This window comes from Streptomyces coelicoflavus (assembly GCF_003112555.1).
GTDB classification, from domain to species: Bacteria; Actinomycetota; Actinomycetes; order Streptomycetales; family Streptomycetaceae; genus Streptomyces; species Streptomyces coelicoflavus.
On the sequence record NZ_BEWB01000014.1, the window covers coordinates 1 to 112,580 of the forward strand.

At 73.5% G+C, this 112,580-nt stretch carries 104 protein-coding genes and 2 pseudogenes (1 of these 106 running past the window's edge); 44 read left to right on the forward strand and 62 right to left on the reverse strand.

Features of this window, described 5'->3' with window-relative positions:
- A partial coding sequence (locus Sco07f_RS30585; protein WP_108989725.1) for a maltotransferase domain-containing protein occupies positions 1–1,401 on the reverse strand: 1,401 nt, incomplete at its 3' end.
- Positions 1,402–1,462: 61 nt separating this feature from the next.
- Positions 1,463–1,744 carry a DUF5133 domain-containing protein gene (locus Sco07f_RS30590; protein WP_007388062.1) on the reverse strand — a complete coding sequence of 94 codons (282 nt, stop codon included), beginning with the start codon at positions 1,742–1,744 and terminating at the stop codon, positions 1,463–1,465.
- Positions 1,745–2,058: 314 nt separating this feature from the next.
- Here Sco07f_RS30590 and Sco07f_RS30595 point away from each other — a divergent pair, with 314 nt between their 5' ends.
- Positions 2,059–2,574, forward strand: coding sequence for a pep a2 (locus Sco07f_RS30595; protein ID WP_087792384.1), 516 nt, complete (start codon positions 2,059–2,061; stop codon positions 2,572–2,574).
- A complete protein-coding gene (gene glgX / locus Sco07f_RS30600; protein ID WP_108989726.1) occupies positions 2,571–4,718 on the forward strand; it encodes a glycogen debranching protein GlgX in 2,148 nt (715 codons plus the stop codon). The genes Sco07f_RS30595 and glgX overlap by 4 nt, the downstream gene beginning before the upstream one ends.
- Positions 4,719–4,728: 10 nt before the next feature.
- On the opposite strand, the gene Sco07f_RS30605 is transcribed toward glgX, so the two are convergent.
- On the reverse strand, positions 4,729–5,532 hold the full coding sequence (locus tag Sco07f_RS30605; protein WP_007388061.1) for a VOC family protein: 804 nt from the start codon (positions 5,530–5,532) through the stop codon (positions 4,729–4,731).
- A 122-nt stretch (positions 5,533–5,654) separates the two neighbouring features.
- On the opposite strand from Sco07f_RS30605, the gene Sco07f_RS30610 reads away from it, so the two are divergent.
- Positions 5,655–6,059 (forward strand): ANTAR domain-containing protein, encoded by a 405-nt coding sequence (locus Sco07f_RS30610; RefSeq protein WP_373558682.1) that lies wholly within the window; start codon positions 5,655–5,657, stop codon positions 6,057–6,059.
- Here Sco07f_RS30610 and Sco07f_RS30615 read toward each other — a convergent pair.
- Positions 6,007–6,798 carry a SigB/SigF/SigG family RNA polymerase sigma factor gene (locus Sco07f_RS30615; RefSeq protein WP_087792386.1) on the reverse strand — a complete coding sequence of 264 codons (792 nt, stop codon included), beginning with the start codon at positions 6,796–6,798 and terminating at the stop codon, positions 6,007–6,009. The two genes, Sco07f_RS30610 and Sco07f_RS30615, sit on opposite strands and share 53 nt — an antisense overlap.
- Before the next feature lie 302 nt (positions 6,799–7,100).
- Between Sco07f_RS30615 and Sco07f_RS30620 the strand changes: the two genes are divergently transcribed.
- A complete protein-coding gene (locus tag Sco07f_RS30620; protein WP_087792387.1) occupies positions 7,101–7,625 on the forward strand; it encodes a hypothetical protein in 525 nt (174 codons plus the stop codon).
- Positions 7,626–7,683: 58 nt separating this feature from the next.
- Here Sco07f_RS30620 and hemC read toward each other — a convergent pair whose 3' ends face one another.
- The 4 genes from hemC to Sco07f_RS30640 all read right to left on the reverse strand — a co-directional run bounded on the left by hemC (position 7,684) and on the right by Sco07f_RS30640 (position 12,142).
- Complete coding sequence (hemC, locus tag Sco07f_RS30625; RefSeq protein WP_087792388.1) at positions 7,684–8,619, reverse strand: hydroxymethylbilane synthase; 936 nt, start codon at positions 8,617–8,619, stop codon at positions 7,684–7,686.
- Positions 8,620–8,692: 73 nt separating this feature from the next.
- Positions 8,693–9,469, reverse strand: coding sequence for an NPP1 family protein (locus tag Sco07f_RS30630; RefSeq protein ID WP_108989727.1), 777 nt, complete (start codon positions 9,467–9,469; stop codon positions 8,693–8,695).
- A 141-nt stretch (positions 9,470–9,610) separates the two neighbouring features.
- Positions 9,611–10,591, reverse strand: a complete 981-nt coding sequence (locus Sco07f_RS30635) for an ATP-dependent DNA ligase (RefSeq protein ID WP_108989728.1) — start codon at positions 10,589–10,591, stop codon at positions 9,611–9,613.
- A gap of 96 nt (positions 10,592–10,687) precedes the next feature.
- Complete coding sequence (locus Sco07f_RS30640) at positions 10,688–12,142, reverse strand: MFS transporter (protein ID WP_108989729.1); 1,455 nt, start codon at positions 12,140–12,142, stop codon at positions 10,688–10,690.
- A 244-nt stretch (positions 12,143–12,386) separates the two neighbouring features.
- Here Sco07f_RS30640 and Sco07f_RS30645 point away from each other — a divergent pair, with 244 nt between their 5' ends.
- From Sco07f_RS30645 to Sco07f_RS30660, 4 genes are all read left to right on the forward strand, one after another.
- Positions 12,387–13,037: a TetR/AcrR family transcriptional regulator gene (locus Sco07f_RS30645; RefSeq protein ID WP_007446502.1), complete on the forward strand. Its 651-nt coding sequence runs from the start codon at positions 12,387–12,389 to the stop codon at positions 13,035–13,037.
- A 72-nt stretch (positions 13,038–13,109) separates the two neighbouring features.
- Positions 13,110–13,490, forward strand: a complete 381-nt coding sequence (locus tag Sco07f_RS30650) for a DoxX-related protein (RefSeq protein WP_007446501.1) — start codon at positions 13,110–13,112, stop codon at positions 13,488–13,490.
- A complete protein-coding gene (locus tag Sco07f_RS30655) occupies positions 13,487–13,954 on the forward strand; it encodes a peroxiredoxin (protein ID WP_108989730.1) in 468 nt (155 codons plus the stop codon). Before Sco07f_RS30650 ends, Sco07f_RS30655 begins: the two co-directional genes overlap by 4 nt.
- Before the next feature lie 61 nt (positions 13,955–14,015).
- Positions 14,016–16,373, forward strand: a complete 2,358-nt coding sequence (locus Sco07f_RS30660; protein ID WP_167468285.1) for a SpoIIE family protein phosphatase — start codon at positions 14,016–14,018, stop codon at positions 16,371–16,373.
- Here Sco07f_RS30660 and Sco07f_RS30665 read toward each other — a convergent pair.
- Entirely contained in the window at positions 16,368–17,009 is a 642-nt protein-coding gene (locus Sco07f_RS30665; RefSeq protein WP_054101463.1) for a DNA polymerase ligase N-terminal domain-containing protein, read from the reverse strand. The genes Sco07f_RS30660 and Sco07f_RS30665 overlap by 6 nt on opposite strands.
- A gap of 53 nt (positions 17,010–17,062) precedes the next feature.
- On the reverse strand, positions 17,063–17,893 hold the full coding sequence (locus Sco07f_RS30670) for an aldo/keto reductase (RefSeq protein ID WP_007446492.1): 831 nt from the start codon (positions 17,891–17,893) through the stop codon (positions 17,063–17,065).
- Positions 17,894–18,006: 113 nt separating this feature from the next.
- Here Sco07f_RS30670 and Sco07f_RS30675 point away from each other — a divergent pair, with 113 nt between their 5' ends.
- Positions 18,007–19,035 (forward strand): TauD/TfdA dioxygenase family protein, encoded by a 1,029-nt coding sequence (locus Sco07f_RS30675; RefSeq protein WP_108989871.1) that lies wholly within the window; start codon positions 18,007–18,009, stop codon positions 19,033–19,035.
- Positions 19,036–19,059: 24 nt separating this feature from the next.
- On the opposite strand, the gene Sco07f_RS30680 is transcribed toward Sco07f_RS30675, so the two are convergent.
- The 3 genes from Sco07f_RS30680 to Sco07f_RS30690 form a co-directional block, all read right to left on the reverse strand.
- Positions 19,060–20,562, reverse strand: coding sequence for a metallophosphoesterase family protein (locus Sco07f_RS30680; RefSeq protein WP_108989732.1), 1,503 nt, complete (start codon positions 20,560–20,562; stop codon positions 19,060–19,062).
- 91 nt (positions 20,563–20,653) lie between these two features.
- On the reverse strand, positions 20,654–21,409 hold the full coding sequence (locus Sco07f_RS30685) for a dienelactone hydrolase family protein (protein ID WP_108989733.1): 756 nt from the start codon (positions 21,407–21,409) through the stop codon (positions 20,654–20,656).
- Between the two features lie 90 nt (positions 21,410–21,499).
- Entirely contained in the window at positions 21,500–22,120 is a 621-nt protein-coding gene (locus Sco07f_RS30690) for an L-threonylcarbamoyladenylate synthase (protein ID WP_007446489.1), read from the reverse strand.
- A 145-nt stretch (positions 22,121–22,265) separates the two neighbouring features.
- Here Sco07f_RS30690 and Sco07f_RS30695 point away from each other — a divergent pair, with 145 nt between their 5' ends.
- Positions 22,266–23,795 (forward strand): helix-turn-helix domain-containing protein, encoded by a 1,530-nt coding sequence (locus Sco07f_RS30695; protein ID WP_108989734.1) that lies wholly within the window; start codon positions 22,266–22,268, stop codon positions 23,793–23,795.
- 120 nt (positions 23,796–23,915) lie between these two features.
- Here Sco07f_RS30695 and Sco07f_RS30700 read toward each other — a convergent pair whose 3' ends face one another.
- The 3 genes from Sco07f_RS30700 to Sco07f_RS30710 are packed head-to-tail and all read right to left on the reverse strand — an operon-like array spanning position 23,916 to position 26,483.
- Positions 23,916–24,956: an NAD(P)-dependent alcohol dehydrogenase gene (locus Sco07f_RS30700; protein WP_108989735.1), complete on the reverse strand. Its 1,041-nt coding sequence runs from the start codon at positions 24,954–24,956 to the stop codon at positions 23,916–23,918.
- A 47-nt stretch (positions 24,957–25,003) separates the two neighbouring features.
- Positions 25,004–25,795: an SDR family NAD(P)-dependent oxidoreductase gene (locus tag Sco07f_RS30705; RefSeq protein WP_087792398.1), complete on the reverse strand. Its 792-nt coding sequence runs from the start codon at positions 25,793–25,795 to the stop codon at positions 25,004–25,006.
- Between the two features lie 10 nt (positions 25,796–25,805).
- Entirely contained in the window at positions 25,806–26,483 is a 678-nt protein-coding gene (locus Sco07f_RS30710; RefSeq protein ID WP_164142180.1) for a TetR/AcrR family transcriptional regulator, read from the reverse strand.
- Positions 26,484–26,704: 221 nt separating this feature from the next.
- Between Sco07f_RS30710 and Sco07f_RS30715 the strand changes: the two genes are divergently transcribed.
- From Sco07f_RS30715 to Sco07f_RS30725, 3 genes are all read left to right on the forward strand, one after another.
- A complete protein-coding gene (locus tag Sco07f_RS30715; RefSeq protein WP_108989736.1) occupies positions 26,705–27,253 on the forward strand; it encodes a GNAT family N-acetyltransferase in 549 nt (182 codons plus the stop codon).
- A 246-nt stretch (positions 27,254–27,499) separates the two neighbouring features.
- Positions 27,500–27,823, forward strand: coding sequence for a hypothetical protein (locus Sco07f_RS30720; RefSeq protein WP_007446477.1), 324 nt, complete (start codon positions 27,500–27,502; stop codon positions 27,821–27,823).
- Positions 27,824–27,917: 94 nt separating this feature from the next.
- Complete coding sequence (locus Sco07f_RS30725) at positions 27,918–28,685, forward strand: maleylpyruvate isomerase family mycothiol-dependent enzyme (protein WP_108989737.1); 768 nt, start codon at positions 27,918–27,920, stop codon at positions 28,683–28,685.
- 33 nt (positions 28,686–28,718) lie between these two features.
- Here the strand turns inward: Sco07f_RS30725 and Sco07f_RS30730 are convergent, their stop codons facing one another.
- Positions 28,719–29,987: an SLC13 family permease gene (locus Sco07f_RS30730; protein WP_108989872.1), complete on the reverse strand. Its 1,269-nt coding sequence runs from the start codon at positions 29,985–29,987 to the stop codon at positions 28,719–28,721.
- A 233-nt stretch (positions 29,988–30,220) separates the two neighbouring features.
- Between Sco07f_RS30730 and Sco07f_RS30735 the strand changes: the two genes are divergently transcribed.
- The gene (locus Sco07f_RS30735) at positions 30,221–30,748 is read left to right on the forward strand and encodes a hypothetical protein (RefSeq protein ID WP_087792401.1); all 528 of its coding nucleotides are present in this window, start codon (positions 30,221–30,223) and stop codon (positions 30,746–30,748) included.
- Positions 30,749–30,787: 39 nt separating this feature from the next.
- Here the strand turns inward: Sco07f_RS30735 and Sco07f_RS30740 are convergent, their stop codons facing one another.
- A complete protein-coding gene (locus Sco07f_RS30740) occupies positions 30,788–32,008 on the reverse strand; it encodes an MFS transporter (protein ID WP_244942170.1) in 1,221 nt (406 codons plus the stop codon).
- A 524-nt stretch (positions 32,009–32,532) separates the two neighbouring features.
- Between Sco07f_RS30740 and Sco07f_RS30745 the strand changes: the two genes are divergently transcribed.
- Positions 32,533–33,570: an NAD-dependent epimerase/dehydratase family protein gene (locus Sco07f_RS30745; RefSeq protein ID WP_108989739.1), complete on the forward strand. Its 1,038-nt coding sequence runs from the start codon at positions 32,533–32,535 to the stop codon at positions 33,568–33,570.
- 99 nt (positions 33,571–33,669) lie between these two features.
- Here Sco07f_RS30745 and Sco07f_RS30750 read toward each other — a convergent pair whose 3' ends face one another.
- From Sco07f_RS30750 to Sco07f_RS30765, 4 genes are all read right to left on the reverse strand, one after another.
- Complete coding sequence (locus Sco07f_RS30750; RefSeq protein WP_007446442.1) at positions 33,670–34,233, reverse strand: hemerythrin domain-containing protein; 564 nt, start codon at positions 34,231–34,233, stop codon at positions 33,670–33,672.
- Positions 34,234–34,329: 96 nt separating this feature from the next.
- Entirely contained in the window at positions 34,330–34,863 is a 534-nt protein-coding gene (locus tag Sco07f_RS30755; protein WP_042825624.1) for a DoxX family membrane protein, read from the reverse strand.
- A 154-nt stretch (positions 34,864–35,017) separates the two neighbouring features.
- Positions 35,018–35,509, reverse strand: a complete 492-nt coding sequence (locus Sco07f_RS30760) for a hypothetical protein (protein ID WP_108989740.1) — start codon at positions 35,507–35,509, stop codon at positions 35,018–35,020.
- A complete protein-coding gene (locus Sco07f_RS30765; protein ID WP_108989741.1) occupies positions 35,506–37,998 on the reverse strand; it encodes a nitrate reductase in 2,493 nt (830 codons plus the stop codon). Before Sco07f_RS30765 ends, Sco07f_RS30760 begins: the two co-directional genes overlap by 4 nt.
- A 128-nt stretch (positions 37,999–38,126) precedes the next feature.
- Between Sco07f_RS30765 and Sco07f_RS30770 the strand changes: the two genes are divergently transcribed.
- Positions 38,127–38,771 (forward strand): GNAT family N-acetyltransferase, encoded by a 645-nt coding sequence (locus Sco07f_RS30770; RefSeq protein ID WP_164139757.1) that lies wholly within the window; start codon positions 38,127–38,129, stop codon positions 38,769–38,771.
- 93 nt (positions 38,772–38,864) lie between these two features.
- Here Sco07f_RS30770 and Sco07f_RS30775 read toward each other — a convergent pair whose 3' ends face one another.
- The 3 genes from Sco07f_RS30775 to Sco07f_RS30785 are packed head-to-tail and all read right to left on the reverse strand — an operon-like array spanning position 38,865 to position 40,611.
- Positions 38,865–39,590, reverse strand: a complete 726-nt coding sequence (locus Sco07f_RS30775; protein ID WP_042825625.1) for a metallophosphoesterase family protein — start codon at positions 39,588–39,590, stop codon at positions 38,865–38,867.
- Entirely contained in the window at positions 39,587–39,904 is a 318-nt protein-coding gene (locus Sco07f_RS30780; RefSeq protein WP_007446434.1) for a BON domain-containing protein, read from the reverse strand. Before Sco07f_RS30780 ends, Sco07f_RS30775 begins: the two co-directional genes overlap by 4 nt.
- The gene (locus tag Sco07f_RS30785) at positions 39,901–40,611 is read right to left on the reverse strand and encodes a nucleotidyltransferase domain-containing protein (RefSeq protein WP_087792408.1); all 711 of its coding nucleotides are present in this window, start codon (positions 40,609–40,611) and stop codon (positions 39,901–39,903) included. Before Sco07f_RS30785 ends, Sco07f_RS30780 begins: the two co-directional genes overlap by 4 nt.
- A gap of 166 nt (positions 40,612–40,777) precedes the next feature.
- Here Sco07f_RS30785 and Sco07f_RS30790 point away from each other — a divergent pair, with 166 nt between their 5' ends.
- Positions 40,778–41,089: a hypothetical protein gene (locus Sco07f_RS30790; RefSeq protein ID WP_007446429.1), complete on the forward strand. Its 312-nt coding sequence runs from the start codon at positions 40,778–40,780 to the stop codon at positions 41,087–41,089.
- Between the two features lie 68 nt (positions 41,090–41,157).
- Here the strand turns inward: Sco07f_RS30790 and Sco07f_RS30795 are convergent, their stop codons facing one another.
- Complete coding sequence (locus Sco07f_RS30795; RefSeq protein ID WP_167468275.1) at positions 41,158–42,375, reverse strand: PP2C family protein-serine/threonine phosphatase; 1,218 nt, start codon at positions 42,373–42,375, stop codon at positions 41,158–41,160.
- Positions 42,376–42,543: 168 nt separating this feature from the next.
- Here Sco07f_RS30795 and Sco07f_RS30800 point away from each other — a divergent pair, with 168 nt between their 5' ends.
- From Sco07f_RS30800 to Sco07f_RS30820, 4 genes are all read left to right on the forward strand, one after another.
- Positions 42,544–42,957, forward strand: coding sequence for an SRPBCC family protein (locus tag Sco07f_RS30800; protein ID WP_007446468.1), 414 nt, complete (start codon positions 42,544–42,546; stop codon positions 42,955–42,957).
- 84 nt (positions 42,958–43,041) lie between these two features.
- Complete coding sequence (locus Sco07f_RS30805; RefSeq protein WP_108989742.1) at positions 43,042–44,283, forward strand: cytochrome P450; 1,242 nt, start codon at positions 43,042–43,044, stop codon at positions 44,281–44,283.
- Positions 44,284–45,455: 1,172 nt separating this feature from the next.
- Positions 45,456–46,778, forward strand: a complete 1,323-nt coding sequence (locus tag Sco07f_RS30815) for a cation:proton antiporter (RefSeq protein WP_108989743.1) — start codon at positions 45,456–45,458, stop codon at positions 46,776–46,778.
- Between the two features lie 145 nt (positions 46,779–46,923).
- Positions 46,924–47,367: a hypothetical protein gene (locus Sco07f_RS30820; RefSeq protein WP_108989744.1), complete on the forward strand. Its 444-nt coding sequence runs from the start codon at positions 46,924–46,926 to the stop codon at positions 47,365–47,367.
- A 200-nt stretch (positions 47,368–47,567) separates the two neighbouring features.
- Here the strand turns inward: Sco07f_RS30820 and Sco07f_RS30825 are convergent, their stop codons facing one another.
- Positions 47,568–48,746, reverse strand: a complete 1,179-nt coding sequence (locus tag Sco07f_RS30825; protein ID WP_108989745.1) for a S1 family peptidase — start codon at positions 48,744–48,746, stop codon at positions 47,568–47,570.
- Between the two features lie 298 nt (positions 48,747–49,044).
- Here Sco07f_RS30825 and Sco07f_RS30830 point away from each other — a divergent pair, with 298 nt between their 5' ends.
- The 3 genes from Sco07f_RS30830 to Sco07f_RS30840 all read left to right on the forward strand — a co-directional run bounded on the left by Sco07f_RS30830 (position 49,045) and on the right by Sco07f_RS30840 (position 52,158).
- Positions 49,045–49,551 (forward strand): SRPBCC family protein, encoded by a 507-nt coding sequence (locus tag Sco07f_RS30830; RefSeq protein WP_108989746.1) that lies wholly within the window; start codon positions 49,045–49,047, stop codon positions 49,549–49,551.
- Entirely contained in the window at positions 49,544–51,181 is a 1,638-nt protein-coding gene (locus Sco07f_RS30835) for a phytoene desaturase family protein (RefSeq protein ID WP_108989747.1), read from the forward strand. Before Sco07f_RS30830 ends, Sco07f_RS30835 begins: the two co-directional genes overlap by 8 nt.
- Positions 51,182–51,279: 98 nt before the next feature.
- Entirely contained in the window at positions 51,280–52,158 is an 879-nt protein-coding gene (locus Sco07f_RS30840; protein WP_108989748.1) for an SDR family oxidoreductase, read from the forward strand.
- 27 nt (positions 52,159–52,185) lie between these two features.
- Here Sco07f_RS30840 and Sco07f_RS30845 read toward each other — a convergent pair whose 3' ends face one another.
- The 3 genes and pseudogenes from Sco07f_RS30845 to Sco07f_RS30855 form a co-directional block, all read right to left on the reverse strand.
- On the reverse strand, positions 52,186–53,688 hold the full coding sequence (locus Sco07f_RS30845) for an FAD-dependent oxidoreductase (protein ID WP_174855446.1): 1,503 nt from the start codon (positions 53,686–53,688) through the stop codon (positions 52,186–52,188).
- Positions 53,689–54,038: 350 nt separating this feature from the next.
- Positions 54,039–54,827, reverse strand: a pseudogene (locus tag Sco07f_RS30850) (methyltransferase domain-containing protein); the annotation flags it as partial.
- A gap of 38 nt (positions 54,828–54,865) precedes the next feature.
- The gene (locus Sco07f_RS30855; RefSeq protein ID WP_108989874.1) at positions 54,866–56,068 is read right to left on the reverse strand and encodes a lycopene cyclase family protein; all 1,203 of its coding nucleotides are present in this window, start codon (positions 56,066–56,068) and stop codon (positions 54,866–54,868) included.
- A 359-nt stretch (positions 56,069–56,427) separates the two neighbouring features.
- Here Sco07f_RS30855 and crtI point away from each other — a divergent pair, with 359 nt between their 5' ends.
- The 4 genes from crtI to Sco07f_RS30875 are packed head-to-tail and all read left to right on the forward strand — an operon-like array spanning position 56,428 to position 60,445.
- Complete coding sequence (gene crtI / locus Sco07f_RS30860) at positions 56,428–57,945, forward strand: phytoene desaturase family protein (RefSeq protein ID WP_108989749.1); 1,518 nt, start codon at positions 56,428–56,430, stop codon at positions 57,943–57,945.
- Positions 57,942–58,934 (forward strand): phytoene/squalene synthase family protein, encoded by a 993-nt coding sequence (locus Sco07f_RS30865; protein WP_108989750.1) that lies wholly within the window; start codon positions 57,942–57,944, stop codon positions 58,932–58,934. The genes crtI and Sco07f_RS30865 overlap by 4 nt, the downstream gene beginning before the upstream one ends.
- Entirely contained in the window at positions 58,931–59,953 is a 1,023-nt protein-coding gene (locus Sco07f_RS30870) for a Rieske (2Fe-2S) protein (protein ID WP_108989751.1), read from the forward strand. The genes Sco07f_RS30865 and Sco07f_RS30870 overlap by 4 nt, the downstream gene beginning before the upstream one ends.
- Positions 59,954–59,968: 15 nt before the next feature.
- Positions 59,969–60,445 (forward strand): MSMEG_6728 family protein, encoded by a 477-nt coding sequence (locus tag Sco07f_RS30875; RefSeq protein ID WP_054101480.1) that lies wholly within the window; start codon positions 59,969–59,971, stop codon positions 60,443–60,445.
- A 12-nt stretch (positions 60,446–60,457) separates the two neighbouring features.
- Here the strand turns inward: Sco07f_RS30875 and Sco07f_RS30880 are convergent, their stop codons facing one another.
- Positions 60,458–61,207 carry a hypothetical protein gene (locus tag Sco07f_RS30880; protein ID WP_087792421.1) on the reverse strand — a complete coding sequence of 250 codons (750 nt, stop codon included), beginning with the start codon at positions 61,205–61,207 and terminating at the stop codon, positions 60,458–60,460.
- 215 nt (positions 61,208–61,422) lie between these two features.
- Between Sco07f_RS30880 and Sco07f_RS30885 the strand changes: the two genes are divergently transcribed.
- Positions 61,423–62,358, forward strand: a complete 936-nt coding sequence (locus tag Sco07f_RS30885; RefSeq protein WP_007446513.1) for an EamA family transporter — start codon at positions 61,423–61,425, stop codon at positions 62,356–62,358.
- On the opposite strand, the gene Sco07f_RS30890 is transcribed toward Sco07f_RS30885, so the two are convergent.
- The 7 genes from Sco07f_RS30890 to Sco07f_RS30925 all read right to left on the reverse strand — a co-directional run bounded on the left by Sco07f_RS30890 (position 62,322) and on the right by Sco07f_RS30925 (position 71,482).
- Positions 62,322–63,809, reverse strand: coding sequence for an MFS transporter (locus tag Sco07f_RS30890; protein ID WP_108989875.1), 1,488 nt, complete (start codon positions 63,807–63,809; stop codon positions 62,322–62,324). The two genes, Sco07f_RS30885 and Sco07f_RS30890, sit on opposite strands and share 37 nt — an antisense overlap.
- 181 nt (positions 63,810–63,990) lie before the next feature.
- Positions 63,991–65,328, reverse strand: coding sequence for a lipase family protein (locus Sco07f_RS30895; protein WP_007446556.1), 1,338 nt, complete (start codon positions 65,326–65,328; stop codon positions 63,991–63,993).
- A 297-nt stretch (positions 65,329–65,625) separates the two neighbouring features.
- The gene (cdtC, locus tag Sco07f_RS30905) at positions 65,626–67,710 is read right to left on the reverse strand and encodes a siderophore ABC transporter permease CdtC (RefSeq protein ID WP_007446555.1); all 2,085 of its coding nucleotides are present in this window, start codon (positions 67,708–67,710) and stop codon (positions 65,626–65,628) included.
- Positions 67,711–67,717: 7 nt separating this feature from the next.
- On the reverse strand, positions 67,718–68,701 hold the full coding sequence (cdtB, locus tag Sco07f_RS30910) for a siderophore ABC transporter substrate-binding protein CdtB (protein ID WP_007446554.1): 984 nt from the start codon (positions 68,699–68,701) through the stop codon (positions 67,718–67,720).
- Positions 68,698–69,561: a siderophore ABC transporter ATP-binding protein CdtA gene (gene cdtA, locus Sco07f_RS30915; protein WP_042825635.1), complete on the reverse strand. Its 864-nt coding sequence runs from the start codon at positions 69,559–69,561 to the stop codon at positions 68,698–68,700. Before cdtA ends, cdtB begins: the two co-directional genes overlap by 4 nt.
- Positions 69,562–69,664: 103 nt before the next feature.
- On the reverse strand, positions 69,665–70,234 hold the full coding sequence (locus Sco07f_RS30920) for an MSMEG_1061 family FMN-dependent PPOX-type flavoprotein (protein WP_042825634.1): 570 nt from the start codon (positions 70,232–70,234) through the stop codon (positions 69,665–69,667).
- Positions 70,235–70,300: 66 nt separating this feature from the next.
- Positions 70,301–71,482 (reverse strand): spore photoproduct lyase family protein, encoded by a 1,182-nt coding sequence (locus Sco07f_RS30925; protein ID WP_108989752.1) that lies wholly within the window; start codon positions 71,480–71,482, stop codon positions 70,301–70,303.
- A gap of 155 nt (positions 71,483–71,637) precedes the next feature.
- Between Sco07f_RS30925 and Sco07f_RS30930 the strand changes: the two genes are divergently transcribed.
- Complete coding sequence (locus Sco07f_RS30930) at positions 71,638–71,823, forward strand: hypothetical protein (RefSeq protein ID WP_007446511.1); 186 nt, start codon at positions 71,638–71,640, stop codon at positions 71,821–71,823.
- Between the two features lie 40 nt (positions 71,824–71,863).
- On the opposite strand, the gene Sco07f_RS30935 is transcribed toward Sco07f_RS30930, so the two are convergent.
- The 7 genes and pseudogenes from Sco07f_RS30935 to Sco07f_RS30965 all read right to left on the reverse strand — a co-directional run bounded on the left by Sco07f_RS30935 (position 71,864) and on the right by Sco07f_RS30965 (position 81,062).
- Entirely contained in the window at positions 71,864–72,655 is a 792-nt protein-coding gene (locus tag Sco07f_RS30935) for an SAM-dependent methyltransferase (RefSeq protein ID WP_007446546.1), read from the reverse strand.
- Between the two features lie 113 nt (positions 72,656–72,768).
- The gene (locus tag Sco07f_RS30940; RefSeq protein WP_007446545.1) at positions 72,769–73,410 is read right to left on the reverse strand and encodes a sugar O-acetyltransferase; all 642 of its coding nucleotides are present in this window, start codon (positions 73,408–73,410) and stop codon (positions 72,769–72,771) included.
- An 86-nt stretch (positions 73,411–73,496) separates the two neighbouring features.
- Positions 73,497–75,536 (reverse strand): annotated as a pseudogene (locus Sco07f_RS30945) (RICIN domain-containing protein).
- 120 nt (positions 75,537–75,656) lie between these two features.
- The gene (locus Sco07f_RS30950) at positions 75,657–77,702 is read right to left on the reverse strand and encodes a beta-galactosidase (protein WP_108989753.1); all 2,046 of its coding nucleotides are present in this window, start codon (positions 77,700–77,702) and stop codon (positions 75,657–75,659) included.
- 28 nt (positions 77,703–77,730) lie between these two features.
- Positions 77,731–79,086 (reverse strand): ABC transporter substrate-binding protein, encoded by a 1,356-nt coding sequence (locus tag Sco07f_RS30955; RefSeq protein ID WP_108989754.1) that lies wholly within the window; start codon positions 79,084–79,086, stop codon positions 77,731–77,733.
- Positions 79,087–79,177: 91 nt separating this feature from the next.
- On the reverse strand, positions 79,178–80,128 hold the full coding sequence (locus Sco07f_RS30960; RefSeq protein ID WP_108989755.1) for a carbohydrate ABC transporter permease: 951 nt from the start codon (positions 80,126–80,128) through the stop codon (positions 79,178–79,180).
- Positions 80,129–80,135: 7 nt separating this feature from the next.
- Positions 80,136–81,062 carry a carbohydrate ABC transporter permease gene (locus tag Sco07f_RS30965; protein WP_108989756.1) on the reverse strand — a complete coding sequence of 309 codons (927 nt, stop codon included), beginning with the start codon at positions 81,060–81,062 and terminating at the stop codon, positions 80,136–80,138.
- A gap of 191 nt (positions 81,063–81,253) precedes the next feature.
- Here Sco07f_RS30965 and Sco07f_RS30970 point away from each other — a divergent pair, with 191 nt between their 5' ends.
- The 3 genes from Sco07f_RS30970 (at position 81,254) to Sco07f_RS30980 (ending at position 85,246) form a co-directional block, all read left to right on the forward strand.
- Entirely contained in the window at positions 81,254–82,312 is a 1,059-nt protein-coding gene (locus tag Sco07f_RS30970) for a LacI family DNA-binding transcriptional regulator (protein ID WP_051005886.1), read from the forward strand.
- Between the two features lie 100 nt (positions 82,313–82,412).
- Positions 82,413–84,215 carry a thiamine pyrophosphate-requiring protein gene (locus Sco07f_RS30975; protein ID WP_007446509.1) on the forward strand — a complete coding sequence of 601 codons (1,803 nt, stop codon included), beginning with the start codon at positions 82,413–82,415 and terminating at the stop codon, positions 84,213–84,215.
- Complete coding sequence (locus tag Sco07f_RS30980) at positions 84,212–85,246, forward strand: SDR family oxidoreductase (protein WP_007446507.1); 1,035 nt, start codon at positions 84,212–84,214, stop codon at positions 85,244–85,246. Before Sco07f_RS30975 ends, Sco07f_RS30980 begins: the two co-directional genes overlap by 4 nt.
- 52 nt (positions 85,247–85,298) lie before the next feature.
- Here Sco07f_RS30980 and Sco07f_RS30985 read toward each other — a convergent pair whose 3' ends face one another.
- The 9 genes from Sco07f_RS30985 to Sco07f_RS31025 form a co-directional block, all read right to left on the reverse strand.
- Positions 85,299–86,102: a hypothetical protein gene (locus Sco07f_RS30985; protein WP_007446532.1), complete on the reverse strand. Its 804-nt coding sequence runs from the start codon at positions 86,100–86,102 to the stop codon at positions 85,299–85,301.
- Positions 86,103–86,217: 115 nt separating this feature from the next.
- Positions 86,218–86,622 carry a hypothetical protein gene (locus tag Sco07f_RS30990; protein WP_007446526.1) on the reverse strand — a complete coding sequence of 135 codons (405 nt, stop codon included), beginning with the start codon at positions 86,620–86,622 and terminating at the stop codon, positions 86,218–86,220.
- A 98-nt stretch (positions 86,623–86,720) separates the two neighbouring features.
- Positions 86,721–87,944 carry a cytochrome P450 family protein gene (locus tag Sco07f_RS30995; RefSeq protein WP_042825633.1) on the reverse strand — a complete coding sequence of 408 codons (1,224 nt, stop codon included), beginning with the start codon at positions 87,942–87,944 and terminating at the stop codon, positions 86,721–86,723.
- Positions 87,941–89,182, reverse strand: a complete 1,242-nt coding sequence (locus tag Sco07f_RS31000) for a cytochrome P450 (RefSeq protein ID WP_108989757.1) — start codon at positions 89,180–89,182, stop codon at positions 87,941–87,943. The genes Sco07f_RS30995 and Sco07f_RS31000 overlap by 4 nt, the downstream gene beginning before the upstream one ends.
- On the reverse strand, positions 89,179–89,820 hold the full coding sequence (locus Sco07f_RS31005) for a GTP-binding protein (protein ID WP_174855441.1): 642 nt from the start codon (positions 89,818–89,820) through the stop codon (positions 89,179–89,181). The genes Sco07f_RS31000 and Sco07f_RS31005 overlap by 4 nt, the downstream gene beginning before the upstream one ends.
- A complete protein-coding gene (locus Sco07f_RS31010; protein WP_007446521.1) occupies positions 89,801–90,148 on the reverse strand; it encodes a DUF742 domain-containing protein in 348 nt (115 codons plus the stop codon). The genes Sco07f_RS31005 and Sco07f_RS31010 overlap by 20 nt, the downstream gene beginning before the upstream one ends.
- Complete coding sequence (locus Sco07f_RS31015) at positions 90,145–90,552, reverse strand: roadblock/LC7 domain-containing protein (RefSeq protein WP_007446518.1); 408 nt, start codon at positions 90,550–90,552, stop codon at positions 90,145–90,147. Before Sco07f_RS31015 ends, Sco07f_RS31010 begins: the two co-directional genes overlap by 4 nt.
- The gene (locus Sco07f_RS31020; RefSeq protein ID WP_108989758.1) at positions 90,549–92,327 is read right to left on the reverse strand and encodes an ATP-binding protein; all 1,779 of its coding nucleotides are present in this window, start codon (positions 92,325–92,327) and stop codon (positions 90,549–90,551) included. The genes Sco07f_RS31015 and Sco07f_RS31020 overlap by 4 nt, the downstream gene beginning before the upstream one ends.
- 172 nt (positions 92,328–92,499) lie before the next feature.
- Entirely contained in the window at positions 92,500–93,192 is a 693-nt protein-coding gene (locus Sco07f_RS31025) for a GAF and ANTAR domain-containing protein (RefSeq protein ID WP_108989759.1), read from the reverse strand.
- Positions 93,193–93,303: 111 nt separating this feature from the next.
- Here Sco07f_RS31025 and Sco07f_RS31030 point away from each other — a divergent pair, with 111 nt between their 5' ends.
- The gene (locus Sco07f_RS31030) at positions 93,304–93,756 is read left to right on the forward strand and encodes a MarR family winged helix-turn-helix transcriptional regulator (protein WP_244942171.1); all 453 of its coding nucleotides are present in this window, start codon (positions 93,304–93,306) and stop codon (positions 93,754–93,756) included.
- Positions 93,753–95,474, forward strand: a complete 1,722-nt coding sequence (locus Sco07f_RS31035) for an MFS transporter (RefSeq protein WP_108989761.1) — start codon at positions 93,753–93,755, stop codon at positions 95,472–95,474. Before Sco07f_RS31030 ends, Sco07f_RS31035 begins: the two co-directional genes overlap by 4 nt.
- Before the next feature lie 31 nt (positions 95,475–95,505).
- Here Sco07f_RS31035 and Sco07f_RS31040 read toward each other — a convergent pair whose 3' ends face one another.
- Positions 95,506–95,988 (reverse strand): hypothetical protein, encoded by a 483-nt coding sequence (locus Sco07f_RS31040; RefSeq protein ID WP_108989762.1) that lies wholly within the window; start codon positions 95,986–95,988, stop codon positions 95,506–95,508.
- A gap of 150 nt (positions 95,989–96,138) precedes the next feature.
- Between Sco07f_RS31040 and nsrR the strand changes: the two genes are divergently transcribed.
- Together nsrR and Sco07f_RS31050 are read left to right on the forward strand one after the other, a co-directional pair.
- Positions 96,139–96,585: a nitric oxide-sensing transcriptional repressor NsrR gene (gene nsrR / locus Sco07f_RS31045; protein ID WP_007446394.1), complete on the forward strand. Its 447-nt coding sequence runs from the start codon at positions 96,139–96,141 to the stop codon at positions 96,583–96,585.
- Between the two features lie 72 nt (positions 96,586–96,657).
- On the forward strand, positions 96,658–97,854 hold the full coding sequence (locus Sco07f_RS31050) for a globin domain-containing protein (RefSeq protein WP_108989763.1): 1,197 nt from the start codon (positions 96,658–96,660) through the stop codon (positions 97,852–97,854).
- 63 nt (positions 97,855–97,917) lie between these two features.
- Here Sco07f_RS31050 and Sco07f_RS31055 read toward each other — a convergent pair whose 3' ends face one another.
- A complete protein-coding gene (locus Sco07f_RS31055) occupies positions 97,918–98,268 on the reverse strand; it encodes a hypothetical protein (RefSeq protein WP_007446395.1) in 351 nt (116 codons plus the stop codon).
- Between the two features lie 176 nt (positions 98,269–98,444).
- Here Sco07f_RS31055 and Sco07f_RS31060 point away from each other — a divergent pair, with 176 nt between their 5' ends.
- Positions 98,445–99,137 (forward strand): adenosylcobinamide amidohydrolase, encoded by a 693-nt coding sequence (locus tag Sco07f_RS31060; protein ID WP_087792443.1) that lies wholly within the window; start codon positions 98,445–98,447, stop codon positions 99,135–99,137.
- Positions 99,138–99,237: 100 nt separating this feature from the next.
- On the opposite strand, the gene snpA is transcribed toward Sco07f_RS31060, so the two are convergent.
- Entirely contained in the window at positions 99,238–99,936 is a 699-nt protein-coding gene (snpA, locus tag Sco07f_RS31065) for a snapalysin (RefSeq protein ID WP_007390306.1), read from the reverse strand.
- A 214-nt stretch (positions 99,937–100,150) separates the two neighbouring features.
- Between snpA and Sco07f_RS31070 the strand changes: the two genes are divergently transcribed.
- Positions 100,151–101,137: a LysR family transcriptional regulator gene (locus Sco07f_RS31070; RefSeq protein ID WP_108989764.1), complete on the forward strand. Its 987-nt coding sequence runs from the start codon at positions 100,151–100,153 to the stop codon at positions 101,135–101,137.
- A 109-nt stretch (positions 101,138–101,246) separates the two neighbouring features.
- Complete coding sequence (locus tag Sco07f_RS31075) at positions 101,247–102,014, forward strand: PepSY domain-containing protein (RefSeq protein ID WP_054101494.1); 768 nt, start codon at positions 101,247–101,249, stop codon at positions 102,012–102,014.
- 74 nt (positions 102,015–102,088) lie between these two features.
- Here the strand turns inward: Sco07f_RS31075 and Sco07f_RS31080 are convergent, their stop codons facing one another.
- The 3 genes from Sco07f_RS31080 to mdlC all read right to left on the reverse strand — a co-directional run bounded on the left by Sco07f_RS31080 (position 102,089) and on the right by mdlC (position 106,529).
- Positions 102,089–103,360: an MFS transporter gene (locus Sco07f_RS31080; RefSeq protein WP_108989765.1), complete on the reverse strand. Its 1,272-nt coding sequence runs from the start codon at positions 103,358–103,360 to the stop codon at positions 102,089–102,091.
- Between the two features lie 90 nt (positions 103,361–103,450).
- Entirely contained in the window at positions 103,451–104,905 is a 1,455-nt protein-coding gene (locus Sco07f_RS31085) for a benzaldehyde dehydrogenase (RefSeq protein WP_054101496.1), read from the reverse strand.
- 43 nt (positions 104,906–104,948) lie between these two features.
- Positions 104,949–106,529 carry a benzoylformate decarboxylase gene (gene mdlC / locus Sco07f_RS31090; RefSeq protein ID WP_108989766.1) on the reverse strand — a complete coding sequence of 527 codons (1,581 nt, stop codon included), beginning with the start codon at positions 106,527–106,529 and terminating at the stop codon, positions 104,949–104,951.
- A 94-nt stretch (positions 106,530–106,623) separates the two neighbouring features.
- Here mdlC and Sco07f_RS31095 point away from each other — a divergent pair, with 94 nt between their 5' ends.
- Positions 106,624–107,562 (forward strand): LysR family transcriptional regulator, encoded by a 939-nt coding sequence (locus Sco07f_RS31095; protein ID WP_042825619.1) that lies wholly within the window; start codon positions 106,624–106,626, stop codon positions 107,560–107,562.
- A gap of 16 nt (positions 107,563–107,578) precedes the next feature.
- On the opposite strand, the gene Sco07f_RS31100 is transcribed toward Sco07f_RS31095, so the two are convergent.
- Positions 107,579–108,394 (reverse strand): SAM-dependent methyltransferase, encoded by an 816-nt coding sequence (locus Sco07f_RS31100; RefSeq protein ID WP_087792447.1) that lies wholly within the window; start codon positions 108,392–108,394, stop codon positions 107,579–107,581.
- A gap of 147 nt (positions 108,395–108,541) precedes the next feature.
- Between Sco07f_RS31100 and Sco07f_RS31105 the strand changes: the two genes are divergently transcribed.
- From Sco07f_RS31105 to pgm, 3 genes are all read left to right on the forward strand, one after another.
- Complete coding sequence (locus Sco07f_RS31105) at positions 108,542–109,282, forward strand: Type 1 glutamine amidotransferase-like domain-containing protein (RefSeq protein ID WP_108989767.1); 741 nt, start codon at positions 108,542–108,544, stop codon at positions 109,280–109,282.
- A 142-nt stretch (positions 109,283–109,424) separates the two neighbouring features.
- A complete protein-coding gene (locus Sco07f_RS31110) occupies positions 109,425–109,853 on the forward strand; it encodes a hypothetical protein (protein WP_108989768.1) in 429 nt (142 codons plus the stop codon).
- Positions 109,854–109,953: 100 nt separating this feature from the next.
- A complete protein-coding gene (pgm, locus tag Sco07f_RS31115; RefSeq protein WP_108989769.1) occupies positions 109,954–111,594 on the forward strand; it encodes a phosphoglucomutase (alpha-D-glucose-1,6-bisphosphate-dependent) in 1,641 nt (546 codons plus the stop codon).
- 50 nt (positions 111,595–111,644) lie between these two features.
- Here pgm and Sco07f_RS31120 read toward each other — a convergent pair whose 3' ends face one another.
- On the reverse strand, positions 111,645–112,580 hold the 3' portion of the coding sequence (locus tag Sco07f_RS31120) for a cytochrome P450 (protein ID WP_108989770.1). It continues 261 nt past the right edge of the window; only the last 936 of its 1,197 coding nucleotides appear in the window; its start codon lies off the right edge, out of view; the stop codon is at positions 111,645–111,647.

Genomic DNA, 112,580 nt, shown 5'->3' on the forward strand with positions numbered 1-112,580 from the left:
GGCGAAGAGGTTGGGCCGCATGTAGGAGGCGGCGTCCCCCGTGAGTTCGGTGAGGTACTCCGTCAGTTCCTGTTTGGTGTTGCGCCAGGTGAAGTAGGTGTAGGACTGCTGGAAGCCGATCTGGGCGAGGGTCGCCATCATCGCGGGGCGGGTGAAGGCCTCGGCCAGGAAGATGACGTCGGGGTCGGTGCCGTTGATGTCGGCGATGACGCGTTCCCAGAAGGCGACGGGTTTGGTGTGGGGGTTGTCGACGCGGAAGATCCGCACGCCGTGGTCCATCCAGTGGCGCAGGATCCGCACGGTTTCCGTGTGGAGGCCGTCGGGGTCGGTGTCGAAGGCGAGGGGGTAGATGTCCTGGTACTTCTTGGGCGGGTTCTCCGCGTACGCGATGGTGCCGTCGGGGCGGTGGTGGAACCAGTCGGGGTGTTTGTGGACCCAGGGGTGGTCGGGGGAGCACTGGAGGGCGAGGTCGAGGGCGATCTCCAGGCCGTGGCGGTCGGCTTCGGTGACGAAGTGGTCGAAGTCGTCGAGGGTGCCCAGGGCGGGGTGGATGCTGTCGTGGCCGCCTTCGGGGGAGCCGATGGCCCAGGGGACGCCGACGTCGTCGGGGGTGGCGTCGAGGGTGTTGTTGCGGCCCTTGCGGTGGGTGGTGCCGATGGGGTGGACCGGGGGGAGGTAGACGACGTCGAAGCCCATGGCGGCGATGGCGGGCAGGCGTCGGGCGGCGGTGCGGAAGGTGCCATGGGGCCGGTCGGGGGTGCCCTCGGAGCGGGGGAAGAACTCGTACCAGGCGCCGTACAGGGCGCGTTCCCGCTCGACGAGCAGGGGCAGCGGCTCGGAGGAGGTGACCAGGTCCCGCAGGGGATGCCGGGCCAGGACCGCGTCCACCTCCGGCGTCAACGCCGCCGCCAGCCGGGTGGCCACCGGCAGGGTGTCGTCGAGCAGGGTCCCGGCCGCGGCCAGCAGCACCGACCGCCCGGAGTCCGCCGGTGCCCCCGCGGCGGCCCGCCGGTACAGCTCGGCCCCCTCCTCCAGGACGAGGCCGGTGTCGACGCCGGCCGGGACCTTGATCCGCGCAGCGTGCCGCCAGGTGGCGACGGGGTCGCTCCACGCCTCCACCCGGTACGTCCAGTTGCCCGGTGCTCCGGGGGTGACCTCGGCGCCCCAGCGGTCGGTGCCCGGGGCCAGCTCCCGCATCGGCGTCCACGGCCCCGGCCGGCCCTCGGGGTCCTTCAGCACGACGTTGGCGGCCACCGCGTCGTGCCCCTCCCGGAACACGGTCGCGGTGACCTCGAACGTCTCTCCCGCCACCGCCTTCGCCGGGCGCCTGCCGTTCTCCACCACCGGGTGGACGTCCCGGACCGGGATACGTCCGATCCCCACGGTCGCACTCATCCGCATCTCACCTCCGCCATGCTCGGGGCCGGGCGCGGGCCCGGCCGACTGGGTTGGGCCGATCGGCTCAGGCCGCGCCCGAGGGGGTCCTGTGCCCCGCCGGGGAGAGCCGCTCCGTCCGCTCCGTCCGCTCCTGCGCGTGGGTGAGCAGGTTCGTCCGCAGATACCTTTCGGCGGCGTCCGCCGCCTCGCGCGCGCACCGCTTCCCCATCAGCACGCAGAGGGTGTATCCGGAGTCCTCGAAGGTGGTCCGGACGGTGACGTCCGTGGGGGACGCCAGCATCGAGCGTTCCCAGGCGCGGTAATGCCGCAGCTGCCGGGCGACTTCGCTTTTCGCGGGGAGCAGCATGGCCGGTCACCTTCCGGACGGTCCGGTGGTACGGACGATCGGGTTCTGGACGAACGATCGATGCTGAGGGCGCGATCGAGTTCTTCACACATGGTGCACGGATGGTGACACCCCGTCTTGTTGGATCTTCAACTGCTTTCCCGGTGTCCGCTCCGCCCCGATCCCGGCCCCGAGCTGTTCGTGTTGCACGAATGGACTACCGCTCCCACTCTGGAGTGACTCAGAAGCGATCAGCGCTCACGCTTCGTGATCGGGGAGCCCGTCCCCCAAGGGACGCGGAGGAGCGAGAGCCCTCGCGGTGAGGAGCCACGACGATGAAGACCGCAGTGCCCTGCTACTACCACCTCGACGTGGAAGTGAGCCCGGAACGGGTCGGACAGGTCAGGCGCATCCTGGCCGCTCACCTCCGGTTCTGGAACCTGGAGAACCTCGTCGAACCCGTCTGCTCGGGCGCCGAGATGCTGCTGCTGGCGATCGACGAGCACGCGAGCGACAAGAACACGTCGATCGAGATGTGGTGGAACCACCAGCACCTCATCACGGCCGTAGGGGGCAACGACCAGGCGCTCCGTCCCGACCTGGACCTGCGCACCTGTCTGCAGCACCTCGCGGCCAACAGCGACGGCTGGGGCTGCTGCGCCACCGACACCGGCGCCAAGGTCATCTGGTTCTCGCGCCGCGCCCGCGCCGGCGAACGCGTTCCGCTGGTCGCGACGGATCCCGAGCCGATCACCCAGGAGGGGCTGGAAGTGCCGCGAGAGATCATGCCGGTGGCCCGGGTGGCCGGCCGGGCCCGTACGCCCGACGGCATCCTGGAGGAGGCCCGGTGACCCGGGCCAGGCCGAACTGGAAGGGGTCGCCCGTGTGGAGCGGGCACCCCTACCCCCTGGGGGCGGCGTACGACGGACAGGGCACCAACTTCGCCCTGTTCAGCGAGGTCGCCGAGCGGGTCGACCTCGTGCTCGTCGACGACGACGGCAACCACAGCACCGTCCCGCTGCCCGACGTCGACGGATTCGTGTGGCACTGCTACCTGCCCGGCGTCGGCCCGGGGCAGCGCTACGGCTACCGGGTCCACGGCCCGTGGGACCCGGCCGTCGGCCACCGCTGCAACCCGGCGAAGCTGCTCCTCGACCCGTACACCCGGGCCGTGGACGGGCTGGTGGACAACCACGCCTCCCTCTTCGAACGGGCCAGGGGCAAGGCCGACCCGGGCGACAGCGCCGGGCACACCATGCTGGGCGTGGTCACCGACCCCTTCTTCGACTGGGGCGACGACCGACCGCCCAGGCGCCCGTACTCCGAGAGCGTCATCTACGAGGCCCACGTCCGCGGACTCAGCCGCACCCACCCCGACGTGCCGGACGAACTGCGCGGCACCTACGCGGGTCTCGCGCACCCGGCGGTCGTGGAGCACCTCACCTCGCTCGGCGTGACCGCCGTGGAGCTGATGCCGGTGCACCAGTTCGTCCACGACGGAGTGCTCCTGGACCGCGGCCTGTCCAACTACTGGGGCTACAACACCATCGGCTTCTTCGCGCCCCACAACGGCTACGCCGCCCTCGGCACCCGCGGCCAGCAGGTCAGCGAGTTCAAGTCGATGGTCAAGACCCTGCACGAGGCCGGCCTCGAAGTGATCCTCGACGTGGTCTACAACCACACCGCCGAGGGCAACGAGAGGGGCCCCACCCTCTCCTTCCGCGGCATCGACAACGCCTCGTACTACCGTCTGGTGGACGGGGACTGGCAGCACTACTACGACACCACCGGCACCGGCAACAGCCTGCTGATGCGCCACCCCTACGTGCTCCAGCTCATCATGGACTCGCTGCGGTACTGGGTCACCGAGATGCACGTCGACGGCTTCCGCTTCGACCTCGCGGCCACCCTGGCCCGGCAGTTCCACGAGGTGGACCGGCTCTCCGCGTTCTTCGACCTCATCCAGCAGGACCCGGTGATCAGCCGCGTCAAGCTGATCGCCGAGCCCTGGGACGTCGGCGAGGGCGGCTACCAGGTGGGCAACTTCCCGCAGCTGTGGTCGGAGTGGAACGGCAAGTACCGCGACGCCGTACGGGACTTCTGGCGCGCCGAGGAGCACACGCTCGGCGAGTTCGCCTCCCGGCTGACCGGCTCCTCCGACCTGTACCAGCACAGCCGCCGCCGCCCCCGCGCCAGCGTCAACTTCGTCACCGCGCACGACGGGTTCACGCTGCGCGACCTCGTCTCGTACAACGACAAGCACAACGAGGCCAACGGCGAGGGCAACGCGGACGGCGAGAGCCACAACCGGTCCTGGAACTGCGGCGCGGAGGGCGAGACCAAGGACCCCGCCGTGCGGGAACTGCGCGGCCGCCAGCAGCGCAACTTCCTGGCCACCCTGCTGCTCTCCCAGGGCATCCCGATGCTCTGCCACGGCGACGAACTGGGCCGCACCCAGCGCGGCAACAACAACGCCTACTGCCAGGACAACGAGATCTCCTGGATCGACTGGCGGCTCGGCGACGAGCAGCGCGCGCTGCTGGACTTCGCCCGGCGCCTGATCGCCCTGCGCGCCGACCACCCGGTGCTGCGCCGGCGCCGCTTCTTCCGCGGCGAGACCCTCACCCACGCCGACCAGCCGCTGCCCGACCTGGTGTGGCTGCTGCCCGACGCGCGGGAGATGACCGACGACGACTGGCAGCGCTCCGACGCGCACACCGTCGGCGTGTTCCTCAACGGCGACGCCATCGCCGAACCCGACCCCCGGGGCCGGGCCGTCGTCGACGACTCCTTCCTGCTGCTGCTCAACAGCCACTGGGAGCCGGCCCACTTCCGGCTGCCCGACGTCACCTACGGCGAGCGCTGGGCGACCCTCGTCGACACCGCCGACCCGGACGGCGTCCCCGACGAGGCCGAGTACAAGGCGGGCACCCGGCTCACCGTCGGGCAGCGCAGCCTGGTGCTGCTCTCCCGGCCGTCCCGCACCGGCCGGTGAGCCGGTGAGGTCAGCTGCCGAGACGGCGCGCGGTCACCGTGAACTGCGCGCCGTCGGCGTCCCGGAGGACCGCCTCGTCGGCGCTCAGCGAGAGCACGCTGCCGCCGTGCCGCTCCGCGGCGCGGGCGCAGGCGGTGACGTCCTCGACCGCGAAGTGCACCTGCCAGTGCGGCCGCACGGCCGGGTCCGGGGCCGCGCCCAGCGCCCCCGACTCGATGCGGGCCACGACCTGGCCCTCGTGACGCAGGACCACCTCGTCCCCCTCGTAGCGGACCTCGCAGCAGCCCTGCCCGGAGGCCCACTCGAAGATCTCGCCGTAGAAGATCGCGGCGTCGAAGGCGTCACGGGTGTGCAGCCGGATGAAGGCGGGACGCTTGGTGCGCCAGGCGTCCCAGTCCGAGAACAGCTCGCCCTCCCAGACCCCGAACGTCGCGCCGTCCCGGTCGGCGAGCAGGGCCGCCCGCCCCGGCGGCAGGGAGATCGGCCCGACCGCGGCGGTGCCGCCGCGCTCCTGCGCCCGCGACGCGGCCTCGCCCGCGCTGCGCACGGCGAAGTACGGCGTCCAGGCCACCGCCATCTGCCACATCGCGGCGACGGCCGCGATCCCGGCCACCGGCACCCCGTCGGCCAGGGCGATGCGGAAGGGCTCGCCCAGCCGGGCGGGCCGCCACTGCCAGCCCAGCACGGCGGAGTAGAACTCCTCGGTGACCTTCAGGTCGCGGCTGGTGAGACTCACCCAGCAGGGCGCCCCGTACACGGAGTGCGTGGACAGCAGGCCTTCCCCGCGGGTGGAGGAGGTCATGTCGTGGTTCATGGCAGTCGCGTCCTGGTCTCGTCCACCGGCAGCCACCGGCTGCACACCGGTGTTGTCCGGCCGGGAGTGCGGCGGGCGCCTGGCGAGTACCCCGCACATGGCGCCGAAACGGAGGCCCCGAGGTGACCGTGCCCCCCACCGGCGTGCGCCCGGACCCCGGCCCGGGCACCGGCCCGGACCCCGACTCCGACTCCGACCAGATCTTCCGGTTGCAGGAGGAGGTGCGGCAGCTCAAGGAGGCGGTGGTCTCGCACGCCGTCGTCGACCAGGCCATCGGTGCGATCATCGTCCTCGGCGGGGTGACGCCGGACGAGGGGTGGATCGTCCTGAAGGAAGTTTCCCAGCATACGAACATCAAACTCCGCAATGTGGCGGAAACGGTACTCATCTGGGGGCGCACCGGAGTGATGCCGCAGGAGATCCTCACCGCCCTGGAGGACCGCCTGGGGCGGCCCGTGTGCGGCGTGGCCGGTCTCAGCGCGCCTCCGCCAGGATCTCCTCGCGTATCCGGTCGAAACAGCCGGTGAGCAGCCGGGAGACGTGCATCTGGGAGATGCCGAGCTGCTCGGCGATGCCGCTCTGCGTCATCCCGCCGAAGAAGCGCAGGTAGAGGATGGTGCGCTCGCGCTCGGGAAGCGCCTCCAGGCAGGGCCGCACCGCCACCCGGTCCACGACCGCGTCGAAGGCGGGATCGGGCCCGCCCAGCGCGTCACCGAGCGCGTACCCGTCCGTGCCGGGCATCTCCGCCTCCAGCGACAGCGCCGAGAAGCACTCCAGGGCCTCCATGCCGGTCCGCACCTCGACCGTGGTCAGCTGCGCGTGCTCGGCGATCTCATCGACGGTCGGCGCGCGCCCCGGCGTGGTCTGCGCCAGCTCCTTCGCCGATCTGCGGACCCGGTTGCGCAGGTCCTGGATCCGCCGCGGCACGTGCAGCGTCCACATGTGGTCGCGGAAGTGCCGTTTGATCTCCCCGGTCACGGTCGGCACCGCGTACGCCTCGAAGGCGTGACCGCGCTCCGGGTCGTAGTGGTCGACGGCCTTGACCAGGCCCAGGGCCGCCACCTGGTAGAGGTCCTCCAGGTTCTCGCCGCGGCCCCGGAAGCGGACGGCGATCCGCTCCGCCATGGGCAGCCAGACCCGGATCAGTTCGTCCCGCAGCGCCTTGCGCTCCGGTCCCTCGGGCAGCCCGGCGAGCCGGTCGAACGCCGCGGCCGTGTCGGGGGCGTCGTCGTGCGGGTGGGGCTGGGTTCTGCCGGCGACACGCATCACGCGCACCTCCCTCAGCAGGGGTGCTGGCAAGTCCTCGTATATATGGATACTGAGCGCGAATGCCCCGGACGGCCACTCGAACGGCGGCTCGCCGGTGACCGGGCGGCCGCCCGGTAGCGGGACGTGATGTGCGGCACGCTCCGGGTGATCGCGCGCGCGGGCGCCGGCGGATCGTCCCTGCGCAACGCTTGATCGTCGATCAAAAGGGGCGAAGGCCCTGGCCACAGCGCATTCCGCTCATTTGACAGTGCGATCGGCACACAGATAGGAAGCAGCGTCGAGAGGTCGAGAGGGGCACCGTGTACGAGCCGAACGTGGTCGGGGACTGGCAGGAGTACGACGAGCACGCCGGCCTGCGGGTCCGTGTCCACCGTCTGGAGCCCGCCGAGCCGCCGCGCGGGCGCGACGACGCCGCCGAGGGGCTCACGTACTTCCGGGTCCGGGTGACCGTCGAGAACCGGGGCGGGCGGCACCTCGGCATCCACCTGGAGGACGGCCAGATCGACGTGCGGATCGGCGCCGAGGGGGAGAGCGCCTTCCTCGACTGGCGCAACTCCCAGTTCATCGAGGGCTTCGACGTGTACCCGCTGCGCCGGGCCACCGCCGTGCTCTACGGAGCCGGTCCGGAGGCGAGCCTGAGCCAGGTGGACGTGCAGGTGCAGCTGAGGGTGGACGAGGAGTGGACCGACCGCCGGCTGTGGAGCGGCGCCCTCGGGCTGCCCGACGGGGCCGGCGCCACCCCGTGCGGCACGGTGCGGGACGAGGGCGTGGCGCACCAGGTGAGCGCCTTCCTGCGGGGCCAGTCGGAGGAGGGCACCGCCTGACCCGCCGGGCGGTCGCACCCGGTCCCGCTCCCAGGGGTCTGCCGACTGCCGGCACCCTCTAGTGCGCGATGCCGTCGATGATCTCCCGGGCGCCCTGCCGCAGCAGGGCCACGGCGACCGAGGTGCCCAGGGTCGCCGGGTCCAGCGGGCCCGCCCACTCGTGGGCGTTGAGCCGGGTCTTGCCGTCCGGGGTGAAGACGCAGGCCCGCAGCGAGAGTTCCCCGCCGCGGTCCACGCGGGCGTGCCCGGCGATCGGGCTGTTGCAGTGCCCCTGGAGGACGTGCAGGAACATGCGCTCCGCCGTCGCCTCCCGGTGCGTCTCCGGATGGCCGAGGCCGCTCACCGCGTCGATCAGGCCGCCGTCGCCCTCGCGGCACTGAAGGGCGAGGATGCCCGCGCCGATCGGCGGCATCATCGTCTCGGGGGAGAGGACCTCGCTGATCACGTCGCCCCGGCCGATGCGCTCCAGGCCGGAGACGGCGAGCAGCAGGGCGTCCGCCTCGCCCGCGGCGAGCTTCGCCAGCCGCCGGTTGGCGTTGCCGCGGAAGGGCACGCACCGCAGATGCGGGTGGGTGGCGGCCAGCTGCGCGACCCGGCGCACCGAGGACGTGCCCACGCGGGTCCCCTCCGGCAGCTCGTCCAGGGTGAGCCCGTCCGGGTGGACGAGCGCGTCCCGCACGTCGTCCCGCTTCAGGAACGCGGCGAACACCGTGCCGGCGGGCAGCGGCCGGTCGGCGGGCACGTCCTTGACGCAGTGCACCGCGAGATCCGCCTCGCCCGACAGCAGCGCGGCGTCGACCTCCTTGGTGAACGCGCCCTTGCCCTCCACCTGCGACAGGTCCCCGAGCCACTTGTCGCCGGTGGTCCTCACCGGTACGACCTCGGTGCGCACGCCGGGGTGGAGGGACGCCAACCCGGCCCGGACGCGCTCGACCTGAGCCAGCGCCATGGGAGAGTCGCGGGAGACGATGCGGATCAGTTCGGGGGCGGACATGCGGACACGATAGTGCGCGCGGGGGCGTTCCCGGGCCGGGGTTCGCCCGACCGGCCCGTTCTCGCCCCCCGTCTCACGCGTACGGGTCGAAGGGGATGCCGGCGGGCCGGGCGGCGGCCAGGTGGGAGGCGAAGCTGCCGTCCTTGAGGCCGAAGTTGGCGCTGCCGAAGTCGTAGGCGCTCAGCTTGTCGCGCAGACCGGCCGGATAGCCGTTCCAGCCGACCAGGGACGGGTACTGCCAGGCGCCCTCGTGGTTCTCCGGCGGCTCGTCGCCCGAGGTCGCCAGGCGGAAGCAGTGGGTGCTGATGCCGTCCTTGTGGTAGACGATCTTCGGATGGGTGCCGTCGAAGCGGACGGCGGAGCGCTCGTGCACGCTGAACGAGCCGTGGTTGGACGTCGACACGTACTGCACGGCGGTGTCCTTCACCCACACCACCACGTGCTCCCAGTCGTGCCGGTGGCCGCCGAGGCTCGTACCGGGCAGGGCCTGGTCCTTCTCGAAGTAGAGGCCGTACATGTAGGCGCACCAGTCGCCGTCGCACTTGGCGCGCGCGTAGCCGTTGGTGTTGTCCAGGTCGGCGGCGTCGCGGCAGTTGCCGTTCAGGGCGCCGGTCGGCTTCAGCCCGCCGTTGACCGCCCCGTCGGCGCCGATGGCCGGGGTCGGGTAGCAGCCGTCGGTGTCGTAGTCGTAGGCGGGCTGGTACGCCCGCTCCAGGCTGTCGGCGTTGCCGGGCAGCCCCGGCGGCGGGGCGGCGAAGGCGGTGGCGGGAAAGGCGACGACCAGGGCGAGGGCACCGAGCGGCACGGCGAGCCATCTGCGGCGGGGCGTTGCGGCGGTACGCGGGAACATCGCGTCCTCCTCGGGGTGGCGCAGCCCAACGGCTGTGGGGGGAAGGGGAGTTCAGGGTCCCCTCTTTTCCCTCGCGCGCCAAGGGCGCACCGGCGTCCCCGCGGTGAAGGGCGGCCCAACACCTGATCCGGCGTCACCCGCTCACACCGGTTCGTCCGGAATGTCCGCGGCGGACTCCTCGGGCGCCAGGTCCGGGCGGAGCCTGAGCCAGGACGGCTGACGCAGCATGCCCTCGCGGGTGCGGGTGCTGTAGCGGACCTCGCCGACCAGCCGGGGCACGACCCAGCGAGCACCCGGCACCGACGGCACCGGGTCGAAGGGGCAGACGTCGCTCGCGGCGGCCGCCAGCAGCGCGGCCAGCTCGGACCGCTCGCCCGCGCTCCAGCCGGTGCCGACCCCGCCGACGTAGCGCAGCCGGCCGGCGGCGCGCTGGCCGACCAGGACGGCACCGGGGAGGCCGCCGAGCCGTCCCCTGCCGGGCAGCCAGCCGCCGACCACGACGTCCTCGCTGCGCATGTTGCGGATCTTGACCCAGGCACGGGAGCGGACCCCCGGCTCGTACACCGAGTCCAGCCGCTTGCACACCAGCCCCTCGAGACCGTGCTCACGGGTGGCCCGCAGGGCCTGTTCGCCGTGGCCGACCAGCGCCGCCGGGGTCGACCACGACGGCCCGTTCAGCCCGAGGTCCGTCAGCCGCTCGCGGCGGCCGGTGTAAGGGGTGCGCAGCAGGGAGCGGCCCGCCAGGTGCAGGGCGTCGAACAGCACCAGGTGGACGGGGACCCTCGCCGCCCGGTGCGCCGCGCGGGCCGGGGCGTGCGCGAGGCCCATCCGGGACTGGAGCAACTGGAAGTCGGCGCGGCCCCGTTCGTCCAGGGCCAGCACCTCGCCGTCCAGCACGGCCGGGGTGTCGCCGAGCGCGGTGGCGAGCGGCGCCAGCTCCGGGTAGGCGGCGGTGATGTCCTGGCCGGAGCGGGCGCGCAGCAGGACGCTCCCGTCGCCGGGCAGGTAGATCACCACGCGCTGGCCGTCCTGCTTGGTCTCGTAGGCCCAGCGCGCGTCCTGCGCGGCGGACGGCAGGGTGCCGGGGGTGGCGAGCATCGGAGGGATCAGCGGCAGCTCCACGGGTCAGTACTCGACCCGCCCGGGTGCCGTCACGCGCGTTGCCCGCCAGGTTCGCCTGAACGGCGCCGGTCCCGGGCGGGACCGGCGCCGTCGCGGTCAGCGGGCGGAGGCGGGCTGCGCCGCCGTCCCGTCGACCGGGGCCGGGCCGGCCGACGGGACGGCCGGACGGTGCCGGGGGATGAAGGACGCGATGGCGGCGGCCAGCAGGGCCGCGCCGGCGCCGATGGCCATGACCACCTTGAACGCGTTCTCGGACGGCAGGGCGAAGCCGCCGAGGTCGATCGTCAGCTGGGCCAGGATCACACCGGCGATGGCACTGGCGACCGAGGTGCCCAGGGACCGCATGAGGGTGTTGAGGCTGTTCGCGGCGGCCGTCTCGCTCGCCGGCACCGCGCCCATGATCAGCGACGGCATGGCGCCGTAGGCGAAGCCGATGCCCGCGCTGATGACGCAGGAGGCCAGCACCAGGTGCCAGACCTCGGCCATCAGCACGATGTTGAGACCGTAGCCGGCCGCGACGATCAGGGCGCCGATCATCAGCGTCACCTTCGGGCCCCTGGACCTGGAGACCTTCGCGGAGACCGGGGCGAACGCCATCATCACCAGGCCGGACGGCGCCATCACGAGGCCCGTGGTCAGCAGGGACCGGCCGAGCCCGTAACCGGTGGCCTCGGGCAACTGCAGCAGCTGCGGAAGTACCAGGGACATCGCGAACATCGAGAAGCCGATGGCGACGGACGCCAGGTTGGTGAACAGCACCTGACGGCGGGCGGTGGTGCGCAGGTCGACCAGGGGCTCAGGGGTGTGCAGCTCCCACCAGCCCCAGACCAGCAGGATCACCACGGCCGCCGCGAACAGGCCGAGGGTGGTGCCCGAGGACCAGCCCCAGTCGCCGCCCTTGGAGATCGCCAGCAGCAGGCTCGCGAGTCCGGCGGCCATGCCGAGACCGCCGAGCAGGTCGAAACGGCCGCCGGTGCGCACCGCCGACTCGGGCACCAGCGCCAGCACCAGCGCCAGGGCGACGGCGCCGAGCGCCCCGGAGAGCCAGAACAGCATGTGCCAGTCCAGCTTGTCCGCGATCAGCGCGGCGGCGGGCAGGCCGAGCGCGCCGCCGACTCCGAGGGAGGCGCTCATCACCGCGGTGGCGCCGGCCAGCCGCTCGGCGGGCAGCTCGTCGCGCATGATGCTGATGCCGAGCGGGATCACGGCGGCGGACAGGCCCTGGAGGGCGCGGCCGGCGACCATCGGGACCAGCGCGTCGCTCAGCCCGCAGACCACCGAGCCGCCGATCAGCAGTATCAGGCTGAGCAGGAGCATCCGCCGCTTGCCGAACATGTCGCCGAGCCGGCCGACGACCGGAGTGGCCACCGCGGAGGCGAGCAGCGTGGCGGTCACCGCCCAGGCCGCGTCCGAGGCCGACGCGTCCAGGAGCTTCGGCAGCTCCGGGATGATCGGGATGACCAGAGTCTGCATGAGCGCGACGACGATCCCGGCCAGGGCCAGTACCGCCACCACGGCGTTCGGCCGTGGTGTGGCGGGGGAAGCGGGCATGAAAGAGCCTTTCGAGCGATGAGTGGTGCCACGAGTGTGAGAACCGGAGCGCGAACATTTAAGTCAGTCGCTTGAAGTAGTCTACGGGGTGTGGAGGGGAAGCGCGCCTCCGGGCCGGGCGGCGACCCCACGCCGCCGCCCCGTAGGCTTCCGTGACAACCCGCCGTACGACGGCGGACCTGCGACGACTCGAGGGACTGGTCGTCGCGGGCCGTGAGGAGTCAGTCCCGGCGCGGTGGTGAACATGGCGGGCAGGACGGGCCGGACGGAACAGGTCAGCGCGACCCGGCAGCTGATCCTGACCACCGCCGAGCGGCTGTACGCCGAGCACGGGGTGTACGCGATCTCCAATCGCCAGGTCAGCGAGGCCGCCGGGCAGGGCAACAACGCGGCGGTCGGCTACCACTTCGGTACGAAGGCGGACCTCGTCCGGGCCATCGCTCAGCACCACTCGGAGCGGGTCGAGGAGCTGCGCGCCCGGCAGCTCGCCGCGCTCGGCGACTCGCCCGACCTGCGCGACTGGGTGGACTGCCTGGTGCGTCCCCAGTTCGACCACCTGGCGGCGCTGGGCAGTCCCACCTGGTACGCGCGGTTCTGCGCCCAGGTCATGACCGACCCGGCGCTGCGGGAGATCATGACCGAGGAGTCCCGCGCCTCCGTCTCCCTGCGGGCGATCATCGTGGGGCGCAACCGGTGCATGCCCGCGCTGCCGGACGAGGTCCGCGCGGAGCGGGGCGACATGGCCCGCCACCTCATCGTGCACACCGCGGAGGAGCGGGAGCGGGCCCTGGCCGAGAACCGCCCCACCCCGCGCGCCAGCTGGCAGGACGCGGCCGACGGCCTCGTCGACGCGATCGTGGGCATGTGGCTGGCCCCCGTCACGCCCCGCGGCTGAGGCGGCGCCCGGCCGCCCCGCGCACCTTACCGTCGAGTAATATCGCGCGGCAGGCCCCCACGAGGAGGAACCGTGTCACGGTCCGAACGCTCACCCCTGCTGCTCGCCGGCCTGCTGGCCACCGCGGGCGCCGCCCATTTCGCCCGGCCCCGCCCCTTCGACGCCACCGTGCCGCGCTCCCTGCCCGGCACACCCAGGGCCTGGACGTACGCCAGTGGCGCCGCCGAACTCGCGCTCGCCGCCGGACTCGCCCTGCCGCGCACCCGCAGGGCCGCCGCGCTCACCGCCGCCGCCTTCTTCGTCGGGGTGTTCCCCGCCAACGTCAAGATGGCCTGGGACTGGCGCCACCGTCCCGCTCCGCGGAAGGCCGCCGCCCTCGGACGGCTGCCCGTGCAGGTGCCGCTCGTGCTGTGGGCCCGAGCCGTCGCCCGGGACAGCGAGGGCCGGTCATGAGCAGGCCTCCCGCCGTCGGCGACACCGTCGAGGACTTCACCCTGCCGGACGAGACCGGCACCCCGCGCAGCCTGTCCGAACTGCTCGCCGACGGCCCCGTAATCCTCTTCTTCTACCCGGCCGCGCTGACCACCGGCTGCACCGCCGAGGCCTGCCACTTCCGCGACCTGGCCGCCGAGTTCGCCGCCGTCGGCGCCCGGCCCGTGGGCGTCAGCGGCGACCCCGTCGAACGGCAGCAGGAGTTCGCCGGGCGCCACACCCTGGGCATGCCGCTGCTGTCCGACACCGACGGCGCGGTCCGGGAGCGGTTCGGGGTGAAGCGGGGCTTCAGCCTGGCTCCCACCAAGCGCGTCACCTTCGTCGTCGGACAGGACCGCACCCTGCTGGAGGTCGTCCGCAGCGAACTCAGGATGAACACGCACGCCGACCGGGCCCTAGCCGCCCTCCGCGCTCACCGGGAGTGAAAAGGCCGCCCGCGCCCCGCCCGGGTTGATAGCGCATCGTCCTGGGATGATCCTGGACGGCATGGAGGACTCCTCCGCCACGATGATCGTCGACGCCCGCGGACTGGTGACCGGGTGGAGCGAGGGCGCGCGCCGGCTCACCGGGTACCCGGCCGAGGCGGTCGTGGGACGCCCCGCGCGGGACCTGCTCGCGCGGGACGCGCCCCCCGCACTCCTGTCCGGCACCGTCCCGGACGGCACCGCCGTGATCCGCCACCGCGACGGCCACCCGGTGAGCCTGCGGCTGCGGGCCTGCCCGCTGCTGGGCGCCGACGGCGCGGCGGACGGCTGCGCGGTGACCGCCGACCCGCCCGGCGGCCCGGCGCCCGCCCTGATCGACGCCGCCGTGCGGCAGGCCCCCCTGTCGGTGTCCGTCCTCGACCCCGCCCTGCGCTTCGTGCACGTCAACGAGACCACGTGCCGGATGATGGGCAGGCAGGCCGACGAACTCGTCGGCCACCGCCTGTCCGACACGCTGGCGGACTTCGACGGCGACGCCCGGTCCTTCCTGCACCACCTGCGCGTCGTCGCCGACACCGGACGGCGCGTCCAGTACGAGAGCTACGGGCCCGCGCCGGCCGGTACCCGGCTGCACGCCTGGACCGTGGAGATCTGGCCGGTGCACGACGCCTCCGGCGCACTCACCGCCGTCGCCATGGCCGCCCTCGAGAGCACCGAACAGCACCGCGCCCGCGAGCGGCTGGCCCTGCTGAACGCGGCCGGCACGGTCGGCACCACCCTCGACGTCGTCCGCACCGCCGAGGAACTGGTCCAGCTCCTCGTGCCGCGGTTCGCGGCCTTCGCCGCCGTAGACCTGCTCGACTGGGTCCTGGGCACCGACGAACCCCTCGCGACGCCGCCCGAGCACGCCGGACTGCGCCGGGTGGCCCACGTCTCCGCCACCGAGGGCTTCCCCACCCCCGCCGTCCACCTCGGCGGGCACGAGGTCCACCCGTCCGACAGCCCTCCGGCCCGGGCGATGCGGGAAGGCCGCGTCGTGCTCAGCGGCCCCGGCGACCCCGAGTTCGACCGGTGGATGCGCACCCGCGAGGCCGAGGCCCCGCACAACCGGCCCTTCCGCGAAGCCGTCTGCTCGGTCCTGGCCGTGCCGCTGCGGGCCCGCGGCACCACCCTGGGCGTCGCACTGGCCGCCCGGACCGCGCCCCGGGAGCCGTACGCCGTCGAGGACGCCGTACTGGCCGAGGAACTGGCCGGCCGGGCGGCCGTCTCCGTAGACAACGCCCGTCGCTTCGCGCGCGAGCGCGCCACCGCCCTGGCGATCCAGCGCAGCCTCCTGCCCAGGGACCTGCCCGGACAGGCCGCGGTCGAGGTGGCCCACCGCTACCTCCCCTCCGGGTCCGCGGCGGGCATCGGTGGCGACTGGTTCGACGTGATCCCGCTCTCCGGCACCCGCGTCGGCCTCGTCGTCGGCGACGTCGTGGGCCACGGCATCCCGTCCACGGCGACCATGGGACGGCTGTGCACGGCCGTGCGCACCCTCGCCGACGTCGACCTGCCCCCCGACGAGCTCCTCACCCACCTCGACGACCTCGTCACCCATCTCGCGGCCGTCGGCGCGCACGACGGCGGCGACGCGGAGATCGCGGAACTGGGCGCCACCTGCCTCTACGCCGTGTACGACCCCGTGTCCCGGCGACTGGCCCTGGCGGCCGCCGGTCACCCCGCGCCCGTCCTCCTCCTCCCCGACGGCAGCACCCGTACGGTCGCCATGACCGCCGGGCCGCCGCTCGGGGTGGGCGGACTGCCGTTCGAGGCGACGGAGCTGGAACTGCCGGAGGGCTCCGTCGTCGCCCTCTACACCGACGGACTGATCGAGGACCGCGACCGCGACGTCGACCACGCCACCGCGGAGCTGTGCCGGGCGCTGGCCGCGCCCGCGGCCTCGCTGGAGGCGCTGTGCGACGGCGTGCTCAAGGCCGTACTGCCCGAGGAGCCCGGCGACGACGTCGCGCTGCTGCTGGCCCGCACCCGCGCACTGGGCGAGGACCGGGTGCGCACCTGGGACGTCAGCCCCGACCCCGCCGGAGTGGCGGCCACCAGACGGTCCGTCGGCGAACAGCTGACGGAGTGGGGGCTGGACGACACGGCCTTCGTCACCGAACTCGTCGTCAGCGAACTCGTCACCAACGCCATCCGCTACGGGGAGCCGCCCATCCGGCTGCGCCTCATCCGCCAGGCCACCCTCATCTGCGAGGTCTCCGACGCCAGCTCCACCTCACCCCACCTGCGCCGCGCCCACGCCTACGACGAGGGCGGCCGGGGCCTGCTCCTGGTCGCCCAGCTCACCCAGCGCTGGGGCAGCCGCCAGACGGACACCGGCAAGACCATCTGGGCCGAACAGCCGCTGCCCGCGTCATGACGCGGGCCGCTCCCGTCCCGTGCCGTCCTCCGCGGCCACCCGGGCCAGGGTGCGGCCGGTGCGCGCGGAGCGGGCCCGCCGGGGGTCCGGGGTGCCGTGCCCGCGCCCGCCGCCGGCCGTCTTCACCAGCAGCCACGCCGCGTCCTCACCGGCGCCGCGGTCCGGGCCGCCGCGGAACCGGGTCAGCGCGTACTCCCCGCGCAGCTTGGCGCCGTGCAGCCGGAACCGGGCGTGGCCGTGCGCCAGCGACTCGGCGAAGTCGACCGGCCGTCCCCGGCGGTCGTGACTGAGCGGCTCGTAGGTGCCGTGGTCCCACACGATGACCGTGCCGCCCCCGTACTCACCCGCGGGGATCACACCCTCGAACTCCTCGTACTCCAGCGGATGGTCCTCCGTCGGCACCGCCAGCCGCTTGTCGCGCGGGTCCGCCGACGGACCCTTCGGCACCGACCACGACTTGAGCACGTCGGCCACCTGGAGCCGGAAGTCGAAGTGCAGGGTGCTCGCGTCATGGATCTGCACGACGAAGCGGGGCCGGCCGCCCTCACCGGGCGGCCCGTCTCCCGCGGGCTCACCGGTCCGGCGGAAGTCCCGTTTGCCGTGGTAGGCCCGCAGCCCGTCGTCCTCGCCGCCCACCTGACACTCCTTCCCGGGAGACCCTCGGCCGCCGCCCGGACCGGGTACCCCGCTCAGAACTCCTCGTGCACCTCCGGGTCGCCGCCGATCCGGCGGTGCGCGCGGTCCGCCACCGCGCGCAGCTGCTCGGCGTCCAGTTCGAAACCGAAGACGTCCAGGTTGGCCCGCTGCCGCGCCGGGTCGGCGGACTTCGGGATCGGCACCGCGCCCAGCTGGGTGTGCCAGCGCAGGACCGCCTGGGCGGGCGTCACCCCGTGCGCCCCGGCGACCGCGGCGACGGCGGGATCGTCCAGCAGGTCGCTGCCCCGGCCCAGCGGGCTCCAGCTCTCGGTGCGGATGCCCTTGCGCTCGTGGTAGGCGCGCAGTTCGTCCTGCGGGAAGAGGGGGTGCAGCTCGATCTGGTTGACGGACGGCAGGACGCCCGTCTCCTTCTCCAGCCGCTCGATGTGCTCCGCGGTGAAGTTGGAGACGCCCACCGACCGTACGAGACCCTCCTCGCGCAGCTTGACCATGGCCCTCCAGGAGTCGACGTACTTGTCCACGCGCGGCAGCGGCCAGTGGATCAGATACAGGTCGACGTACTCCAGACCGAGACGGGAGCGGGACTCCTCGAACGAGGCGAGCGTCTCCTCGTAGCCGTGGTGCCGGCCGGGCAGCTTGGTCGTCACGACGATCTCCTCGCGGGGGAGACCGGCGGAGGCGACCCCGCGGCCGACGCCGGTCTCGTTGCGGTAGTTCGTCGCCGTGTCGATCAGGCGGTACCCCGCCCCGAGGGCCTCGCGCACCGCCCGCTCCGCCTCGTCGTCCTTCATCGGCCACGTGCCCAGACCCAGGGCGGGGAGCGTGGTTCCGTCGTTGAGCGTGTACGCCGGGATGCTGATCACCGTGGGACCTTCCCTCGACTCTGCGCGGCGGTGTGCCGCCCCCTCCACCCTCGCCCACGCCGGGACCCGTGATCAACCGCACGGCGTGGAACGCCGTCTGCCACGATCGGCGCATGACGACCGACAGGGCAACGGACAGGGCAGCGGACAGGGCAACAGGCACGACGACGGACACGACGAAGGACACCCGTACGGCGGCCACCGGGACCGCGGAGATCGAGGTGCGGCCGGCCGCCGGGCACATCGGCGCGGAGATCCGCGGCGTCGACCTGGCCGCGGGCCTCGACGCCGCACAGGTCGCGGCGGTGCGGGCGGCCGTACTGCGCTGGAAGGTGGTGTTCTTCCGCGACCAGCGCCTCGACCACGCCGGCCACGTCGCGTTCGCCCGCCTCTTCGGCGAACCCGTGGTCCTGCCCCGGCGCGGCAAGGCCTCCCCGGCCGGCTTCCCGGAGGTCGAGACGACCGCCGACCGGCTTGAGCTGGGCGGGCGGTTCGGGATGGAGCACGACGAGTGGCTGCGGCGCCGGCGCCACACCCTGCTGCGCGGCTGGCACTGCGACCACGGAGCCCGCGTCGACCCGCCGGCCTTCACGATCCTGCGCGCCGAGACCGTCCCCCCGTACGGCGGCGACACCACCTGGGCCAACCTCGCCGCCGCCTACGCCGGACTGTCCGCGCCCCTGCGCGCCTTCGCCGACACCCTGCGCGCCGAACACCGCCTGGGCGTCGGCTACCAGCCCCGGCCCGGCGACGACGCCTACCTCCGGCACCTCCTCGGCCACCAGACCGCGACCGTGCACCCGCTGGTCCGCGTGCACCCGGAGACGGGGGAGCGGGTGCTGTTCGTCAACGGCTACTACGTCGAACAGATCGCCGGGCTCTCCCGCCCCGAGAGCGCGGCGATCCTGGAACTCCTCGTCGAGCAGGCCACCCGCCCCGAGTACACCGTCCGTCTCCGCTGGGAGCCGGGCACCGTCGCCTTCTGGGACAACCGCGCCACCATCCACCTCGCCCCCGGCGACCACGCCCACTTCGACCACCCCCGCACCATGCACCGGGTGATGCTCACCGGCGAGATTCCGGTGGGTGTCGACGGCACCCCGTCCGAGCCGGTCACGGGCAGCGAGGCGGGCCGCTGGTGAGGCCGGCGGCCCGCCCGCGCCGCGTCACCCCAGCGGGATCGTCACCTCGTCCTCGACCGGCGGATCCACCTCTTGCGCCTGGTTGCCCGTGGCGGCGAAGCAGCGCAGCCGGACCGCCTCCGGCGTCACGTCCAGACGCAGGAAGCACTTGAAGAAGGGCGGGCTGTACGTCGCCGAGCCCGGCGAGAACAGCGACGTGTAGATCTTGCGCACGGGCAGCCGGAACCGCTTCCGGCGCTCGGGCCGCCGGGCCGTGCCCAGCAGTCCGGCCACGATCCGGGTGCGCCGGGTGACCCGCGCGGCGTCGCCCGGGGCACGGCCGGTGCGGATGCCGAGGCGTTCGGCGATCACGGCCGTCGCCTCGGCCTCCGTGAGGGTGAAGAAGCGGCGCAGCCGGAGCCGGCGGCCGTACAGGGCGCTGTAGAAGGCGAGCGAGTCGCCGCGCAGCGGGTAGGAACGGAAGTCGTCCTCGGAGACGCCGGCCACCGAGACGCGCGGGATGGTGTGCGTGGCGTGCATGAACGCGCCGCCGCCGCCCGCCACGACGTACTGCACGGTGCGGCCGCCCACGTCGACCGGATAGCGCTGGTAGTTGTGGATGTCGCCGCCGATCGCCGCGACGTAGTGGTGGGCGGGGTCGCGCACGATGTCGTCGACCGTGCCGCCGCCCTCGATCGGGCACGGGTGGTGCTCGCCGTCCACGTACAGGGGCGAGCCGGTGACCAGGATCTTCGGCCGGTCGCCCCGCGACACCTCGCGCAGCCAGGCGCCCTGCTCGGTGTCGACCGTGCCGAGCAGCCCCGTGTCGATGCCGACGATCCGCACCGGACCGGCGTCGACGGCCCAGTACGGGCCCGGCTGGACGGCCTGCTGGGCGGGGGCCGGGCGCAGCTTGCGGGCCTCGTCCAGGTGCCGGCCGTCGTCCGGGTGCGGCCGGTGCCACAGCAGGGACCGCAGCCACGCGGGCGTGAACGGGCGAGGCGCGGGTTCCGGCGGCAGGGGCGGGGCGTCGTCGCAGAAGACGCGCATGAAACCGCCGAGGTCCTCGTACCAGTCGTGGTTGCCCGGTATCGCGTATATGGGGGCCTGGTAGTCGGCGTAGGGGCGGAAGAACTTCGTGCCGTAGTCGTCGGCGCTGCCCACCGGGTAGATCACATCGCTCGCGAGGACCGCGAACCGGGTGTCCCCGCCCGCCCGCAACAGCCCGGGCACGACGGCGTACTGGGGATCGTCGCCCTCTCCCGTGTCGCCGATGACGAGGAAGGAGAACCGGTCGGGGTCGTCCCGCCGGATCACCTTGCCGGCCGGCGCCCCGGCCGCCGCCCGCTGCGCCACCCAGCGGGAGCGGGTGCGGCCCGTGGGGTCCCCGAACCAGGAGGCCAGCACGCCGTTGCGAGCGGCCCACAGTGTTGCCGGGCTCAGCCAGGACAGTTTCTCGGTGCGCTGCGGCATGAGCGCCCGGTAGGCGCCGGGCTCGGCGGAGCCCCAGCCGGCGCCTTCGGCGGAATCACGTGAGGAGTTGGACACCCCGGCACGGTAACAACGCCCGGCCCGGGGGCCGGACGGGGGCGGGCCGCCCAAGTCCGGCTCCACACGGGCCGTTTCGCGTACGTCCGGGTCAGAAGGTCCGCTTCAGGAGGCCGAGCAGGGCGTCCCAGTGGCGTTCCGCCGCCTTCTCGTCGTACGCGGAGGTGTCGGCCTGGGTGTAGCCGTGGTGCGCTCCCGGGTAGACCTCGCAGCGGTGGGTCACGCCCGCCCCGGTCAGCGCTGCCTCCAGACGCTCCTGCTGCTCGGCGGGCATGCCCGGGTCGTCGTCGGCATGGGCGAAGTACACCTCCCCGGTGAGGCGGCCGGCCACCAGGTGCGGGCTGTCCGGCGCCTCGGTCGCCAGGTTCCCGCCGTGGAAGCCGGCCGTCGCCGCGACCCGGTCGGGATACGCGCCGGCGGTACGCAGGGCGAGGGCGGCGCCCATGCAGTAACCGGCCACCGCGACCGGTCCGCCGGCCGCCTCCGGACGTCCGGCCAGCCACCGCAAATACGCGTCGGCGTCCCGTTCCACCTGATCGGGCGTGAGCGCCCGCATCATCGGGCCGAGGCGCTCGAAGATCCTCGGCCGGGAGGCCTGGTCGATGAACTCGGGCAGTTCCACGACCGGTGCCCGGCCCTCCCGGTACAGGACGTTGGGCACCGCCACGGTGTACCCGGCCCCGGCCAGCCGGTCGGCCATGGCGCGCAGGGACGGTCGCAGCCCGAAGCCGTCCATGTACAGCAGCACCGCGGGGTGCGGTGCCCCGTCGGCCGGGTGCGTCAGATAGGCGTCGGCGGTGCCGTCGCCGGTGGGGATGTCGACGTCGGTTCCCTCTACTGCGGTCATCCGGAGTTGCGCCCTTCCCTCGGTCTCTCGGTCTCTCGGTATCTCGGTCTGTCGGTCTCTCGGTTGCCCGGTCGTCCCGCGGACGGCCCGCTACTCGAACCGGGACGTGTCACCCGCGCCGCGCCGCACGATCTCCGCCTCGCCGTCGGAGAAGTCGACGACGGTGGTCGGCTCGGTGCCGCAGTCCCCGGAGTCGACGACGGCGTCCAGCACGTGGTCGAGCCGGTCCTTGATCTCCCAGCCCTGCGTCATCGGCTCCTCCTCGTCCGGCAGCAACAGCGTGCTGGACAGCAGCGGTTCACCGAGTTCGGCGAGCAGGGCCTGGGTGACGACGTGGTCGGGGATGCGCACGCCCACGGTCTTCTTCTTGGGGTGCTGGAGCATGCGCGGCACCTCCCTCGTCGCCGGCAGGATGAAGGTGTAACTGCCGGGGGTCGACGCCTTGATCGCCCGGAACACGTCGTTGTCGATCTGCACGAACTGGCCCAGCTGCGCGAAGTCCTGGCAGACCAGCGTGAAGTGGTGCCGGCTGTCCAGGTTGCGGATCGACCGGATGCGGTCGACCCCGTCGCGGCTGCCCAGCCGGCAGCCCAGCGCGTAGCAGGAGTCCGTCGGGTACGCGATCAGCGCGCCGGAGCGGACGCTGTCGGCGACCTGGGCGATGCTGCGCGGCTGGGGGTTGTCGGGGTGCACGTCGAAGTACTTCGCCATTCACCGAGCTTATGCCCGTCCGGCCGCCCCGCCCGACAGGCCCGGCGGATCCCGCCGCCGGCTCCGCGACAGGCCCGGGCACAGAGCCATGGGGTAACGTCCCCGACCTGGGCCGGGGACGAGGCGAGACGAGGAGAAGGCCGACGTGGCGGGCCGAGAGGACGAGGAACGACAGCGGACATCCGGGGCCGGCGAGCATGCGGGATGGGCACGGGAACTGCTCGAGCACCTGCGGCCGGCCGGACGCGACCTGCACCGGGTCGTGGCCTGGCTCGCCGGCACCGCGCACGCGACGGTCTCGTTGCAGGACGGCACCGGCCGGCTGCTGGCCGGCACACGCCTGCCGCTGGACAAGGGCCTGGTCGCCGACGTCACCTCCGGCCGGATCGCGTCGGCCGCGCTGGAGGACCGGGGCCGCCATCTGCGGCTCGTCCCCGTGGCGAGGTCCCACCCGGCGCGGGCCGCCGTCCTCGCGGTGGCACGCGCCACACCGTTCGACCGGCGCGTTGCCGACATCGTCGCGCACACCGCCCAGGTGATGGAGCTGCTGCTGGCCGGCCACGAGTCGACCGCGGCCGGGAACCGGCTGCGGCGGGCCACCGCCGACCTGCGCCTGGCCATCCTGCAACTGCTGATGGTGGAGGACACGGTCTCCGCCCGGCGCGTCGCCGCCGGACTCTGGCCGGGCCTCCTCGACACCGACACGGCCTGCGTGTACGTCGTGGAGAGCAGCCCCGCCGAACGGGACCGCCTGGCCGAGGAGTGCGTGTCGGCGACGGAGGAACAGGCCCTGGTCGTACGGTGCCCGGCGGTGGACGGGCACGTGATCGTCCTCGCCCCGCACGACACGGCCGGGGAGGAACTGCGCTCGCTCGTCGGCCACCGTCCCGGCGTCTTCCTCGGCGGCAGCGCCCCGCAGGGCCTCGCCCGTACCGCGGCCGCCTACGGCCAGGCCGTCAGCGCCCTCGCCGTGGCCCGGTTCCATCCGCAGAAGGCGGCCCTGTACGCCGAGCGGACCCGGCCCGAGCGGCTGATGGACCCGGCGGAGCTGCACGACTGGACGGCCGGCGTGCTGAGCCCGCTCGACACCCTGCCGCACCACACGCGTGCCGAGCTGCTGGCCACCACCCGGCTCGGCCTGGAGTTCACCGCCGTCAACACGGCGAAGGTGCTCGGCGTCAGCCGCAACACGGTCCGCGCCCGCATGGACCGGGTCGAGTCGCTGCTGCGCACGGACTTCGCCGACCTGACCGTCCGGGCCGCCGTCCACCTCGCCCTGAACTCACAGGTGGGGCTCGCCGAACCCCCGCCCGGCGCCGGCGCACGAACCGGAGCCGCCCGGCTCACCGGCCTGCTGTCCGGGCCCGCGCTGCGCACCTGGGCCGTCGATCTGCTCGGCCGGCTAGACCCGGACGGCCGGGACCTGCGGCGCACCCTGCGCACCTGGATCGCCGCCGGCGGCAACGCCGAGCGCGCCGCGCAGAAACTCGGCATGCACGCGCAGACCGTCCGCGAGCACGTCCGCAGCGCCGAGCCCGTCCTCGAACGCGAGCTGCTCGCCGCCGGCAGCGACCTGTACGAGGTCGTGCTGGCCCACCTGGCGACCGGTGACCTCGACCAGCCGCTCCTGCACGGGACGAAACCGGGCCATCCGGACTCACCTGTGCACGACTGAGTCCTTCGGGCCCGGCAGCGGGCATCGGCACGATTCACAACGGCGGAGCCGTCCACGTAGGTTCGACGGGCAGGGGGCACGACCGGAACGGGGGACCGGTCGCGCCCCCTGGGGCCGGTGTCAGCCGTGGGGCAGGATCACCGCGCGCCCGTTGACCCTGCCCTCGTGGAGCCGCTCGTAGGCGAGCGGGGCGTCGTCGAGGGAGTACGTCTCGGTGTGCACCGAGACGGCACCGGAGCGGGCCAGGTTCAGCACCTCGATCAGCTCGCTGCGGCTGCCCCAGTACGGCGCGTTGACCGACACCTCGAACGGCAGCACGCCGAAGCCGACGGGCAGCGAGCCGCCACCGATGCCGACCAGCGTGACATCGCCCTCGACGGCCGCGACGGCCCCGGCGGTCCGCACGGTGGGAGCGGCGCCCACGAAGTCGAACACCGCCTCGGCGCCGAGACCGCCGGTGAGCTCGCGCACCGCGTCCGCGGCCTTCGCGTCCGACAGCACCGCCTCGTGCGCGCCCACCGCGCGGGCCAGGCACAGCTTCTCCTCGCTGACGTCCAGGGCGACGACCCGGGCGGACGTCAGGGCGCGCAGCAGCTGGATCGCGACGTGGCCGAGACCGCCCGTGCCGATGACCACCGCCGTCGAACCGGGGACCAGCTTGGGCAGCGACCGCTTGATCGCGTGGTACGGCGTCAGCCCGGCGTCGGTCAGCGGCACCGCCGCCACCGGGTCGAGCCCGTCCAGCGGGACCAGGTGCCGGGGGTCGTCGATCAGCAGGTACTCCGCCATCGAGCCCGGCCGGCCGAGCCCCGGCGGGCGGATGCCCAGCTCGTCGGCGCGCAGGCAGTAGTTCTCCTTGCCCTCGGCGCACTTGGCGCAGGTGCCGCAGCCCCAGGGCCCGTACACGGCGACCGCGTCGCCCTCGGCGACACCGGTCACCCCGGCGCCGAGCGCGGCCACGGTGCCGACGCCCTCGTGGCCGAGCGTGAGCGGCAGCTCGTACGGGAAGCCCTCGGCGGGCCAGCCCATCACCGCGATGTCGGAGTGGCAGACGCCGGCGGCGGTCACCTTCAGCAGCACCTGGCCGGGGCCGGGTTCCGGATCGGGGACGGTGACGACCTCGGGCGGGGCCCCGATGGTGCGGTACTGCAGTGCCTTCATGACCGAACTCCTTTGTTCTCTCTCCCCCCGGGACGGGTGACCGGTGGTCAGACGGCGGTGTAGGCGCCGTCGACCAGGTGGTAGCTGCCGGCGACGAAGGACGCGCGGTCCGACAGCAGGAAGGCGATCAGCTCGGCGACCTCCTCGGAACGCCCGAGCCGGCCGGCCGGGTGCAGGGCGACCAGGCCCTTGTAGGCGGCCTCGTCCATGGTCTTCAGCAGCGGCGTGTCGATGAAGCCCGGACCGACCGCGTTGATCCGGACGCCCTGGGCGGCGTACTCGGCCGCGGCAGCCTTGGTCAGTCCGACCACGCCGTGCTTGGCGGCGACGTAGGCGGGGGAGCCGGCGAAGCCGACCGAGCCGAGGATGGAGGCGACGTTGACGATCGAGCCGCCCCGGCCGCCGGCCAGCATGGCGGGCAGCTCGTAGCGCATCGAGTAGAAGACGCCGTCGAGGTTGGTGTGCACGACGCGCTGGTAGGCGTCGACGTCGTACTCGCCGGTCGGTGCGCTGGGGCCGCCGATGCCGGCGTTGTTCACGGCGAGGTCCAGGCCGCCGTACGTGTCGACGGTGAACCGGACGGCCGCCTCGACGGACTCCGGGCGGGTCACGTCCAGCTCGACGGCGGCGGCGCGCACGCCCTGCGCAGTGAGCTCGGCGGCGGCCTTCTCGGCGCCCTCGGCGTTGAAGTCGGCGACGACGACGTTCGCGCCGCCGGCACCGAGCCGGCGGGCGGTGGCCAGGCCGATGCCGGAGGCGGCGCCGGTGACGAGGGCGGTACGGCCGGCGAACTCGGCGGCGTACTCGGTGGTGGCGGGGGTGTTTCCGGTGGTGCTCATGGTGCTGTTCTCACTCTTCGGTGGTGCTGTCGGGGGTCGCGGCCGCGGCCTCCGAGGTCAGGGCGTCGTAGGCCCGCTCCACGAGGGCGGCGAGGTCTGCGGCTCCCGAGTCCCCCTCGTCGCCGCGCGCCCACAGGCGCAGGGCGGCGATCAGGACTCCGGCGGCTGCGTCGACGACGGCGGCCGGGCGCACGTCCCGGGCGTCGTCGCTGCCGAGCCGGCCGGCGACGATGCGGATCGACTCCTCCTGGGCGTCGACCCGGATGCGCTGGTAGGCGGCGAACAGCTCGGGCTCGGTGTCCGCCAGGGCCAGCAGGCGGCGCATCCGGGGACGCACGTGCCAGGCCGGGTCCTCCCGGTCGGCCAGCCAGTCCCGCACGGCCCTGCGGTAGGCGAGCAGGGGCGGCTCGCCGGCGGGGCGGGACCGCAGCAGCGCGTTGATCCGGTCGCCGTCCCGGCGGACGAAGTCGAGCGCCGCGTCCTCCTTGCCGGCGAAGTGCCGGCTGAACGTCCGCCGCGTGACGTCCGCGCGCTCGGCGATCGCCTCCACCGTGGTCGCCGCCGGCCCGCGCTCCAGGATCAGGTCGCAGGCGGCGGTGGCCAGCGCGTCACGGGTCTGCCGCGCCTTGCGCTGTCGCCGGTCCTCGGTGGGGTCCTCGGCGGTCCGGGAGGGCTTCGTTGCCGTCATACCTCCGACCGTACACCTAGAAATGTCCCAATGGGACACATGACCCGTTGAGACACATCACCCGCTGGGACACCAGACGCCCGGCCCGATCGTCGTACGGCGCGGCTCCCCCCGCGTGCCACAGGCGCAGCGCGCGCCGAGGCGACCGCCTGCGAGGAGTGACGGAAGCCGCCGCCGACTTCGCTGGCTGCAGCGGTTCTGCGGACGATTACAGTGGCGCAATGATCGAAGGCAGGTTGGTGAGGCTGCGTGCGCTGCGTTCCGAAGATGCGGAGCACCATCTTCGGTGGCGCAACGATCCGGAAGTGGTGCGCTGGGCCACGGCCGGCGATCCGTGCTTCGGCCCGGTTACGGCGGAGGCGGTCGGTCTCGGCTTCGAGACCATGCTGCGTCTGAATCCGAGGGAGTCGGCCGTGTTCACGGTCGAGGACCTGGTGGGCGGAACCGTGATCGGCATGGCCGACTACCGGGACTTGGACCCGTACGTCGGGGTGGCCACGCTGGGAGTGACTGTCGGCGAGCGGGAGTTCTGGGGCCGTGGCCACGGCAGTGACGCGCTGCGGCTGCTCGTGGACCATCTGTTCGGCGCGTACGGCCTGAGCCGGCTGGAGCTGGACACCTGGAGCGGCAACGAGCGCGCCGTGCGCGCCTTCACCGGGTTGGGTTTCCGTGAGGAGGGTCGCCGCCGGTCGGCCGTGCTGCTGGACGGGAAGCGCTACGACAGCGTGCTGTTCGGGATGCTCCGCGAGGAATGGGCGAACCCCGCATGACGGCGTAGACGATCTCCGCGGGCGGTCCGAGGACGCACGGACGAGGCGTCCGAGATCATTGTGCTGCTCCGCCAGGTCACCCGGATCCTGGCCGAGAGCACCTCGACAGTCCACAGGTCCCCGTGCGGCCGCGCGGGCGCTCGGCGGTCACCGCCCGACCGGTGAACGGGGCCGGCTGCCGCCGACCCGGTGAAAAGCGTCGCGTGTGCCGATCGGAGACCCCGGACGCGGGGGAGCAATGGGAGTATGACCAGTTCAGCGTTTCATCGCACGATCATTCTGCCCGCCCCCGTGTGCCGTCAGGCCGCACAGCACCTGGAGCAGGCGGTGCACAAGGCCATCGACGGCGCCGCCACGCCGTGGCGCGCCTTCCGCGGCGCCGACGGTGACGACTTCGCGTTCTCCGTCCCGGTCGTCGAGCAGGCGGCTGGCTGTCTGCTGGTGCTGGCCGCCGAGAGCGCCCAGAGCCTGCGGCCCTCCGCGCTGCGCGCCCTGATCACCGTCGCGCTGCACCTGCGGGACGCGGCCGAGGCGGTCCGCCGCCCCGCCGTCCCCAGCCCGGCCTGGTGAGCACGGCCCGCGCGGGGAAGACCGCGCGGGCCGTGCAGCATCACGTGCGGAAAACCCCGTGCTCCGGGACCGCACGTGTGTTTGGCTCGGCGCCATGGAGTACTCCCGATTCCTCGACTGCCTCGCGGCCGACCACGACCGGCTGCGGGCCCTGGTCGAGACCCACGCCGACGCCCCGGTGCCGACCTGCCCCGGCTGGACCGTCGCCGATCTCACCCGCCACGTCGGCGAGGTCTACCTGCACAAGGCCGCCGCCATGCGCGACGGGGCCGAGCCCGAGCCCTGGCCGCCGAAGGAGTTCGCCGACGAGGCGCCGACGGCGCTGCTCGACCGGGGCTACACCGAGCTGCGCGCCGAGTTCGCCACCCGCGCCCCCGAGGACCCGGCAGGAAGCTGGTACGGCCCCGACCAGAGCGTCGGCTTCTGGATCCGGCGGATGGCGCAGGAGACCGTCGTCCACCGCATCGACGCCGAACTCGCCACCGGGCGACCCGTCTCCGCCGTACCGGACGACCTCGCGGTGGACGGCGTCGACGAACTGCTCAAGGTGTTCGCCGCGTACTCCGTGGCCGAGTGGGGCGACTACTTCACCGAGATCCTGGACGGGTCGCCGGGGCGTACGTTCCTGGTGCGGGCCGGCGACGACGCGGCGTGGCGGGTGCGGACCGGTCCCGGCGAGTTCACCGTCACGGACGGCGCGGGCGACGGCACGGCCGACGTGACGCTGAGCGGCCCCCCGCAGGGCGTGCTGAGGTCGCTGTGGAACCGGGCGGGCGACGGCGGGGACGACGGCGTGAGTGTCGAGGGTGCTCCCGAGGCCGTGGCGGAGCTGCGGCGCTGCCTCGTCGAAGCGACCCAGTGACCGGGCGCCGGCCGGAGGCGGCGGGCGCGGGCGTCAGACGCCGACGAGACGCAGCGCCCCCCACAGGGCCACCGTCGAGGCGGCGACCGTGGCCGGCACGGTGAGCAGCCCCAGCAGGGTGAAGCGGCCCAGCTCCGCCTCGATGCCGTGCCGGTGCAGGATGCGCCGCCACAGCAGGGTCGCCAGCGAACCGACGTAGGTCAGGTTGGGGCCCAGGTTCACGCCGATCAGCACGGAGAGGACCTGGGCGGGGCCGGCGGGCGCGGCCAGGGGGAGCAGGGCGAGCACGGCCGGCAGGTTGTTGACGAGGTTGGCCAGCAGCGCGGCGACCGCCGCCACTCCGAGCAGCGCCGGCAGCGAGTCCCCGTCCGGCAGCAGCCGGCCCAGCTCCCCGGCCGGGCCGTCCGCCACCACCGCCCGCACCACGATGCCGAGGGCCAGTACGAACAGGCAGAACAGCGGCGCGGCGGCGCCCGCCATCTCCCGGGGCGTGACATGGCGCCGGGCCAGCGCCCGCGCCCCGAGCACCAGCACGCCGCCCAGCGCCGCCCAGGCGGGGTCCACCCCGGCCGGCGAGGCCACGGCGAACCCGGCCAGGGTGAGGGCCACGACGACCACGGTGAAACGGGGCACCCTCGGCGCGGGCGGCGTGGCCGGCGCGGGCGCGGGGGACACCGGTTCGGCCAGGTCGGCGCGGAAGAAGCGGCGGAAGACGGCGTACTCGACGGCGATCGCGGCCAGCCAGGGCAGCGCCATCAGCGCGGCGAACCGGGTGAAGGTCAGCCCACTGGCCGTGAACGCCAGCAGGTTGGTCAGGTTGGAGACCGGCAGGAGCAGCGAGGCGGAGTTCGCCAGGTGCGCCGTCGCGTACACGTGCGGGCGGGCCCGGGCGCCGGCCCGCGACGCGGTGGCGAGGACCACCGGGGTGAGCAGGACGGCGGTGGCGTCCAGACTCAGTACGGCCGTCACCGCGCAGGCCACGGCGAACACCCCGGTCAGCAGCCGGTTCGGGCTTCCCCCGCACCGGCGGGCCACGGCCGCGCCGACGGCCTCGAACAGGCCCTCCTTCGCGCACAGGTACGCCAGCGTCAGCACCAGCGCGAGGAAGACGACCACCGGCAGCAGCGTGCGGGTCTGCTCCCACGCCTCGCGCGGCGTGACCGCGCCGAGCGCCACCACCAGCACCGCGGCGGGCACGGCGGCCACCGCCTCCGGCAGCCCCCGGGGGCGCAGCACGGCGAAGGCCAGGACGCCCAGCAGCAGGACGACGGGGACGGCCTCGAAGAGGACGGCGGTACTCAGGGCTTCTCCTCCGCACCGGGTGAGTGAGCCGGGTGGGAACCCGGTGATCGGCGAACGGCATACAGGGTCGCACCCCGAGAGGGGACGACCCCCGCGGGACGTGGTGCGGCCGAGGCCGTGTGGCCGAGGCCACGCCGCGGGCGAGAGCCGGGCCATGTCCCGCGCGGGGCGCCGCGGGCTACCGTTCTCACGGACCCGCGTTCCCCACGACGAGCAGTTCGGACGGCCCGGCAGTGCACACAGATCTCTCCCCCGTCATCGCGGCGACCGCGCAGTGGCTCCTGCGCGCCTACCCGGCGTCCGGCGGCGCGCTGGCCGGAGCCCTGTGCGAGGTGCAGGCCCGGCAGGCCGTGACGGTCGCGGCCCGGCTGCGCTACCCCACTCCGATGGACGTGGCGCTGCTGGGCGTCGCGGGACCCGGCGGCGCCGCCCGGCTCGACTGGATCACCGGCGCCGACGGCGCGACGCCCGCCGACCCGGACGCGGACGCCTGGCGGACCTGGGTGGACGAGGTCGTCGCCAGCTGGGCGGCCTGTCTGCTCACCGACCAGGCGCTGGCCGGGACGGCCGTGGCCGCGCTGGCCGAGAGCGGTCCCTCGGCCGGGACGCCCGCGGAGTTCCGCCGCCTGCTCGCGCCCGACGAGGCCGACCGCCGGGCCGCCGCCCTGCTGCGTCACCCGGACCTCGTCGCCCCCGTCGCCCACCTGCACCACGCCCAGCTCGTGGCCCGGCTGGATCCGGGCCAGGCCCTCGTCGCCTGATCCGCGCCGGGCGGGACCCCGCCCGGACACCGGCGTGCCTCAGGCAGCCGTCTCCAGGCTCGCCACCGGGGACACCCGCGGCACCGCGGTCCGCCGTTCGCGCAGCAGATGGCTCGCACCGATCGTGCCGGCGATGATCAGCCCGCCCGCGATCAGGGCGCCGCGGGCGCCGGCCAGCTCCATCAGGAGACCCAGCGCGGGCGGCCCGCCCAGGCCCCACACCGTGCCGATGCTGCCCCACACGCCGAGCACCCGGCCCCGCATGTGCGCGGGCGGGTCGGTCTGCAGCACCGCCGTGCCGGCGGTGTCGGAGACGGACTCCACGACGGCCATCGGCAGCACCATCACCAGCAGCACGGCCAGCGACGGCGACATGCCCGCCACCACCTGGAGCAGCCCGCCCGCCGCCGCCAGCGCGCCCACCACCCGCACGGAGGGGCGGCGCAGCCGGGCACCGAGGACGGCACCCACGATGCCGCCGACCGCCAGCACCGTGGAGACCGTGCCGAAGGATCCCGCGCCGCCCGCGAGCGGTCCGGTGACCAGCACGGCCAGGGTCAGCTGGTAGTTCCGGCCGAAGACCGCGCTGACCCCGGTGACACCGGCCAGCGCCAGCAGCCGGGGCCGGCGAGCGAAGAAGGCCAGGCCCTCGCGCACGCTCATGGTGTCCTTCGTACCGCCGTCCCGGGCCGCCGCCACGTGCTTCACCGCACCGCGCGCCGGTCGCAGGAACGGGATCACCGAGGCCACGAACAGGAACGACAGCCCGTTGGCGGCGTACGCCGCGGCCGTGCCGAGGAAGCCGACCGTCACGCCGGCGAGCGCGGCGCCGGTGAGCCGGCCCGCCTGGTGCACCAGCGCGCCCACCCCGATCGCGGACGGGATGTCCTCGCGCGGGACGAGGTCGTTGCCCAGGAGGGAACACGCCGGGCCGTCGACGGTGGCGATGACGCCGGTGACGGCGGCCAGCACCATCAGGGAGGTCACGTCGAGGCGGTCCAGCGCCACCATGAGCGCGGTGACGAAGGCGACCGTGCCGAGCAGCGCCTGGCTGACCGCGGCCGTCAGCCTGCGTGGCCAGCGGTCGACGGCCGCACCGCCGAACACGCTGATCAGCAGGGCCGGCGCGGCCTGGACCGACATGGACAGACCCGTCGCGGCGGCGGACCCGGTGATCTGCAGGACCAGCAGGTTCTGCACGGTCAGCTGCATCCACGTACCGGCGTTGGACACGAAGTTCGCGACCGACCACCAGCGCATGCTGCGGTACCTCAGGGAGCGCCACGGCGACGTGGACGCACGCCCGGACGGCACGGGGGCGGGAGGAGGCGGCGGGGCGGAGACGGGGGAAGAAGACACAGGGCGCCACTCGCAGGCGGGTCACGGGACCCGGAGGGGATACGGACGGGAACGAGGGGCCGGCTGCGCTGCGCGGCCGTTCCACTGAGCCGGAGACGGCGCCGACCATCGTGACAGAACGGACCGGCGAGTCGTCGCCGGACCGTGTCCCCGCCCGCCGCCCGGAAGCACCAATCACCGCTGCCCGGGGCGGATTTGGTGAGCCGAGTGTGCTTGATCACAGCACCGGACGCCCAGGGTGCGGGACCCGTCGGCCGTGACCGCGGTCACGGAGCGTGATCCGGGCGACGGACGGCGGAGCATGCGCACGCCCGGGCGGGGCACCCGGGGCACGCTCTTCAGCGCTCCGCGAGCGTCCCGTGAGCGCTCCGTGAGCGCACTCCGGCGCTCCGTCAGCGCCCCGCCGAGGGAGAAAGGTCGTCCCCATGATGCCGATGGCGGCGTTCAGCCCGCGGGGGGAGTCCCGCGCGCCCTGGGACCGCGTCCTGGTGACCGGCGGTGCCGGATTCCTCGGCTCCCACCTGTGCACCCGGCTGCTCGACGCGGGCGCCGAGGTCGACTGCCTGGACAACCTGTCCACCGGGCGCGCCGAGAAGGTGGCCCACCTGTCGGGCCGCCCCGGCTTCCGCTTCCTGGAACGGGACGTCTCGGAACCCGGCTGTGCGGATGCGCTCCCTGGACCCTACGACCTGGTCCTGCACCTGGCGGGCCCCGCGTCCCCGGCCGCCCGGGCGGAGCGGCCCGTGGACGTCCTCGACGCCGGGAGCGTCGGCACCCGTACCGCGCTGGCCGTCGCCGGCCGGGACGGTGCCCGGTTCCTGCTCGCGTCCTCGCCGCCGGTGTGCCCCGACGCACGCGGCGGCGACGTGCCGGACGACGCCGACCCCGTCCGGCCCCACAGTGCCTGCGCCGAGGCCGTCCGGTTCGCCGAGGCCCTGGTCGCCGCCCACGCGGGCGTCCACGGGGCGAACGCCGGGATCGTCCGGCTGTTCACCGGCTACGGACCCGGCATGCGGACGGACGGGGCGGAGACGCCGGCCGCCGCCATCGAGCAGGCCCTGGCCGGGCGGCCGGTCACCGTCCCCGGGGACGGCAGCCGGAGGCACCCCCTGTGCTACGTCGACGACATGGTCGACGGCGTCCTGCTGGTCGCGGCCGGCCGTTCGGTGCGGCCCGTGGACATCGGCGGCGACGAGGAGCCCACCGCCGCGGAGATCGCCAGGCTGGTGATCGAGCTGACCGGCTCCGGCTCGCCGCTGGCGTTCGTCGAGGACACCGGGGCCGGGCACGTCCAGCCCCGGCCGGTCACCGGCTTCGCCCGTGAGATCTTCGGCTGGCTGCCGAGCGTGACCTGGCAGGACGGCCTGGAACGCACCGTCGCCGCCCTCCGCGGGCGGCCCGATCCGGTCCCGACGGCGACCGGGGAGACGGCGGAGGGGCGGGCGGGGGAGTGGTGGGCGTGAGCGTGCGCGCGTAGCCCGCCGGGGCGCGTGCGAGCGCGTGCGAGGGCCCGCCGCCCTGGCGACGGGCCCTCGCACGGGTACCGGCGGTGGCGTGGCCGTTCAGCCGGACTTGCCGCGCCCCGACAGCGCGTCGCGCACCCGGTCGACCATGCCCGCGCCGGGGGCGAGCAGCTTGTTCATCGGGGGCTTGTCCGGGGCGGACGGGTGCGGCCGGGTCGGCGCCGTCTTCTTCGCCTGCCTGACCTTGTCGCCCAACTGGTCCAGGGCGTCCGCGGGGCACGCCTCGCGGAGCCTGGGGAACAGGTTGCCCTCCTCGTCGGCGACGTGCTCACGGATCTCGCTCATCAGCTTGCCGATCAACCGGTCGAACTCGGCGTCGTCCGCCGCGCGGCCCTCGAGGTCCTTCATGATCTGCTCGGCCCCGGCGTGGTCCTCGAGCTCCTTGTCCGCGAGGGCGGCGCCGCCCGGCACGTGCTCGCGGACGGCCGGGTACAGATAGGCCTCCTCCGCCACCGAGTGCCGGACCAGCTCGACGGTGGCCTGGTCGGCGTACCGCTTGCGGTCCTTGTGGCCGGGCGGCAGTGCCTCGATCCTGCCGAAGAGCTCCTCGACCTCGCGGTGATCGGTCGTCAGCTCGTCGATGACGTTTCCTCCGTGTCCCATGCTCCACCTCCAGAAGGTCGTGGCGGCCCGGGGACCGGCCCGCCACGGGCGTACGGACGACCGGGTCCCCGGGCGCGGGGCGGGCTAACGCCCGTTTCAGGCACCCAGCTTGGCCCGGAGGCCGCCCGCCCGTGCCGCGGGCCCGGCGGCGGTCCGGACCGAACGGTGCACCAGGTGGGCGTCGTGCCGGAGGTCGTGGGCGGCGTGCCGGCCGCGCCACAGCAGTGAGGGCGCGCTGCCCGTGTCGTCGGCCGCGATCAGCAGCCCGCCCATCATGGACAGGTTCTTGAGGAAGTGAATGCGCTGCTGGGCGCGGTCGGACGGGTCCGCCGCCTCCCAGTACCGGTGCGCCGCCAGCGTGGTGGGGACCAGCGTCACCGCGAGGGCAAGGGCGGCCAGCCGCGGACAGCGGCCGAGCCCGAACATGATGCCGCCGACCACGTGGACGGCGCCGTTGAGCCGTACGAGTTGCTCGGTGCTGTCCGGCAGCACCGGTACGCGGTCGGCCACCGGCCGCACGACCGGCTCGGCCGCCGGGGCCACGTCCTGCGGCCTGCGCAGCGACTGCAGGCCGCCCGCGACGAACATGGAGGCGAGCATCGGCCGGCCGGCCAGACGCAGAAGACTCATGACGCTGTCTCGCTCTCTCGGAGGGGGTGTCAACGGGGTCATCGGCGGGGCGTGCCCCACGGGGATCATCAGGTGCTCCCGAAGGCCCGCGCCATTCGGCGTCCGGGGCGGAGCCGGTACTCTCCGGTACCGCCCGGGCGGGGGAACCCGCAGGTCACAGGCTGGTGAGGAGCTGGGGCGACAAGTTCTTGATCATGGTGTTGGTCCAGCGCATCTGGCGCAGTGTCCGCGGATGGCAGGAGGAGGCGAGGGTCAGCAGTCCGCTGTCCTTCGACGCCTGGGCGGCCTGGGCCAGCATCTCCCAGTGCAGTGAGTTCTCCGCCGCGGCGAGGTGCAGCTCCCGCAGGTCGCGCAGGAGCAGCAGCCCGGGCTCCGGCCGGTGCGCGACGGCCTCGGACGCCTTCTCGCGCAGCGTCGCGAAGACGCCGTCCGCGCGGTGGTCCGGCGGGTCGCCCAGCTTCGTGCCGTGCTCCGCGGCGACCTCGGCGAGCCGCCGTACGTGCTCGCGGGACCAGCGGGCGAGGTCGGTGGCGACGTGGTGGATCTCGTGCTCGGTGCGGTGCCGCTCGGCGACGGTCACCAGGTCGTGGGCCAGGTGCCGTTCGCCGCGGTGCAGGGTGCGCAGGGTCAGGGTAATGCCGTTCACCGGGCGCCCTCCTCGTGGGCGTGCGGGAACTCGGTGGGTTCCCGCTCCGTCGTGCGCGCCGCCGGTCCGCCCGAGGTGGGCGGGGCGACGCCGGTGGCGGCCGGTGCCGACGCGGTCGTGGTGGGCGCCGGGGAGGGCCGGCCGTCCCCGCGTTCCACGAGGGTGAGCGCGGCCGTGGCCGTCTTGAACAGGGGCTGCTTGGAGACGGGGTCCCAGTCGGTGACGGTCGTCTCGTTCGCGGCCCGCCCGGGAGCGTCCGGGCCCGGTCCCGACCCGCCGGCGGTGTCCCAGTAGCCGTAGTGGAACGGCACGAACAGCAGCCCCGCCCGGATGCCGGTCACCCGCAGCCGCCCGCGCAGGGCGCCGCGCCTGCCGGAGACCTCCACCAGGTCGCCCTCGCCGAGGCCGAGCCGCTCCGCGTCGCCCGTCGAGATCTCCACCCACACGTCGGGAGCGGCGTCGTTGAGCTGGGGAGCGCGTCCGGTCTTGGTACGGGTGTGGAAGTGGTAGATCGTCCGGCCCGTCGTGAGCCGGAACGGATACTCCTCGTCCGGCTCCTCGTGCGGCGGCCAGAAGGCGGCCGCCTTCAGCATCGCCCTGCCGTCCGGGTTGAGGGAGCGGTACTCCACGGCCTCCTGCGACGCGCCGGTCTCCAGGTCCTTGCCGTAGCTCTCGCACACGTCGGGGTGGGCCCAGGAGATGCCGTCCGTGTAGAGGCGCGCGGTGCCCTCCGGATTCCGCTCGTCGCAGGGCCACTGGATGCCGCTGGTGTCGCGCAGCAGGGCGTAGGACAGGCCCGTGTAGTCGCAGGGGCGGCCCGCGCTGCACCGCTTCCACGCCTCGAACGCCGACTCGGGGTCGTCCCAGGTGACCAGCGGGCCGCCGTCCTTGTCCCGGAAGTCCATGCGCCGTGCGTAGTCCAGGAAGATGTCCAGGTCGGGCCTGGCCTCGCCGGGCGGCTCCACCGCCTTGCGGGACAGGTGCACCGTGCGGTCCGCGTTGGTGAGCGCGCCGGTCTTCTCGCCCCAGGTGGCGGCGGGCAGTACCACGTCGGCCAACTGCGCCGTCTCCGTCAGGTACAGGTCCTGGACGATCGTGAACAGCCGCCGCTGCGACAGGATCGAGCGGATGCGCGACAGCTCGGGCATCGAGACGGCGGGGTTGGTGCCGCTGATCCACAGCATCCGCAGCGAGCCCTGCTCGGCGTAGCGGAAGATCTGCATCGCGTGGGTCGGCGGCGCGAAGTGCGGGATGGTCTCGGGCTCGACGTTCCACACCCGTGCGAGGTCGGCGACATGGGCGTCGTTCTGCCAGTTGCGAAAGCCCGGCAGGTCGCCGTTGGCGCCGCACTCGCGGGTGTTCTGGGCGGTGGGCTGGCCGTTCATCTGGAGCAGGCCGGCGCCGGGGCGGCCCAGCATGCCGCGGATCAGGTGCAGGTTGTTGACTTGGACGGCGGCGGCGGTGGCCTGGTGGGACTGGTAGACGCCCTGGAGCACGGTCGAGACCAACGCGTCGGTGGTGCCGACGAGTTCGGCCGCCTCCTCGATCCGGGCGGCGGGCACGTCGCAGATCTCCGCCGCCCACCTGGGCGTGCAGTCGGCCACCCGGGCGGCCAGTTCGTCGAAGCCGACGGTGTGCGCCGCGATGTAGTCGCGGTCGATCCGCTCGTGCCGGATCGTCTCGTGCAGCAGCGCGTTGAGCAGGGCGACGTTGGTGCCGCCGCGCGGCGCGAGGTGGACGGCGGCGTGTTCGGCGACGCGGGTGGGGCGCGGGTCCACGCACAGCAGGCGCGGCGGGTCGGCCCCCTCGAAGCGGTCCAGGAGACGCATCCACTGCACGGGCTGGGTCTCGGCGATGTTGTGGCCGAACAGCGCGATCACGTCGGCGTGGTCGAAGTCGTCGTAGCTGCCGGGCTGCCCGTCGCAGCCGAAGGTCTCCTTCAGCGCCTCCGCGGCCGTGGACGTGCACAGCCGGGTGTTGCCGTCGAGGTGGTTGGTGCCGATGCCGGCGCGGGCCAGGACCGCGAGCGTGTAGTACTCCTCCAGGAACAGCTGGCCGCTGGTGTAGAAGCCGATCGAGCCCGGCCCGCGCTCGTCCAGCAGTTCGCGGGAGCGGGCGGCCACCAGGTCCATCGCCGTGTCCCAGTCGGTCTCCACCAGCCGTCCGCTCCGCCGTACCAGCGGGCGGGTCAACCGGTCCCGGGAGGCGTTCGCCTGCCAGCCGAAGAGGTCCTTCGGGCCGAGCCGTCCCCGGTTGACCCGGTCCACCTCCCGGCCCCGCACGCCCACCATGCGGCCGTCGGCCACCGCGATGTCCATGGCGTCGCCGTCCGAGTGCAGGATGGACGCGGACTGCACCCAGCGCTGCACCGACTCGGGGTCCACTCCGTCCGCGAGGAACGTGTCCACCCGGGCCGGCCACGTCTCGTGCCGCCCGAAGGGCGCCCTGGCGCCCCACGGTCGAGCGATCCGGTCCGTCACGTCCTCCATCGCCGGTCTCCTGCCCACTGCCGTCCGCGTTCCGTCGTTCCGCCGCACTGCGGGCCGCCGGGTACCCGGGCGCGGGAGATCGAAGCGCACCACTTGTGGGAGCGCTCCCAGCCGGGCAGGATGCTGCGGTGACAGCGACTGCCTCCGTACGCCCCTATCGCCCCGCCGACGCCCCGGCCCTCGACGACATCTGCATCCGGACCGCGCACAACGGCCGCGACAGCCGGCCCGTGTACGCCGACCCCGCCGTGCTGCCCGCCGTCTTCGCCGCGCCCTACGTCCACCTCGACCCGGACCTGGCCTTCGTCCTGGACGACGGAGAGGGCCGTGCGGTCGGCTACATCCTCGGCACGGCGGACACCGCGCGCTTCGCCGAGGAGTTCCGGACCAAGTGGCTGCCGCGGGTCGCCGGCCGCTACCCGGCACCGCAGGCCCCGCCCGCCGCCCGTACCCCGGACGAGGTCATGGCCGGGCTGCTGCACGACCCGGAGCGCATGGTCGTCCCCGAGCTGGCCGCCTACCCGGCCCACCTGCACATCGACCTGCTCCCCGACTGGCAGGGACAGGGCCACGGCCGGGCGCTGATGCGGACCTTCTGGAGTGCCCTGCGGGACCGCGGCGTCCCGGCCGTCCACCTGGTCATGGCGACGGCCAACACACCGGCCAGGGCCTTCTACGACCGGCTCGGCTTCCACGAGATCGCCGCCGCGGGCCTCGACCCCGCCGACGTGACCTGCCTCGGGCGTACGACGCGGGAGACGGCACGGACCTGACGGGCGGGACCCGGCACCGACCTGACGAGCGGTACCGATCTGACGAGCGGCACCGACCCGACGAGCGGCACCGATCTGACGGCCCGGGGGCGGTCAGGCCGCGCCCAGCCGGTAGACGTTGAAGGCCCGGCGGATGACCGGCTGCGCCACGTTGCGCACCCGGACTCCGCCCGCCGTCATCCCGTGCTCCGCACCCATGTGGGCGTGGCCGTGGACGGCCAGGTCGGCGCCGGCCGTGTCGATGGCCTCGGCCAGCAGATAGCTCCCGAGGAACGGGTGGATCTCCGGCGGCTCCCCGGCGAGGGTGTCGGCGACGGGGGAGAAGTGGGTCAGTGCCACCCGCGCCGCGCAGCCCTCCTCGTCCAGACCCTTCAGCGCGGCGTGCAGACTGTCCGCCGAGCGGCGTGTGGTGCGCACGAACTCCTTCATCACCGGCTCGCCGAACTCGCCCGCGCTGCGCCCGACGAACCCGCCGCCGAAGCCCTTGGTCCCGGCGATGCCCACCTTGCCCCCCGCGCACTCCACGACCGTGCCCTCGCCCTCCAGGACCCTCACCCCGGCCTCCCGGAGGATGGAGGTGACCGTCTCGGGCCGCTCGTCGTGGTGGTCGTGGTTGCCGAGGACCGCGACCACCGGCACCGGCAGGCCGCGCACCTCCCGGGCGACCACCCGTGCCTCCTCCGGTGTGCCGTGCCGGGTGAGGTCCCCGGCCAGGAGCAGCAGGTCGGCACAGTCGGGCAGGGTCTCGAAGGCGGGGCGCAGCAGGCCCTGGCTGTCGGGTCCCATGTGGATGTCCCCGACGGCGGCGACGCGGATCACCACAGCTCCTCCGCATGGTCGGGGCGGTCGGTCTCCGCCACCACGACGTCCGTGTGCACCGTCAGCCCGGCCAGCTCCTCGCGGGCGAGGCGCAGCACCGTCTCCCGGCACCGCGCCGAGGGCACGGTGCCCGTGACCGCGACCGCCCCGGCGCGGAACTCGGCCCGTACGCCTAGCTCGCCCAACTCCTCCGCGGCGAGCCGCTCCTGGAGATGGGCCACACGGTATTCGGCGTTCTCGGGGGCCTCGGGGCTCCCGCCCGCGGAGGCGGGGCCGCTCGCCGCGGGGCCCTGGTGTCCGACGGGATCGCTCATGGCTGCTCCTCCTTCGGGGCGGTGGCCGCGGAACCGGCCGGGGCGATGATCTCCAGCCGTTCGAGGATGAAGAAGAACGCGGCGGGCATCGGAGCGTCGCCGCAGTCCCGCCGCAGCGCCTCCCAGTCGATCTTCTCGCGCAGCGTGCGGGCGATCGGCAGTACCGCGCCGAAGTCGCAGTGGTGCTCGGAGAAGGCCGCCAGCAGACCGCGCAGCAGATCCGTCGGCGCCAGGACCGGCATCAGCACCGAGTCGACCGACAGTTCCCCGGCCCGGGCCAGCAGCCCCGTCGTCACGGGCTCGTGCGCCAGCTCGAAGATGAGGTCGACCTGCTGCCCCAGGCAGTCCGCCTTGAGTAGCCAGTCCTCCGGCGGCGTGTAGACCGCCAGCCCCGCCTCCCGCAGCGTCGCGGCGACGGCGTCCGCGTCCTCGGGCCGGATGCAGAAGTCGACGTCGTGCTGGAGGTTCTGGGTCCCGCCGTGGGCGTAGACGGCGACGCTCCCGGCCAGCGCGAACGGCTGCTCCGCCTTCTTGAGGATCGACCCCACCTGCTTGGCGGCCTGGAGGATCGCCTGGTTGCGGTCGAGCGGGAGATCCTCGTGCGGTGCCCCGTGCCGGGGGCCGGACACCGCCTCACCGGCGGCCGGACGCAGCTCGGAGACGCCGGCGCGGCTGCCGGGGGCGTGGTCGTCGGCGGGCTGCCTCATCGTCGTCCTCTTTCCGGGTTCCGGGCCGTCGCCGTCGCGGGGCGGAACGACCGGCCCACCCCACGGACCGGTCCACCCCTGTGCACGCGGGTACCCGGCGCCGTACCGCCGACACCGAGGCCCGTCGCCGGGTGGGTCCCGCGGGGATCGCGGGCACTCGGCCGCAATGAGCGACGAGCACGTACGACAGGGGACGGGCCCCGGCGGCCACCCGACCGTGGAACGGCTGGTGGCGGCGTGGCTCGAGGAGACCGAACGGCACGACTCCGAGGCCGCGGGCGAGGCCCGGGACGGATGGGAACGGGGCGCGCTGTCCGAACGGGCCGCGCAGGACCTGGCCACCTGGGTCACCGCCAGGGTGACGGACACCGGCTTCGGCGAGGACGAGGGTCCCTACGTTCCGGGACCCGTCCGGATCACACCGTCGGACAAGGAGACCGTGCACGCCTGGCTGCGCGCACGGGGACATTCCGTGTGAGGCGGACACCGGCGCGGGCCGGCCGGGGCCTGCTCCCGCCCGCCCGCTCGTCTGCCCACCCGCCGCCGTCAGTCGGGCAGTGGGCGCGGGAACCGCCGCCCGCCCTTCGGGGGCGGCCGCCACTCGAACATCAGCAGCGTCGCGTCGTCCCGCAGCCGGCCCTCCTGCGCGTCCAGGATCGAGTGGATCAGACGGCGCAACGACTCCGGCGCCAGTTCGCCGCCGGCCGTGGCCCGGATGACGTAGTCGGCGAAGCGTTCGAGGCCCAGCAGTTTGGCCTCCCGGGTCCGGGCCTCCACGACGCCGTCGGTGTACATCAGCACCCGGTCCCCGGGCTCAAGCGCGATCTCGTGCGTCCGGCGCGGCTGGGAGGTGAGCAGGGAGGGCATGCCCATGGGCGGGTCCGCGTCATGCTCCATGGCGTCGATGATCAACCGCTTGTCGCGGATCAGAATGGGCGCCGGGTGACCGCAGTTGACCCAGTGCAGCAGCCCGGTGACGAGGTCCAGCTGCGCGATGACACCCGTGCAGAACTTGTCCGGGAGCCAGCTGGACAGGGCCTCGTCCACACTCCGTACGAGTTCGGGCAGGCGCAGGCCGATACGCCGGGCATTGCGGCAGGCCGCGAGCGAGACGGTGGTGGTGAGTCCGGAGGCCAGGTCGTGCCCCATGGCGTCCAGGACGGCCACGTGGAGCGTGGTGTCGGTGAGCGAGTGGTCGAAGGCGTCGCCACCGATCTCGTAGGCCGGTTCGAGCACGGCCGTCGACACGACGTTGCCGTCGCCGATGGTGCGCGGCGGCAGCAGGGCGCGGAGCATCTCGGCCGGAAGCTGCATCCGCTCGGTACGGGTACGCAGGACGAAGGAGTCCTCGTACGCCCGCTTGGACGTGATCACCATGGCGAGCAGCGAGGCGAGCGCCCGGCCGCGGGTCAGCGAGGACGCGGTGAGGGCGCACTCGTCGACGGCCAGGACGCCGAGCCGCTCGGCGCCGTCGAGGAGCGGGAACCAGGCGGTGATGCCGCCTCCCGTCCGGGACTCCTCCACCCGGAGCGACTGTGTGCGGTACGCCCATCCCGCCAGGGAGCCGTCCACCGGGAGCGCCGGTGCCACGGCCGTCTGGGGGACGAGGCGGCGCTGCTGGATGTCGACGAGGTAGACGACGGCGTGCCGCAGCCCCAGGGCCTTGGTGGAACGGGCCGTGGCGTCGCGCAGGTCCAGGGTGAGGTGGGCCGGATCGGCGAGCAATCGCCGCAGCGCCGCGTCGTCCGGGTCCGGCGTGGACACCTCGCCTCCTCTCGTCGGGAGCCCGCCGCGGCGGGGGACGATGTCCCGCAGTCTGGCACCGCTCGTCCCGCCCCGCCCCTCGGGCCGGTCGTCCGTGCGGCGCTTCGGTCCCGGCAGAAGGGGCACGCGTCACCACGGACGACCCCGAACGCCGAGGAGTGGTGCAGCATGACCGAGTACGAGCGTTCCCGCACCATGCCCGCCCAGCCCGAGCAGGTCTTCGACCAGGCCGCGAACGTCGGCCAGCTGGAGACCTGGCTGCCCCGGGACCTGCACGTGGAGCCGGAGGACCCGCCCGCCGTCACGGTGCACGAGGACCGCACCGGCCACGACACCTCGGCCCTGCTGAGCGCCCGGCCCGAGCAGATGCGACTCGAGTGGGGCACCCGCGAGCAGGGCAGCTACGCCGGCTGGCTTCAGGTCGCCGGGCTCGACAGCGGAGCCAGCGAGGTCACGGTGCACCTGTCGTTCTTCGACGAGGGCCACGACCCGGGGCAGCGGACGGTGGCCGAGGCACTCGACGGCAGCCTGCGACGCCTGGAGGAGCAGGTGAGGATGCGCACCGACAACGCGGCCGGCTGACGAACGGAGCCGGAGGGTGGCGGTCCGGCCGCCGCCCTCGCCGGTCCGGGGTGTCCGCGTGCGACCCCGGGGCACCCACGCGCCATGGACGCTCACCGCCGCCCGCTGATGGACCGCACCCCGGCACTGCTCGTCGAGGGCTACGCCTGGCTGCCCGACCGCATGCGCGACAGCACCCGTTCCGTGCTGCGCACCCGACTGCTCGGCAGGCCCGCACTCGCCGTACGGGGACCGGACGCCGTCCGCTTCTTCTACGACGAGTCACACGTCCACCGCCACGGCGCGATCCCCGCACCGGTCCTGGACACGCTGTTCGGACAGGGCGCGGTCCACACCCTCGACGGCGTCGCCCACCGCACGCGCAAGGAACTCTTCCTACCGCTGCTCGAAGCCGGCCGTGTCGCCCGCCTGACCGAACACGTCACAGAGGCCTGGGACGAGGCCGTGCGTTCCTGGAGCGGGCGCGAGCGCGTCATGCTGTTCGACGAGGCGGCCGTCGTGCTCACCCGTGGGGTCTGCGAGTGGGCGGGCGTCCCGCCCCGGGCCGTCGACCCGCAGACCCTGGCACGGGACCTCGTCGCGATGGTCGACGGCTTCGCCACCCCGGGCCCGCGCCATCTGCGGGCCCGCCGTGCCCGCACCCGGCAGGAGACCCGGATGGCGGGCCTGATCGAGGAGGTCAGGTCGGGCGAGGTCGCCGCCCTCGAGGATTCGGTCCTCGAGCGGGTCGCCCGGCATCGCGACACGGGGCAAGGCCCGCTGGACCCCCGGACGGCGGCGGTGGAACTGCTGAACGTCCTGCGCCCCACCGTCGCCGTGAGCTGGTTCGTGGCCTTCGCCGCCCACGCCCTGCACCGGTGGCCGGCCCACCGGGAGCGGCTGCGCGCGGGCGACGCCGCCTTCGCCACGGCCTTCGCGCACGAGGTGCGCCGCTTCTACCCGTTCGCCCCGTTCCTCGGGGGCCGGACCGTCACCGAGCTCACCTGGCACGGCGAGTCCGTCCCGGCCGGCGGCATCCTGCTGCTCGACGTCTACGGGCAGCACCACGACGAGGAGCTGTGGGGCGACCCGTACACCTTCCGGCCCGAACGGTTCCTCGACCGGCCACCCGGCCCCGACGAGCTGATCCCGCAGGGCGGCGGCGACCCCGCCGCGGGCCACCGCTGCCCCGGCGAACGCGTCACCGTCGGGCTGCTGGAGGCGCTGGCGGTGCGGTTGGCGCGCCTGGAGTGCACGGTCCCCGCACAGGACCTGCGCATCCCGCTGCGCCGCGTGCCGACCCGCCCCCGCAGCGGCTTCGTCGTCACCGGCGTACGCGCACCCTGACGCCGGGTCACGCGCACCCGTGCAGGCCCGGTTGGCTGATCGTTTGCAGCCGTCCGGGTGTGCGGCCGTCCCGGGCGGCCGAAGCGGCCGTCACCCGAATGGACCCCGCGCGCTACTGGTCACGGCCGAACCGGTGTCTCCTGGAGGGTGTCAGCGGCGTCCAGGCTGGGAGGCCGATCATGTACGAAATGTGCGTGGGCCCGGAGAAGGCGGGCGGAGCGTTGGTGTGGCACGTGTTGGCCAAACAGGCCGCGGCCACACTCTGCGGACAGCAGCTCCGCGAACGCAGAGAAGCATCCGACGGTGAACGGGCGCGACACTGCCCGGACTGCATGGCTTCCTTCGAGAAGTTGATGGCAACCACACCGTGCTGACGGACCGTCCGCAACCCGTCCGCCCCGTCGCCCCGCGCGGCGGGGCGGACGGCGTCTTTGGGAACCGGAACAGGGCCCGCATCTGACGACCACTCGGTTGGTGCAGTGTCAGGACGGACCGCCGGGGAATTCGCCGTTCGTGCCCCGCAGCGCGCCGTCCTCCCGCGCCCGGGGCAACAGGACGCGCCGCGGCCGGTATCCCCGAGTCGGCCGCGGCGCCTCCTCCCAGGGCCGCCCAGCGGCTCCCCCGCTCCGGCGGGCGATGGGTGTCGTCCGCCGGACCATTTGGGTGTCGTCCCCGATGGTCGCGCCGTGGCCCGCCATGTGACCGTGTACCGACGCCGCGCCCCAGGGGTCCCTTCGGGGCCGGGGGGACGTGTCAGGGAGGCTCCGCCCCGCCCGTTGGTTGGGCGTTGCCGCACGTTGCCGCACGGTTCGGTGCGGGTGTGCGGTGCGCACCCCGGGCGCGGGGCGGCCGATGGCCATGCCGGTTCACCGCCGCGGCCGCGCCGCGGATGCGTGCGCCCGTCGTCCGGGCGCGTGGCCGGCCCGCGGGTTTCCCCCTTCCGCCCCCGGGCGGTGTCATGCCACGGCGTTCCGGGCGGTCCACGACCGACGAGGCACGACCGACGAGCACGACAGACCAAGTACGACCGACGAAGCACCACAGACCAAGTACGACCGACGAGCACGACAGACCAAGTACGACCGACGAAGCACGACCGAGAAGGAGAATGCGCATCCATCCCCGTCAAGTGAAGCCCTCCCGACCCCGCGCGTGGCCGGAGGCGGTGACCCGTGGGACACGCTGACACCCTGCTCGCCATGGGCGGTGCCTTCGTGGCCGCCGCGTTCTTCGCCCGTCTCGGCGGGCGGATAGGACTCCCGACGATCCCCCTGTTCATGCTTGCCGGCATCCTGCTCGGTCCTCACACACCGGGTTTCGTCCTGGTGGAGGACGCGCACGACTTCGAGATGCTCTCCGCGCTCGGACTGGTGCTGCTGCTCTTCTACCTGGGGCTGGAGTTCCACCTCGACGACCTCAGGAGCGGCGGCAAACGGCTGCTGACGGCCGGGGGCGTCTATCTGCTCCTCAACGTCGGCGCCGGGCTCGGCTTCGGCCTCGTCCTCGGGTGGGGTGCACGCGAGGCGCTGGTGCTGGCGGGGGTGCTCGGCATCTCCTCGTCCGCGATCGTCACCAAGATCCTCATCGACCTGGGCCGGATCGGCCGCCCCGAAACACGGCTGATCCTCGGTGTCATCATCGTCGAGGACATCTTCCTCGCGCTGTACCTGGCCGCACTTCAGCCGGTCATCGCGGGCGCGCACGGCATGGCCGACACGGTCCTCCAGGCCGGCAAGGCCTTCGGCTTCCTGCTGGTGCTGGCCGCCGCGGCCCGCTACGGCACCCGGCTCGTGGGCCGCCTGATCGACACGCGGGACAACGAGCTGCTCGTCATCAGCTTCCTCGGCGCCGCGGTGCTCGTCGCCGGGGTCTCCGAACTCCTCGGCGTCGCCGACGCGATCGGCGCCTTCATGGTCGGTCTGATCCTCGCCGGTACTCCCTCCGGGCCGCGGATCCGCGAACTGGTGCACCCGCTGCGCGACGCCTTCGCGGCGATCTTCTTCTTCGCCTTCGGGCTCGCCATCGACCCCGGTGACCTCGCCTCCGTCGCGGGTCCGGTCGCCGCCGCGGCGGCACTGACCGTGGTCATGAACGTCGTCGCCGGGCTGTGCGTCGCCCGGGTGTACCACTACGGCAGCGAACCGGCCGCGGAGATCGCGACCACCCTCGTTGCCCGGGGGGAGTTCGCGCTGATCCTGGCCGCCATGGCCGCGGGCGCCGGACTGGACGCACGGCTCGCCCCCTTCATCGCCGGGTACGTGCTCGTTCTCGCCGTCCTCGGTCCCGTCGTCGCGGGACGCGCCCACGTACTCGCCGCCGCGCTGCGGGCCGCCGGCCGGCTGCTGCCCGGAGCGACGGCACCGGTCCCGGACCCCGTCCCGGGTAGTGGGAACGGCGGGGGGACGGAGGCGGACAGCCTGCCGGTGCCGGCCGAGGTCTCCTCCTCGCCGGGTTCCTCGCCCTCTTCCCCGGAACGCGCCGAGGCGGAGCGGTAGAGCCGGAGCAGACGTCCGGGCGAGCCGTGTGGGTGGCCGGTCGTCGCCGTCGGCGGAAGGGCGCCGCGACTCCCGGTGGGACAATCTGACCCGGTGTCGTCCGACGCCGTGGGCGGACGCGTCCGGACCGGAAGGAGCCGTCAGCATGATCGAGTGGGTGCCCCTGGGCAGCGGTGCCAGACCCGTGCCCCGGCCGGTCTCGGCTCCCCTGGTGTGGGCGGGAGCCTTCGGCGGCGCCCTTCTCCTGGTCGCGCTCCTCAACGGCACCGTGGGTTCGGGACGTCCCGGCTTCGCCCTGGTCGCGCTCTCCCTGCTGGCGGCCCTGCTCGGGCTCTGCGCCCGGTTCACGGCGGCGCCGGGGACGGCCGTCCTGTGCTGGCTGTCCCTCAACGGCTTCGCCATACCGCCGGCCGGCACCCTCACGTGGGCCGGCCGGCGGGACGCGTTCTGGCTGGCCTGCCTGCTCGGCGCGGCCCTCGTCGGCACGGCGCTGGCCCGCGTGGTCCACGCGCGGGCCGCCTACCGCCGGCTCACCACGGCGACGGGCCTCGACGCGCCGGAGCCGGGAACCGGTCCCGGCGACGTCTGAGCCGCCCGGGCACGGGGCCGCGACGACGTCCGAGCCCCCGGGCACAGGGCCGCGACGACGTCCGAACCCTCGGGCACAGGGCCGGGACGACGTCCGAGCCGACGAGCACAGGGGCGCGGCGTGGTGCGGCCCCGACGCCGGCGGTGCGGGAGGGGCGGACCGGAGACCGGCCCCGGCCGCCCCTCCCCACCGCCGCCGGATCAGGCCGTGTGCAGGGTCAGGCCGTAGCGGTTCAGGATCTCGTTGACCGGCTGGAACCAGGTCTCCCCGCCGCTGGAGCAGTTGCCCCAGCCGCCCGAGGTGACGCCCTGCGCCTGGTCACCGCTGATGAAGGAGCCGCCGGAGTCGCCGGGCTCGGCGCACACACTGGTCTTGGTCAGCTGGTGCACCACCGAGCCGTCGCTGTAGTTGACCGTCTCGTTGTGGGCGAGCACGGTGCCGCAGTGCCAGTGCGTGGTGGAGCCGGAGCGGCAGATCGAGGCACCCACCGGCGCCACGTTCGAGCCGCGCACGAGCTGGTCGGAGACCGTGCCCCAGCCCAGCACGACCGGCACCGTCCACCAGCCGCTGCCCACGCTGACCCACGCGTAGTCGTTGTCGGGGAACGACGAGCCCTGGAACGTGCCGATGTAGGAGCGGTCCCAGCCGCTGACCCCCGCGCCGGCCCGGCCGCAGTGCCCGGCGGTGACGAACCCGCCGTGCACGGAGAAGCCGATGGAGCAGCGGACGTTGCCGGTGTAGTACGGGTCACCGCCGACCGTGCCCGCGGCGAAGGTCCGCGGAGCCGACGGCACCGAGCGCACCGTGACCGGTCCGGCCTCGCGCGCCCGCTCCAGGAAGTTCTGGACATCGTTGTCGGCGCGCTCGCTCTTGACCACGTCGACGACCACCGTGTTGGCGCTGTGGTCGACGCGCCAGCTGCTGACGCCGGCGGGGGCGTCGAGGCGGTCGACGCGTGCCTTGGCCGCGTCCAGCTGCCGCGCGCTGTGCTCGACGGTGCGCACCTGCGCGCCGGTGGCGCGGACCGCTTGCACGGTCGAGGGTGCCGCGTCCGAGGTGAGGGCCACGGTCAGCTCTCCGGCGTCGGCGTCGAACCAGGAGCCGCCGAAGGCCGTTCCGGCGGCCCGGCGTGCCACGGGCTCGAGGCCGGTGGCGTCGCGTTCGGCCGCCAGCCGGTCCTCGGCCTCGGCGCGGCTGAGGCCGAAGTCCCGCTGCATGGCGTCGAGGAGGCCGGCGGAGGCCGGCTCCCGGTCGGAGGAGGCGGAGGATGAGGTGGAGGAGGCGTCGGCCGCCGAGGCCGGCAGTGTGCCGGCCGCGGTGAGGCCGCCGAGCACGAGGAGGCCGGCCAGGCCGAGGTGCCTGAGTCTGCTGCGTCTCACGGGAGTTGCCCTTCGTCGTTCCAGCAAGGTGGGGGTGGAACAGCCGGCATGGAACAACCGCGGTTTGAGAGCGCTCTCATCGGGTTGTTCCGAGCTTAGCCAGCCCTTGTCATCAGGTCCATGCCAATGCACCGGCTTTCCGTGCCACTGTTCCGCGACCCGGTGCCCCGTTGCCCCGGCGACCCGGCGACCCGGCGACCCGGCCCGTTCGGTCCGGTTGGCCGGTCGCCGACGGGGCACTCAGACTCCGTCCTCGCTGTGGCGGCCCCATGGCGGCCCCTGGACGTGGGAGGTACACGTGGCGGTTCGGCACAGGCTGATCCAGGCGACCCCGGAGGCCGTCTGGGACGTCCTCGCGGACGGAAACCTGTACGTGGAATGGGTGGTGGGCCCCTCGGAGGTCACCCCCAGGTCCGGGCAGTGGCCGCAGGTCGGCGCGACGATCGCGTACGAGGTGCGGCTCGGTCCGCTGCGGCTGCACAACGAGTCGGTGGTCAGGCGCTGCGTGGAGGGCTCCGAACTGGAGCTGGAGGCCAAGGCGGGCCGGCTCGGCACGGCCCGGATCGCCGTGGAACTGCGCCCGTGGGGCGAGCAGTGCCTGGTGATCGTGGACGAGCACCCACTGCGCGGACCCGGCGGCCTGGTGCACAACGTCGGCGTCGAGGCGCTGATCCAGGTGCGGCACCGCGCCATGCTCGCCAGGCTCGCGAAACTGTGCGAGTCCGAGGCCGGCGACCGCTGCCGTCCCGACCCGCCCGACGTGCTCGGTCCCGTGGGCCACCGGCCGGGAACCGGCCGTGCCTGACGCCCCGGACGCCGTCGACGCCGTCGTGATCGGAGCCGGGCCCAACGGCCTGGTGGCGGCGAACCTGCTGGCCGACGCCGGCTGGAGCGTGACGGTCCTGGAGGAGCAGCCCGAGCCGGGCGGCGCGGTGCGCCACGACGGCGAGGTCGCCCCGGGCTTCGTCAACGACCTGTTCAGCTCCTTCTACCCGCTCGCCGCCGCCTCCCCGATCCTCGGCGGCCTGCGGCTGGAGGACCACGGACTGCGCTGGGCCCACGCGCCCCATGTACTGGCGCACCCCCTGACCGACGGCACCTGCGCCGTCCTCGACCGCGACGTCGCCACCACCGCCGCCTCGCTCGACGTCTTCGCACCCGGGGACGGCGCCGCCTGGGAGCGGCTGCACACGGTGTGGGACCGGTACCGGGCCGACATCGTGGACGCCCTGTTCACCCCCTTCCCACCGGTGCGCGCCGGCGCCAGGCTGGCCCTGCGGCTGCGCGGCGCGGGCGGGCTGAGGCTCGCCCGCACCCTGGTGCTGCCGGTGCGCCGCATGGGCGAGGAGGAGTTCCGGGGCGAGGGCGGCAAGCTCCTGCTGGCCGGCAACGCCCTGCACGCCGACCTCGCGCCCGAGGCGGCCGGGAGCGGCGGCTTCGGCTGGCTGATGTCGATGCTCGGACAGACCTACGGCTTCCCCGTGCCCGTCGGCGGCGCCGGCGCCCTCACCGGGGCCCTGGTCCACCGGCTGCGCGCCCGGGGCGGCACCCTGCACTGCGGGCGGCGCGTCGAACGGGTCCTGGTCCGCGACCGGCGCGCCGTCGGCGTACGCACCGCCGACGGGGAGACGGTGACCGCCCGCCGCGCCGTCCTCGCGGACGTCTCCGTCCCCGCCCTCTACGGCGGGCTCGTCCCTCCGGCGGACCTGCCGGACCAGGTCCTCGCCGACCTGCGGCGCTTCCAGTGGGACTTCGCCACCTTCAAAGTGGACTGGGCGCTGGACGGTCCCGTGCCCTGGCGGTGCGAGGCGGCGGCGCGGGCCGGCACCGTGCACCTCGCCGACGGCCTCGACGAGTTGACCCGGTTCGCCGCCCAGATCGCCATGCGGCAGGTCCCCGACCGTCCCTTCTCGCTGTTCGGGCAGATGACGACCACCGACCCGACCCGCTCACCGAGCGGCACCGAGTCCGCCTGGGCCTACACCCACGTCCCCCACGACATCCGAGCCGACGCGGGCGACGAGGGCATCACCGGCAGCTGGGACACCCGGGAGCGGGAACTGATGGCCGACCGGGTCGAACGCCACGTGGAACGGTTCGCCCCCGGATTCCGTGCGCTGGTCCGGGCCCGCCGCGTGCTCGCCCCGCCGGCGCTCCAGGCCATGGACGCCAACCTGGAGGGCGGCGCCATCAACGGCGGCACCACCGCCATGCACCAGCAACTCGTCTTCCGCCCCGTGCCCGGCACCGGGCGGCCGGAGACACCGGTGGCCGGTCTCTTCCTCGCCTCCGCGGGCGCCCACCCGGGAGGCGGGGTGCACGGAGCACCCGGCGCCAACGCCGCGCGCGCCGCGCTGCGTCAGCACCGGTTCGCGGGACTCGCCCGGGTGCAGCGGGCCCTGACCCGACGCGACCGGGCGGGCGACCGCTGCTGAACGCCGGTGACCGTCGCCGGATGCCGGTGATCGTCGCCGGACGCCGGTGACCGTCAGAACAAGCCCCCGAGCCGTCCGACGAAGAGGGAAGGGCCCCCGTGACAGACAGCCCCCTCCAGAACCGCACCGTCGTCGTGACCGGCGCCGCACGCGGACTCGGCGCCGCCGTGGCCCGCGCCTGCGCCCGCCGCGGCGCCCGGCTCGCACTGCTCGGCCTCGAGAAGCCGTGCCTCGACGCCCTGGCGGCGGACCTGCCGACCCCGGCACTCGCCGTCGAGACCGACGTCACCGACCCGGCCGCACTGGCCGACGCGGCCGACGAGACCCGCAGGCGCCTGGGCAAGCCGTCGGTCGTGGTGTCGAACGCCGGAGTCGCGCACGGCGGACCGTTCGCCACGTCCGACCCCGCCGAGTGGCGCCGCGTCGTCGACGTCAACCTGACCGGCAGCGCCCACACGGCCCGCGCCTTCCTGCCGGACCTGCTCGACACCGCGGGCTACCACCTCCAGATCGCCTCGCTGGCCTCGCTCGGCGCCGCACCCCTGATGAGCGCCTACTGCGCCTCCAAGGCCGGAGTGGAGGCCTTCACCCACTCGCTGCGCGCCGAGGTGGCCCACCGCGGCGTCGCCGTGGGCATCGCCTACCTCAACTGGATCGACACCGACATGATCCGCGACGCCGACCGCTACCCGGTGCTGCGCGAACTGCGCGCCCACATGCCGCCCCCGGCCCGCCGCACCTTTCCGCCGGAGGACGTCGCCGCCCGGCTGGTGCGCGCCGTGGAACGCCGCCGTACCGCCGTGTACGTGCCGGGCTGGCTGCGCCTGGTCCAGCTGGGGCGCGTGACCCTGCCACCCGCGGTCGTACGGCTGTCCCGCCACGAACTGCCCCGGATGGAGGCCGAGGAGTCCCTGGGCCACACCGGACCGCTGGGCGCGGGCGGGCTGGCCGACCGCGCGGCGGACCCGCGGCAGTAGCCGCCGGCGGGGCGGCGACGGCCCGTGTCAGTACGCCCCGAACCGCCGGGCCAGGGCCCGCAGCGGCGCCGACCGGCCCCGGTCCGGCACCGTCCACAGCGTTTCGCCCCGGACCCCCCACCGCTCCAGCAGGGCGCCCGCGGCGAGGAACCCGGAGGTGGCGGCACGCTCCATCAGCGCCACCGGCAGATCCGTACGGACCAGGTCCCCGGCGACCACGACGGCCGGATCGGGCGTGCGCACCGTGGGGCGGTCGCGGTAGCCCCCGACGGTGAACAGCGGGCAGTCCGCCCGCCACTCGTGCCGTGCGGCGACCACGCGGGCCCGGCGGGTCTCCGGGTACACCCGGTGCAACGCGTCGACGAGGCGCTTCTCCTCGACCTCCCGGACGGCCGTCGACGGCACGGCGTAGGCGTGGAGTTCGACGACGCAGCCCCCGGTGCGCGCCGCCCAGCGGGCCGCCTCACTCTCCCAGTGGGACAGCACGCTGACGTTGTCCAGCGCGCCGTAACCGCTCGTGCCGAGGAACCCGGGCCGGCCGGGCGCGACCGGGCGGTCCAGCCACAGCCGGGAGACCAGGAACGGCGGAGCGTTCCGCAGCCCTGCCACCCGCGTCCGCCAGGCGGCGTCCCCCAGGTGCGGCGAGCGGGACACCAGGTCCCGCAGTCCGCCGACGTCCATCGCGAGCACCACGGCGTCGTAGGGCCGGGCCCCGGCGGCGTCGACCACGAGCCGCCTGCCGGACCCACCGGGCCGGACCGCCTCGACGGCGGTGTCCGTGCGCACCTCGACCCCGTGCCGCGCCAGATGTGCGGCGAGGGGATCCCACAGCGCCTGCGGGAACGGCTCACGCGGCACGTCGAACAGCAGCCCCTCGCTGGAGCCCAGGAAGTAGATGTGGAACATCAGCGCCATCTCCGCGGCCGACAGCTCGCGCGGATCCGCGAAGAAGCTGCGGGAGAACACCTCGAAGGCCAGGTGCCGCGCCGCCGGGGGAAAACGCAGGGAGTCGAGGAAGTCGTGGGCGCTGACGTCGTCCAGGTGCTCGTGGACGCGGCGGGTGCGGACGTCGAGGAGCGGCAGCGCGGCCGAGGGCCGCAGGGCCGTCAGGTCCCGCAGCCCGAAGCTGGGACTCAGGGCGACGAAGGCGAGGGCGCTGAACGGGGGAGTGCGGGGAATCCGTCGGAAGCCGTCGTGCAGCCCGCTGCTGTGCCGCAGGGGGTAGTCGGGCAGGCCGGTCAGCATGGCGAGGCCGGGATCGCAGCGGCGCAACAGGCCCCGCAGGTTGTAGTACTGGCGGAAGAAGGCGTGGAACCCCCGGCTCATCGTGGCGGGCGTGCCGTCCGGCAGGGCGAACGTCCGGCCCGAGACCCGGCCGCCGAGCACGGGCTCGCGTTCGTACACCACGACGCGCACCCCGCGCTCCGCCAGGACGGTGGCCGCCGCCAGGCCCGCGATGCCGCCGCCGATCACCGCCACCGACGGCGCGCCGCCCTCGACCCGCTCCCGCCCCGGCCCGGGAGACAGCATCCGCGCCCGCCGGTCCCGCCCGGGCGGCCGCACCGCACGGCCCCGGCCGCCGGCACCCCGCCGGATCACCGGTCCCCTCCGCGGCGCGCGCGACGGGCACGCGTGCCGCCGGACCCGGTGCCGGGGCCCCGGACGGCTGCGTGACGCGGGTCGGTGGTCGGCGCGTCCCTGGTTCCGCCGCCGTCGGGCCGGGGGCCGTCGCCGGCGGTGCCGTCGGTCCGGGTGCCGGGTGTCGGTGTGACGTCGTTCCCCGCGCCGCCCGTGCGGACACCGCTGCTCCCGGCGCCGTCGGGCCGGGGGCCGTTGCCGCCGGTCCTCACCTTGCCCGTCTCGCGCGCCGTACCACCCGGTTCCCCGTGGGAGAGGTGGCCGACGAAGGTGTGGGTGATGCCCGTCTGCCAGCCGGGCAGCGGCAGGACACGGACCCCCGCGAACCCGGCACGCCCCAGCCGCGCGCCGAACGCCGGGGCCGTGTCGAAGGCCGCGACGCTGCGCCACAGGTGCCGGTACAGCTCCCGGTCGCCCGTCGCCGTCCCCAGCGGCAGGATGACGGTGCGGCACACCGCGTCCCACACCAGCCGGTCGGTGCGCCGCCCGCCGAGCGCGTACTCGTGCACCGCCAGCCGGCCCCCGGGGACCAGCAGCCGCCGCACCGTCCGCAGGGCGGCGTCGGGGTCGGACACGTTGCGGAACAGGTAGGCGGCGAAGACCGCGTCGAAGGGGCCGCGGACCTCGGCCCGGTCCAAGCCCTCCCGGTCCAAGCCCTCCCGGTCCGAGTCCTCCCGGTCCAAGTCCTCCCGGTCCGAGTCCTCCAGATCCAGGTCCTCGGCCGCCGCGTGCACGAAGCGCACCCGCGAGGGCCACCGCTTGGCCCGGGCCCGCTCCAGCATGCCGGCCGAGGCGTCCACCCCGACGATCGCGGCCGCCGGGAAGGCCGCGGCCAGGGCGGCGGTCGAGGCCCCCGTGCCGCAGCCCAGGTCCAGCACCCGGCCCCCGGCACCGCCGTCCGCGAGGCCCAGCCGGCGGGCCGAGCGGCGCAACTGGGCGTGGTAGCCGGGGTTGAGCGCGACGAGACGGTCGTAGCGGCCGGCCCCGCGGTCGAAGGCGGCGGTCAGCGCGGCGTCGCGCAGCAAGGGCATCGGGGCTCCCGGGCGGGTCGAGGTTCGGCGGACGGCGTTCAGCGGACGGGCAGGTGACGGCGCGGCAGCCACGGCAGTTCGGCCGCCGTGCGCAGCATCGGCAGGACGGGGACGCGCACCCCGACCGCGAGGTCCTCGGACAGCCGCGACCCGCCGTCGAGAAACCTCAGCAGCCGCGCGGCGGGTACGCGGTCGAACAGCCGGAAGAAGAGGTCGGGGCCGTCGACCCGGCCGGTGTCCAGCGCGCGCAGCAGCACCGCGTCCATCCACCGGGCCCGCGCCGGATGCGCCGGCGGCGGCACCGGGCGGCGGCCCGCGCGCACCGCACGGGCGACGGCCTCGGACTGCCGCTGCACGGCGGCGAACGTGTAGCCGGTGGACGCCCGCGTCGCCCCGCCCGCGACGCCGATCCGGAAGACCCGGTCGCAGCCCCCGGCCCGCCGGTCGAAGACGGCGTCGGTCATGGGGATGACCCCCTGCTCGGTCGACAGGACCTCCATGGCGCCGGTGCGCAGCACGCGGCGCGTGTAGTCCTCCAGCGCACCGTCGTACGCCTCGGTCGTCAGGGGCGCCGGGCCGAATTCGGTGTACTCGACCAGCGCGGTGTGCCGTCCGGTCGGCAGCACGTAGCCGAACGACAGGCCCCGGCGCGGCTGCGCGGTGCGGAAGTCCATCAGGTCGACCACCCCCGGGTCGAAGGCCGGCCGCTCGGTGCGCACGAACCAGCCGCGGAAGTGCTGGAGCAGCCGGGTGCGGGCGGCCGGCAGCCGGTCCGGCGGACGGGAGTCGAAGACCCAGCGGGCGCGCAGGCCGACCGGCGAGCCCGAGGCGTCCGTGGCCGCCACCCGCACGGTGGCGTCCGGCAGGACGGTCACCGCCCCGACGGTGGCCTCGACGCGCCGCAGCCCCGGACGGTCCTTCAGGTCCCGCTCCACCAGCGCCTCGAAGTCGTCCGAGCGGATCATCTTGTAGCGGGCCGGCGCGATGTGCCGCCGGACGGCCGTGCCGTCCCGGCCGTGCACCCGCAGCCACTCCCACGTCGCCGTCGCCGCCCGGTCGAAGCGGCCGCACCCGGCCTCCCAGAAGCACCAGGTGCGACGCGGGGGCCGCAGCGGTCCGGGCGGCGGATCGACCAGGACGACGGAGGACGCCGCACCGTGCGGCGCCGCGGCCGGGAGCCGGTGGGCCAGGGACAGCCCGGCCGCCCCCGCACCGACGACCACGATCTCCGCGTCGAGCACGCCCGCCTCCTTCGCGTCGGTGTCCACCCGCCGGCCCGCTCCGGTCCGGTCCGTCCCGGTCCAGTGCGGTCCGCCCCGCCCCGCCCCGCCCCGGTCCGGTCCGGTCCGGCGGAGTATTCCGCCCGCCGCGGTCCGCGGAACGTCCGGCGCGCTGGACGGCGCGACACGGGTACCCGCCCGGGGACGCGATACCGCCGGGCGGGTGACTGCCGGACGGCAACCGGCCCGTGGGGGGTCGCCCCCGGGGGTGAAGGGGGAAGGCTGACGCCGACCCGTACGAGAGGACCCCCGATGCGCCGCAGCACGGCCGACCACGGCGACCACCGGCCGCACCCACCGCTCGCGGGACGGGGCGCGCGATGACGCGGACGGTGCCCGGCCGCACCGACCACGTCGTGGTCGTCGGGGCCGGTCTCGCCGGGCTGGCCGCCACCCTGCACCTGCTGGGCGCGGGCCGCCGGGTGACGGTCGTGGAACGCGACCCGCTGCCCGGCGGCCGGGCCGGACGCCGCGCACTCGGCGGCTACCACCTCGACACCGGCCCGACCGTGCTGACCATGCCCGACCTCGCCGACGAGGCCTTCGCGGCCGTCGGCGAACGGCTGCGCGACCGCGTCGAACTCCTGCCCCTGCACCCCGCCTACCGGGCCTGCTTCGCCGACGGCACCACCCTCGACGTCCACACCGACGCCGACGCGATGGCCGCCGAGGTCGAACGGTTCGCCGGGGCCCGGGAGGCGGCCGGGTACCGGCGGCTGCGCGACTGGCTCGGGCGGCTGTACGCGGTGCAGATGCGCCGGTTCATCGACGCCAACTTCGACTCGCCGCTCGGCCTGCTCACCCCCGACCTGGCCCGGCTCGCCGCCCTCGGCGGATTCGGACGGCTGGACGCCCGTATCGGACGGTTCCTGACCGACGAGCGGCTCCAGCGGATCTTCTCCTTCCAGGCCCTGTACGCCGGAGTCGCACCCTCCCGGGCGCTGGCCGCCTACGCCGTCATCGCCTACATGGACACCGTCGCCGGCGTGTACTTCCCGCGCGGCGGCCTGCACGCCCTGCCCCGCGCCATGGCCGCGGCCGCCGCCGACGCCGGGGCCGACCTGCGCCTCGGACGGAACGTCACCCGCCTGGAACGGTCCGGCACCCGGGTCACCGCGGTCGTCACCGACCACGAGCGCATCCCGTGCGACGCCGTCGTCCTCACCCCCGACCTGCCCGTCGCCCGCCGGCTCCTCGGCCGCCGCCCGCGCCGCCCCGTCGCCCTGCGGCACGCGCCCTCGGCCGTGGTCCTGCACGCCGGCACCACCCGCACGTGGCCGCACCTCGCCCACCACACGCTCTCCTTCGGCGCCGCGTGGCGGCGGACCTTCGACGAACTCACCAGGACCGGCACCCTCATGACCGACCCGTCCCTGCTGATCACCCGGCCCACCGCCCACGACCCCTCCCTCGCCCCCGAGGGCCGCCACCTCCACTACGTCCTCGCGCCCTGCCCCAACACCGACATCGGCCCCGGCGCCCACGCCTGGAGCGACCTCGCCCCCCGCTACCGCGACCGGCTGCTCGCCACCCTGGAACGCCGGGGACTGACCGGCATCGCCGCTGCCGTGGAGGAGGAGTGCCTGGTGACCCCCGCCGACTGGACCGCGCAGGGGCACGCCGCGGGCACCCCGTTCTCCGTCGCCCACACCTTCGCCCAGACCGGGCCCTTCCGGCCCCGCAACCTGGTGCGCGGCACCGACAACGCGGTCCTCGCCGGCTGCGGGACCACCCCGGGCGTCGGCGTGCCGACCGTGCTGGTCTCCGGGAAACTGGCCGCCGCCCGGATCACCGGCACACCGGCCCGCGCCGGGTCGGCGAGGGGAGGGCTGCGATGACCGCCCGCGAACTCGACGCCGCCGGCATCACCGACCCGGAACTGCGGGCCGCTTACACCCGGTGCCGGCTCCTCAACGCCCGCCACGGACGCACCTACTTCCTGGCCACCCGCCTCCTGCCCACCGACCGCAGGCCCGCCGTGCACGCCCTGTACGGGTTCGCGCGCCGGGCGGACGACATCGTCGACGACACGGGGGCCGACGCCACCCCCGCCGAGCGCGCCGCCGCCCTCACCCGCCTCGACCGGCTGCTGCGACGGGCACTCACCGGCGGACGGCCGAGCACCGAACCCGTGGTGCTCGCGCTGGCCGACACCGCCGCCCGGTACGCCATCGAACCGGCGCACTTCACCGACTTCATGGCCTCGATGCGCGCCGACCTCACGGTCACCGACTACGCCACCTACGCCGACCTGCGCACCTACATGCACGGTTCGGCCGCCGTCATCGGCCTCCAGATGCTCCCCGTGCTCGGCACCGTGACCGCCCGCGCCCTGGCCGCCCCGCACGCCGCCGCGCTGGGCGTCGCCTTCCAGCTGACCAACTTCCTGCGGGACGTCGGCGAGGACCTGGACCGCGGCCGGGTCTACCTCCCCGCCGACCTGCTCGCCGCGCACGGCGTCCACCGGGACCTGCTGCTCTGGAGCAGGGCCACCGGCCGCCACGACCGGCGCGTCACCGCCGCGCTGCGGGCCGCCGACGACCTCACTCGGGGTGTCTACCGCGAGGCGGAGCCCGGACTCGCCATGCTCGACCCCGTCGCGCGGCCCTGCATCCGCACCGCGTTCCTGCTCTACCGGAACATCCTCGACACCATCGCGGACGGCGGGTACGCGGTACTGCACCGGCGCGCGGTGGTGCCCCGCCGGCGGCGCGCGGCCGTCGCGGCCGACGGGCTCGTACGCGTCCTCGCCGCCCGGCTGCGCGCACGCCGCACCGCCGTGCCGGCACCGGTGCCGTGCGACGTGGACGTGAAGGAGCCCCGATGAGTACCCAACCCCGCCCCCGTCGAGGACGCCTGCCCCTGCGGCTGCGGTGCCGCGCGATCCCTTGGGAGCGGCAGCGGCCGACGTGGCGCGAGGCCCGCCCCGCCCTCGTCGCCGCCGCACTCGAGCGCGCCGGGGCCCGTCCCTCGGGCAACTGGTACGTCCTCGGCGCGAGCACCGACGTACGTCCCGCGCGCCCGCTGTCCGGCACCGTCGAGGGCGTCGAGGTCGTCGTCTGGCGGGACGCGCGCGGGCGGCTGGTGGGCGGCCCGGGCGCCTGCCCCCACCTCGGTGCCCCGCTGGCCGACAGCCCCGTGCGGTGCGGCACGCTCGTGTGCCACTGGCACGGACTCGCCCTGGACGGCGCCCCGTTCGCCGGATGGGAACCCCTGCCGGTCCACGACGACGGCGTACTGGTGTGGGCACGGCTGGATGCGGTGGGGGAGGAGCCACCCACCCCGGAGCCCCTCGTGCCCGGCCGGCCGCCCCGGCCGACGGCCCTGACGTCGGTGTGGCGCGGCGTGGGGACCTGCGAGCCCGAGGACGTGGTCGCCAACCGGCTCGACCCGTGGCACGGAGCCTGGTTCCACCCGTACTCCTTCGTGGACCTCACCGTCGTCGAGGCGCCCGGGGAGAGCGCGCACCCCGACGGGGACGGCGACCGTTTCCTCGTGGACGTGTCCTTCCGGCTGACCGGCCGTCTGGTCGTCCCCGTACGGGCCGAGTTCACCGCGCCCGGGCCCCGCACCGTCGTCATGCGCATCACCGAGGGCGAGGGCACCGGCTCCGTCGTGGAGAGCCACGCCACGCCGCTCGGCCCGGACCCCAACGGCCGGCCGCGCACCGCGGTGGTCGAGGCGGTGCTCGCCACCTCGGACCGGCCCGGCTTCCCCCTCGCCCGGCGCCTGGCACCGGCCCTGCGGCCGCTGATGCGGGCCGCCGCGGGCCGCCTGTGGCGCGACGACCTCGCCTACGCCGAACGCCGCGCACACCTGCGCGCCCGCGGCCAGTTCCCCGGCTGAACGGAGCGGCACCGCATGCAGACCTTCCTTCCCCACCCGGACTTCCGGGACTCCGCGCTGGCCCTGGACCGGCGCCGCCTCGGCAAACAGCGCGTGGAGGCGCTCCAGGTGCTGCGCGGACTCACCGTCCCCGGCTACGGCTGGCGCAGGCACCCCGCCGTGCGGATGTGGACGGGCTACGAGGAGGCGCTCGTCCGCTACGGTCTCGACGTCTGCCGGGTCTGGCGCGAGCAGGGCCACCAGGACAGCTGCGCGGCCTCGCTCGTCGCCGGGCTCGCCGAGAGCCGCCCCGGTGAACCGGTGCGCGACCAGCCGGCACTGGCAGCCGCCGGGGAACTGCCGCCCTGGCTCGGCGACGAGGCCTTCCACCGCAGCCACCGCTCGGCCCTGGTGCGCAAGGAGCCGGAGGTGTACGCCGAACTGTTCCCGGGAGTCCCGGACGACCTGCCCTATGTGTGGCCGGCTTCGGACCGGGAGCGCGGGGAGCGGTGACGCCCGGGACGGTCAGGTCTGCTGCCTGCCCGCGAGGTCCTTCATGTCGACCGTCTCGTCGGCCGGGGGCTGCTCGGGGTTCACCTTCTCGCCGTACTCGCTGAACGTGACGCTGCCGGGGTTCTTGCCGCCCTCGGTCGTGGTCTTCAGGATGTACGGCTCGCCCTCCGTCGCGACGTAGAGGGTGAGCTTCTCGCCGCCGGAGGCGTCCTTGGTCAGCTGCAGGGCCTGCTCGCCGTCCACGTCCGTCGTCGAGCCGCGCTTCATGCCCCGGCGCTCGGACTCGTCCTCGTCCATGGCGGCGACGAGCCCCTGCTTGTCGCAGACCCCGGCGGTCGTGGCGTCGTTCGCCGGCATCTTCACCCACTTGTCCTGGAGCTTGGGCGCCATCTTCTGTGCCGCGTCGGGCTGCTGCTTCAGGGCGTTCTCCCAGTACTGCTCGTCGCCCCGCAGGTAGAGGGTCGCCTCGGTGTGCCGCACGTCCGCCTCGGTCCCGCCGGCGCCGACGGTGCCCTGGCAGTTCTTCTCCTGGTCGACCGAGACGTCGATGGTGACGGTGCTGCCGTCCTCCAACCGGGTGTCGCCCTTCACGTGCATGGACTTCGCCTGCCGGGTCGCCTCGACGGCCTTCGCGGCGATGTCGTCGGCGCTCTGCCCCTCGAACGGCTTGTCCTCGTCAGCCGAATCGCCGCCACAGCCGGCCAGGAGGGCGACGGAGACGCTCGCGGTCGCCACGGCGGTTGCCACTTTTCCCGTACGCACTGGCAGTTCCTTCCCATGTCTGTTCATTACCGTCAAATCCCTTGCTGTCCCGATGTGTTGGCATCGGGACCTTCCGACTACCCCGGATCCCCGTGGCATGCACACGAGGGAGAAGCGGTGACGGTCGTGTGAGCGGCCCTCGTCCCGATTGGTCCCCGACAGCGCACCCGAAGTGGACCCCGTGGCGGGCCGCCGGGCTCCCTAGCGTCGTGGCCATGAACGCCACCACCACACGCGGGGCCCTGCTCGCCGCGCTCGCTTGTCTCCTCGTCGGAGGATCCTTCACCGCCAACAGCCTGCTCGGCGACTACCCGTACGCGGGCGGCCAGTTCCTGCGCTACGGCCTGGCCTTCCTGCTGCTCCTGCCGCTCGCCGGTCCCGGCGCGACGACCCGGCTGCGGGCGCTCGGCGCCGGCCGGTGGGTGCGCCTCGCGCTGCTCGCGGCCGTGGGCATGGTCGGCTTCAACCTCGCCGTCCTCGCCGCGGAACGTACGGCCGAGCCCGCGGTGCCCGGAGTCTTCGTGGGCTGCGCGCCCGTGGTCGTCGCCGTCGTCGTTCCCCTCCTGGAGGGGCGCAGACCGCAACGGGTCGTCCTGTACGGGGCGTTGTTCGTGGCCCTCGGGGCCTTCACGGTCCAGGGCTGGGGCCGTACCGACGGCGCGGGTCTCGCCTTCTCGGTGTGCGCGCTGGTGGGCGAGGTCGGGTTCGCCGTGCTGGCCGTGCCCGTACTGCGGCCGCTCGGCCCGCGGCTGCTGTCCACCGTGGTGTGCGGTGTCGCGGCGGCCGAGTCGGCCCTGGTGGGCGTCCTGGCCGACGGCGGCGGGTGGCTGCGCCGGCCGGACGCGGTGGAGACGGGCGCGCTGCTGTGGCAGGCGGTGGTGGTCACCGTCGTCGGGTTCGTGTGCTGGTACATGGGCATGCAGCGGATCGGGGCCGAGCGCGCCACCCTGTTCTCCGGGCTGATCCCGGTCGCCGCCGCCTGCACGGCCCCCCTCGTCGGTACGGGTTCCTACGGCGCGGCCCAGGCCGTGGGCAGCGCCCTGGTCTTCGCCGGGGTCGCCGTGGGGTCGGGCGCACTGCCCGCCGGGCGCCGGCGACGGCCCGCGGCGGGGCGTCAGAGGGCCTCCGAGCGGTCCCTGGAGAAGCTGTAGAGGTCCTTCGAGGTCGTGATCAGCTCACGCTGTTCCTGCCGGGAGCCCACCATGGGCTGCGAGCCGTGCAGCGGCACCTGGGCGCTCTCGGGCAGGAACCTCACGGTCACCAGGCCGATGGCGCCCGCGACCATCAGGTAGTAGGCGGGCATCAGCTCGTCGCCGGTGATGCTCACCAGGGCCTCGGCGACCAGCGGCGTGGTGCCGCCGAAGGCCGCGACGGCGAAGTTGAAGCCGATGGCCATCGCGGCGTAGCGCACGGCGGTCGGGAACAGCGCGGGCAGGGTGGCCGCGCTGGGCGCGGCGAAGCAGGCCAGCAGGGTGGACAGCAGCAGCACCCCCAGGACCGGCGCCCAGATGCCGTCCGCCTTCAGCAGCAGGAACGCCGGGATCGCGAGGACGATCATCGACGCGGCGCCGACGGCGTACAGCGGGCGGCGGCCGACGTGGTCGCTGAGCCGTCCGAGGAAGGTGATCAGCAGCACGATCCACACCATGCCGATCAGCACCAGCACGTCCGCGAAGCCGCTGGAGCGGTCCAGGGTCTCCGTCTGGTAGGTCGGCAGATAGCCGGTGACCATGTAGTTGGTGACGTTGTAGAGCAGCACCAGGCCCATGCAGACGAGCAGCGGGCGCCAGTGCTCGCGCACGATCGTCCTGAACTCGCTGCCCGCCGACTCCTGGGCCAGGCCCTTCTCGTGCTCGTCGAGCTGCTGCTGGAAGGCGGGGGACTCCTCCAGCTTGAGCCGCATGTACAGGCCGATGATGCCGAGCGGCCCGGCGATCAGGAACGGCAGCCGCCAGCCCCAGTGCAGCATCTGGGCGTCGGTCAGCGCCAGGTTCAGGACGGTGACCAGCGCCGAGCCCAGCGCGTAGCCGACGAAGGTGCCGAAGTCGAGCCAGCTGGAGAGGAAGCCGCGCCGCCGGTCGGGTGAGTACTCGGCGACGAAGGTGGTGGCGCCGCCGTACTCGCCGCCGGTGGAGAAGCCCTGGACCATCCGGGCGAACAGCAGCAGGACCGGGGCGGCGATGCCGATGCCGGCGTAGCTGGGGATGAGGCCGATGGAGAAGGTGCCGAGGGCCATCATGATCATGGTGGTGGCGAGTACCTTCTGCCGCCCGATGCGGTCCCCGAGCGGGCCGAAGAACAGGCCGCCGAGCGGGCGTACGACGAAGGCCGCGGCGAAGGTGGCGAAGGAGGAGATGACCTGGGCGGCGGGTGAGGCGCCGGGGAAGAACACCTTGCCGATGGTGGCGGCCAGATAGCTGTAGACGCCGAAGTCGAACCACTCCATGCAGTTGCCGAGCGCCGAGGCCCCGACCGCGCGCTTGAGCAGGGGCTTCTCGACGACCTGGACGTCCTCCTCGCGAAACCCCCGCTTGGTGCGGCTCAGCCGGCGGGTCAGTTCCTCGCGCACCTGCCGCGGCAGGCGCGCGACCGTACCCGGCATCTTCGCCCCGCTCCGGGGTCCGGACCCGCCGTCGGACTTCGCGTCGTCCACGCCGCTGCCTTCCTGTCGTTCCGCCACGGTTCGCCTGAGCGAATTCTGTGCCGCAGGTCGGGAGGGGCGCATGCCGGAGCCGCTGCCCGGGGCGGCGCGGATGCCCCGGGCAGCGGCGGTGCGGTACGGCTCAGGGCTGTACCGGCATGCTCCAGCAGTTGGAGCCGGCCGGCTCGCCGGACAGCCGGTCGGTGAGCCAGGAGACGGCGTTGCCCTGATCGGCGAGCAGCGGGCCGAAGTGGTTGAGCAGTCCGCTGCCCACGCCCGGCAGCAGCACGGGGACGTAGGTGACCTTGCCGCCCTTGTCGCACCAGTCGACGGCCAGCCGGCGGGCCTGACCGTGGGGGACCAGGTCGTCGCTGACGCCCGTCGCCACGCGGACGGGGCTGCCGGGCTTCAGCGCGCCGATGCGCTGCTCGGCGAGGAAGTCCTGGAGCGCCGGCTCGGCCCGGATGATGTCGCTGAGGGACTGCCCGGTCTTCGTCCAGTCCGTGCTGCTCTCGCCGCCGTAGCCGAAGAGCGCGTCACCCACGCACATGGTCGACAGGTCCTTCAGCGCCTCCTCGCCCGCCGCGTTGATGTACCGGTCGGCGATGGGCCGCAGGGCGGGTTCGGTCTGAAGGAAGCCGTTGAGCGACCAGCCCAGCGCGCCCGCCAGGTCGCCGCCGTCGATCGCCTTCGTCACCTCCGTCAGGTCGGCGGGCGGAGCCCCGGCGTAGGTGCCGGACAGCTCGACGTCCGGGGCGTAGGAGGGCTGGAGCTCGGCCGCGGCCGCCGTGGCACCGCCGCCCTGGCTGTACCCGAACAGGCCGACCCGGGAGTCGGAGGTGACGGACGACGAGTCGAGGGAGCGCGCGGCGCGTACGGCGTCCAGCACGGCGTGCGCCCCGTCGACGCGGTTGACGTAGGTGTGCAGCCGGTCGGTGGTGCCCAGGCCGACGTAGTCGGTGACGACGACGGCGACGCCGCGCAGCAGCAGCCGGTAGACCGACAGGTCCTCGTAACCGACGGAGACCGTCTGCCCGTTGAGCCGCAGCGGGTGCTCCAGGGCCATCGAGGCGGCGCACTGGTCGCCCTGCCCCATGGTGCCGGGCGCGACGGCGACCAGGGGGCGCGGCCCCTCGCCGCGCCACTTCGCGGCCGGTTCGACGTAGGCGCCGGTGACGGCGACCGCCTCGCCGTTCGCGTCGGTGGACTTGTACATCAGCCGGGTCGCCCGGCCGGGAAGCGGGCCGTCGATCCCGGGCAGGCTCAGCGCCAGGGGGAGCGGCTCGCTGCGGATCACCGTGCCGTCGGCGCGCGGGAGTTCGGACGGCGGGGTGTAGAAGGCGGGTATCTCGACGCCGCGCGACGTCGTGGGGGCCGGGTCGGTAGCCGCGCCGTCGGCCGCGACCGCCGGGACGGCCTGCGCGCCGAGGGCGAGCGCGGCGGCGATCGCCGCTACGAGCATGTGGGGACGTGGGGGCATGGCGAACCTCCTGGGGAAAGGCCGGATCCGGTCGTCCGCGGTCCCGTGGGGCCAGGGCCGTGGTCGCGCTGCTCCTGTGGGGTTACGGGACCGTAACCGGACAGGGGTTACCAGGGGTAGCACCTGACTCATTACGGTTCAGTAACTTGACGCCACGTCTAACAAGAGCCCGGCCGGGCGCCCCCAGGACCCGCGGTCCGCTCCGTGCGGAACGCGCGGACCCGGGAGCGGGCCGGCCGCACCGGGATCCGGTGCCGGGCCACCCGTTCCCGGGCGTCGAGGTCGTCCCGGGGTCGCCTAGCGACGGCTCCGTACCAGCAGATACAGGAAGTACGGCGTTCCGATCACCGCCGTCATGAGCCCCGCGCCGAGCTGGGCCGGGGCGATCACCGTGCGGCCGAGGAGGTCGGCGGCGCCCACGAGGATCGCGCCGAGGAGGAGCGCGACCGGCACGACCCGTACGTGGCGCCGGCCCACGAGGGCGCGTGCCGCGTGCGGAGCCACCAGCCCGACGAACCCGATGGTGCCCGCGCAGGCCACCGCGGTCGCGCTGAGGACGACGCTCAGCACCAGGAAGCCGAGGCGGCCCCGGGCCAGCCGCAGGCCGAGCAGCCGCGGGGTGTCCTCGTCCAGCGAGATCAGGTCCAGTTCGGTGCGCCGGGCGACCGCGACACCGATGCCGACGAGCAGCGCCAGCGCGACCGGTACGACGTCGGGCATGGTCCGTCCGTAGGTCGAACCCGACAGCCAGGTCAGCGCCTTGGTGGCGTTGAACGGGTCGGTGAGCACGATCAGCAGACTGATCAGCGCCGCCGTTCCGGAGGCCACGCCGATGCCGACGAGCACCAGCCGGTTCTGCCGGAAACCGCCCCGGGCGGCGAGCCCGAAGACGAGGACGGCGGTGACGGCGGACCCCGCGAACGCGGCCCCCGCCACGCCCCACGTCCCGGCGGCCGGGACCGTGGTCACCAGGATCACCGCACCCAGCGCACCGCCACCGGTCACGCCGAGGACGTTCGGTTCGGCGAGCGGGTTGCGGGTGACGGCCTGCACGAGCGTGCCGGCCAGCGCGAGCGCCGCGCCCGCGCCCAGCGCGGCGAGCACCCGCGGCACCCGCGTGTCCAGGACGAAGGAGACGGCGCGCCCGGCCCGTCCCTGGGCCCAGTTGGCGACGTCACCGAGCAGCAGCTTGGTGTCGCCCACCAGCACGGCGGCGATCACGAGGCCGACCAGGACCACGACGAGGACCGCGACCGTGGCCAGGAACACTCCCCGCCCGGGAGTGCGCAGCCGGTCCGGCGCCCCGGCCCCGGCGGTGTCCCGCACCCGCAGTGCCATGGCGACCAGGAACACGGCGCCGACCAGGCTGGTGACCACACCCGTGGGCACGGACACCGCGCGGTCGTCCGCGATCAGGGCCCGCAGCAGCACGTCCGAACCGAGCACCAGGGCCGCGCCGGTGAGCGCCGCCGCGGGCATCGCCGTACGGGAGCGGCTGAAGCCGCGGAACCGGCGGACGAGCGGACGCACCAGGGCGGGCGCGCACAGGCCGACGAAGCCGATCGGGCCGGCGAGCGTGACGGCGGCGGCGGACAGCAGTGCCGCCAGCACGACGACCGTGACCCGGGTGGCCCGCACCGGGACGCCGAGACCGCGCGCCACGTCGTCGCCGAGCGCCAGCGCGTCCACCCGGCGGGCCGTCAGCATCAGCCCGACCAGCCCCACCAGGGCGATCGGCAGCATCTGCACGACGCCGTCGAAGCCGTTCTGGGCGATGCTGCCCTGGTTCCACTCGTAGAGGCCCTTCGTCTGCTCAGGGAAGAGCAGCAGTAGGCCCTCGGTCATGGAGTTCAGGCCCAGCATCAGCGCGGTGCCCGCCAGCACCAGCCGGACGGTGCCCGTGCCGAGGCCGGACAGACCGAGCACGACGGCCGCCGCGGCGAGTCCGCCCACGAAGGCGACACCGGACGAGGCGAGCACCGGCAGCGAGACACCCGTGGCGGCGGCCAGCCCCAGCGCCAGGTAGGAACCGGCGTTCACCGCGAGGGTGTCGGGGGAGGCGAGCACGTTGCGGCTGACCGCCTGGAGCACGGCGCCGGCCATGCCCAGGACCGCGCCGATCAGGAGCCCCGCGGTCATGCGGGGCAGCCGGGAGGCGACGACGACGGACGCGTCGTCCGGATCGGCCCGCCCGGTCAGGGCCTTGAGGACCTCGGACGGACCGACGGCGGCGGTGCCCTGGGTGAGGTCGACGACGGCGAGGACGGCGACCAGCAGGACGATCCCGGCCGTCACCGCGGCCGCGCCCGACCGGGACGACGGGACCGTCGACGGACGGGCCTCGGTGGGCTCGGTGGCGGGTTCGGTTGCGGTGACGGCCATGACCCCGCTACTTCGTCAGGGCGCCGACGACGGCGTCGATGTACGCCTGCATCGACCCGGGACCGCCGAACATCCAGATGCCGTCGTCGAGCCGGTGCACGTCGCCGGCCTTCACGAACGGCAGGGACTTCCAGACCGAGTTCTTGGCCAGCTCACCGGTGAACGGGGTGGCGCTCGGGTCGTCGTCGTTGCCGATGTAGGCGAACTGGGTGTCCTTCGGCAGCTTGGTCAGACCCTCGACGTCGGTGGCGCCGAGACCGTAGGCCTCGTCGCCCTTGACCGTCCAGGCGTTCTTCAGACCGATGGCCTCGTTGACCTCACCGATGAGCGAGGTGGCCGTGTAGGGGCGGATCGAGACCTGGTTCGAGGCGACGTAGCCGTCGGCGAAGGCGAAGTCCTTGCCGGCCATCCCCGCGTCGGCCAGGGCCTTCTTGCCCTCGGCGACCTTCGCCTCGAAGTCCTCGCGCAGCGACTTCGCCCTGTCCGTGGTGCCGGTGGCCTTGGCGATGAGGTCGACGTTCTCCAGCATCTGGTCGATCTGACCGGTGCCGTCGGCGGAGGTCACCTCGATCACCGGGGCGACCTCGCGCAGCTGCTTCACGGCGGCCGGGGTGAGGTCCGTGGTGGCGACGATGAGGTCGGGGGCGAGGGAGGCGACGGTGTCCATGCTGGGCTCGCCGCGGGTGCCGATGTCCTTGGGCTCGTTCTTCAGCGGAACGGCGCTGTTCCAGGTCTTGTATCCCTTGACGTCCGCGACACCGACCGGGTCGACGCCGAGCGAGACGAGGCTCTCGACGACGTTCCACTCGGTGGCGACGACCTTGGTGGCCGGCCCGTCGAGCTTCACCTCGGTGCCCTTGCCGTCCTTGAGCGTGATCGCCTCGGAGGCCTTCTTCTCCGTCTTGTCGGCAGCGGGTTCGGTCGTGCCGCAGGCGGCGAGGGTCAGCGCCGCGGCGGTGGTGGCGGCCGCGGTGAGCAGGAGGCGTCTCATGAGGTGGTGCCGAGCCTTTCGGGGGTTCGTATGTGGTGGCGGCCGATCGGGCGGGTGCGCAGCCGGCCGGTCATGGGGTCGGTGTCGACGTCGATCCGGATGCCGTACACGGCGGTCAGGCGCTCCGGTGTCAGTACGTCCTCGGGCGGGCCGTCGGCGACGATCCGGCCCGCCTCGAGGAGGGTGATCCGGTCGGCGACGGCGGCCGCCTGGTCGAGGTCGTGCAGGACGACTCCGACGGCGATGCCGTGGTCGTCCGCCAGGTCGCGGACGAGGTCGAGCAGTTCGACCTGGTAGCGCAGGTCGAGGTAGGTCGTGGGTTCGTCCAGGAGCAGTACGCCGGTCTCCTGGGCGAGACAGCTCGCGAGCCACACCCGCTGCAACTGCCCGCCGGAGAGGTGGTCGGCCCCCCGGTCGGCGAGCTCGTCGACGCCGGTGAGCGCGAGCGCCCGGTCGACGGCGGCCGGGCCGTCCGGGTCGGGCCGCCCCCAGCGGCCACGGTACGGATAGCGGCCGAACTCGACGACGTCCCGCACGGTCAGCCCGCCCGGCGTCGGCCGTCCCTGCGTCAGCAGGGCGACGTGCCGCGAGAACTCACGGGACGTCAGCGCCAGCGCGTCGGTCGTGCCGTCGATGCCGATCGTGGCGGTGCGGGCCCGCTGGAGCCGGGCGACGGTCCGCAGCAGTGTCGACTTCCCACTGCCGTTGGGTCCCACCAGGACGGTCACTTCGCCGGGCCTGAGCCTGACCCCCGCGTCGTGCACGACGTCCACGCCGTCGTACGCGACGGTCACGCCCGTCGCCGACAACTCATGACCGCGCAGGCGCGGGGTACCGGCTGCGTCTTCAGCTGATCTCACGAAGTGAAGGTTAGCCTAACCTAAAAAGCGCTGGTAGAGACGGGGCTCACACAGGTTTCGCGGCGGCTGGTGCGAGTCTCGCTGCAGGGTGGCGCGGGATTGCTCAACTCGCTTGCGGGGAGCGGGGGTTCCACAGCCCTGCCCGGTTGAGGGACATCGGGCAGTGGAGGTAGATCTCGTCGATCTCCAGGACCAGCGCGAGGTCCGGGCGCCGTCCGTCCCGTGCCATCGCATCGAAGAACGGCGCGTCGGTGAGGATGCGGGCCCGGCCGTTGACGCGCAGCACGTCCTTGCCGCCGGGGATCAGGTAGAGCAGCCCGGCGTGCGGATTGCCGAGGATGTTGTGGAAGCTGTCCCCGCGCCGGTTGCCCGGCCGGTCGGGCAGCGCGAGGGTCCGGGAGTCGAGGACGTGGGTGAAGCCGGGAGTGTCTCCGCGTGGCGACACGTCGCAGTTGCCGCCCGTGTCGGAGGTCGCCAGGAGGCAGAAGGGGGAGCGGGCCAGGATGTCCCGGTCGTCGTCGGTGAGCCGGTCGTGCACCTTGTCGATGACGACCGGCCAGGGCTCGCCCAGCAGTTCGCGCAGTTGCGCGGCGGAGCCGAGTTCGACCCAGCCCTCTTCGCTCATGGCGCCGGGGGCGGTGTCGGCTTCCGGTGGTTGTTGCACACTAAACATGCTCTGATCTTAGGTACGCCTTACCTCACATCGGGCGCCGCCCTCGGAAACCCGGGAGAACCGCTCTCAGAAGGCGTACCGGATCCGCAGCCAGGGCGCGTGCGCGGCGACCAGCGCACGGAGCCGGGCGACCGCCTCTGCCTTGGCGCCCACGCGGTAGCGCACGTTCAGCGCGCCGTTCTCGGAGCGTTTGGTCTCCTGGACCTCCGGCCGCCACAGCACCTCCTCGGCCCGCGGATGCCAGCCCAGGTTGACCTCGTGCAGGTCCCGGTTGTGCGTCAGCATGATCACCTCGGCGGCGGCCTGCTCCTTGACCCGCTCCGGCAGGACGTCGTCGAGATGCCGCAGCAACTCCGCCCAGGCCGCCTCCCAGCCCGGCCGCACCACCACGGGGGAGAGGTTGAAGTGCACCTCGTAGCCCGCGTCCAGGAAGTCGGCGGCCGCGGTGATCCGCTCGGCGACGGGGGAGGTGCGCACGTCCAGCAGCCGGGAGTCCTCCGGCGGCATCAGGGAGAAGCGGATCCGGGTCCGGCCGCGCGGGTCCAGGGCCAGCAGGTCGGGGTTGACGAACTTGGTCGCGAAGGACGCCTTCGCCGTCGGCCACTGCCGGAAGGCGTGCACCAGGTCCGCGGTGTTGTCGCAGATCAGGGCGTCCACCGAGCAGTCGCCGTTCTCCCCGACGTCGTAGACCCACGCCTCGGGGTCGCACTGGTTCGGCTCGCTCTTGGGCCCCTGCCGGGCGATGTGCCGGCCGAGGTGGGCGATGATCCGGTCGACGTTGGTGAAGACCGTGACGGGATTGGCGTAGCCCTTGCGGCGCGGTACGTAGCAGTAGGCGCAGGCCATCGCGCAGCCGTTGGAGCCGCCCGGCGCGATCCAGTCCGCGGAGCGGCCGTTGGGGCGGGTGGTCAGCGTCTTGCGCTCGCCCAGGACGAGCGTCTCGCCCTTGACGCGCACCCAGCGCTCGACGTTGCCCTCGTTGCCGTGGAGGCCGGGGATGCCCCAGTGGGAGTCCACCTCGACGACGCGGGCGTCGGGGAACCGGGCGAGGACCTGCCGGCCCCGGGGGGAGGCGGCCGCCGTCGGCTCGGCGTAAATCTCCCGTACCGGCAGCAGCCGGCGGGCGGCGGCGGAGTCCCGGAAGAGCGGTCCGGCGGCGGGAGCGGCGGCCGGCGGACCGGCTGGCAGGGCGTCGAGACCGAACAGGGCGTCGGAGCCGTCGTCCGACGCGGGGGACGGGTCGTGCATGAGGGCTCCGGGACGAGGTGAGGGGTGACCGGGCGGCCCGGCCGCGGTCGGGTCCCTCCACTGTACGAAGCGCACGGCACCTTCCGTCGTGTCGCGCGGCCCTTCGGGGGCATACGCGAGACACGGCACCGCCCCGGTGCCGCCGATCCGAAGGGATGTGCACCGTGCTCGCCATCGTCGCGGCTGTTCTGTTCCTCCTCGCCTGGCTGATCAACGCGGCGGAGGTGTCGACCAACGACGTCTTCACCTCCACCAACGTCATGCTCGTCGGCCTCGCCCTGCTGGCCCTGCACGCAGCCGGGATCGGCGGCGGCCGGGCGACGCGCGGACGCCGCCGCTGAGGCCGCTCACCGACCGCACCCCGGTCGCCCGGTCACCCGGTCAGGGAATGCGCGCCACGCCCGCGTAGATGCCGCTCTCCTCCGGCGCGGGCCGCTCCAGGCCCTCGCCGGACCACTCGGTGGCCGTCACCAGGCCCGGCGGCACCAGGTCCAGGCCGTCGAAGAACCGGGCGACCTCCGCCCGGGTGCGGAAGCCGAGGCGGATGCCGCCCTTGGCGTACTGGGCGATCACCTGCTCCGCCAGCTCGGGGAAGAGGTCGATCGCGGCGTGCGACAGCACCAGGTGGCTCCCGGACGGCAGGGTCTCCACCAGCCCCCGGACGATGCCGTGGGCGTCCTGGTCGTCCGGGACGAAGTGCATCAGGGCGATCAGCGACAGCGCGATCGGCCGGTCGAAGTCGAGGATCCCGCGGGCGTGCCGCACGATCTCGTCCGGCTCGCGGACGTCGGCCTGGATGTAGTCCGTGGCCCCCTCCGGGCTGCTGACCAGCAGCGCCTCCGCGTGCCGCAGCACGATCGGGTCGTTGTCCGCGTAGACGACCCTGGCCCTCGGCACCGTCCGCTGGACGATCTGGTGCAGGTTGGGCTCGGTCGGGATGCCCGTGCCGATGTCCAGGAACTGGTCGATGCCCCGCCCGGCGAGGTGCGCCACCGCGCGGTTCATGAAGGCGCGGTTCTGCCGCGCCGCGTCCCGGGCCTCCGGCGGCAGCGTCTCGCCCACCGCCTCGTCGACCGGGTAGTTGTCCTTGCCGCCCAGCAGCCAGTCGTAGACACGCGCGGGGTGGGCCCGGCCGGTGTCGATGTGGGGAGGCTGGGTGTGGTCCGTCGTCATGGCAGGCTCCGTGGTCCGGGAGGTGACGCTGCGCCGCAGTTTTCGATCATCGTACTGCCGTGTCGCCGTGTCATGTGCCGGGCGGACGCCGGAAGTTGCCGTTCGCCCACGGCTCACCGGCCGTCCCGGCCCAGCGTGCGCGGCGGACGGTGGGTCCACGCGCGGTCGGCGTCGGTGATCTCGCGCAGCACCCGGGCCGGGGTGCCGGCGACGACCGTCATCGGCGGCACGTGGGCCGTCACCACGCTGCCCGCGCCGACCACCGAACCCCGGCCCACGGTCACCCCGGGCATGATCAGCGCACCGGCCCCGATCCACACGTCGTCCTCGATGCGCACCGGCGCGGAGAACTGCGTGCCGTCCCTGCGCAGCTCCGGGTGGACGGGATGGCCGGTCGTGCTGACCGTCACGTGCGGGGCGAACATCACCCGGTTCCCGACGAGGACCTCGACGTCGTCGACGAGGGTGAGGCCGAAGTTGGCGTACACGTCGTCGCCCAGGTGGGTCCGGCTGCCGTAGGCCACGTGCAGCGGCGGCTCGATCCACACGCCCGTGCCCAGGGCGCCGAGCAGCTCCTCCAGGACCGCCCGGCGGCCCTCCTCGTCCCGGGCGGCGGTCCGGTTGTAGGCGTCGGCCAGCTCCTTGCCGCGCAGCCGCTCCTCCGTCAGGCCCTCCAGCCCCGGCGCGCCGTCCGAGTAGAGCTCCCGGGCCGCCATCCTGCGGCGGACCTCGCGCTCACGGGGGTCGGTGGTCATACGGTCTCCTCGTTCCGTGCCGATGGACCGCGGCCCCGTCCGCGCCCGCGTGTGGCCGCGCGGACGGGGCCGCCGTCAGGGGGAGGTCAGCCGACGGACACGTCCGTCAGCGTCCAGCGCTGGTTGGCGCCGGAGTTGGGCGGCCAGGTCGTGACGGCCGCGCCCGCGTGGGTCGCCTGGCCCCCCACTTCGAGCAGGCGCCCGGTGGCCGCGTTGACCAGGGTCCAGGTGCCGTCGCCGGTGCTCGACGCGATCCACTCGGCGGCCAGGTCGCGCCCGCCCGTGTCGGGCTCCGCCACCGGGACGTCGTCCCGTACGGCCAGTCGTGTTCCGTCCCCGGGCCGGGTGAAGACGTAGCGGTCGCGGACGCCGCCGTCCCGGCGCACCGCGCTCAGCCGCCACTGCTCGGCGCTCGCGTCGGCGCCGGTGCCGAGGACCAGGTTCGTGCCGTCCCCGGCCACGGTGACGGCCTTGCCGCTCTGCACGCCGGTCAGCGTGTAGGTGTGGCCCTTGCGCAGCTCGGCGGCGTCCTTCGCGACACCCGAGACCCCTTCGATCGAGAAGGAGGTGACGGACTGTGCGGGCACGGTGAAGGTGGCCGTGCGGTCGCTCACCCGGATCGGCGCCTGCCGCTCCAGCTTGCCGTCGGCGCTGGTCACGACCGGGGTGACGGTGGCCCGGCGGCTCACGTCACGGAACTTCGACAGGTCGATGGTGACCGTGCGGGCCTCGGCGGTGCGGTTGACGTGGACGAGCGAGGCGCCCTTGCCGTCGCGGGTGACGGCGGCGGCGCTGGAGGTGTCGTCCGTCTTGATCAGCCGGTCGCCGGGCTTGATGAAGTGGGTGAAGTTGCGGGCGGTGTCGAACTTGGTGTTGGTCCGGATCGGGCAGGTCTCCAGGGTGTCCCCGGCGGTGCAGTCGAAGGGGAGCTGGATGCTGCCCCAGTTGCCGCCCTTCGCGGACTCGCCGCCCGGCTTCATGTTGTCGTAGTCCTCGACGGGCTGCCAGAACACCCAGGCGCGGGGCTCCAGTTCACGCAGGTCGTCGACGATCTGCTGGGCGAGGCCGAGGCCCGGCCGCATGTCCTCGAAGTCCTGGCCGTCGCCCCAGTCGCCGCCCACCTCGCTCATCCACAACGGTTTGTCCGCGGCCTTGGCGAGGTCCCGCACGGTGGTGCGCTGCCCGGTTCCGTAGGTGTGGACGTTCATCTGTCCGACCAGGGCGCGGTCGGCCTCGGAGTAGGCGCTCCAGTTCTTCGCGAAGGTCCCCGGGTTGGTCTCGTCCATCGCCGAGACGTCCGCCTCGACTTTCGCCCTCCTCAGCGCCGGGGCGAGGGCCCGGAGCACCTCGCGCTGCAGCCCGGGACCCATGTGGGCCCCTTCCTGCCGGCCGCCGACGGGTTCGCCGTCCGCGCCGAGCTGCGTACCCCAGTACGGGGTGTTGGGTTCGTTGAACGGGTCGACCGTGTCGACCTTGATGCCCTCGGCCTTCTCCAGCCGCCTGGTCGCGCCCGCGAGATAGGCGGCGAAGTCGTCGACCGACCCGGGCTTGAGCTGATCGGCGGAGGAGTCGAAGCCGCCGGAGACGTAGCCGCTGACGGTCATGAACCAGGGCGGGGAGTTGCTGAACGTCTCCCAGTGGTCGATGTCGTCCTTGATGCGCTCGACCCACCAGCGCTGGGTGGCGTCGGCGTCCTCGTTCCAGTCGGCCGGGTCGTCGGCGTTCCACTAGTTGGTGTTTTCGCGCGTGGTGCCCGCGGGCGCCTGCCACCAGCCCTCGACCGCCCCGCCGGCCCGCAGGTAGTCCTCGACGTCCGGCGCGTTGCCGCCGCCGATGTTGTACCGGGCGATGTTCAGGCCCAGCCCGTCGTCGCCGAACAGCAGCCGGGCCAGCTTCTCGCGGATCTCGGGCGGGTAGTCCCCGGTGGCGTTGGCGAACCAGACCAGGCTGGTGCCCCAGCCCTCGAACTCCTCCTGCTGGTACGACGGGTCCGGCCGCACCGTGACGGAGGCGGCGGCCGCGGCCGGTGCGGCCTGGGCGGGAACGCCGAGCAGGGCGGCCCCGGTGGCCAGGGAGGTGAGAACAGCGGCCCCGAGGAGGCGTCTGCTGCGGGTACGGCGTGCCATCGTGTGCTCCCAACGGAAAGGTGTGGTCGCTGCGGTGGTGGCCCCCTCCGCCCGGTCCGGGGCAGGAGGGGACGGCCCCGGAGCGGGCGCGTGCCGCTCCGGGGAGTCGTGGGCGTGGGATCAGCCGGCGGGCGTGCGCAGGACCGCGACCCCCCGGCCCGCCAGGACGACGGTGCCCTCGTCTCCGGCGGCGCCCACCAGGACCTCCCCGGTGAGCCCGGGGACGGTCACGGTCTCGTCGGTCCGGTTGACCAGGAACAGGAAGCGTCCGCCGGGGCCGCGGCGCACGGTGGCCTCGACCCGCCCCCGTGCCTCGGCGGTCAGTTCGCTCGTCACCCCGGCCGGCTCGAGCAGCCTCGGCAGCAGCGCGGCGAGCCCGTCGGCGCCGAGCCCGGTGGAGACGTAGGCGGCCGAACCGCCGCCCGTGCCACGCCGGGTGACCGCGGGGCGGCCCGCCTGGGCACCGGTGCGGTAGCGGACGAGGACCTCGGTCTCGGGGGCGGTGACGGTGACGTGGTCGGTCCACAGGCCGCCCGTGGCGCCGTCGTCCAGTTCCACTCGCTGCCCGGCGGGCAGCGGGCCGAACTCCTCGACGCGGATGCCGAGCAGGTCCCGCAGGGCGCCCGGGTAACCGCCCAGCCAGACATGGTCGTTCTCGTCCACGATGCCGGAGAAGTACGTGGTGACCAGGTGCCCGCCCTGCTCGGCGTAGCGCGTGAGGTCCTTGGCCAGCCCGGCCGGGACCAGGTGCAGCACCGGCGCGATCAGCACCCGGTGGCGGCTCAGGTCGGCGCCGGTGGTGACGACGTCGGCACGGATGCCCAGGGAGAGCAGCGCGGAGTACCAGTCGAGCGCCTCCTGGTGGTAGTCGAGCAGCGAGGTGGGGTGCGAGTCCTGCTCACTGGCCCACCGCGACTCCCAGTCGAAGAGGATGCCGACCTCGGCGGGCTCCCGCTCGCTCCCGGCGACCGGCGCGAGCGCCTTCAGCGTGTCACCGAGCGCGGTGACCGCACGGAACAGGTCGCTGTCCGCACCGGCGTGCGGGACCATCGCCGAGTGGTACTTCTCGGCGCCGGCCGCCGACTGGCGCCACTGGAAGAAGCACACCGCGTCGGCGCCGTGCGCCACGTGGGTCAGCGAGTCCCGGGCCATGTCGCCCGGCTGCTTGGCCAGGTTCACGGGCTGCCAGTTGACGGCGCTGGTGGAGTGCTCCATCAGGAACCAGGGGCGGCCGCCCGCGATGCCGCTGGTGAGGTTCGCCGAGAACGACAGCTCGTCGCGGGCCTGCGGGTGCGGGACGACGTAGTGGTCGTTGGCGACGAAGTCCACCTCGCCGGCCCAGTCCGCGTAGTTCATGCCCTTGGTGCCGGGCATCACCATGAAGTTGGTGGTGACGGGCACGCCGGGGGTCAGCTCCCGCAGGAGGTCCCGCTCGGCGCGCAGGTGGTCCTTGAGCGCGTCCGAGGAGAACCGCTTGAAGTCCAGCTGCTGGGTCGGGTTCGGGTGCGAGGCCGCCAGCCGGGGCGGCAGGATCTCCTCCCAGTCTCCGTAGCGCTGCGACCAGAACGCCGTGCCCCAGGCGTGGTTGAGGGCGTCCGTCGTGCCGTACCGCGCGCGCAGCCAGTCCCGGAAGGCACGGGCCGCGTCGTCCGAGTAGTCGTACACGTTGTGGCAGCCCAGCTCGTTGTTGACGTGCCAGGCGACCAGGGCAGGGTGCTCCGCGTAGCGTGTCGCCAGCTTCCGCACCAGGCGCAGGGCGTGCTCGCGGAAGACGGGCGAGGTCGGGCGCCAGTGCTGGCGCGCTCCCGGCGACAGCGTCTCGCCCCGTTCGGTGACCGGCAGGATCTCCGGGTGCGCCCTCGTCAGCCAGGGCGGCGGGGAGGCGGTGGCGGTCGCCAGGTCGACGCCGACGGCGTGCTCGTGCAGCAGGTCCATCACCTCGTCGAGCCAGGCGAAGTCCCAGGTGTCGGGGCCGGGTTGGATGCGGGCCCAGGAGAAGATGCCGAGCGACACGATGTTCACGCCGGCCTCGCGCATCAGCCGTACGTCCTCCTCCCACACCTCCCGGGGCCACTGCTCGGGGTTGTAGTCGGCGCCGTAGGCGAGACGGGGGGCGGGGGCACCGTCCGCCCCGCGGTGGCTGCGGGAGTGGAGGGTGGAGATCATGGCGGTCCTTCCGGTGTGGGGGTGTGCGCTACTTCTCGACGGTGAAGCCCTGCTCCTCGCCGTACTCGACCGAGGCCTCCTGCCAGGACTGGAAGCCCTCGGCGAGCGTGGTGCCGGAGACGTAGGCCTTGCCGACGGTGTCGTTGAAGACCGAGTTCGCGTACACCTGGTAGGGGAGGTAGGACCAGTCGTCGGGGACGTTCGCGGCCGACTCGGCGAAGATCTTGTTGGCCTTCTGGCCGCCGAAGTACGGGAACGCGGTGTCCTGGAACTTCGTGGACTGAAGATCCGCGGTGGTCGCCGGGAAGGCGCCGTTCTCCAGCCGGGTCTGCACGCCGTCCCCGGCGTTCGCGTACTCGACGAAGGCGTACGCCAGTGCCTCGTTCTTGCCGAGCTCCGGGAGCGCGAGCGCGCTGCCGCCGTTCTCGGCGCTGACCTTGCCGCCCGCGGTCCACTGCGGCATCGGGGCGACGCGCCAGTCGCCGGAGGCCGCCTTCGCGCCGGACTCCAGGTTGGCGGGCATCCAGGCGCCGGTCGCCAGCGTCGCGATGCTGCCGTCGCCGAGGCCCTTGTACCACTCGTCGGTCCAGGCGGGGACGGTGGCGAGCAGCTTCTCGTCGATGAGCTTCTGCCAGGTGTCCGTGAAGGTCTTGGCGCCCTGGTCGGAGAAGTCGATCTTCACCTTGGTGCCGTTCACCGTGTAGGGGCGCGAACCGGCCTGCCACAGCATGCTGGTGGCGAACCCGGCGTCGCCGTTGTCGGCGGTGATGTAGGCCTTCGGGTCGGCCTTGTGCAGGTCGCGGGCGGCGTCCAGGTACTCGGCCCAGGTGGTGGGCACCTCGATGCCGTACTTGTCGAAGACCTTCTTGTTGTAGAACAGCGCCATCGGACCGGAGTCCATCGGCAGCGCGTAGATGCCGTCCGACCCGGCCTTCACCCCGTTCCACGGACCGGGGGAGAACTTCGCGGAGAGCTTGTCGGCGCCGAAGGACTTGAGGTCGGCGAGCTGCTCGGTCAGGGCGAACTGGCCCATCGCGTAGTACTCGACCTGGGCGACGTCCGGGACGCCCTTCTTCGCCGAGATCGCGTTCTGCAGCGCCGTGTACTGGTCCTTGTTGGTCCCGGCGTTGACGAGGTTCACCTTGACGCCCGGGTGTGCCTTCTCGAAGTCGGTGGCGACCTGCTTGAGCGTGGGCTCCCAGGCCCAGACCGTTATGGTGCCGCCCTCCTTCAGGGCCGCCTGGACGTCCGCCTCGGAGACGGCCTTCCCGCTCGAGCCCCCGTCGTCGGAGCCGCCGCAGGCGGTCGCTCCCAGGGCGAGGGCGCAGACGAGGGCCGTGCCGCGCAGGAGGCGGCGCGCGTGCTGGGGCAGGTGTGTGGGCATGGGTGTGCTTCCACTTCTTCGTGGCCGGAACCGGCACCGGTCGAGGGCTGTCGGGGCTGTCGGGGAGGGGAGGGAACGGGGGAGGGGAGGACTACTCCTTGACGCTTCCGGCGGCGAGGCCGGACTGCCAGTACCTCTGGAGCAGCAGGAACGCGGCGATCAGCGGCAGGATGGTGAGGAGCGACCCGGTGACGACCAGGTTGAACACGGGCTCGCCGCCCGCCGTCGCGGCCTGCTGGTTCCAGCTGTTGAGGCCGAGCGTCAGCGGATACCAGTCGGGGTCCTTGAGCATGACCAGCGGCAGGAAGTAGTTGTTCCAGGTCGCGACCATGGTGAACAGCAGGACGGTGACGATGCCGGGCGCCAGCAGCGGCAGGGCGACCCGGAAGAAGGTGCGCACCTCGCCCGCCCCGTCGATGCGGGCGGCCTCCATCAGCTCGGTGGGGATGGCCTCGGTGGCGAACACCCACATCAGATAGAGGCCGAACGGCGAGATCAGGGACGGGACGATCACCGCCCAGGGGGTGTTGGTGAGTCCCATCTCGCTGAACATCAGGAAGGTCGGCACCGCCAGCGCCGTCCCCGGCACCGCCACCGCGCCGATGACGACGGCGAAGACGGCACGCCGGCCGGGGAAGTCGAACTTGGCGAGTGCGTAGCCGCCGAGCACGGCGAGGAAGGTGGCGCCGCCCGCGCCGAGCCCCACGTACAGCAGGGTGTTGAGCAGCCAGCGGGTGAAGACGCCGTCGTCGTAGGTGAACGTCTCGGCGATGTTGTCCCACAGCGCGAAGTCGCCGTCGAACCAGAGACCGGCGGAACGGGACAGCCCCTCCTGCGTCTTGGTGGCGCTGATGGCGAGCCAGACCAGCGGCACCAGGCTGTAGAGCAGCACGAGCGAGGTGAGCGCGGTCAGCAGCACACTGCGCCGGGGCTTGTCGGCGGAGTGCCGGTGCCGGGGCGTACGCAGCCGGGGCACGGGGCCCGGGGTGCCCGACGGGTCGGCCGCGGAACGGCCGGGGACGGTGGCGACGGGACTGGTCATCGCTGCCTCACACTCCCTTGCGCATGCCGCGCAGCTGCACGACGTAGGCGATGACCATGGTGATCAGCCCCATGACGATGGCGACCGTCGCGGAGTAGTTGTGCTGCTGGCCGTTGAAGGACAGCGCGTACGTGTAGTAGTTCGGCGTGTAGTCGGTGGTGATGGCGTTGCGTGCCAGCGGTTGCAGGATGCTGGGCTCGTTGAAGAGCTGGAAGCTGCCGATGATCGAGAAGACCGTGGCGATCACCAGGGCCCCGCGGATGGCCGGGAGCTTGATGGCGGTGATCACGCGGATCTGGCCGGCGCCGTCGATCTGGGCCGCCTCGTACAGCGAGTGCGGGACGACGCGCAGCGCCGAGTAGAAGATCAGCATGTTGTAGCCGACGAACTCCCAGGTCACGATGTTGCCGATGGAGGCAAGGACCAGGTCGGGGGAGAGCGGGTCGGGCAGCGAGACGCCCAGCGCGCTGTTGATGTCACCGACCAGGCCGAAGCGGGTGCCGTACATGAAGCCCCACATGAGGGTGGCCACCACGGCGGGCACGGCGTACGGCAGGAAGACGGAGATGCGGAAGAAGTCCCGGCCGTAGAGGCGCCCGCTGTCCAGCGCCAGGGCCACCAGGAGCGCGATGCCGAGCATGATCGGCACCTGTACGGCGAGGAAGAGCGAGACCCGGCCCAGCGAGGCCCAGAACTGCTCGTCCTTGAGCGCCTCGGCGTAGTTGTCGAGGCCGACGAAGGTGGTCCCGCCGATGAGCTGGTCGCGGAAGAGGCTGAGGTAGACCGAGTACGCGATCGGCGCGAGGAACACCAGGGCGAACACGGCCACGAAGGGACCGAGGAAGCCCCACCCGGTCCAGGAACGGCGGTCCCGCCGCACCGGGGGTGGGGCCGGCCGCGGCTCGGCGGCGGCCGGCGGTTGCAGCGTCGTCATGTCGTCCTCGCTCGTCCACGTCCTGAACCTCACCTCGATGTTTGCGTAAACATCACGCACCGCGGAAGGACGCCGGACTGATATGTTTACGTAAACATCTGATGGCGGCATGTCTACACTGCCCCGATGACGACGGTCAAGGGTCCTTTCGCACCCGGACCCGACAGCGACAGATAGGCGGCTGACGGCACGTGAGCACGGCTGAGGAAGTCCCGACGAGCGCACCGGCGCGACCCCGGCGCGGACGGGAACGCACGGCCTCCATGGCGGACGTCGCCCGGCTGGCCGGCGTCTCCTCGCAGACCGTGTCCCGTGTCTCCAACGGCTACGCGGGCGTGACGGAGGAGACCCGGCAGCAGGTGCTGGCGGCCATGAAGGAACTGGGCTACCGGCCCAACAGCGCGGCCCGTGCCCTCAAGCGCGGTGAGTTCCGCACCATCGGCGTCATCACCTTCTCGCTGGCCACCACGGGCAACGTGCGCACCCTGGAGGCCATCGCCGTCTCCGCGGCGAGCGAGGGGTACGCGGTGACGCTGCTGCCGGTCGCCGTCCCCACCCAGGACGAGGTGCGCGGCGCGTTCTCGCGGCTGGAGGAACTGGCCGTCGACGCGGTCATCGTCATCATGGAGGTCCACCTCCTCGACGCCGGCTCCCTCACCCTGCCGCCCCACGTCCAGGTCGTGGTGGTCGACTCCGACGCCGGCGACCACTACACGGTCGTCGACACCGACCAGGCCGGCGGCTCCCGCGCCGCCGTGCGCCATCTGCTGGACCTCGGGCACGACACGGTGTGGCACCTGGCCGGTCCCGAGGGCTCCTTCGCCGCCCAGCGCCGCACCGACGCCTGGCGGCACACCCTCACCGAGGCCGGGCGGACCCCGCCGCCGCCGGTCCGGGGCGACTGGTCGGCCGAGTCCGGTTACCGGGCCGGCCTCGAACTCGCCGCCCGCGAGGAGTGCACCGCCGTCTTCGCGGCCAACGACCAGATGGCCCTCGGCCTGCTGCGCGCCCTGCACGAACGCGGCCGGCGGGTGCCCGAGGACGTCAGCGTCATCGGCTTCGACGACATCGCCGAGGCCGGTTCCTTCCTGCCCCCGCTGACCACCGTGCACCAGGACTTCGCCGAGGTCGGGCGGCTGTGCGTACAGGCGGTGCTGCGCAAGATGCGCGAGGCCGGCCCGGAGCGGGGCACGACCCTGGTGCCGACCCGGCTGGTGACCCGGGCGAGCACGGCGCCGCCGCCGGCGTAGAGCGCGCGGGGCGGCCGAAGGCGGCGGACCACCGGTTTAGGGGCGGCGGGGAGGGTAACCCCACAAGCCGGCCCATGTCCTACACGCCCGGGAGAGCTCCATGACCCAAGTCGCCGACTACGTGCTCCAGCGCCTGTCCGAGTGGGGCGTCCAGCGGGTGTACGGCTATCCGGGTGACGGCATCAACGGTCTGCTCGGCGCGTTCGACCGGGCGGACGGGGACCCGGAGTTCATCCAGGCCCGGCACGAGGAGATGGCCGCGTTCATGGCCTGCGCGCACGCCAAGTTCACCGGCGAGGTGGGCTGTTGCGTCGCCACGTCGGGACCGGGAGCCGTGCACCTGCTCAACGGCCTCTACGACGCGAAGCTCGACCACCAGCCCGTGGTGGCGGTGGTGGGCCAGCAGAAGCGGCTGTCGCTGGGCACCCATTACCAGCAGGAGATCGCCCTCGACCAGCTCTTCGCGGACGTGTCCGAGTTCTGCCAGATGGTCGTCCATCCCGGCCAGACCCGGCACGTCATCGACCGCGCCTTCAAGACCGCGCTGACCACCCGGGGCGTCGCCACCGTCATCATCCCCAACGACATCCAGGAGGAGGAGGCCCAGCCGTCCCCGCCGAGGGAGCACGGCTCCGTCTTCTCCAGCGTGGGCTGGAGCCGGCCCCGGGTCCTGCCCGACCCCGACGAGCTGCGCAAGGCCGCCGGTGTCCTGAACGCGGGCGGCAAGGTCGCCATGCTGGTCGGTCAGGGCGCCGCGAAGGCGGAGGCCGAGGTGATCGAGGTCGCCGAACTGCTCGGCGCGGGCGTCGCCAAGGCCCTGCTGGGCCGTGAGGTGCTGCCGGACGACCTGCCGTTCGTCACCGGTCCGATCGGTCTGCTCGGCAGCAAGGCCAGCGACAACATGATCCGGGGCTGCGACACCCTGCTCATGATCGGCAGCAGCTTCCCCTACTCCGAGTGGCTGCCGGAGGAAGGCCAGGCCAAGGGCGTCGAGATCGACATCGACGGCCGCATGATCGGCATCCGCTACCCGATGGACGCCCACGTCGTCGGCGACTCCAAGGAGACGCTGAGGGCGCTGATCCCGCTGCTCGAACGCAAGAAGGACCGCGGCTGGCGGAAGAAGATCGAGAAGGACGTCCGGGAGTGGAACGACCTGTGCGACCGCTGGGCCGGTGAGCACTTCGGCAAGACGATCAACCCCCAGTCGGTCGCCGCCGAACTCTCGTCCAGGCTGCCGGACGGCGCCATCCTGTCGGCCGACTCCGGCTCCGGCACCAACTGGTGGGCCCGCCACCTCAAGCTCCGCGACGGCATGCGGGCCTCGCTGTCCGGCACGCTCGCCACGATGGGTCCTGGCACGCCGTACGCCATCGCGGCGCGGTTCGCCTACCCGGACCGGCCGGTGATCGCCTTCGTCGGGGACGGCGCGTTCCAGATGAACGGCATGAACGAGATGATCACCGTCAAGCGCTACCTGGACCGCCTGTCCGGGCCCGCGCCCTTCATCTTCTGCGTCTTCAACAACCAGGACCTCAACCAGGTCACCTGGGAGCAGCGCGCCATGGCCGGCGACCCCAAGTACCCGGGCTCGCAGGACATCCCCGACGTGCCCTACGCCGCCTACGCCGAACTCCTCGGACTCAAGGGCATCGTCTGCGACAACCCGAAGAAGGTCGGCGCCGCCTGGGACGAGGCGCTCGCCGCCGGCCGGCCCGTGGTGCTGGAGTTCAAGGTGGACGCGGAGATCGCGCCGATCCCGCCGCACATCATGAAGGAGCAGGGCAAGAAGGCCGTCAAGGCCGCGCTGCACGACCCGGAGGCCACCGGGATCGCCACCAAGGGCGTACGCCAGAAGCTCACCGAGTACGCGGAGCACCTCCCCGGCCGGGGCAAGAAGTGAGCGGCGCCCGACGCCGCGGGCAGGTCGTCGTCGTCACCGGAGCGACCGGCGGCGTCGGCCGGGCCGCCGCCCGGGCCTTCGGCGCCCGTGGGGACAGGGTCGCCCTGCTGGCCCGGGGCGAGTTCGCCCTGGAACGGGCGGCCGAGGAGATCCGCCAGGCCGGCGGGCAGGCCCTGCCCCTGGTCGTGGACGTCGCCGACGCGGAGGCCGTGGACGCGGCGGCCGGCCGGATCGAGGAGGAACTCGGACCCATCGACGTATGGGTGAACGCCGCGTTCTCGACCGTGTTCGCCCCCGTGGCGGAGATCCGGCCCGAGGAGCTGAGGCGGGCCACCGAGGTGACCTACTTCGGCTTCGTGCACGGCACCCAGGCCGCCCTCAGGCGCATGACGCCGCGCGACCGCGGGACCATCGTCCAGGTCGGATCGGCCCTGGCCGAACGCAGCGTCCCGCTCCAGGCCGTGTACTGCGGGGCCAAGCACGCCATCCAGGGATTCACCGAGTCGCTGCGCTGCGAGCTGCTGCACGACCGCAGCGGGGTACGGGTGACCATGGTCCAGATGCCCGGGCTCAACACGCCCCAGTTCAGCTGGGTCCTCACCCGCCTGCCCCGCCATCCGCGCCCGGTGGCCCCCGTCTACCAGCCCGAGGTGGCCGCCCGGGCCGTGCTGTACGCAACCGACCATCCGCAGCGGCGCATGTACTGGGTCGGCGGCTCCACCGTCGCCACCCTGCTGGGCCAGAAGCTCGCCCCGGGGCTCCTGGACCGCTATCTGGCCCGCACCGGCTACGAGGGGCAGCAGACCGGCCGGCCCGTCGACCCGTCACGGCCGGCCAACCTGTGGAAGCCGGCGGACGACACCGCCCCGGACGACTACGGCGCACACGGTGTCTTCGACGACGAGGCCCATCCGCGCAGCCTCCAGTTCTGGATCTCCCGCCACCGCGGGCCGCTTGCGCTGGCCGCCGCGGTGACCGGGGCGGCCGCCGGGGCACTCGCGGGGGGTTTGCGGCGGCGCACCGGCTGCTGACCACGCCCGCCGACCACGCCCGCCGACCACGCGGCGGCCGACCGCCGCGTGGTCAGTCCGGTCTGCGGTCGATGTTCCGTGCCCACCAGTGGTGCTCGCAGAACCAGTGCCCGACCATCGAGCCGCCGAAGACGACGAACCCGACGCCGATCAGCCAGGACTCCACCACCAGCACGATGCCGACCGCGCCGTAGCTGAACGCGTTGTCGAGGATGAGCGGGGTGAAGACGAGGTACGAGAAGCCTCGCAGCCCGATCAGCCCCACCATCGTGGCGAGGGCTCCCGGCAGCAGGTCGCGCCAGCGGACCTGGCCGCCCAGCAGGAAGTGCTGGCCCCACCAGAAGAACAGGATGCCGCTCGCGGTGGACAGGGCGATCCGCGCCGAACCGTGCAGTGCGGTCCGTGTCTGCACCTCCTGGTAGAGGTAGGCGGTCAGCAGGACCACCCAGGTCATCTGGCGCCAGATGCGGTGCCACGGGCCGGAGGGCAGCTCCCAGACGCGCTCGTAACCGTTCTGGACGCTCGCCGCGAAGGACACACCGAACACGCCGAGCAGGATTCCGCCCCACACGCTCGTGGTGCCGACGATCTTGGTCGGCGGGCTGATGATGTCGGTCAGCACGCGGGCCGACCGACCGGACAGCCCCATCCCGTCGGCCAGCCAGGAGGCGAAGCCCCCGCGCCCCAGCGGATCGGCCGCGGCCACCACGATCAGCAGCGGAGCCAGCGTGACGAGCGCGAGCGTGGCGAAGCCCATGGCCCGGTGCATCAGCTCCAGGTCCCGGCCGCGCCGGACCAGCGCGGACGCGGCCAACCAGTCCCACGCACGGTGGAACGGCCGCCACAACCGGTTCACGGGTGCTCCTCGGGCGTCCTTTCGATGGCTCGCGACGGGGAACTGAGTGACCCGGCCGGGGCCCGGGCAAACGTCGGTGCACCCGGACGGACGGGCCCGGCCGCGGTGCGCCGCCTCAGGGATCGGTGCGCTGCTGGGCCTCCCGCATGCGCTCGTTGTGCCAGAGGATGGCGGCGCGGATCTGCGGTTCCTGGAGGCCCGTACGGCAGCCGAGCTGGTCCATGCTGAGGGCCGGCGGGCCGGTGGTCAGGGCCCGGGTCAGCTTCGCCGCCCACAGCTCCTCGTCCACGAAGGGCCGGTCGGCGTAGCCCGCCTTGATCAGGTCGAAGTGGTCGTCCGAGCACGTGGTGATGAGTCGCAGTCCGTCGAACCACTCGTTGGTGGCGTGTACCGCGGAGGAGTCGGGCACGTAGCCCGTCACCGACTCGTCCTCGGGGAAGACCTTGGCGCACAGGTCGCACAGCTCCATGGGGACCGGCCTGGCGGTCCGACGGCCCTTCCTGCCCTTGCGCTTCCACATGGCGACTCCCGGGGATCGGTGTCCGGAATGCCGGAGTTACCCGCGGGGCGGGAAGCAAACGCCCCGCGGGTGAGGTGCCCGGCCGCGGCCGGACGCGGTCAGGCCAGCCTGACCGGCAGCTCGAACAGGTCGTTCTGCGTCACCACCGGCTTGTTGCGCAGGTCCGCGGCCGGCACCGCCAGGTCCAGGCGCGGGAAGCGGTCGTACAGGGCCGGGAGCGCCACGCCGGCCTCCATCCGGGACAGGGCCGCGCCCGGACACACGTGCGGCCCGTGTCCGAAGGAGATGTGCCGGTTCTCGGACGTACGGGTGATGTCGAAACCGTCCGCCGTCGGACCGTGCGCCCGCTCGTCGCGGCCCAGCGCGCCGTACGACACGATGAGCGCGTCCCCGGCGGGTATCACCTTGTCGCCCACGGGCACGTCCTCGGTCGCGAACCGGATCAGCACGTGCGAGGTCGGCGTCGAGTACCGCAGCGTCTCCTCGACCACCGCGGACCACTCGGCCTTGCCGGCCAGCACCAGGTCCCGCTGCTCGGGGTGGGCGGACAGGTTGACGACGGCGTTGACGATGAGGGAGATCGTCGTCTCGTGCCCCGCGGCCACCATCAGCTGGAGGGTCGAGACGATCTCCGCGTCGGTGAGGTGGTCACCGTTCTCGGACGCCTGGATCAGCGCGCTGGTCAGGTCGTCCCCGGGGTCGGCGCGCTTCGCGGCCACTGTGTCGCCCATGATCGACGCCAGCTCGGTGAGGGTCGCCACGACCTCCTCGGGCGGGGTCTGCGTCGAGAAGAACTTCTCGAACAGCACCTTCAGGCGCGGCAGCCGCGCCTCCTCGATGCCCATCAGGTCGGCGATGACGTACATCGGCAGCGGATAGGCGAAGGCGGCCTTGAGGTCGACGACGCCGCCGTCCGCCGGCAGCTCGTCGAGCAGCCGGTCGGTCAGCTCGGTGATCCGCTCCCGCATGTGCTCCACCCGGCGCACCGTGAGCGCCTGCGCCACGAGCGTGCGCAGCCTGCGGTGCTCGGCGCCGTCCACCGTGAGCATCGAACGGCCGGGGTTCGCCAGCCCGATCAGCGGCCAGTCCGCGGGGATCTCGCCGCGCTGCCAGGCACCCCACACCTCGATGTCCTTGACCAGACGGGGGTCCGTCAGGAGGGACTTGGCCTCCGCGTGGTGCGTGACCGCCCAGACGGGCACGCCGCCCGGCAGCTCCACGGCCGCGAGCGGTCCGGCCGCGCGCAGCCGGGCACTCTCGCCGTCCAGGTCGGTGACGAACGGGTCCAGCGGGATCCGGGCTTCTTCGGTGCCGGTCGTCATGCTGACGTGCCTCCCAGGGCAGTGGTCGGGGTGAACCGCACGGGCAACTCGGTCAGCCCCCGCAGCCAGGGCGAGGGGCGACGGGTGAGGGACCCGGCGGGCACCGCCAGGTCGATGTCCGGCAGCCGGTCGAGCACGACCTCGATGCCGGTGCGCGCGATCACCTCGGCGACCTCCTGCGCGGGGAACGGGCAGCGGTGCTCGCCGTGGCCGAAGGAGAAGTGCGCGTTGTTGCCGCCGGTGAGCGCGGAGCCGTCGGTGCGGACCTGCGGGTCGGAGTTGGCGCCCTGGAGGCCGAGCAGCACCAGGTCGCCGGCCCGGACGCGGCGCCCGCCGAGCTGCGTGTCCCGGGACGCCCAGCGGCCGGCCACGTTCTGCGTGGGCGTGTCCTCCCACAGCACCTCGTTCATGGCCTCGGCGACGCTGTTGCGGCCGCCGAAGAGCGACGCGGCGAAGCGGTCGTCGGTGAGCATCAGGCGCAGCGAGTTGCCGATCCAGTCCGCCGTCGGCTGGTGGCCCGCGGCCATCATCACCATCAGGTCCTGGGCGACCTCCTCCTCGCTGAAGCCGCTGTCGTCCGCCAGCATCCGGGAGGCGACGTCGTCGGCGGGCGCCGCCTTCCGGTCGGCCAGCAGCGCCGCCATCGACGTGGCGAGGTGCGTCTGGCCCGCCAGGGCCCGCTCCCTGCCGTCGATCATGTCGTTCAGCGCGGTGACGAGCGCCGGGCCCTGCTCGTCGGAGAAGCCGTACAGGCGGGCCAGCACGCGCACCGGCAGCAGCATGGCGTAGTCGCCGACGAGGTCGGCCTCGCCCTTGGCGCAGAGCCGGTCGACGAGTTCGTCGGCGAAGCGTTCGGCGTGGCCGCGCAGGGTGTGCGGGTCGACGGCCTCCAGCGCGTCGCTGATCATGGCGGCGCGTTCGCGGTGCCGCTCACCGACCGTGTACAGGATCGACGGCTGCTTGCGTCCGATCATCGGCAGCAGCGGCCAGTCCTCCGGGATGTTCTCCCACTGGTTCCACAGGTCCGAGTCCCGGCTGAACAGCACCGGGTCGCCGGTGACCTGGTGCAGCTCGCGGTAGCCGAGCACCAGCCAGGCCGGTACGTCGCCGTCCAGCACCACCGGTGTGACGGCGCCGTGCTCGCGCCGCATCCGCCGGTACAGCAGGGCGGGATCGGTCTGGAAGCGGGGGCCGCCGAGCGGTACGGCGCCCGGGACGCCGTGGGCGTCGGTGCTCACACGAACTCCTGTCGGGGTGGGGCGGCGTGGCCGCCGTAGCGGGCCCGCAGGTGCTCGACCAGCGTGATCAGCACCTGCTTGCTGGACTCCCGGGACCTGGCGTCGCAGGAGACCAGCGGCACCCGCGGGTCCAGGTCGAGGGCCTCGCGGACCGCCTCGGGCGAGTGCTCCGGGCCGCCGAAGTCGTTGCAGGCCACGATGAACGGCGTGCCGTGGTGCTCCAGGCGGTCGATGGCGTACCAGGAGTCGTCGATGCGCCGGGTGTCGACGAGGACCACCGCGCCGAGCGTGCCCGAGAACAGCCGGTCCCACAGGAACCAGAACCGCTCCTGGCCGGGCGCGCCGAACAGGTACAGCACGTTGCGCGCGTCGAGGCTGATCCGGCCGAAGTCGAAGGCGACGGTCGTCGCGGACTTGCCGCGCACCTCGCTGATGTCGTCGACCGCCTCGCCGGCCTGCGTCATCGTCTCCTCGGTGTTGAGGGGACGTATCTCGCTGACCGAGCGGACCATGGTCGTCTTGCCGACACCGAAGCCGCCCACGACCACGATCTTCAGACCGTTGTCGGCGGCCGCGCCCAGCGGGGTGCGGTCCGGGGCGCTCGCCGGGGTACGGGCGTCAGAGATTGCGGAGTCCAACGAGCACCTGCTCCAGGATGTCGGGATCGGGGACGGCTGCCGTGTACGGGTGGCGTGCGCTCACCCGGCCGGCGGCGTGCAGGTCGGCGAGCAGGATCTTGGTGATGCTCACCGGGAGCCGCAGTTCGGCGGCGATCTCCACCACGGCCGTGGGGGCCTCGGTCAGCCTCAGGATCGCCGTGTGCTCCGACTGCATGCCGGGCCTCGGCTCGCACTCGGCGACCACGAGGGTGACCAGGTCGAAGGGGTTGTCGCGACCCGAGCTGCTGCGTCCCTGGGTGACGGTGTACAGGCGGTCGGGCGCGTCGTCCCTGCCGGGGCGGCTCATGAGGTGCGCGGCAGCGCGGTGAGGTGCTCGCCGAGCTGCTCGACGAGTTCGCTCATGTTGTGCCCGACGAGCCCCGCGTCCGCGTCCTCCGAGGTGACGACGGCGAGGTGCGCGCCCTCACCGGCCTCCACGATGAACAGGACCCCGCCGTAGAACTCGGCCATCGCCGAGCGCACCCCGCCGCTGCCGTCGCCGAACTCCACGGAGGCGCCGTGGGACAGCGACTGGATCCCGGCGGCGATGGCGGCCAGTTGGTCGGCCTGGTCGACGGAGAGCTCCGGGGTGCGGCACAGCTTGAGTCCGTCACGGGAGAGGACGAGCGCGTGCCGCGCGCCCGGAGTGCGCTCCAGGAGGCCCTCGATGAGCCAGGTGAGCTTCTCGTCGGCGGTGGTCGAGCCGGTCATGGAGTGGTGTCGCCTTCCGGGTGCGCGGGTGAGTGGGACGGGTGGTCGGGGGCCGTCTCGGCCGGTTCGGGTGCGGCGCCGGTGGTGTTCCGTACGGCCTGGCGGAAGCTGCTGAAGCGGGCCGCGCGCGCCTTGGCGTCCTCGGCGGAGGGGGCGGGGCGCGGCTCGGCGGCCCGGGCTGCGGCCCGGGCGCGTTCGGCGGCGGCGAGGGTACGGCCGCGGCGCCGCTTGGGCAGCTCCACGGCGGCCCGGTCCTGCGCCGCCGGGTTCTGATGCGGGTCCGGGTTCTGATGCCCGTCCTGGTTCTGATCCCGGTTCGGGTTCTGATGCGGGTCCTGGTCCTGGTGCCGGTCCTGTTTCTGATCCCGGTCCTGGCCTTGATCCCGGCCCGGGGCCTGGAGCACGTCCCGGCCTTGAACCGCTTCCCGCTCCCCGTCGCGGTTCCGCTTCCGGTCCCCGTCGCGGTCCCGGTTTCCGTCCTGTTCCCGGTCCGCGTGGTGGTGGACGGGCGGCGGCTCGCGATCCACCTCCGCGAGAGGGGGCTCGGCGCCGGCCTCGGGGGTGGACGGCGCGGGGGCCGGTCCCCCGCCCGCCCGGACCGTCGGTGCGGTCGGGACCGCCGGCGCCGTCCCCGGCGCGTCGGAGACGGCGGGGCCGCTCAGGATGTCCTGGGGGACGAGCATCAGCACGCCCGTGCCTCCGCGTGCGGACGGCCGGAAGGACACCTTCAGCCCGTACTTGGCCGACAGCCGCCCCACCACGGCGAGCCCGAGCCGGGTGCCCGTCAGGCCACCGAGCCCCGTCGTCTCACCGGCCACCGCCTGCTGGGCCCGGCGCAGCTGCACCTCGCCCATCACCAGCCCGCTGTCCTCCACGGACACGATGACCCCGGCCGGCACCTCCTCCACGTACACGTGGACCTCCGCCGTCGGCGGGGAGAAGTTCGCCGCGTTGTCCAGCAGTTCGGCCAGCGCGTGCATGACGCCCTCGGCGGCGTGCCCGGCGACCGCGGAGTCGCTGGTGGAGTGCACGCGCACCCGCTGGTAGCCGGCGATACGGCCCATGGCGCCCCGCAGGATCGACTCCATGCCGATCGGCCGCGCCCAACGCCGGCCGGAGCGCGCCCCGGTGAGGACGGCCACGGAGTCGGCGATCCGGCCCGCCTGCGCGGTGCGGTGGTCGAGGTGGAGCAGGTCGGCGAGGACCTCCTCGTCGCTGTGCCGCTCCTCCATGGCGCGCAGGTCGGCGAGCATCCCGGTGGCCAGCGCCTGCATCCGGCCGGCCGCGTTCGCGGTCGCGGAGACGGCGGCGGCACGCTCGGCGGCGGCGTGCTTGAGCCGCGCGCCGAGGCGGGCGCTCTCCTCGGCGTGGCGGGCCGTCTCCGCGGCCCGCTGCCCGGCGAGTCGCGCGCGTTCCTGCTCGAAATCCTCCGTGAGTCGCTCCCGTTCGCGCACGAACTCCGCGGTGAGAGCGTCGCGTTCACGATCGGCCTCGGCCGCGGCACGGGCCCGCCCGGCATCCGCGTCCGCCCGGGCGGCGGCCAGCAGCCGCCGTGTGGCCCGCTCCGCGCGGACGGCGTGCACGGCCGCCGTCAGTGCCGCGGTGAGCAGGATCGCCGCGGCGCCCGCGCCCAGCCCGAGCGGAAGGCGTACCGAGGAGGGCGCCGCGGCCACGGCGCCGCCGACGACCAGCGCCGCCACGACGGCACACGGCAGGGCCACTGCTGCGAGGGCGCGGGGGGAGGGGCGGTCGCCGGTGCGGGCGGGCGCGGTCATCAATCGGGTCCTCGCCAGGCCGCCGTAGCGGCCCTCGTGTCGTCCAACGGGGCGCATGCGAGCAGAGGGCTGTCACACGGCACTCAACTGGCGATCACTATACGAGTGTTCGTGATCCCAAAGAGAGAAACTTGTTCAACTTCTTGTTCGTTCTCTCAAGTTGCCAGTCCCCTCACGGCAGGCCACCCTGCTCGCAGACCCGGGCCGCCACGTCCCGCAGTTTGACGTTGTTGTCCTGCGAGTACCGGCGCAGGGCCGCGAAGGCCTGGTCCTCGGTGAGGCGGTGCCTGCCCATGAGGATGCCCATGGCCTCCCCGATGGTGTGCCGGGTGCCGATGGCCTCCTGCAACTGGGCGTGCGTACGCGCGCTGGCGAAGGCGACCGCCGCGTGGGAGGCCAGCAGCCAGCCGGCCGTCTCGTCGGCCTCGGTGAACGCGCCGGGCTTGTAGGAGTACATGTTCAGCGCACCGAGGTTCTCGTCCTCGGTGAACAGCAGGAAGCCCATCATGCTGCCGAGGTTCAGCTTGCGCGCCTCGGGGACGTACTTGGGCCAGCGCCGGGCCTCGTCGGTGAAGTCGACGATCCGGAAATGCCGCTCGCCCGTGTCGCTGCGGGCGGCGTCGAAGCACGGACCCTCTCCGAGGCGCCCCTGCAACGCGTCGCTTTCGACGACCACCTGCTCGGTGGGGGCCAGTGACTGCACGTGATCGGCGCGCAGAATGAGGATGCCGGCGGCGTCGCAGTCCTCCACCAGTTCCGTGGCCGAAGCGGTGATCCTCTCGAGCGTGTCGTTCAGCGATTCCTGGGCCAGCAGGTCACGGGCCAACGAGGCCATCTGCTGGGCGAACCCGCGCCAGTCGTCCATGCCGATTCCTCCCTCGCTCTCTGAAGGAGTGCCCCGAGACGGCCGTGGGCAACAGGGCGACGCCGGGGCGAACATCTTGTTTCACGCTACATCTAAATGCATAATGCGCTTATGAACACGTCGCCGCAGGGCCCGGACGAGCTGATCATCGCCGTGGAGCAGATGATCCGGTACGTGCGGCAGAGCGCCCGGACCGGCGGTCTGAGCACTGCCGCCGCCTCGACGCTGGCCCGGCTGAGCCGTGAGGGGCCGCAGCGGTTGACCGAGCTGGCCAGGGCCGAGGGCGTCTCCCAGCCGAACATGACCCAGCTCGTCACGCGCCTGGAGCGCGCGGGACTGGCCCGGCGCACCGCCGACGCGAGCGACGGCCGCGGCGTGCTCGTGGCGGTGACGCCCGCCGGCCTCGAGATCCTGGCCCGGCGGCGCGCCGAACGTTCCGTGGCCCTCAGGCAGCTCATGGAGGACATGACCGGGCCGGAACAGCAGGCCACCACCACCGCGCTCCTGGCCCTGGCCCGGGTCATCGACAACCGTCAGGACACCTCGGAGGAAGACCGCGCATGAGTGCACCACGTGGACGGGCCGCCAGTCCCTTCCGGCAGCCCAAGGCGGTCTGGGCCGTCGCCTTCGCCTGTGTCATCTCGTTCATGGGCATCGGCCTGGTCGACCCGATCCTGCCGGCGCTGGCCGAGAGCCTGGACGCCACCCCCAGCCAGGTCTCCCTGCTGTTCAGCAGCTACCTGATCGTCACCGCCGTCGCCATGCTCTTCGTCGGCTGGGTCTCCAGCCGCATCGGCGCCAAGCGCACCCTGGTCACCGGCCTCGCCGTCATCGTCGTCTTCGCCGCCCTGGCGGGCGCCACCGGCTCCATCAACGGCATCGTCGGCTTCCGCGCCGGCTGGGGACTGGGCAACGCCCTGTTCATCGCCACCTCGCTCGCGGTCATCGTGGCTTCCGCCAGCGGCGGCTTCAGCGGCGCGATCATCCTCTACGAGACCGCCCTGGGCCTCGGCATCGCCGTCGGCCCGCTGCTCGGCGGCGAACTGGGCGGCATCAGCTGGCGCGGACCCTTCTTCGGCGTCGCCGCGCTGATGGCCGTCGCCCTGATCGCCACCCTCGCCCTCGTCCCCGACCTGCCCAGGCCCAAGCGGGTCACCTCACCCCTGGCCCCGCTGAAGGCGCTGCGCCACCGCGGCCTGCTGACCATGGGCATCATGGCCCTGCTGTACAACTGGGGCTTCTTCACCATGCTCGGCTACGCCCCGTACCCGATGGAGCTGGACGCCCACGAACTCGGCCTGGTCTTCACCGGCTGGGGCCTGCTGGTCGCCGCCTTCAGCGTCTTCTTCGCCCCTCGCCTCCAGGCCCGCTACGGCACCGCGCCCGTCCTCTACGCCAACCTGCTCGGCCTCGCCGTCGTCATGGCCGTCATAGCCGCCGGGGTCACCGACCCCACCACCGTGATCGTCGCGGTCGTCGTCAGCGGCGCCTTCATCGGCGTCAACAACACCCTCACCACCCAGGCCGTCATGCTCGTCTCGCCGGTAGAGCGCCCCGTGGCCTCCTCGGCGTACGGCTTCCTGCGCTTCATCGGCGGTGGTCTGGCCCCCTACGTCGCCGGGAAGCTCGCCGACGCCACCGACCTGAGCGTCCCCTTCTACCTCGGCGCCGCCACCTTCCTGCTCGCCGTCCCGGTCCTGGCCAGCGGCCACCGGCTGCTCGGCCGGGCCGAGACGGACCCCGGCGAGGGAGCGCCCGTGAGCCCGACGCTGACCCCGGTGGGTGCCCCGGCCGCGACCGGCGCGTCGCCCGTGGTCGTGGCCGTCGGGTCCCACCACGAGGCGGCCGCCGTCGTGGACGCCGCCGCACGGCTCGCCCGCGACACCTCGAGCCCGCTCGAGGTCGTCCACGTACGGCAGACCGCCGTCGTCGAGGAACAGGCCGCCGACACCGAGACCGACGCGGAGGCGGAGGCCGCCGTCACCGCGCACCTCGACCGGCTCGGCGGCCTCGGTGTCGCGGCCACCGGCCAGATCCTCACCGGCGTCGGCGACCACGCCGCCGCGGGCCGTGCCCTTGCCCGGCACGCCGCCGAGGCGGGCGCCCGCACCATCGCGGTCGGCCGCTCCCCGCGCGGCCCGCTGACCCAGTTCGCCGACGGCAGCTTCACCACCGCCCTCACCCACGCCGCCACCTGCACCGTCGTCCTCGTCGACCCCGACGAGGAACCGCGCCCCCTGACGGTGCGGTCGCTGACGGAGCTGCGCGCCGAGACACGCTGAGAAGCCCGCCGCTGCCCGACCCCGCCGCCGGTCAGACGCCGTCGCCGCCCTCCAGCGGCCTCCTCAGCCGGTCGGCGGCCTCCGGCGGCTGGATGCGCATGCCGGGCCGCCGGCGGTGCGCGGTCAGGTACGTCACCCCGTCCGGTCCGGCCACCACGGCCCGGGTCGAACCGTGCGGCAACCAGGTCAGGGTGCCCGCGCGCAGGGCATGCCCGCCGTCGGCGGAGTCGAGGCGGGCCTCACCGGCGAGGACGAGGAGCAGGACGTCGAGGTCGGGCTCGGTGTGCGTGTCCACCCGGCCCCCGGCGGGAAGACGGACGACGTTGGCGTCGAGCTGCCGTCCGGGTTCCGCCAGCTTCCACAGGGCGCCGGGCGGCGCGTCGCTCCCCAGGGACACGAGTTCCGCCGTGTCGCACAGCAGCCGGGGGAGGGGGGCGTCCGCGCCCGTACCGGCGTCCGTGCCTGTATCGGCGTCCACCCCCGTACCGGAGGAGCCGCTGTCTTCCACTGCCATCAGATGCCGCCGATCCGTGTGCCCAACCGTGCCTGGACGCCGCCCACTTGTGCGGCGCGCTCCGGGTGCGGCCGGTCCAGTGACGCACTGCACAGGGCCCGTACCCCCGGTAAAGGCGAATCTAGCATGTGCATTTGATAGCTTCCCGGTGTGCGGCTGACGAAGTTCACCGACCTGGCGCTGCGTTCGGTCATGCGCCTGGCGGTCGTGAGAGACGGTGACGAACCGATGGCCACCCGAGAGGTGGCCGAGGTCGTCGGTGTGCCGTACACGCACGCGGCGAAGGCCATCACCCGCTTGCAGCACCTGGGCGTGGTGGAGGCGCGGCGCGGTCGCGGCGGCGGGCTGACGCTGACCGCCCTGGGGCGGCACGCCTCGGTGGGCTGGCTGGTCCGGGAGCTGGAGGGGGAGGCCGAGGTGGTCGACTGCGACGGGGAGAGTCCCTGCCCGCTGCGCGGGGCCTGCCGGCTGCGCGGCGCCCTCCGGGACGCCCAGGAGGCGTTCTACGCCGCACTCGACCCGCTCACCGTGACCGACCTGGTGGCCTCACCGACCGGCCCGGTTCTGATCGGCCTGACGGAGCGCCCCCCGGGCTGAGGGGTGCTGCTCCCGGCGGTCGCCGAGCTGTGGCCAAAAACACGCATCTGATCTACCAATTAAGGAGTCGCTGTGCTCTCCGAGCAGTCCGTTCCCGTGGTCCGAGCCACCCTTCCCGCCGTCGGGGCGGCCATCGGTGACATCGCCGACGTGTTCTACCGCAAGCTGTTCGACGCCCATCCCGACCTGCTGCGGAACCTGTTCAACCGCGGGAACCAGGCCAACGGCGAGCAGCAGCGGGCCCTGGCGGGCTCCATCGCCGCGTTCGCCGGCATGCTGCTCGAGCACCCGGACGAGCGCGCCGACGTGATGCTCTCGCGCATCTCGCACAAGCACGCCTCGCTCGGCATCACCCCCGACCAGTACACGATCGTCCACGAGAACATCATGGCCGCCATCGTCGACGTGCTCGGCGACGCCGTCACTCCCGAGGTCGCGCGCGCCTGGGACGAGGTGTACTGGCTGATGGCCAACGCGCTCATAGCCCTGGAGGCCCGGCTCTACGCGGAGACCGGTGTCGAGGCCGGAGACGTCTGGCGGCCGATGGAGATCGTCGACCGGGTCGAGGAGAGCGCCGACGCGGTCTCCCTCGTCCTGCGGCCGGCCGACGACCGTGCCCCGGCTCCCTTCCGTCCCGGCCAGTACATCGGCGTCCAGGTCGAACTGCCCGACGGCGCCCGCCAGATCCGCCAGTACAGCCTGTCCGCCGCCCCCGGCCGGCCCGACCTGCGCATCACCGTCAAGCGCGTCCGGGGCGGCGGCCTGCCCGACGGCGAGGTCTCCTCCTGGCTGCACGCGAACGCCCGCAAGGGCGACGTACTGACCACGTCCGCGCCCTTCGGCGACCTGGGCCTGGTGGAGCACGACGGCCCGCTGCTGCTGGCCTCCGCCGGCATCGGCGTCACGCCCATGCTGGCGATGCTCGACCACCTGGCCGCCGCGGGCGCCACCCGCCCGGTGACCGTGGTGCACGCCGACCGCACCCCCGACGACCACGCCCACCGGCAGGAGCAGTTCGACCTGGTCCGCGCGCTGCCCGACGCCCGGCTCCACCTGTGGTACGAGGAGCCCGGCGACCGGGCGACCGAGGCGTCCACCGGCCGCGCCGACCTCAGCGGCATCGATCTGCCCGAGAACCTCACGGTCTACCTGTGCGGCCCGGTGCCCTTCATGCGCGCGGTCCGCGGCGACCTGCTGCGCCGCGGGGTGCCCGCCGAGGCCGTCCACTACGAGGTGTTCGGCCCCGACCTCTGGCTCGGGCAGCAGTAGCAGCGGTGGTTCGACGGCGGCCGGCCGCTGACGCCCGGCCGCCGCGGAACTCCCGTACGGGCGTTAGGCCGCAGCGGTGAACGCGGTGCTGATCGCGGTGTCGACGCGGGCGTGCACCACCAGGCGCGGACCCGAGGTGTCGGCGTTGTTCTCCAGCAGCCGCCGGGCCGGCGCGCTGTGGGTCACGACGGACATCAGGACGTCGAGCCGCCCGCACCACTGATGGGCCCGGAGCACCGCGCTGACCGCGGCGTGGCCGGCGGCCCGCTCGGTCAGGACGATGACGACGGGGGCCGGCCGATGGGCGTCGACCAGGTTGGTGATGTGCGTGGTCAGTGCGGCCCGCCCGTCGATTCCCGGGTCCTGGTCCACCGTGATGACCAGGACCCCATGCTCCAGGGTGTGGGACAGCATCGCGGCCTCCGATCCGTCGCCTCGTGGCGAAGTTGTGTTCAGTGAAGGTGCCCCGACCGGGGTCCGCAATGCGCCCCGCGCCCGACCGGGTGGCCGGACGCCGGGGCACCGGCGCTGAGTACCATCGTCCGGTCCGTCTCCGACCTCCTCCGATCGCCGCTGGGAGCCCCCGACCCGTGCCCGCCCTCCTGCCTCCGCCCCGCGCCGGGACCACCTGCCCGATGGACCTGGAACACCTGACCCGGGTGGAGGACGGCGAACGGCTGCACGCCCTGCTGTGGCGCCCGGGGCCGGGCTGGCGCACGGTCAGCAGCGCCGTACTGGGCGGCGGACTCGCCGAGCCCGCGTGGGTGCTCAACGCCCAGGTCGCCCACGGCTACCGGCGCACCGACCCGGCACGGCACCTCGCCGGCCTGGCCCGGGCCGCCGGTGCCCGCGGACCCGGCGTGGGCCTGATGACGGCCGCCGACGTGTCCGCCCACGGACGCGCGCGGGACGGCGGGGCGGAGGCCGTGGCGACCGCCGGCGTCTCGGTGCGCGGCTGGGCGGCGGCGCCCGACGAGGGCGTCGCCGGGGCCGCACCCCCCGGAACGATCAACATCGTCGCCGCGCTGCCCGTCGCGCTGAGCGACGCCGCCCTCGTCAACGCGGTGATGACTGCGACCGAGGCCAAGGTCCAGGCACTGCTCGACGCCGGTCTCGACTGCTCCGGCACCCCGACCGACGCGGTGTGCGTCGCCGCCAGGACCCCGGCCGACGGCGCCGAGGTGCACGCCTTCGCGGGCCCCCGCTCCGAGTGGGGCGCCCGACTCGCCCGCGCCGTCCACCGGGCCGTCGGCGCGGCGCTTCCCGCTCCCGTCCGCACGTGAACGCCGCGCCCCTGCCGTCGCGGTACGAGTGCGCAGGCCGCGGGCACACGCACGTGGGGGCCGCCCGGCCGGGCCGCCCCCACGGTTGTCCTCCGCGACGTCAGCGCTGGGAGGTCTTCTCCAGCGCCTTGTCGAGGGCGGCCTGGAAGCCGTAGGCCCACAGCTGGTTCACCCGGCTGCGCTCGTTGGAGTTGGGGTAGGGGTTGGTGCAGGACGGGCCGGGGCCGCCACCCGACATCAGCTCGCTGCACGGTCCGGAGTAGTGGTCGGGCAGACCGAGCACGTGGCCGGTCTCGTGAGCGGTCACCCGGGTCGAGTCGTACTGCTGGTTCTGCCGGTAGTCGAGGAAGATGTAGCCTCTGCCGTGCCCGTCCGTGGAGGCGTACGAGCCGCGCGAGTCGTTGCCCTCGTAGTACGCGAAGTCCGCGCCGGAACTCGACTCCGCGAGCCGCACGTTGGACACCGAGCTGTTCCAGATCTGGGCGGAGCGCGATATCTGCGTACGGAAGCTCGGCGCGTTGGCGGCGCTGTAGTAGACGGTGACGGACGCGGCGGCCGACGGCGACGCGTCGGCGGCGCGCTTCTTGGCGACGGACTTGACGACCGCCTCGAAGAACGCCCGGTTGGCGGCCGCGTCCTCGCCCGAGCCGGCCGAGGGCAGGTAGCCGGCCTGGGAGGCCTGGGCGGCCCGGACCGGCTCCTGGGGCGCCGCGGCCGTCGCGGCGGGGCCGGTGCCGAGCACGGCGGCCGTCAGGCCGAGACCGACCGCGGTGGACAGCAGGGGCAGGCTGATACGCATCGATGACTCCTTGAGTGGGGGAGTGGGGAGAAGTCGTCACCGGTGAGTGTGGAGCGCCCGTGCGCCCGCTGTGATGATGGCAACAGGTGATAGGGCCGGGCTATCCCCCTCGTCCGGCCATTCGTTGCGGCTTTGACCAGAGTGCAGAACTCGCCCTGATCCGCCGCCTTTTGTTCACCTGGCGCAACCAACTGTTCCGCCTTACGCTCCCTGCATGGAGCTCGAGGTGAGGCACCTACGCGCGCTGTGCGCCATCGCCGACGCAGGCAGCCTGCACCGGGCGGCACGCCAACTGGGCGTCGCCCAGCCCACGTTGAGCACCCAGCTGGCCCGCATCGAACAGGCCCTGGGCGGCCCCCTGTTCGTCCGGGAACGCACCGGCTGCCGCCCCACCCCGCTCGGCCGCACCGTGCTCGGCCGGGCCCGTCCGCTGCTGGCCGACATGAGCACCCTGGTCTGCGAGGCACGGGCCGCCGCGGCCGGCGGCGACAGCAGGCTGCGGGTCGGCTCCACGGCCAGCCGCGCCCTGGCCGGCTGGCTGCGCCGGCTCAGACGGCCGGGCCTGGAACCGACGCTGCAGATGGACGTCTCCGCCAACGCGCTGCTGCGCCGGGTCACCGACGGCCAGCTCGACGTCGCCTTCGTGCACGAGGTCGAGGGCAGTTCCCTGCACATCCCCGAGGGCCTGCGAGTGCGGGTCCTGGTCGAGCGCGAACCGCAGTTCGTCATGCTGCCGGCCGACCACCCCGCGGCCGTCCGGCCCGTCGTCCGGCTCGCCGATCTCGCCGAGGACCGGTGGATGGTCGACCCCACCGTCGACGGCGAATGGGACGGCGTGCACCGCATGTTGCGCGCCGTCGGCCTCAACCCCCGTGTACTGCACGGCGATTACCACACCGCCGCCTCCCTCGTCGCCACCGGCGAGGTCGTCACCGTCTGCCAGCCCAGCTCCCAGTCCCGGCCCGACGTGGCGGTACGGCGCCTGTACGGCGACCCCCTCGGCGTACGTCTGCTGCTGGCGGCCCGCACCCGGGCCGAGCTGGACGCCGTCTTCCCGGCGCTGGAGGACGCGTACTGGGAGGTCGCCCGCCAGTCCACCGCGTACCGGGAGTGGCTCGAAGTCGGCGGGGTCCGGACGCTGCCCCGGTGTCCGGTGGCCGCCACGGGAGGCGGCCGGGTGGAGTTCGTGCGGGCCCGCTGAAGGCTCCGCCGGCACCGCGGCCCGCGAGGGCGCAGCACCCTCCGGCCAATAGGGTGATTTTCACACCGGTCCGGTGTGTCTGCGTGACGGAACGGTTACGGACAGCATCATGAGCTCTGCACGACGACTTCCCCCCGTGCGTTCGCTGGCCGTGGCGGGTGCCCTGGGCGCCTCCGCCCTGCTTCTGACGGCCTGCAGCAACGCCGATACGAACCGTTCCAGCGTCGCGGAGGCGGCTCAGACCGAGTCCCCCTCCGCGACCGCCACCGATACCCAGTCCCCGTCCCCCACCGGCTCCGCGTCGGCCTCGATGAACGAGGACAAGACCGAGCGCAAGGACCTCGTCTCCGCGGCGAAGGTCACCTGGGACAAGGCTGCCGACACCGCCGTCAAGGAGGTCCCCGAGGGCAAGCTCGTGGACCTCGAACTCAAGCGCACCGACGCCGACGCCACCGCGTCGCCGAGCGGCTCGCCGACCGGGTCGGCGAGCCCCAGCATGCCGAACCCGGCCCCCAGCGAGGGCGCACCGGAGTGGGAGGCCAAGGTCGCCCAGCCCGACGGCACCCTGCACCGCATCGACATCGACGCGGCGAACGGCAAGGTCTTCCGCACCATGGTCGACCCGGACCAGGACCCCGACGACAAGACCCAGATCACCGAGTGGCTGGACAAGGCCAAGCAGACCCCGGAGCAGGCGGTCAAGGCGGCCACCGAGAAGGCCAAGGGCACCGTCACCCACGTCGAACTCGGTGACAACGACAACCAGCAGGTCGTCTGGGACGTCGACGTGGTCGACAAGAAGAACTGGAACAAGACCTCCGTCGAAGTCGACGCGGCCAACGGCAAGGTACTGGGCCAGAAGGTCGACAAGGACTGAGACCCACCCCCTGACACCGACGGGAGCAGCGGGCCGCGCGGCCCACTGCTCCCGTTCCTCTTGCCGTCAGGGCGTCACCCGGCCGGTGCGGCGGGCGCGGCGGGCACCGCACCGGCCTCGGCCGGCTCGCTCCCGCCGCGCGGCAGCGTCAGTACGGCCAGGAAACCGAGGACGGCCACCGCGGCGAAGAAGTAGAAGCCCCACGGGTGACCGACCCCCGAGGCGACCAGCGCACCGGTGATCGACGGGCCGACGATCGAGCCGATCCGGCCGATCCCGGACGCCGAGCCGAGCGCGGTGCTCCGCACGGACGCCGGGTAGTAGTGCGTCACGTAGGCGTAGACGAGCACCATGGCCGAGAAGACGAACACGCCGGTGAAGAAGACGACCACGTTCAGCAGCAGGTCGCTCTCCATCCTGATGCTCAGACACCCCAGCATGAGCACCGAGACCGCGAACCAGACCATGGTGGTGCCCTTGATGCCCCGCCGGTCGGCGACGAACCCGCCGAGGACCAGGCCCACGACGCCGCCGATGTTGAGCACGAGGAGCTGGGTCACGGCCGTCGGCACGGGGTAGCCGGCGTCGTTCATCAGCTTCGGCAGCCAGGTGTTGAGGCCGTACACCAGCAGCAGGCCCATGAAGGAGGCGACCCAGATGCCGATGCCCGCGCGCAGGTACGCCGGCTTGAGCAGCTCGGTGAACGGCACCCGCTGCGCCCCGTCCTGCTTTGCCTGCACGAAGGCCTGCGACTCCGGCAGCTTGAACCACTGGATCGCGGCGATCACCAGGCCGACGACGCCGAGCAGGTAGAAGAGGATCTCCCAGTTGTCGGTCACCTGGAGGGCCAGCAGCGAGGTGATCACCGCACCGGTGTGGTAGCCGGTCATCGTCAGCGTGCTGGCCCGCGCCCGGCGGCTGGCCGGCATGTGCTCGGCCATCATCGTGAGCGAGACCGGCATGCAGGCGCCCAGACCCAGACCGGCGAGGAGACGCAGCGCGGCGAACATCGCGACGGAGTTCGCCAGCGGCACCACGATCGTGAGGACCGAGAAGAGCACGACCGAGCCGATGAGCAGGCGGCGCCGGCCCAGCCGGTCGGCCAGCGGACCGACGCAGACCGCGCCGATCGCGACGCCCACCAGCGAGAGCGTCGCGATGGTGGTCGCGTCGCCCGCGGTCATGCCGAGATGGTGGGTCTTGAGCAGGGTGGGGATGATGGCGCCGAGGACGACCAGGTCGTAGCCCTCGAGCAGGACGGTGATCCAGCACAGGATCACCGTCCAGGTGCCGCTGCCGGCGCGGCCGGTCTGCGCGGGCGCGCCGGACGTGGTGGTGGAAGCCATGATGACTCTCCCCCCGGGGGACGGGTGTGAGTGAGCGGAGCCGGACCGGCCGGGGCGGCCGGGTGGGACCGGTACGGGTGACCGGAGGGATCAGAACGGGTAGTCCGCGATGTCCGGGCGGACCGTGAGCCACTGGGTCTCGGTGAACGCCTCGACGTTGGCCGCCGCGCCGCCGAACCGGGAGCCGGTGCCGGAGGCCTTGACCCCGCCGAAGGGCGCGTTGGGCTCGTCGTTGACCGTCTGCTCGTTGATGTGCACCTTGCCGGAGTCGATCCGGTCGGCGAGCTTCATCGCCGTACCGACGTCGCCGAGGATGCCCACCGACAGCCCGTACTCGCAGTCGTTGACGATGCGCGCGGCCTCCTCCGTGGTGGAGAAGGAGATGACGGGCGCGACCGGGCCGAAGATCTCCTCGCGCCAGGCCGGCATCTCCGTCGTCAGGCCGGTCAGGACGGTGGCGCGGTAGCCGGCGCCGTCGATCTCGCCGCCCGCGGCGACCTTCGCGCCCGCCGCGACGCTGTCGGTGACGATGCCGTGCACCCGCTCCAGCTGCCGCCGGTCGATGATCGGACCCAGCGCCACGTCCTCCCGCGCCGGGTCGCCCACCGCAAGCGCCTCGGCCTTCGCGGCGAGCGCGGCGGTGTACTCCTCCACCAGCGACTCGTGCACGATGTGCCGGCCGGTCGTCATGCAGATCTGCCCCTGGTGCAGATACGAGCCGAACGCCCCCGCCGACGCCGCCTTCGCCACGTCCGCGCCGGGCAGCACGACCAGCGCGTTGTTGCCGCCCAGCTCCAGGTGCGCCCGCTTCAGCAGCCGCCCCGCCTGCTCGCCGATCGCCCGCCCGACCGGCGTGGAACCGGTGAAGGAGATCACCCGCACCTCCGGCGCCTCCACGACCGCCCGGCCGACCTCGCCGTCGCCCGGCAGCAGGTGCAGGACACCGGCCGGGAGCCCGGCCTCCTCGAAGATCCGGGCGATGACGACGCCGCCGCTGACCGCGGTGCGCGGATCGGGCTTGAGGAGCACGGCGTTGCCGAGCGCCAGCGCGGGAGCCACGGAACGCAGACCGAGGATGAGCGGGAAGTTGAACGGCGCGATCACACTGACGACACCGGCGGGACGGCGCCGGGCGAGCGACCAGCGCGCGTCCTCCGAGGTGAGCACCTCGCCCTGCGGATGGGTCGGCAGCCCGGCGCACTCGAAGCACTCGCCGATCGCCAGCCCAGCCTCGAAGCCCGCCTTGGACCGCACCGAGCCGGCCTCGCGCACCAGCCAGTCCTCGATCCCGGCGGCGTGCTCGGTGAACAGCTCACCCGCGCGCCGCAGCACGGCCGCGCGCCGCTGCGGCGAGGTCGCCGCCCATCCGCGCTGGGCCTCGGCGGCCCGGGCGGCGGCGCGGTTCACGTCCTCGGCGGTGGCCAGGCCCACCGTGCCGAGCCGGTCGCCGGTGGCGGGCTCGGTCACCGGCTGCTCGGCGGGGGAGTCCCGCCAGCCGTCGCTGAAGAACTTTCCGCCCCAGACCTCGCTGTCCAGGAGTGTCATCTTCTTCCCTCTCGTCGGGATCGTCGTTTGGGTATCAGCCGGTTCAGGAGGGCGTGGTCAGCGCCGTGTCCACCTGGATCAGGCGGGGGTGGTCCGGGGCCTCGGCGAGCGCGGCACGCAGTTCCGCGGCCCCGCCGACGTGCTGGGCGCGGACGCCGTAGCCCTCCGCGATGCGGGTGAAGTCGAGCCCCGGGATGTCGAGGCCGGGCGCGTCCGGCACGCCGAGCAGGCCGCCGAACCAGCGCAGCGCCCCGTACGTGCCGTTGCGCAGCAGGACGACGGTCAGCGGAACCCGCTGCTGCGCGGCCGTCCACAGGGCGGTGATGCCGTAGTTGGCCGAGCCGTCCCCGATCACGCCGACCACCGGGCGGTCGGGTTGCGCCATCGCCACGCCGACCGCGCCGGGCAGACCGAAACCGAGCCCGCCGGCCGCCGGGAAGTAGTAGGACCCCGGCCGGCGCAGGTCCATCTGGCGCCACCACGCCGCGTTGGTCGAGGTCGACTCGACGACGTACGCGGTGTCCCCGGGCATCTCGTCGCGCAGCGCGGCGAAGACCTGCTCGGGGTGCAGTCCCGGCCCCTCGGCGGTCACCGGCTCGGGCACGGGACGGTAGGGGTCCGCAGGCGTACCGGCCGCGTCGAGCGACTCCAGGAGCACGTCGATGACCGCGCCCGGGTCCGCGACCAGCGCCTCGCCCATCGGCGCCCGCGCCGCGGCGGAGGCGTCCTCGGTCACCTGGATCAGCCGGGTGCCCTCGGGCAGGTACCGGCCGGGCAGGTGCTCGTGGTAGCGGAAGACCGGCGCACCCAGCACGAGCACCAGGTCGTGGCCCTCGAAGGCCTCGGAGACCGGCGCGATCCCGGCGGGCAGCACGCCCCGGAACTGCGGATGCCGGTTCGGGAACGGCAGCCGGAACTGCGAGGGCGCCGCCCACACCGGCCCGCCGAGCCGCTCGGCCAGCCGCACGGCGTCGTCGAAGCGGCCGGCGGAGTCGATGTCGCCGCCCAGTACCAGCGCCGGGCGCCTGGCCGAGGCGACCTGCTCCAGGAGCCACCGGCGCTGCTCCTCGCCGGGCGCCGAGGCGCGCAGCACCCGCCGGTCGAGCACGGCCAGGGCGTTGTCGTCGACCTCGGCCGACCAGTCGTCGTACGGCACCGACAGGTACGTCGGGCGGCGCTGGAGCCGCGCCTCGAAGACGGCCTGGGCGAGCGCGCGCGGCACGTCCCCGGCACACGCGGGCTCCGCCGCCCAGCCGACCAGCGGCTTCATCAGGGCCGGCGCGTCGACGCTGGCCAGGTTGGCCTCGGGGCCGATGGCCGGGCGCACCTGCTGCCCGGCGACCACGACCAGCGGCGTACGGGAGGCGACGGCGTTCGTCAGGGCGCCCATCGCGTTGCCGGAACCGGAGGCGGCGTGCAGGTTGACCAGCACCGGGCGGCCGGTCGCCTGGGCGTACCCGTCGGCCATGCCGACGACGGCGCCCTCGTGCAGACCGAGGACGTAGCGGAAGCCGTCGGGCAGGTCGGCGAGGAAGGGCAGCTCGTTGGAGCCCGGATTGCCGAAGACGGTGGTGAGCCCCTGGCGCTCCAGGAAATCGTGGGAGACACGACGCACGGATGGCACGGACATTCCTTTCGAAGTGACGCGGCACACGCTAGGCACCCCGCGACATGGGCACCAATAGATGTTTCGCCACTTCGATATAGAGTTCTTCGATATGGGCTCCTTCGATCTCAACCTGGCCCGCGTGTTCGTGCTGCTCTACGAGACCGGCAGTGTCACGGCCACCGCCGAGACGCTCCACGTCACGCAGCCCACCGTCAGCTACAGCCTGGGCAAGCTGCGACGGCACTTCGACGACGAGCTGTTCCGCCGCAACGGACGCGGACTGACCCCGACCGCCGGCGCCCGGCGGCTGTACCTGCCGCTCCAGCGCGCGCTGGCCGAGATCGACGGGACGGTCCGCCAGGGCGACCTCTTCGACGCCGGGACCATGTCGGGCCGCTTCACCATCGCCCTGTCCGACCTCGGCGAGGCGACGCTGCTGCCGAGGCTCGTGGCGGCGGCGCGCGAGCGGGCGCCCGGGGTCTCGTTCACCGTCCGCCCCTTCGACGTGGAGGACGCCGAGGGCCAGCTGCGCCGCGGTGACCTCGACGCGTTCGTGGCCACCCCGGTGATCACCTCGCACCTGACCGTGCGCATCCCGCTCTTCCGCGAGCGCTACGTCCTGATGGTCGCCGCCGACCATCCGCGGGTCCGGGGCGACGCGGTCACGGCGGAGGACCTCGCGGCCGAGCACCACGCGACGGTGTTCGGGCCGAGCGGACACGTCACGCCCAGGGCCCTGCTGGGCGCCCACGGGCTGCTCGAGCGGGTGGCCGTGGACGCCACCCGCTTCTCGATGCTGCCCTACCTGCTGGAACAGACCGACCTGGTGGCCATCGTCCCCGAGTACGTCGGCGAGGTCTTCACCGCCTCCCACCGGGTGCGGCTGGTGCGCCTGCCGTTCGAGACCGAGCCCATCGAGATCGCCCTGTACGCGCGGCACGAGTCCTCGCGCAGCCCGGCGCAGCGCTGGCTCGTGCAGTTCATGGCCGAGGTGCTGGGCGAGCAGGTGAGCCCGGCCCAGCTGCCGCCGAGCGCGGCGGCGACGTGAGAGCCGCCGGCCGGTGTCACACCTTGCGGCCCACCCCGCCGAACATGGCCACCTCGGGGGGCAGTTCGCCGTCGCCGGTCTCCGGGTGCCAGCGGTTGCAGGAGACCACGCCGGGCGGCAGCAGCTCGAGGCCGTCGAAGAACCGGGTGACCGCTTCCGGGGTGCGCTGGGTCAGCTTCGGCGTGCCGTTCTCGTTCCAGAAGGCCACCGCCGCGTCGACGTCGGGCATGTCCGGCCGGGTGACGGTGTGCGACAGGACGAGGTGGCTGCCGGCCGGCAGTGCGTCGACCAGTCGCCGCACGAGCCCGTACGCCTCCTCGTCCTCCTCGACGAAGATGACGACGCCGAGCAGCATCAGCGCGACCGGCTCACCGAGGTCCAGCGTGCGCGAGGCCTGCTCCAGGATGGTGTCGACGTTGCGCAGGTCCTCGTCGAGGTAGTCGGTGCGGCCCTCGGGCGTGCCGACGAGCAGCGCCTCGGCGTGGGCCAGGACGATCGGGTCGTTGTCGACGTAGACGATGCGGGACTCGGGCGCGATGCGCTGGGCCACCTCGTGGGTGTTGTCCGCGGAGGGCAGGCCGGTGCCGATGTCGAGGAACTGCCGGATGCCGTACTCACCGACGAGCCGGCGCACCGCACGGCCCAGGAACCGGCGGTCGGCGAGGGCGTACTCCCCTATGCCCGGGTGCAGTTGGCGTATCCGGTCGCCGGCCTGCTGGTCGACCGGATAGTTGTCCTTGCCCCCCAGCCAGTAGTTCCAGATCCGGGCGGTGTGCGGCTGGTCCGTCCTGATCCTGCCTCGCGCGTCGTTCACGGCGGGCGACTCGGCCATGGTGAAGTCCTCCGGTTGCGGTGTCGATCACTCAAGGCCAAACGTAGCGGCAGGAGTTGGGGGAAGCGAAGACTCCGTCGAGGGTGCGGGCACCGGCCGCCGCGGGCGGCGGGAGGACATCCGGGCGGGCCGTTTAGGATCACTGTCATGACCGCACCCGAGCCCACCATCCTCGCCACCTCCGGCGGGCACCGCGCGGGCGGCCGGACCATGGTGGCCTTCGACGCCCTGGTGCACCACGCGGTGGAACTCTCCGGCGCGCACGGCCGGCGCCCCCGCGTCCTGTACGTCGGGACCGCCATCGGGGACGCCGAGCACTTCACCGCCCGCATGACCGAGGCCGCCCGGGTCGCCGGGTTCGACCTGACACCGCTGCATCTGTTCCCCATGCCCAACGTGGAGGACATCGAGGAGACCGTGCTCGCCCAGGACGTCGTCTGGGTCATGGGCGGCTCGGTGGCCAACCTGCTGGCGGTGTGGCGCGTGCACGGCGTGGACCGCGTCATGCGCCGGGCGTGGGAGGCGGGTGTCGTGCTCAGCGGCGTGAGCGCCGGCTCCCTGTGCTGGTTCAAGGGCGGCGCCACCGACTCCTTCGGTCCCGAACTGCGCCCGGTCACCAACGCCCTGGGGCTGCTGCCCTACGGCAACGGTGTCCACTACGACGTGGACCCGGGCCGCCGTCCGCTGATCCACCGCCTCGTCGCCGACGGCACCCTGCCCACGGCCCACTGCACGGACGACGGCGTCGGCCTCGTCTACCGCGGCACCGAACTGGTCGAGGCGGTCACGGAGGCCCGCGGCAAGGGCGCCTACGTGGTCGTACCGGACGGCGGCACGGCGGTGGAGGAGCGGCTCGAGCCACGGGAGCTGCCCGCCCCGCGCCGCTGACGGCCCGCGCGGCCCCGGCGCGTCAAGACACCGGAGCGTCAAGGCGCCCACGCCGAAAGGCCCGTTGACGCCCCCACCGGTCGTCGTCCACCCCTGTGGGACATCCGCGTTTGCCGACGCGGTGAGGGGCAAGGCGGTGTCCATGAGCGATCCGAACAAGGACACGAACAAGAAGACCACCGGTACGCGGACCGCCGAGTCCAAGGCACGCGGCACCGCGGAGAAGGCGACCGCGCCCGCCGCACGGGCGGAACAGGCCGCCGCGGGCAGGGCAGGTGACGCCGCGTCGGCGGCCAAGGCCGGTGCCCAGCGCTCCGCCGACGCCGCGAACGGTGCCGTCCGGTCGGCGGCCAAGGGCGTCGCGGCCGGCCGGCAGGCCGTCGTCGGCGCCTCGGGCCAGGTCGCGGCCACGGCGAAGACGGCGTGGACGGTCGTCACCCACCGCAAGCTCGTCGCCGCGGGCGTCGGCGCCGGCCTCACCGCCGTGAGCGCCGCGTCGTACGCCGTCGGCCGCCGTGCCGGACGGCACACGCACGGGCCCCTCACCCGACTCACCGGCGGCCGGATCTGACACCGGCCGGAACGCACCGCGCCACTGCCACCGCCACTGCCCGGACAGGGGAAGATGGGACCCGCGAGCGAAGTCCCGACCGACGCGGAGGAGTGGGCGCATGCAGCACGACCGAGCCGGAAAGCCGGCCGGCCCCGAGGACCTGATCGACGTGGCCCGGCTGGTGACGGCGTACTACGCCCTGCACCCGGACCCGGCCGAGCCCGCCCAGCGGGTGGCCTTCGGCACGTCCGGGCACCGGGGTTCGTCCCTCGCGGCGGCGTTCAACGACGACCACATCGCCGCCACCAGCCAGGCCATCTGCGAGTACCGCTCCGCACAGGGCACCGACGGCCCGCTCTTCCTGGGCGCCGACACCCACGCCCTGTCCGAGCCCGCGAGGGTCACCGCACTGGAGGTGTTCGCCGCCAACGACGTGACCGTCCTCATCGACAGCGCGGACGGCTACACCCCCACCCCGGCGGTCTCCCACGCCATCCTCACCCACAACCGGGACCGCGCCTCGGGCCTGGCCGACGGCGTGGTCGTCACCCCCTCGCACAACCCGCCCGCCGACGGCGGCTTCAAGTACAACCCGCCGCACGGCGGCCCCGCCGGCTCCGACGCCACCTCCTGGATCCAGGACCGGGCCAACGAGATCATCACGGCGGGGCTGAAGGACGTACGCCGCGTCCCCTGGGCGCGGGCGCTCGCCGCGCCCGGGACCGGCCGCTACGACTTCCTCGACGCCTACGTCCGCGACCTGCCGAGCGTCCTCGACCTCGACGCGATCCGCTCGGCCGGCGTGCGCATCGGCGCGGACCCGCTCGGCGGCGCCTCCGTCGCGTACTGGGGACGGATCGCCGAGCAGCACCGCCTCGACCTGACGGTGGTCAATCCGCTCGCCGACCCGACCTGGCGGTTCATGACGCTGGACTGGGACGGGAAGATCCGCATGGACTGCTCGTCGCCGCACGCCATGGCCTCCCTCATCGAACAGCGCGACCGCTTCACCATCGCCACGGGCAACGACGCCGACGCCGACCGCCACGGCATCGTCACCCCCGACGGCGGCCTGATGAACCCCAACCACTACCTCGCCACCGCCATCGCCCACCTGTACGCCCACCGCACCGACTGGCCGGCCGGCGCGGGCGTCGGCAAGACACTGGTGTCCTCCGGGATGATCGACCGCGTCGCCGCCGACCTCGGCCGCCGCCTGGTCGAAGTCCCCGTGGGCTTCAAGTGGTTCGTGGACGGACTGGTCGACGGCTCCCTCGGCTTCGGCGGCGAGGAGTCCGCCGGGGCGTCGTTCCTGCGCCGGGACGGCTCCGTGTGGACCACCGACAAGGACGGCATCATCCTCGCCCTGCTCGCCTCCGAGATCACCGCCGTCACCGGCAGGACCCCCTCCGAGCACTACGCCGGGCTCACCGCCCGCTTCGGCGAGCCCGCCTACGCCCGCATCGACGCCCCCGCCACCCGGGAGGAGAAGGCCCGCCTGGCCAAGCTGTCCCCCGCCCAGGTCACCGCCGACACCCTCGCCGGGGAGCCGGTCACCGCCGTCCTCACCGAGGCACCGGGCAACGGCGCCCCCATCGGCGGCATCAAGGTGACCACCGAGAACGCCTGGTTCGCGGCCCGCCCCTCCGGCACCGAGGACGTCTACAAGATCTACGGCGAGTCGTTCCGCGGCGCGGACCACCTCCGTCAGGTGCAGGACGAGGCCAAGTCCGTCGTCCTCGGCGCCCTGGGCGGCTGACGCCGTACCGGACGCGCTGCCGCGGACGCCGTACCGCGGTCCCGGGCCGGTCAGCCATGGCCGGCCCGGGGGAGTGCCACGGTCAGACCCCGGATCTCGTAGCCGTCGATGGCCTCCTGGAAGGTGACCCGCGGCGCCGCGCTCATCCGGACGCCGTCGAGCGCGAACAGACGGCTGAGGAAGACGTCGGTCTCCAGCAGCGCGATGTGCGCGCCGGGACACCGGTGCGGCCCGTCGCCGAAGGAGAGCCCCGCACCGACCGTCTCGGCGCGCTCCGGGCGTACGGCCAGCGGATCGGCGCCCACGGCCTTCGGGTCGCTGTTGGCGTCGTCCAGGTGGACCTCGACCTCCTCGCCGGGACACACCGTCACCGGCCCGCCCGGACAGGGCAGTTCCACGGGCTCGGTGGCCCGTCTGCGCAGCCGCCCGATGACCGGCTCCAGCCGCAGCAGCTCCTGGAGGACCGCCAGGCGCCCCGCCTCGTCCGCCGACCGGTAGTGGCCGAGCAGCTCGGCGTCCGAGAACAGGTGCCAGGCGGCCAGGCACACGAACTCGCGCGTGGTGACCATGCCGGCCGCCGCGAAGGTCAGGCACTCACCGAGGATCTCGACGTCCGAGCAGCCCTCCGCGAGCAGGTGGGAGATCAGGTCGTCGTGCTCACGGCGCCGGTGCGCGCGGATCGCGGGGCGCACGTCGGCCAGGTGGATGCGGAGCCAGTTGGCGTTCTGCCGCACCAGCCAGTACAGGCCCCGCGCACTGGTCAGCCCGGGCTCGCCGAACTCCTCGGGGAAGAACCGCTCCAGCCTGCGCCGGATGCCGGGCCGGCTGTGGCGCAGCCCGACGACCTCGCTCACCACGCCGATGGCCAGACCGAAGGCGAGATCGGACAGCGGGGCCTCGCCCGCCGAGCGCAGGGCGGCCAGCTGCCCCTCCGCGATCCGGACCATCGGCTCCCGGTAGTGCTCGTCCACCCGGCGGGGTGTGAA

Coding starts and splice junctions, on each gene's coding strand:
- Sco07f_RS30590 (WP_007388062.1), bottom strand. CDS start 1,744: ATGCTGCTCCCCGCGAAAAGCGAAGTCGCCCGGCAGCTGCGGCATTAC.
- Sco07f_RS30595 (WP_087792384.1), top strand. CDS start 2,059: ATGAAGACCGCAGTGCCCTGCTACTACCACCTCGACGTGGAAGTGAGC.
- Sco07f_RS30605 (WP_007388061.1), bottom strand. CDS start 5,532: ATGAACCACGACATGACCTCCTCCACCCGCGGGGAAGGCCTGCTGTCC.
- Sco07f_RS30615 (WP_087792386.1), bottom strand. CDS start 6,798: ATGCGTGTCGCCGGCAGAACCCAGCCCCACCCGCACGACGACGCCCCC.
- hemC (WP_087792388.1), bottom strand. CDS start 8,619: ATGTCCGCCCCCGAACTGATCCGCATCGTCTCCCGCGACTCTCCCATG.
- Sco07f_RS30630 (WP_108989727.1), bottom strand. CDS start 9,469: ATGTTCCCGCGTACCGCCGCAACGCCCCGCCGCAGATGGCTCGCCGTG.
- Sco07f_RS30640 (WP_108989729.1), bottom strand. CDS start 12,142: ATGCCCGCTTCCCCCGCCACACCACGGCCGAACGCCGTGGTGGCGGTA.
- Sco07f_RS30645 (WP_007446502.1), top strand. CDS start 12,387: ATGGCGGGCAGGACGGGCCGGACGGAACAGGTCAGCGCGACCCGGCAG.
- Sco07f_RS30655 (WP_108989730.1), top strand. CDS start 13,487: ATGAGCAGGCCTCCCGCCGTCGGCGACACCGTCGAGGACTTCACCCTG.
- Sco07f_RS30660 (WP_167468285.1), top strand. CDS start 14,016: ATGGAGGACTCCTCCGCCACGATGATCGTCGACGCCCGCGGACTGGTG.
- Sco07f_RS30675 (WP_108989871.1), top strand. CDS start 18,007: ATGACGACCGACAGGGCAACGGACAGGGCAGCGGACAGGGCAACAGGC.
- Sco07f_RS30685 (WP_108989733.1), bottom strand. CDS start 21,409: ATGACCGCAGTAGAGGGAACCGACGTCGACATCCCCACCGGCGACGGC.
- Sco07f_RS30690 (WP_007446489.1), bottom strand. CDS start 22,120: ATGGCGAAGTACTTCGACGTGCACCCCGACAACCCCCAGCCGCGCAGC.
- Sco07f_RS30700 (WP_108989735.1), bottom strand. CDS start 24,956: ATGAAGGCACTGCAGTACCGCACCATCGGGGCCCCGCCCGAGGTCGTC.
- Sco07f_RS30705 (WP_087792398.1), bottom strand. CDS start 25,795: ATGAGCACCACCGGAAACACCCCCGCCACCACCGAGTACGCCGCCGAG.
- Sco07f_RS30710 (WP_164142180.1), bottom strand. CDS start 26,483: ATGACGGCAACGAAGCCCTCCCGGACCGCCGAGGACCCCACCGAGGAC.
- Sco07f_RS30715 (WP_108989736.1), top strand. CDS start 26,705: ATGATCGAAGGCAGGTTGGTGAGGCTGCGTGCGCTGCGTTCCGAAGAT.
- Sco07f_RS30720 (WP_007446477.1), top strand. CDS start 27,500: ATGACCAGTTCAGCGTTTCATCGCACGATCATTCTGCCCGCCCCCGTG.
- Sco07f_RS30725 (WP_108989737.1), top strand. CDS start 27,918: ATGGAGTACTCCCGATTCCTCGACTGCCTCGCGGCCGACCACGACCGG.
- Sco07f_RS30740 (WP_244942170.1), bottom strand. CDS start 32,008: ATGCGCTGGTGGTCGGTCGCGAACTTCGTGTCCAACGCCGGTACGTGG.
- Sco07f_RS30745 (WP_108989739.1), top strand. CDS start 32,533: ATGATGCCGATGGCGGCGTTCAGCCCGCGGGGGGAGTCCCGCGCGCCC.
- Sco07f_RS30750 (WP_007446442.1), bottom strand. CDS start 34,233: ATGGGACACGGAGGAAACGTCATCGACGAGCTGACGACCGATCACCGC.
- Sco07f_RS30755 (WP_042825624.1), bottom strand. CDS start 34,863: ATGAGTCTTCTGCGTCTGGCCGGCCGGCCGATGCTCGCCTCCATGTTC.
- Sco07f_RS30765 (WP_108989741.1), bottom strand. CDS start 37,998: ATGGAGGACGTGACGGACCGGATCGCTCGACCGTGGGGCGCCAGGGCG.
- Sco07f_RS30780 (WP_007446434.1), bottom strand. CDS start 39,904: ATGAGCGATCCCGTCGGACACCAGGGCCCCGCGGCGAGCGGCCCCGCC.
- Sco07f_RS30785 (WP_087792408.1), bottom strand. CDS start 40,611: ATGAGGCAGCCCGCCGACGACCACGCCCCCGGCAGCCGCGCCGGCGTC.
- Sco07f_RS30790 (WP_007446429.1), top strand. CDS start 40,778: ATGAGCGACGAGCACGTACGACAGGGGACGGGCCCCGGCGGCCACCCG.
- Sco07f_RS30800 (WP_007446468.1), top strand. CDS start 42,544: ATGACCGAGTACGAGCGTTCCCGCACCATGCCCGCCCAGCCCGAGCAG.
- Sco07f_RS30805 (WP_108989742.1), top strand. CDS start 43,042: ATGGACGCTCACCGCCGCCCGCTGATGGACCGCACCCCGGCACTGCTC.
- Sco07f_RS30820 (WP_108989744.1), top strand. CDS start 46,924: ATGATCGAGTGGGTGCCCCTGGGCAGCGGTGCCAGACCCGTGCCCCGG.
- Sco07f_RS30845 (WP_174855446.1), bottom strand. CDS start 53,688: ATGCTGTCTCCCGGGCCGGGGCGGGAGCGGGTCGAGGGCGGCGCGCCG.
- crtI (WP_108989749.1), top strand. CDS start 56,428: ATGACGCGGACGGTGCCCGGCCGCACCGACCACGTCGTGGTCGTCGGG.
- Sco07f_RS30865 (WP_108989750.1), top strand. CDS start 57,942: ATGACCGCCCGCGAACTCGACGCCGCCGGCATCACCGACCCGGAACTG.
- Sco07f_RS30870 (WP_108989751.1), top strand. CDS start 58,931: ATGAGTACCCAACCCCGCCCCCGTCGAGGACGCCTGCCCCTGCGGCTG.
- Sco07f_RS30875 (WP_054101480.1), top strand. CDS start 59,969: ATGCAGACCTTCCTTCCCCACCCGGACTTCCGGGACTCCGCGCTGGCC.
- Sco07f_RS30885 (WP_007446513.1), top strand. CDS start 61,423: ATGAACGCCACCACCACACGCGGGGCCCTGCTCGCCGCGCTCGCTTGT.
- Sco07f_RS30890 (WP_108989875.1), bottom strand. CDS start 63,809: ATGCCGGGTACGGTCGCGCGCCTGCCGCGGCAGGTGCGCGAGGAACTG.
- Sco07f_RS30895 (WP_007446556.1), bottom strand. CDS start 65,328: ATGCCCCCACGTCCCCACATGCTCGTAGCGGCGATCGCCGCCGCGCTC.
- cdtC (WP_007446555.1), bottom strand. CDS start 67,710: ATGGCCGTCACCGCAACCGAACCCGCCACCGAGCCCACCGAGGCCCGT.
- cdtB (WP_007446554.1), bottom strand. CDS start 68,701: ATGAGACGCCTCCTGCTCACCGCGGCCGCCACCACCGCCGCGGCGCTG.
- Sco07f_RS30920 (WP_042825634.1), bottom strand. CDS start 70,234: ATGTTTAGTGTGCAACAACCACCGGAAGCCGACACCGCCCCCGGCGCC.
- Sco07f_RS30925 (WP_108989752.1), bottom strand. CDS start 71,482: ATGCACGACCCGTCCCCCGCGTCGGACGACGGCTCCGACGCCCTGTTC.
- Sco07f_RS30930 (WP_007446511.1), top strand. CDS start 71,638: ATGTGCACCGTGCTCGCCATCGTCGCGGCTGTTCTGTTCCTCCTCGCC.
- Sco07f_RS30935 (WP_007446546.1), bottom strand. CDS start 72,655: ATGACGACGGACCACACCCAGCCTCCCCACATCGACACCGGCCGGGCC.
- Sco07f_RS30940 (WP_007446545.1), bottom strand. CDS start 73,410: ATGACCACCGACCCCCGTGAGCGCGAGGTCCGCCGCAGGATGGCGGCC.
- Sco07f_RS30950 (WP_108989753.1), bottom strand. CDS start 77,702: ATGATCTCCACCCTCCACTCCCGCAGCCACCGCGGGGCGGACGGTGCC.
- Sco07f_RS30955 (WP_108989754.1), bottom strand. CDS start 79,086: ATGCCCACACACCTGCCCCAGCACGCGCGCCGCCTCCTGCGCGGCACG.
- Sco07f_RS30960 (WP_108989755.1), bottom strand. CDS start 80,128: ATGACCAGTCCCGTCGCCACCGTCCCCGGCCGTTCCGCGGCCGACCCG.
- Sco07f_RS30965 (WP_108989756.1), bottom strand. CDS start 81,062: ATGACGACGCTGCAACCGCCGGCCGCCGCCGAGCCGCGGCCGGCCCCA.
- Sco07f_RS30975 (WP_007446509.1), top strand. CDS start 82,413: ATGACCCAAGTCGCCGACTACGTGCTCCAGCGCCTGTCCGAGTGGGGC.
- Sco07f_RS30990 (WP_007446526.1), bottom strand. CDS start 86,622: ATGTGGAAGCGCAAGGGCAGGAAGGGCCGTCGGACCGCCAGGCCGGTC.
- Sco07f_RS30995 (WP_042825633.1), bottom strand. CDS start 87,944: ATGACGACCGGCACCGAAGAAGCCCGGATCCCGCTGGACCCGTTCGTC.
- Sco07f_RS31010 (WP_007446521.1), bottom strand. CDS start 90,148: ATGAGCCGCCCCGGCAGGGACGACGCGCCCGACCGCCTGTACACCGTC.
- Sco07f_RS31015 (WP_007446518.1), bottom strand. CDS start 90,552: ATGACCGGCTCGACCACCGCCGACGAGAAGCTCACCTGGCTCATCGAG.
- Sco07f_RS31020 (WP_108989758.1), bottom strand. CDS start 92,327: ATGACCGCGCCCGCCCGCACCGGCGACCGCCCCTCCCCCCGCGCCCTC.
- Sco07f_RS31025 (WP_108989759.1), bottom strand. CDS start 93,192: ATGGACGACTGGCGCGGGTTCGCCCAGCAGATGGCCTCGTTGGCCCGT.
- Sco07f_RS31030 (WP_244942171.1), top strand. CDS start 93,304: ATGAACACGTCGCCGCAGGGCCCGGACGAGCTGATCATCGCCGTGGAG.
- Sco07f_RS31035 (WP_108989761.1), top strand. CDS start 93,753: ATGAGTGCACCACGTGGACGGGCCGCCAGTCCCTTCCGGCAGCCCAAG.
- Sco07f_RS31040 (WP_108989762.1), bottom strand. CDS start 95,988: ATGGCAGTGGAAGACAGCGGCTCCTCCGGTACGGGGGTGGACGCCGAT.
- Sco07f_RS31055 (WP_007446395.1), bottom strand. CDS start 98,268: ATGCTGTCCCACACCCTGGAGCATGGGGTCCTGGTCATCACGGTGGAC.
- snpA (WP_007390306.1), bottom strand. CDS start 99,936: ATGCGTATCAGCCTGCCCCTGCTGTCCACCGCGGTCGGTCTCGGCCTG.
- Sco07f_RS31070 (WP_108989764.1), top strand. CDS start 100,151: ATGGAGCTCGAGGTGAGGCACCTACGCGCGCTGTGCGCCATCGCCGAC.
- Sco07f_RS31075 (WP_054101494.1), top strand. CDS start 101,247: ATGAGCTCTGCACGACGACTTCCCCCCGTGCGTTCGCTGGCCGTGGCG.
- Sco07f_RS31080 (WP_108989765.1), bottom strand. CDS start 103,360: ATGGCTTCCACCACCACGTCCGGCGCGCCCGCGCAGACCGGCCGCGCC.
- Sco07f_RS31085 (WP_054101496.1), bottom strand. CDS start 104,905: ATGACACTCCTGGACAGCGAGGTCTGGGGCGGAAAGTTCTTCAGCGAC.
- Sco07f_RS31095 (WP_042825619.1), top strand. CDS start 106,624: ATGGGCTCCTTCGATCTCAACCTGGCCCGCGTGTTCGTGCTGCTCTAC.
- Sco07f_RS31100 (WP_087792447.1), bottom strand. CDS start 108,394: ATGGCCGAGTCGCCCGCCGTGAACGACGCGCGAGGCAGGATCAGGACG.
- Sco07f_RS31105 (WP_108989767.1), top strand. CDS start 108,542: ATGACCGCACCCGAGCCCACCATCCTCGCCACCTCCGGCGGGCACCGC.
- Sco07f_RS31110 (WP_108989768.1), top strand. CDS start 109,425: ATGAGCGATCCGAACAAGGACACGAACAAGAAGACCACCGGTACGCGG.
- pgm (WP_108989769.1), top strand. CDS start 109,954: ATGCAGCACGACCGAGCCGGAAAGCCGGCCGGCCCCGAGGACCTGATC.